At 71.2% G+C, this 111418-nt stretch carries 117 protein-coding genes and 1 pseudogene (1 of these 118 only partly in view); 65 read left to right on the plus strand and 53 right to left on the minus strand.

Annotation, left to right across the window (positions count from 1 at the left end; translation table 11 throughout):
• Positions 1-24: 24 nt before the first annotated feature.
• Positions 25-1092, minus strand: coding sequence for an ABC transporter ATP-binding protein (locus tag AMO33_RS05190; protein WP_314826172.1), 1068 nt, complete (start codon positions 1090-1092; stop codon positions 25-27).
• A 198-nt stretch (positions 1093-1290) separates the two neighbouring features.
• Here AMO33_RS05190 and AMO33_RS05195 point away from each other — a divergent pair, with 198 nt between their 5' ends.
• A complete protein-coding gene (locus tag AMO33_RS05195; protein ID WP_060590901.1) occupies positions 1291-1998 on the plus strand; it encodes a hypothetical protein in 708 nt (235 codons plus the stop codon).
• Between the two features lie 84 nt (positions 1999-2082).
• Here AMO33_RS05195 and AMO33_RS05200 read toward each other — a convergent pair whose 3' ends face one another.
• Positions 2083-2496, minus strand: coding sequence for an RNHCP domain-containing protein (locus AMO33_RS05200; protein ID WP_060590903.1), 414 nt, complete (start codon positions 2494-2496; stop codon positions 2083-2085).
• 10 nt (positions 2497-2506) lie between these two features.
• The gene (locus tag AMO33_RS05205; RefSeq protein ID WP_041560170.1) at positions 2507-2884 is read right to left on the minus strand and encodes an RNHCP domain-containing protein; all 378 of its coding nucleotides are present in this window, start codon (positions 2882-2884) and stop codon (positions 2507-2509) included.
• A 279-nt stretch (positions 2885-3163) separates the two neighbouring features.
• On the opposite strand from AMO33_RS05205, the gene AMO33_RS05210 reads away from it, so the two are divergent.
• From AMO33_RS05210 to AMO33_RS05230, 5 genes are all read left to right on the plus strand, one after another.
• Entirely contained in the window at positions 3164-4681 is a 1518-nt protein-coding gene (locus AMO33_RS05210) for an acyl-CoA synthetase (RefSeq protein WP_060590905.1), read from the plus strand.
• Between the two features lie 99 nt (positions 4682-4780).
• A complete protein-coding gene (locus tag AMO33_RS05215; RefSeq protein WP_060590907.1) occupies positions 4781-5821 on the plus strand; it encodes an LLM class flavin-dependent oxidoreductase in 1041 nt (346 codons plus the stop codon).
• A gap of 101 nt (positions 5822-5922) precedes the next feature.
• Positions 5923-6825, plus strand: coding sequence for a metal-dependent hydrolase (locus AMO33_RS05220; protein ID WP_060590909.1), 903 nt, complete (start codon positions 5923-5925; stop codon positions 6823-6825).
• Complete coding sequence (locus AMO33_RS05225; RefSeq protein WP_060590911.1) at positions 6822-7916, plus strand: PDR/VanB family oxidoreductase; 1095 nt, start codon at positions 6822-6824, stop codon at positions 7914-7916. Before AMO33_RS05220 ends, AMO33_RS05225 begins: the two co-directional genes overlap by 4 nt.
• 72 nt (positions 7917-7988) lie before the next feature.
• Positions 7989-8342, plus strand: a complete 354-nt coding sequence (locus AMO33_RS05230) for a hypothetical protein (RefSeq protein ID WP_041560169.1) — start codon at positions 7989-7991, stop codon at positions 8340-8342.
• A 9-nt stretch (positions 8343-8351) separates the two neighbouring features.
• On the opposite strand, the gene AMO33_RS05235 is transcribed toward AMO33_RS05230, so the two are convergent.
• Complete coding sequence (locus tag AMO33_RS05235; RefSeq protein WP_060590913.1) at positions 8352-9134, minus strand: SGNH/GDSL hydrolase family protein; 783 nt, start codon at positions 9132-9134, stop codon at positions 8352-8354.
• Between the two features lie 285 nt (positions 9135-9419).
• Here AMO33_RS05235 and AMO33_RS05240 point away from each other — a divergent pair, with 285 nt between their 5' ends.
• Positions 9420-11342, plus strand: coding sequence for an acetolactate synthase large subunit (locus AMO33_RS05240; RefSeq protein ID WP_060593299.1), 1923 nt, complete (start codon positions 9420-9422; stop codon positions 11340-11342).
• Between the two features lie 37 nt (positions 11343-11379).
• Here the strand turns inward: AMO33_RS05240 and AMO33_RS05245 are convergent, their stop codons facing one another.
• The 3 genes from AMO33_RS05245 to AMO33_RS05255 form a co-directional block, all read right to left on the minus strand.
• Entirely contained in the window at positions 11380-11988 is a 609-nt protein-coding gene (locus tag AMO33_RS05245; protein ID WP_011209537.1) for a nucleoside deaminase, read from the minus strand.
• A gap of 216 nt (positions 11989-12204) precedes the next feature.
• On the minus strand, positions 12205-12786 hold the full coding sequence (locus AMO33_RS05250) for an SLOG cluster 4 domain-containing protein (protein WP_082668707.1): 582 nt from the start codon (positions 12784-12786) through the stop codon (positions 12205-12207).
• Positions 12787-12820: 34 nt separating this feature from the next.
• Positions 12821-13630 (minus strand): DUF72 domain-containing protein, encoded by an 810-nt coding sequence (locus AMO33_RS05255; RefSeq protein ID WP_060590914.1) that lies wholly within the window; start codon positions 13628-13630, stop codon positions 12821-12823.
• A gap of 228 nt (positions 13631-13858) precedes the next feature.
• Here AMO33_RS05255 and AMO33_RS31295 point away from each other — a divergent pair, with 228 nt between their 5' ends.
• On the plus strand, positions 13859-14020 hold the full coding sequence (locus AMO33_RS31295; RefSeq protein WP_011209534.1) for a hypothetical protein: 162 nt from the start codon (positions 13859-13861) through the stop codon (positions 14018-14020).
• Between the two features lie 295 nt (positions 14021-14315).
• Here the strand turns inward: AMO33_RS31295 and AMO33_RS05260 are convergent, their stop codons facing one another.
• A complete protein-coding gene (locus tag AMO33_RS05260; protein WP_011209533.1) occupies positions 14316-14738 on the minus strand; it encodes a hypothetical protein in 423 nt (140 codons plus the stop codon).
• Positions 14739-14862: 124 nt separating this feature from the next.
• On the opposite strand from AMO33_RS05260, the gene AMO33_RS05265 reads away from it, so the two are divergent.
• Together AMO33_RS05265 and AMO33_RS05270 are read left to right on the plus strand one after the other, a co-directional pair.
• Positions 14863-15372, plus strand: a complete 510-nt coding sequence (locus AMO33_RS05265; protein ID WP_060590917.1) for a mycothiol transferase — start codon at positions 14863-14865, stop codon at positions 15370-15372.
• 87 nt (positions 15373-15459) lie between these two features.
• On the plus strand, positions 15460-16299 hold the full coding sequence (locus tag AMO33_RS05270) for a glucose 1-dehydrogenase (RefSeq protein WP_011209531.1): 840 nt from the start codon (positions 15460-15462) through the stop codon (positions 16297-16299).
• Between the two features lie 24 nt (positions 16300-16323).
• Here AMO33_RS05270 and AMO33_RS05275 read toward each other — a convergent pair whose 3' ends face one another.
• A complete protein-coding gene (locus AMO33_RS05275) occupies positions 16324-16752 on the minus strand; it encodes a low affinity iron permease family protein (RefSeq protein ID WP_011209530.1) in 429 nt (142 codons plus the stop codon).
• Positions 16753-16929: 177 nt separating this feature from the next.
• Here AMO33_RS05275 and AMO33_RS05280 point away from each other — a divergent pair, with 177 nt between their 5' ends.
• Entirely contained in the window at positions 16930-17820 is an 891-nt protein-coding gene (locus AMO33_RS05280) for a universal stress protein (protein WP_060590919.1), read from the plus strand.
• Positions 17821-17897: 77 nt separating this feature from the next.
• Here the strand turns inward: AMO33_RS05280 and AMO33_RS05285 are convergent, their stop codons facing one another.
• The 3 genes from AMO33_RS05285 to AMO33_RS05295 form a co-directional block, all read right to left on the minus strand.
• Complete coding sequence (locus tag AMO33_RS05285; protein WP_011209528.1) at positions 17898-18302, minus strand: DUF779 domain-containing protein; 405 nt, start codon at positions 18300-18302, stop codon at positions 17898-17900.
• Positions 18302-19819 (minus strand): aldehyde dehydrogenase, encoded by a 1518-nt coding sequence (gene adh / locus AMO33_RS05290; RefSeq protein WP_011209527.1) that lies wholly within the window; start codon positions 19817-19819, stop codon positions 18302-18304. The genes AMO33_RS05285 and adh overlap by 1 nt, the downstream gene beginning before the upstream one ends.
• A gap of 112 nt (positions 19820-19931) precedes the next feature.
• On the minus strand, positions 19932-21371 hold the full coding sequence (locus tag AMO33_RS05295; protein ID WP_060590920.1) for an MFS transporter: 1440 nt from the start codon (positions 21369-21371) through the stop codon (positions 19932-19934).
• A gap of 129 nt (positions 21372-21500) precedes the next feature.
• On the opposite strand from AMO33_RS05295, the gene AMO33_RS05300 reads away from it, so the two are divergent.
• Positions 21501-21974: a MarR family winged helix-turn-helix transcriptional regulator gene (locus tag AMO33_RS05300; RefSeq protein WP_060590922.1), complete on the plus strand. Its 474-nt coding sequence runs from the start codon at positions 21501-21503 to the stop codon at positions 21972-21974.
• Here the strand turns inward: AMO33_RS05300 and AMO33_RS32925 are convergent.
• A complete protein-coding gene (locus AMO33_RS32925) occupies positions 21953-22321 on the minus strand; it encodes a cold-shock protein (protein ID WP_060590923.1) in 369 nt (122 codons plus the stop codon). The two genes, AMO33_RS05300 and AMO33_RS32925, sit on opposite strands and share 22 nt — an antisense overlap.
• A gap of 20 nt (positions 22322-22341) precedes the next feature.
• Positions 22342-22557 carry a hypothetical protein gene (locus AMO33_RS05310; RefSeq protein ID WP_060590925.1) on the minus strand — a complete coding sequence of 72 codons (216 nt, stop codon included), beginning with the start codon at positions 22555-22557 and terminating at the stop codon, positions 22342-22344.
• Positions 22558-22694: 137 nt separating this feature from the next.
• On the opposite strand from AMO33_RS05310, the gene AMO33_RS32505 reads away from it, so the two are divergent.
• Positions 22695-22826 carry a hypothetical protein gene (locus tag AMO33_RS32505; protein WP_255266226.1) on the plus strand — a complete coding sequence of 44 codons (132 nt, stop codon included), beginning with the start codon at positions 22695-22697 and terminating at the stop codon, positions 22824-22826.
• Between the two features lie 35 nt (positions 22827-22861).
• Here AMO33_RS32505 and AMO33_RS05315 read toward each other — a convergent pair whose 3' ends face one another.
• Both AMO33_RS05315 and AMO33_RS05320 read right to left on the minus strand, forming a co-directional pair.
• A complete protein-coding gene (locus AMO33_RS05315; protein ID WP_060590927.1) occupies positions 22862-23164 on the minus strand; it encodes a hypothetical protein in 303 nt (100 codons plus the stop codon).
• Between the two features lie 181 nt (positions 23165-23345).
• Complete coding sequence (locus AMO33_RS05320; RefSeq protein WP_060590929.1) at positions 23346-24332, minus strand: AraC family transcriptional regulator; 987 nt, start codon at positions 24330-24332, stop codon at positions 23346-23348.
• Between the two features lie 74 nt (positions 24333-24406).
• On the opposite strand from AMO33_RS05320, the gene AMO33_RS05325 reads away from it, so the two are divergent.
• Both AMO33_RS05325 and AMO33_RS31300 read left to right on the plus strand, forming a co-directional pair.
• Positions 24407-25216 carry an NmrA family NAD(P)-binding protein gene (locus AMO33_RS05325; RefSeq protein ID WP_060590931.1) on the plus strand — a complete coding sequence of 270 codons (810 nt, stop codon included), beginning with the start codon at positions 24407-24409 and terminating at the stop codon, positions 25214-25216.
• A 102-nt stretch (positions 25217-25318) separates the two neighbouring features.
• The gene (locus tag AMO33_RS31300; RefSeq protein WP_157838395.1) at positions 25319-25462 is read left to right on the plus strand and encodes a hypothetical protein; all 144 of its coding nucleotides are present in this window, start codon (positions 25319-25321) and stop codon (positions 25460-25462) included.
• Between the two features lie 132 nt (positions 25463-25594).
• Here AMO33_RS31300 and AMO33_RS05330 read toward each other — a convergent pair whose 3' ends face one another.
• A complete protein-coding gene (locus tag AMO33_RS05330; protein WP_060590933.1) occupies positions 25595-26773 on the minus strand; it encodes an MFS transporter in 1179 nt (392 codons plus the stop codon).
• Positions 26774-27044: 271 nt separating this feature from the next.
• Here AMO33_RS05330 and AMO33_RS05335 point away from each other — a divergent pair, with 271 nt between their 5' ends.
• From AMO33_RS05335 to AMO33_RS05350, 4 genes are all read left to right on the plus strand, one after another.
• The gene (locus AMO33_RS05335; RefSeq protein WP_060590935.1) at positions 27045-27845 is read left to right on the plus strand and encodes a crotonase/enoyl-CoA hydratase family protein; all 801 of its coding nucleotides are present in this window, start codon (positions 27045-27047) and stop codon (positions 27843-27845) included.
• 133 nt (positions 27846-27978) lie between these two features.
• Positions 27979-28476 (plus strand): MarR family winged helix-turn-helix transcriptional regulator, encoded by a 498-nt coding sequence (locus AMO33_RS05340; RefSeq protein ID WP_011209517.1) that lies wholly within the window; start codon positions 27979-27981, stop codon positions 28474-28476.
• Positions 28469-30097, plus strand: a complete 1629-nt coding sequence (locus tag AMO33_RS05345) for an MDR family MFS transporter (protein WP_011209516.1) — start codon at positions 28469-28471, stop codon at positions 30095-30097. Before AMO33_RS05340 ends, AMO33_RS05345 begins: the two co-directional genes overlap by 8 nt.
• A 106-nt stretch (positions 30098-30203) precedes the next feature.
• Entirely contained in the window at positions 30204-30872 is a 669-nt protein-coding gene (locus AMO33_RS05350) for a hypothetical protein (protein WP_060590937.1), read from the plus strand.
• A gap of 6 nt (positions 30873-30878) precedes the next feature.
• Here AMO33_RS05350 and AMO33_RS05355 read toward each other — a convergent pair whose 3' ends face one another.
• From AMO33_RS05355 to AMO33_RS05370, 4 genes are read right to left on the minus strand one after another with little or no spacing between them, the layout of a single operon-like run.
• Positions 30879-32207 carry a hypothetical protein gene (locus tag AMO33_RS05355; protein ID WP_060590939.1) on the minus strand — a complete coding sequence of 443 codons (1329 nt, stop codon included), beginning with the start codon at positions 32205-32207 and terminating at the stop codon, positions 30879-30881.
• Positions 32204-32611: a hypothetical protein gene (locus tag AMO33_RS05360; protein ID WP_060590941.1), complete on the minus strand. Its 408-nt coding sequence runs from the start codon at positions 32609-32611 to the stop codon at positions 32204-32206. The genes AMO33_RS05355 and AMO33_RS05360 overlap by 4 nt, the downstream gene beginning before the upstream one ends.
• On the minus strand, positions 32608-32820 hold the full coding sequence (locus AMO33_RS05365; RefSeq protein ID WP_011209512.1) for a hypothetical protein: 213 nt from the start codon (positions 32818-32820) through the stop codon (positions 32608-32610). Before AMO33_RS05365 ends, AMO33_RS05360 begins: the two co-directional genes overlap by 4 nt.
• Positions 32817-34592 carry a hypothetical protein gene (locus AMO33_RS05370; protein WP_228786525.1) on the minus strand — a complete coding sequence of 592 codons (1776 nt, stop codon included), beginning with the start codon at positions 34590-34592 and terminating at the stop codon, positions 32817-32819. Before AMO33_RS05370 ends, AMO33_RS05365 begins: the two co-directional genes overlap by 4 nt.
• Before the next feature lie 558 nt (positions 34593-35150).
• On the opposite strand from AMO33_RS05370, the gene AMO33_RS05375 reads away from it, so the two are divergent.
• The 10 genes and pseudogenes from AMO33_RS05375 to AMO33_RS05420 all read left to right on the plus strand — a co-directional run bounded on the left by AMO33_RS05375 (position 35151) and on the right by AMO33_RS05420 (position 45227).
• Positions 35151-35924 (plus strand): MlaE family ABC transporter permease, encoded by a 774-nt coding sequence (locus AMO33_RS05375; RefSeq protein ID WP_060593301.1) that lies wholly within the window; start codon positions 35151-35153, stop codon positions 35922-35924.
• Positions 35921-36807 (plus strand): annotated as a pseudogene (locus tag AMO33_RS05380) (ABC transporter permease). The gene AMO33_RS05375 and the pseudogene AMO33_RS05380 overlap by 4 nt, the downstream one beginning before the upstream one ends.
• A 7-nt stretch (positions 36808-36814) precedes the next feature.
• Entirely contained in the window at positions 36815-37840 is a 1026-nt protein-coding gene (locus AMO33_RS05385) for an Mce family protein (protein ID WP_060590943.1), read from the plus strand.
• Positions 37837-38853 (plus strand): MlaD family protein, encoded by a 1017-nt coding sequence (locus tag AMO33_RS05390; RefSeq protein WP_060590944.1) that lies wholly within the window; start codon positions 37837-37839, stop codon positions 38851-38853. Before AMO33_RS05385 ends, AMO33_RS05390 begins: the two co-directional genes overlap by 4 nt.
• Positions 38853-39869, plus strand: coding sequence for an MlaD family protein (locus tag AMO33_RS05395; RefSeq protein WP_240327435.1), 1017 nt, complete (start codon positions 38853-38855; stop codon positions 39867-39869). The genes AMO33_RS05390 and AMO33_RS05395 overlap by 1 nt, the downstream gene beginning before the upstream one ends.
• Entirely contained in the window at positions 39869-40924 is a 1056-nt protein-coding gene (locus tag AMO33_RS05400) for an MlaD family protein (protein ID WP_139337490.1), read from the plus strand. Before AMO33_RS05395 ends, AMO33_RS05400 begins: the two co-directional genes overlap by 1 nt.
• Positions 40921-41961, plus strand: coding sequence for an MlaD family protein (locus AMO33_RS05405; protein ID WP_060590950.1), 1041 nt, complete (start codon positions 40921-40923; stop codon positions 41959-41961). Before AMO33_RS05400 ends, AMO33_RS05405 begins: the two co-directional genes overlap by 4 nt.
• A complete protein-coding gene (locus tag AMO33_RS05410) occupies positions 41958-42968 on the plus strand; it encodes an MlaD family protein (protein WP_060590952.1) in 1011 nt (336 codons plus the stop codon). The genes AMO33_RS05405 and AMO33_RS05410 overlap by 4 nt, the downstream gene beginning before the upstream one ends.
• Positions 42965-44209 carry a hypothetical protein gene (locus AMO33_RS05415; RefSeq protein WP_060590954.1) on the plus strand — a complete coding sequence of 415 codons (1245 nt, stop codon included), beginning with the start codon at positions 42965-42967 and terminating at the stop codon, positions 44207-44209. The genes AMO33_RS05410 and AMO33_RS05415 overlap by 4 nt, the downstream gene beginning before the upstream one ends.
• Positions 44210-44231: 22 nt before the next feature.
• Entirely contained in the window at positions 44232-45227 is a 996-nt protein-coding gene (locus tag AMO33_RS05420; RefSeq protein ID WP_170916106.1) for an oxygenase MpaB family protein, read from the plus strand.
• Between the two features lies 1 nt (position 45228).
• On the opposite strand, the gene AMO33_RS05425 is transcribed toward AMO33_RS05420, so the two are convergent.
• On the minus strand, positions 45229-45822 hold the full coding sequence (locus tag AMO33_RS05425; protein ID WP_041561030.1) for a TetR/AcrR family transcriptional regulator: 594 nt from the start codon (positions 45820-45822) through the stop codon (positions 45229-45231).
• A 348-nt stretch (positions 45823-46170) separates the two neighbouring features.
• Here AMO33_RS05425 and AMO33_RS05430 point away from each other — a divergent pair, with 348 nt between their 5' ends.
• Positions 46171-47163, plus strand: coding sequence for an oxygenase MpaB family protein (locus tag AMO33_RS05430; protein WP_060590956.1), 993 nt, complete (start codon positions 46171-46173; stop codon positions 47161-47163).
• 58 nt (positions 47164-47221) lie between these two features.
• Here AMO33_RS05430 and AMO33_RS05435 read toward each other — a convergent pair whose 3' ends face one another.
• On the minus strand, positions 47222-48199 hold the full coding sequence (locus AMO33_RS05435; protein WP_060590958.1) for a LysR family transcriptional regulator: 978 nt from the start codon (positions 48197-48199) through the stop codon (positions 47222-47224).
• 100 nt (positions 48200-48299) lie between these two features.
• Between AMO33_RS05435 and AMO33_RS05440 the strand changes: the two genes are divergently transcribed.
• From AMO33_RS05440 to AMO33_RS05480, 11 genes are all read left to right on the plus strand, one after another.
• The gene (locus tag AMO33_RS05440; protein ID WP_060593303.1) at positions 48300-49490 is read left to right on the plus strand and encodes an MFS transporter; all 1191 of its coding nucleotides are present in this window, start codon (positions 48300-48302) and stop codon (positions 49488-49490) included.
• A gap of 122 nt (positions 49491-49612) precedes the next feature.
• Positions 49613-50518, plus strand: coding sequence for an alpha/beta hydrolase (locus AMO33_RS05445; protein ID WP_060590960.1), 906 nt, complete (start codon positions 49613-49615; stop codon positions 50516-50518).
• A 76-nt stretch (positions 50519-50594) separates the two neighbouring features.
• Positions 50595-51173: an NADPH-dependent FMN reductase gene (locus AMO33_RS05450; RefSeq protein WP_060593304.1), complete on the plus strand. Its 579-nt coding sequence runs from the start codon at positions 50595-50597 to the stop codon at positions 51171-51173.
• Positions 51170-52654, plus strand: a complete 1485-nt coding sequence (locus tag AMO33_RS05455; protein ID WP_060590962.1) for a DHA2 family efflux MFS transporter permease subunit — start codon at positions 51170-51172, stop codon at positions 52652-52654. The genes AMO33_RS05450 and AMO33_RS05455 overlap by 4 nt, the downstream gene beginning before the upstream one ends.
• An 86-nt stretch (positions 52655-52740) precedes the next feature.
• Positions 52741-53259: an FBP domain-containing protein gene (locus AMO33_RS05460; protein ID WP_060590964.1), complete on the plus strand. Its 519-nt coding sequence runs from the start codon at positions 52741-52743 to the stop codon at positions 53257-53259.
• Positions 53259-53831, plus strand: coding sequence for a TetR family transcriptional regulator (locus tag AMO33_RS05465; protein ID WP_261307339.1), 573 nt, complete (start codon positions 53259-53261; stop codon positions 53829-53831). The genes AMO33_RS05460 and AMO33_RS05465 overlap by 1 nt, the downstream gene beginning before the upstream one ends.
• Positions 53832-53844: 13 nt before the next feature.
• Complete coding sequence (locus tag AMO33_RS32930) at positions 53845-54306, plus strand: DUF4158 domain-containing protein (protein ID WP_076573431.1); 462 nt, start codon at positions 53845-53847, stop codon at positions 54304-54306.
• A gap of 416 nt (positions 54307-54722) precedes the next feature.
• Positions 54723-55841: a Tn3 family transposase gene (locus tag AMO33_RS32290; protein ID WP_060590967.1), complete on the plus strand. Its 1119-nt coding sequence runs from the start codon at positions 54723-54725 to the stop codon at positions 55839-55841.
• Positions 55820-55990, plus strand: coding sequence for a Tn3 family transposase (locus AMO33_RS33085; protein ID WP_107103086.1), 171 nt, complete (start codon positions 55820-55822; stop codon positions 55988-55990). Before AMO33_RS32290 ends, AMO33_RS33085 begins: the two co-directional genes overlap by 22 nt.
• 234 nt (positions 55991-56224) lie before the next feature.
• Positions 56225-56503, plus strand: a complete 279-nt coding sequence (locus AMO33_RS05475) for a hypothetical protein (RefSeq protein WP_060590969.1) — start codon at positions 56225-56227, stop codon at positions 56501-56503.
• Positions 56504-56600: 97 nt separating this feature from the next.
• Entirely contained in the window at positions 56601-57011 is a 411-nt protein-coding gene (locus AMO33_RS05480; RefSeq protein ID WP_060590970.1) for an SgcJ/EcaC family oxidoreductase, read from the plus strand.
• Positions 57012-57040: 29 nt separating this feature from the next.
• Here AMO33_RS05480 and AMO33_RS05485 read toward each other — a convergent pair whose 3' ends face one another.
• From AMO33_RS05485 to AMO33_RS05510, 6 genes are all read right to left on the minus strand, one after another.
• Positions 57041-58207, minus strand: coding sequence for an AAA family ATPase (locus tag AMO33_RS05485; protein ID WP_060590971.1), 1167 nt, complete (start codon positions 58205-58207; stop codon positions 57041-57043).
• A 40-nt stretch (positions 58208-58247) separates the two neighbouring features.
• Positions 58248-58862 carry a recombinase family protein gene (locus tag AMO33_RS05490; protein ID WP_060590973.1) on the minus strand — a complete coding sequence of 205 codons (615 nt, stop codon included), beginning with the start codon at positions 58860-58862 and terminating at the stop codon, positions 58248-58250.
• Positions 58859-59296 (minus strand): TetR/AcrR family transcriptional regulator, encoded by a 438-nt coding sequence (locus AMO33_RS32820; RefSeq protein WP_307581787.1) that lies wholly within the window; start codon positions 59294-59296, stop codon positions 58859-58861. Before AMO33_RS32820 ends, AMO33_RS05490 begins: the two co-directional genes overlap by 4 nt.
• Before the next feature lie 31 nt (positions 59297-59327).
• Positions 59328-61562: a glycoside hydrolase family 3 C-terminal domain-containing protein gene (locus tag AMO33_RS05500; RefSeq protein WP_060590974.1), complete on the minus strand. Its 2235-nt coding sequence runs from the start codon at positions 61560-61562 to the stop codon at positions 59328-59330.
• Positions 61563-61585: 23 nt separating this feature from the next.
• Positions 61586-62380 (minus strand): thioesterase family protein, encoded by a 795-nt coding sequence (locus AMO33_RS05505; RefSeq protein ID WP_060593305.1) that lies wholly within the window; start codon positions 62378-62380, stop codon positions 61586-61588.
• Positions 62381-62602: 222 nt separating this feature from the next.
• Complete coding sequence (locus AMO33_RS05510) at positions 62603-63049, minus strand: winged helix-turn-helix transcriptional regulator (RefSeq protein WP_060590976.1); 447 nt, start codon at positions 63047-63049, stop codon at positions 62603-62605.
• Positions 63050-63184: 135 nt separating this feature from the next.
• Here AMO33_RS05510 and AMO33_RS05515 point away from each other — a divergent pair, with 135 nt between their 5' ends.
• Positions 63185-64057 carry an aldo/keto reductase family oxidoreductase gene (locus tag AMO33_RS05515; protein ID WP_060590978.1) on the plus strand — a complete coding sequence of 291 codons (873 nt, stop codon included), beginning with the start codon at positions 63185-63187 and terminating at the stop codon, positions 64055-64057.
• Between the two features lie 20 nt (positions 64058-64077).
• On the opposite strand, the gene AMO33_RS05520 is transcribed toward AMO33_RS05515, so the two are convergent.
• From AMO33_RS05520 to AMO33_RS05550, 7 genes are all read right to left on the minus strand, one after another.
• Positions 64078-64923, minus strand: coding sequence for a fructosamine kinase family protein (locus AMO33_RS05520; RefSeq protein ID WP_060593306.1), 846 nt, complete (start codon positions 64921-64923; stop codon positions 64078-64080).
• Positions 64924-64950: 27 nt separating this feature from the next.
• Entirely contained in the window at positions 64951-65823 is an 873-nt protein-coding gene (locus AMO33_RS05525; RefSeq protein WP_060590980.1) for a TIGR03619 family F420-dependent LLM class oxidoreductase, read from the minus strand.
• 83 nt (positions 65824-65906) lie between these two features.
• On the minus strand, positions 65907-66713 hold the full coding sequence (locus AMO33_RS05530; protein WP_060590982.1) for a HugZ family pyridoxamine 5'-phosphate oxidase: 807 nt from the start codon (positions 66711-66713) through the stop codon (positions 65907-65909).
• A 334-nt stretch (positions 66714-67047) separates the two neighbouring features.
• Complete coding sequence (locus AMO33_RS05535; protein ID WP_011209483.1) at positions 67048-67764, minus strand: metal-dependent hydrolase; 717 nt, start codon at positions 67762-67764, stop codon at positions 67048-67050.
• A gap of 155 nt (positions 67765-67919) precedes the next feature.
• Complete coding sequence (katG, locus tag AMO33_RS05540; protein WP_060590984.1) at positions 67920-70139, minus strand: catalase/peroxidase HPI; 2220 nt, start codon at positions 70137-70139, stop codon at positions 67920-67922.
• A 41-nt stretch (positions 70140-70180) separates the two neighbouring features.
• The gene (locus AMO33_RS05545) at positions 70181-70621 is read right to left on the minus strand and encodes a Fur family transcriptional regulator (RefSeq protein WP_011209481.1); all 441 of its coding nucleotides are present in this window, start codon (positions 70619-70621) and stop codon (positions 70181-70183) included.
• A gap of 1157 nt (positions 70622-71778) precedes the next feature.
• Positions 71779-73605, minus strand: a complete 1827-nt coding sequence (locus AMO33_RS05550) for an NAD(P)/FAD-dependent oxidoreductase (protein WP_060590986.1) — start codon at positions 73603-73605, stop codon at positions 71779-71781.
• Positions 73606-73756: 151 nt separating this feature from the next.
• On the opposite strand from AMO33_RS05550, the gene AMO33_RS05555 reads away from it, so the two are divergent.
• Both AMO33_RS05555 and AMO33_RS05560 read left to right on the plus strand, forming a co-directional pair.
• Positions 73757-75028 (plus strand): GAF domain-containing protein, encoded by a 1272-nt coding sequence (locus tag AMO33_RS05555; RefSeq protein ID WP_060590987.1) that lies wholly within the window; start codon positions 73757-73759, stop codon positions 75026-75028.
• Positions 75029-75111: 83 nt separating this feature from the next.
• Complete coding sequence (locus AMO33_RS05560) at positions 75112-77340, plus strand: molybdopterin oxidoreductase family protein (RefSeq protein ID WP_060590991.1); 2229 nt, start codon at positions 75112-75114, stop codon at positions 77338-77340.
• 4 nt (positions 77341-77344) lie between these two features.
• On the opposite strand, the gene AMO33_RS05565 is transcribed toward AMO33_RS05560, so the two are convergent.
• Positions 77345-77893 carry a TetR/AcrR family transcriptional regulator gene (locus tag AMO33_RS05565; RefSeq protein WP_060590993.1) on the minus strand — a complete coding sequence of 183 codons (549 nt, stop codon included), beginning with the start codon at positions 77891-77893 and terminating at the stop codon, positions 77345-77347.
• A gap of 183 nt (positions 77894-78076) precedes the next feature.
• Here AMO33_RS05565 and AMO33_RS05570 point away from each other — a divergent pair, with 183 nt between their 5' ends.
• The 3 genes from AMO33_RS05570 to AMO33_RS05580 all read left to right on the plus strand — a co-directional run bounded on the left by AMO33_RS05570 (position 78077) and on the right by AMO33_RS05580 (position 80252).
• Positions 78077-78715 carry a TetR family transcriptional regulator gene (locus tag AMO33_RS05570; protein ID WP_060590994.1) on the plus strand — a complete coding sequence of 213 codons (639 nt, stop codon included), beginning with the start codon at positions 78077-78079 and terminating at the stop codon, positions 78713-78715.
• Positions 78709-79365 (plus strand): enoyl-CoA hydratase-related protein, encoded by a 657-nt coding sequence (locus AMO33_RS05575; RefSeq protein WP_060593307.1) that lies wholly within the window; start codon positions 78709-78711, stop codon positions 79363-79365. The genes AMO33_RS05570 and AMO33_RS05575 overlap by 7 nt, the downstream gene beginning before the upstream one ends.
• A 104-nt stretch (positions 79366-79469) precedes the next feature.
• Positions 79470-80252 carry a crotonase/enoyl-CoA hydratase family protein gene (locus AMO33_RS05580; protein ID WP_011209474.1) on the plus strand — a complete coding sequence of 261 codons (783 nt, stop codon included), beginning with the start codon at positions 79470-79472 and terminating at the stop codon, positions 80250-80252.
• 3 nt (positions 80253-80255) lie between these two features.
• Here AMO33_RS05580 and AMO33_RS05585 read toward each other — a convergent pair whose 3' ends face one another.
• A complete protein-coding gene (locus AMO33_RS05585; RefSeq protein ID WP_060590996.1) occupies positions 80256-80963 on the minus strand; it encodes a dienelactone hydrolase family protein in 708 nt (235 codons plus the stop codon).
• Between the two features lie 202 nt (positions 80964-81165).
• Between AMO33_RS05585 and ligD the strand changes: the two genes are divergently transcribed.
• On the plus strand, positions 81166-82128 hold the full coding sequence (gene ligD, locus AMO33_RS05590; RefSeq protein ID WP_011209472.1) for a non-homologous end-joining DNA ligase: 963 nt from the start codon (positions 81166-81168) through the stop codon (positions 82126-82128).
• Here the strand turns inward: ligD and AMO33_RS05595 are convergent.
• Positions 82112-82759, minus strand: coding sequence for a TetR/AcrR family transcriptional regulator (locus tag AMO33_RS05595; protein ID WP_240327436.1), 648 nt, complete (start codon positions 82757-82759; stop codon positions 82112-82114). The two genes, ligD and AMO33_RS05595, sit on opposite strands and share 17 nt — an antisense overlap.
• A 109-nt stretch (positions 82760-82868) precedes the next feature.
• Here AMO33_RS05595 and AMO33_RS05600 point away from each other — a divergent pair, with 109 nt between their 5' ends.
• From AMO33_RS05600 to AMO33_RS05630, 7 genes are all read left to right on the plus strand, one after another.
• On the plus strand, positions 82869-83999 hold the full coding sequence (locus tag AMO33_RS05600) for a VOC family protein (RefSeq protein ID WP_060591000.1): 1131 nt from the start codon (positions 82869-82871) through the stop codon (positions 83997-83999).
• A complete protein-coding gene (locus AMO33_RS05605; protein ID WP_060591002.1) occupies positions 83996-84934 on the plus strand; it encodes a fumarylacetoacetate hydrolase family protein in 939 nt (312 codons plus the stop codon). The genes AMO33_RS05600 and AMO33_RS05605 overlap by 4 nt, the downstream gene beginning before the upstream one ends.
• Complete coding sequence (gene mhpA, locus AMO33_RS05610) at positions 84931-86511, plus strand: bifunctional 3-(3-hydroxy-phenyl)propionate/3-hydroxycinnamic acid hydroxylase MhpA (protein WP_060591003.1); 1581 nt, start codon at positions 84931-84933, stop codon at positions 86509-86511. Before AMO33_RS05605 ends, mhpA begins: the two co-directional genes overlap by 4 nt.
• Before the next feature lie 52 nt (positions 86512-86563).
• The gene (locus AMO33_RS05615) at positions 86564-87763 is read left to right on the plus strand and encodes a cytochrome P450 (protein WP_060591005.1); all 1200 of its coding nucleotides are present in this window, start codon (positions 86564-86566) and stop codon (positions 87761-87763) included.
• A 74-nt stretch (positions 87764-87837) separates the two neighbouring features.
• A complete protein-coding gene (locus AMO33_RS05620; protein WP_060593308.1) occupies positions 87838-88647 on the plus strand; it encodes an SDR family oxidoreductase in 810 nt (269 codons plus the stop codon).
• Positions 88648-88796: 149 nt separating this feature from the next.
• A complete protein-coding gene (locus AMO33_RS05625; RefSeq protein WP_060591007.1) occupies positions 88797-89342 on the plus strand; it encodes a VOC family protein in 546 nt (181 codons plus the stop codon).
• Entirely contained in the window at positions 89326-90123 is a 798-nt protein-coding gene (locus tag AMO33_RS05630) for a MerR family transcriptional regulator (protein WP_107103087.1), read from the plus strand. Before AMO33_RS05625 ends, AMO33_RS05630 begins: the two co-directional genes overlap by 17 nt.
• Positions 90124-90130: 7 nt before the next feature.
• Here AMO33_RS05630 and AMO33_RS05635 read toward each other — a convergent pair whose 3' ends face one another.
• From AMO33_RS05635 to AMO33_RS05670, 8 genes are all read right to left on the minus strand, one after another.
• A complete protein-coding gene (locus AMO33_RS05635) occupies positions 90131-90928 on the minus strand; it encodes a serine hydrolase domain-containing protein (protein ID WP_060591012.1) in 798 nt (265 codons plus the stop codon).
• 92 nt (positions 90929-91020) lie between these two features.
• Entirely contained in the window at positions 91021-91542 is a 522-nt protein-coding gene (locus tag AMO33_RS05640; protein ID WP_060591014.1) for a DnaJ family domain-containing protein, read from the minus strand.
• Between the two features lie 25 nt (positions 91543-91567).
• Positions 91568-92653, minus strand: coding sequence for an MBL fold metallo-hydrolase (locus AMO33_RS05645; RefSeq protein ID WP_060591016.1), 1086 nt, complete (start codon positions 92651-92653; stop codon positions 91568-91570).
• Positions 92654-92698: 45 nt separating this feature from the next.
• Positions 92699-93937: a cysteine--1-D-myo-inosityl 2-amino-2-deoxy-alpha-D-glucopyranoside ligase gene (gene mshC, locus AMO33_RS05650; RefSeq protein ID WP_060591019.1), complete on the minus strand. Its 1239-nt coding sequence runs from the start codon at positions 93935-93937 to the stop codon at positions 92699-92701.
• Between the two features lie 147 nt (positions 93938-94084).
• Positions 94085-94897 carry an SCO1664 family protein gene (locus AMO33_RS05655; RefSeq protein WP_060591021.1) on the minus strand — a complete coding sequence of 271 codons (813 nt, stop codon included), beginning with the start codon at positions 94895-94897 and terminating at the stop codon, positions 94085-94087.
• Between the two features lie 3 nt (positions 94898-94900).
• Positions 94901-95485: a DUF3090 domain-containing protein gene (locus tag AMO33_RS05660; RefSeq protein WP_011209464.1), complete on the minus strand. Its 585-nt coding sequence runs from the start codon at positions 95483-95485 to the stop codon at positions 94901-94903.
• A gap of 50 nt (positions 95486-95535) precedes the next feature.
• Positions 95536-96282, minus strand: coding sequence for a histidine phosphatase family protein (locus AMO33_RS05665; protein ID WP_060591023.1), 747 nt, complete (start codon positions 96280-96282; stop codon positions 95536-95538).
• A 55-nt stretch (positions 96283-96337) separates the two neighbouring features.
• Positions 96338-97279, minus strand: a complete 942-nt coding sequence (locus AMO33_RS05670) for an undecaprenyl-diphosphate phosphatase (RefSeq protein ID WP_011209462.1) — start codon at positions 97277-97279, stop codon at positions 96338-96340.
• A 183-nt stretch (positions 97280-97462) separates the two neighbouring features.
• Between AMO33_RS05670 and AMO33_RS05675 the strand changes: the two genes are divergently transcribed.
• The 5 genes from AMO33_RS05675 (at position 97463) to AMO33_RS32825 (ending at position 102041) form a co-directional block, all read left to right on the plus strand.
• Positions 97463-98425: an aldo/keto reductase gene (locus AMO33_RS05675; RefSeq protein WP_011209461.1), complete on the plus strand. Its 963-nt coding sequence runs from the start codon at positions 97463-97465 to the stop codon at positions 98423-98425.
• 40 nt (positions 98426-98465) lie between these two features.
• Positions 98466-99521 (plus strand): heme/hemin ABC transporter substrate-binding protein, encoded by a 1056-nt coding sequence (locus tag AMO33_RS05680; protein WP_060591024.1) that lies wholly within the window; start codon positions 98466-98468, stop codon positions 99519-99521.
• On the plus strand, positions 99518-100666 hold the full coding sequence (locus tag AMO33_RS05685; RefSeq protein WP_228786469.1) for a FecCD family ABC transporter permease: 1149 nt from the start codon (positions 99518-99520) through the stop codon (positions 100664-100666). Before AMO33_RS05680 ends, AMO33_RS05685 begins: the two co-directional genes overlap by 4 nt.
• A gap of 46 nt (positions 100667-100712) precedes the next feature.
• Positions 100713-101579 carry a heme ABC transporter ATP-binding protein gene (locus AMO33_RS05690; protein WP_060593310.1) on the plus strand — a complete coding sequence of 289 codons (867 nt, stop codon included), beginning with the start codon at positions 100713-100715 and terminating at the stop codon, positions 101577-101579.
• A gap of 84 nt (positions 101580-101663) precedes the next feature.
• Entirely contained in the window at positions 101664-102041 is a 378-nt protein-coding gene (locus AMO33_RS32825) for a hypothetical protein (RefSeq protein ID WP_307581809.1), read from the plus strand.
• 76 nt (positions 102042-102117) lie between these two features.
• Here AMO33_RS32825 and AMO33_RS05700 read toward each other — a convergent pair whose 3' ends face one another.
• Positions 102118-102990: an NAD(P)H-binding protein gene (locus AMO33_RS05700; RefSeq protein ID WP_240327437.1), complete on the minus strand. Its 873-nt coding sequence runs from the start codon at positions 102988-102990 to the stop codon at positions 102118-102120.
• A 94-nt stretch (positions 102991-103084) separates the two neighbouring features.
• Between AMO33_RS05700 and AMO33_RS05705 the strand changes: the two genes are divergently transcribed.
• The gene (locus tag AMO33_RS05705; RefSeq protein ID WP_240327438.1) at positions 103085-103663 is read left to right on the plus strand and encodes a TetR/AcrR family transcriptional regulator; all 579 of its coding nucleotides are present in this window, start codon (positions 103085-103087) and stop codon (positions 103661-103663) included.
• 77 nt (positions 103664-103740) lie between these two features.
• Here AMO33_RS05705 and AMO33_RS05710 read toward each other — a convergent pair whose 3' ends face one another.
• The 4 genes from AMO33_RS05710 to AMO33_RS05725 are packed head-to-tail and all read right to left on the minus strand — an operon-like array spanning position 103741 to position 107155.
• On the minus strand, positions 103741-104157 hold the full coding sequence (locus AMO33_RS05710; RefSeq protein WP_011209454.1) for a YrdB family protein: 417 nt from the start codon (positions 104155-104157) through the stop codon (positions 103741-103743).
• A gap of 2 nt (positions 104158-104159) precedes the next feature.
• On the minus strand, positions 104160-106253 hold the full coding sequence (locus AMO33_RS05715) for an MMPL family transporter (RefSeq protein ID WP_060591030.1): 2094 nt from the start codon (positions 106251-106253) through the stop codon (positions 104160-104162).
• Between the two features lie 11 nt (positions 106254-106264).
• Positions 106265-106801, minus strand: a complete 537-nt coding sequence (locus AMO33_RS05720; protein ID WP_011209452.1) for a hypothetical protein — start codon at positions 106799-106801, stop codon at positions 106265-106267.
• A 6-nt stretch (positions 106802-106807) separates the two neighbouring features.
• A complete protein-coding gene (locus tag AMO33_RS05725) occupies positions 106808-107155 on the minus strand; it encodes a hypothetical protein (RefSeq protein WP_060591032.1) in 348 nt (115 codons plus the stop codon).
• Positions 107156-107324: 169 nt separating this feature from the next.
• On the opposite strand from AMO33_RS05725, the gene AMO33_RS05730 reads away from it, so the two are divergent.
• The 3 genes from AMO33_RS05730 to AMO33_RS05740 are packed head-to-tail and all read left to right on the plus strand — an operon-like array spanning position 107325 to position 109722.
• A complete protein-coding gene (locus AMO33_RS05730) occupies positions 107325-108350 on the plus strand; it encodes a YncE family protein (RefSeq protein WP_228804404.1) in 1026 nt (341 codons plus the stop codon).
• Positions 108350-108604: a DUF5703 family protein gene (locus AMO33_RS05735; protein ID WP_011209449.1), complete on the plus strand. Its 255-nt coding sequence runs from the start codon at positions 108350-108352 to the stop codon at positions 108602-108604. Before AMO33_RS05730 ends, AMO33_RS05735 begins: the two co-directional genes overlap by 1 nt.
• Positions 108605-108612: 8 nt before the next feature.
• Complete coding sequence (locus tag AMO33_RS05740; protein WP_060593313.1) at positions 108613-109722, plus strand: quinone-dependent dihydroorotate dehydrogenase; 1110 nt, start codon at positions 108613-108615, stop codon at positions 109720-109722.
• Positions 109723-109803: 81 nt separating this feature from the next.
• On the opposite strand, the gene AMO33_RS05745 is transcribed toward AMO33_RS05740, so the two are convergent.
• The gene (locus tag AMO33_RS05745) at positions 109804-110205 is read right to left on the minus strand and encodes a hypothetical protein (protein WP_076573433.1); all 402 of its coding nucleotides are present in this window, start codon (positions 110203-110205) and stop codon (positions 109804-109806) included.
• A gap of 220 nt (positions 110206-110425) precedes the next feature.
• Between AMO33_RS05745 and AMO33_RS05750 the strand changes: the two genes are divergently transcribed.
• On the plus strand, positions 110426-111418 hold the 5' portion of the coding sequence (locus tag AMO33_RS05750) for a PfkB family carbohydrate kinase (RefSeq protein ID WP_060591034.1). The gene runs 588 nt beyond the window's last position; 993 of the gene's 1581 nt are visible here — the first part of the coding sequence; the start codon lies at positions 110426-110428; its stop codon lies beyond the right edge, outside the window.

Consider the following 111418-nt stretch of genomic DNA (forward strand, 5'->3'; position numbering starts at 1 on the left):
CGCCGGGTCCGGGGTCGCGCCAGCTCAGCCGAAGCCCGGAGGCGGCGTCGAACAGGTGGACGTCGGCGGGTCGGCGTGCACGCCGAGCGCGTCGCCCGCGGTGATCCCGGCGGGCCGCGGCACCCGCATGGCGAGGGTGTGCGGGCCGGTGTCCAGGTGCACCAGTTCCTCGCTGCCCAGGTTCTCCACCATGCGCACCCGGCCGCGAATGGCCGGGTCGACGGCGGTGGGGCGCAACCGTTCCGGGCGGATCCCGGCGGTCACCGCGAGCGGGCCGGGGAACTCCCGCGCCGGGTGCGGCAGCGCGAGGTCGACGCCCTCGGCGCTCAGGTGCAGCCGCTCGGCGCGCACGTCCACGGTCGCGGGGAAGAGGTTCATCGGCGGCGAGCCGAGGAACCCGGCGACGAAGGCCGAGCGGGGCCGGTCGTAGAGTTCGGCGGGCGTGCCGACCTGCTCCACCCTGCCCTCGTCGAGCAGCGCGATCCGGTCGGCCATCGTCATGGCCTCCACCTGGTCGTGGGTGACGTAGAGGAACGTCGCGCCCAGTTCCCGGTGCAGCGCGATCAGTTCCGCGCGGGTCGCGCTGCGCAGCTTGGCGTCCAGATTCGACAGCGGCTCATCCATCAGGAAGGCGCCGGGGTCGCGCACCATCGCCCGGGCGAGGGCGACCCGCTGGCGCTGGCCGCCGGAGAGGTTGGCGGGCTTGCGGTCGAGCAGCTCGGCGAGCCCGAGCGCGCCGGCCACCTCCGCCACCCGCGCCGCGATCCGCGACCGCGGGGTCCGGCGCGCCCGCAGCGGGAAGCCGATGTTCTTCGCGACGGTCAGATGCGGGTACAGCGCGTAGCTCTGGAACACCATCGCCAGATCCCGCTGCTGCGGGGCGACCTGGGTGATGTCCTTGTCGTCCAGCAGGATCCGGCCCGCACTGGGCTCCTCGAGGCCCGCCACCATCCGCAGCAGCGTCGACTTGCCGCAGCCGCTGGGCCCGAGCAGGACCATGAACTCGCCGTCGGCGATGTCGAGATCGACCTCGCGCACCGCGGTCGCGGCGCCGAACCGCTTGGACACCGCCTCGATTCGCAATCGTGCCACGGCCGCTACTCCGCCCGCTCGCCGCGGGGCCGTCTGTTCGCGATTGTTGTCATGGCGTCAGTGTCGGCGGGCCGGCGCTGTGCCTGCGGCGGCGATAGGCGAGTTCGATCGCGCGAATCGAGTCACCTGCGGTGGGCTGCGGGATGTGCCGATCTCCCGCCACGGTGATCGCGATCCACCACCGAACCGAGAGGACACATCAGGATGAGGAAGATTGTTGCGGTGGCCGCGGGCCTGGTCACCGCATGCGGGATCGCGTCCGGCACCGCCGGTGCGGCTCCGAGCCAGGACGGGATCGTCGACTTCACCGCGCACGCGACCGACTCGCAGACCATCATCGGTATCGACGAAGGCGCGATCGTCGTCGAGGACTCGGTGCTGACGATCAAGGACGCCGCGGGCACCGTGCTCACCGGTATGCCGCTGGCGTTCCGCATCGACGAGTTCGAGTTCCCGATCGCGGCCGAGATCTCCGGCCGCACCGCGACTCTCACCCCGCGGATCGACCGCGAGCACGCGGTGTACCAGCCGGTGGCCCTGCCGTATGAGGACAAGGCGCCGTTCAAGAACGAGTACGACCGCGAGGTGGCGGCCTGGAGCAGGCTCACCAGCACCATTTCCATGGGTGCCACCATCGGCACCCTGGTCGGCGGGCTCAGTGGCGCCGCGGTCGGGTGCGTGCTCGGCGGCATCGCCGGCGCCACCGTCGCCTCGGCCACCATCGTCGGCCTGTTCGGCCCGTTCATCCCGGCCGCGGCCATCGGCTGCCTCGGCGGCATCATCGCCGTCGGCGCGCTGGGCACCGTCGCGGGCCAGCTGCTGGTGACCGCGCCGGTCGCGATCGCCGCTGCCATCCAGTACTTCACCACGATCAACGCTCCCGCGCCGCAACCGCCGGCCAAGTAGGGGCGACCAGGCCCGGCGCGTTCGCCCGGGGGACCGGCGGCTCCATCCGATCTCGGTCGGATGGAGCCGTTGTCGTCGGCGCTGCTACAACGACAGCATCGTGCGGTGGCCCAGCCGCGAATCGGCCAACGGCCGCAACGCGATCCGCATGAGAGCGAGCGCGTTGTCGTCACCGGCGATGCGGTTGAGCCGCAGCGTGCCGCAGGCCAGGCACTGGTGCACCAGCGACCATTCGCCGTCCTCGCGGACGGTCAGGCTCAGCGCGCGCATCCGGCCGCGGCAGGTTTCGGCCCGGTCACCGGGGATGCGCCGGTCGACGTGCCTGCTGGTGAGGCAGTGCGGGCAGTGGTTGCGATGCGCGGTGCCCGGTGCGGCGACCGGGACGTCGAGCCGGCAGCCGAGGCAGCGGAACGACGTGCCCGATTGCCCGCCGGGGCCGTGCAGCACCGTCTTGCCCCGCTGGCCGCGACCGGCGGGGCGGGTGTTTCGTCGTGGCATCCCGGCCCCCCTACAGATCGCCGAACACTTCGAGCGGGAACGGCGGCTCGGCGAGCGGACGTACGGCCAATCGCATGAGGATCAGCTGGTTGTCGTCGCCGCACACCGGGTGCAGGGCCAGTTCGTGGCATCGTGTGCAACGGTGCACGAGGGCCCATTCGCCGGTGCGCGACACCGCGATCGACAGCGGCGCCATCCGGGCGCCGCAGTCGGAGGCGCCACCGTCGACGTGGTCGACGGTGTGCCGCGAATGCAGGCAGCTGGGGCAGTGATTGCGCCTGCTGTGGTCGGGAGCCAGCGTGGCCACGGTGAGACCGCAGCGCATGCAGGTGAAGGTGTCGGTCCGCAGCGCAGCGCTGGGACCGTGTTGGATTGAGGTGTCGGACACCCGGATCACTCCATTGCCGAAGGGGTTGGACAGCAGGAGCAGGCCGAGCGCGCCTCGCAGACGCTAGGGGATGTCGACGGTGGTCGGGGTGATCGGGAGACGATCCGAGACCACGCGGTGAGGCGCTCTCGGCGCGGGCCGGGTCATAAATCAGTCCTTTCCAGCGGGTCGTCGGGAGGCGCGGGGCGCCGTGCCGGCCACCGTAACAACGACCGGACGGGCGACGCCATCGAATTTCCGGCGCTGGACATCGACCCGAATTCGGGTCACGATGCCTGCATGAGTCCCGATCCGCGCGCCGCCACCGTCGACGGCGTCCTGCACCGCAGCGCCGCCCGCGTCCCCGACCGCATCGCCCTGCGCTTCGGCGCCGAGGCACTGACCTATCGAGAACTCGACGACGCCGTCACACGGGCGGCGGCACGGCTGCTCGACCTCGGTCTCGCCTCGGGAGACCGGGTCGCGGCCTACGGCACCAACTCCGCCGCCTACGTGGTCGGATACCTGGCCGCCGCCCGCGCCGGACTGGTGCACGTGCCGATCAACTACGCGCTGCGCGGCGACGAACTGGCTTATCTGCTCGGCCAATCCGGTGCCCGCGCGGTCCTGGTCGACCCCGCCCTGCGGGGCAACCTCGACGCGGTGCTGGATCAGGTGCCAGCCGAGCGGGTGCTGCCGCTGCGCGACGCCGACGGTTCGCTGATCGAGGCGGCCACCACCGGGCCGGTGCCCGACCTCGACGTCGCGGTGGCCGACGACGATCTGGTGCAGTTGCTCTACACCTCGGGCACCACGTCGAAACCCAAGGGCGCCATGATGACCCACCGTGCCCTGGTGCACGAGTACACCTCCGCGATCGTGGCCCTGGACCTGACCGCCGAGGACCGGCCGCTGATCTGCATGCCGCTCTACCACTCGGCGGGCATGCACGTGTTCATGCTGCCGTACCTGGCGGTGGGCGCGACCATCAGTCTGCTGCCCGCGCCCGACATTCCGGAGATCCTGCGCCGCATCGAGGAGGAGCGGATCGGCTCGCTGTTCCTCGCGCCGACGGTGTGGGTGCCGCTGGCCAACCATCCGGATCTGGACACCCGCGATCTGTCCTCGCTGCGCAAGGCGCAGTACGGCGCCTCGATCATGCCGGTGACGGTGCTCAACCGGCTGCGCGAACGCTTCCCCGACCTCGGGTTCTACAACTGCTTCGGCCAGTCCGAGATCGGCCCGCTGGCCACGGTGTTGCGCCCGGAGGAACACGCCGAGCGGCCCTCCTCGTGTGGGCGGCCGGTGCTGTTCGTGGAGTTGCGGGTGGTCGACGCCGAGGGCAACGACGTGCCCGACGGCGAGCCCGGCGAGGTGCTCTACCGGTCCCCGCAGCTGTGCCTGGGCTACTGGGACAACCCCGAGGCGACCGCGGAGGCGTTCGGCGACGGCTGGTTCCACTCCGGCGACCTGGTCACCCGCGACGCGCAGGGATACATCACGGTGGTGGACCGCATCAAGGACGTGATCAACACCGGTGGCATTCTGGTGGCCTCCCGCGAGGTGGAGGACGCCCTCTACACCCACGAGGCGGTGGCCGAGGTGGCGGTGATCGGCACCCCGGACGAGAAGTGGATCGAGGCCGTCACCGCCGTGGTGGTGCTGCGGGAGAACGCCACGGCTTCCGCCGAGGAACTCATCGACCACGTCAAGCAGCGGCTCGCTCCGTTCAAGGTGCCCAAGATCGTCCGCTTCGCCGAGAGCCTGCCCCGCAACCAGAGCGGCAAGCTGCTCAAACGCGAACTGCGGGCGGGCTAGCGCCCGGATTGCGCTCGCGCCGAGCGCAATACTGGCCCGGCGGCGCCGGTCGCGCTTCGATGGGGGCACGTACAGTCGCCGGGAGAGGGGCGCCGATCCATGACCACCGCGGGCCCGCGCATCGACACCCTGTCGTTCCTGACGCCGGGCAACTACCCCGACGACGATCCCGCCGCCGGGCTGGCGGACACGCTGCGGCTGTTCGAGTTCGGCGAGGCGCTCGGCGTCGACGGCGCCTGGATCCGGCAGCGCCACCTCGAGCACGGCGTCGGGTCGGCGGCGGTGTTCCTGGCCGCGGCCGCGCAGCGCACCAGCCGGGTGGAGCTGGGTGCGGCGGTGATCCCGATCGGCTACGAGAGCCCGTTCCGGCTCGCCGAGGATCTGTCGATGGCCGACGTGCTCGCGGGCGGGCGGCTGCACCCGGGGTTCAGCGCCGGCGTGCCGCCGCACGCCGAACTCCTCGGCGACCGGGTCTTCGACGGTGACTGGCGCACCTTCGATCTGTCCTACGGCCGCATCGAGCGGCTGATGGACAACCTGCGCGGGGAGTATCTCGGCGGCCCGGACACCGTCATCCATTCCCCGGGCAACATCCAGCGCCCCCGGCTCCAGCCCTATAGTCCGGGGCTGCGCGACCGGCTCTGGTACGGCGGCGGCAGCCTGCGCTCGGTGCGGTGGGCGGGGGCGGCCGGGCTGAACCTGCTCACCGGCAATGTCGTCATCGGGGAGCGCAGCGACGACTTCACCACCACGCAGCGGGATCTGATCGCCGAGTACCGCCGCCACCTGGCACCCGGGCGCCCGGGGCGGGTCGCGGTGGGCCGGGTGATCGTCCCGCTCGACGGCGCCGACCGTGCCACCCGCGACCGGTATCGCCGCTATGCGGAGAGCAGGCACGAGCGCACCCTCGCCCCGCAGGGCGAACGGCGGGTCCTCTTCGCGCCCGACCTGGTCGGCACGGCCGCCGAGATCGTCGACCGGCTCGCCGCCGACCCGGTCCTCGGACTGACGACCGAACTGCGCCTGGAACTGCCCTACGAATTCCACCGCCGCGATTACGAGCAGATCCTGCACGACACCGTGGAGCTCGTCGCACCCGCGCTGGGCTGGACCGTCCGCACGCCCGCCCACGCCGGATAGAAGTTCCTGTTACCGATTGTCTCATATATGTGTATGCTCGGCCTGACACCGTCGCGGCCGTGCGGGCCGCCGCGGGGACGGACCAGGTTCGAGGAGTACCGATGAAGCTACTTCGCAGAGCTCGCCGGCGGCCGGAGACCGATCCGGGCGAGGTCGCCCTGCACGCGCGCAACGTCCGCTTCGACTGGACGGACACGCCGCTGCACTGGATGCCCGCCGAGCCGATCGCCTCGCATCTGATCAACGCGCTCAACCTGCTGCTGCCCGAGGGTGAACGGATGTTCTGCGCCGCCTACACCGAGGCGCTGCCGCTGGTGCGGGACGAGAAGCTGCGCGAGGCGATGCTCGGCTTCATCGGCCAGGAATCGATGCACGCCGAGACCCACGACAAGGTGCTGCACGAGGTGCTCGCCGTGCACGGCATCGATCCGGAGCCGTACGTGCTGCAGGCCGAGCACCTGTTCCGGAAGACGTTGTGGCCCGCCGAAACCGGCGGAACCGCCGGACGGCAGATGATGATCGAACGGCTCGCGGTGATCGCCTGCCTGGAACACTTCTTCGCCTTCCTGGGCGACTGGGTGCTCAACGCCGACCTGGAGAAGTTCGACGCCGACCCGCGAGTGGCCGATCTGTTCCGCTGGCACGGCGCCGAGGAGGTCGAGCACCGGCACGTGGCGCACGACGTGGCCGAGTACTTCGGGGTCGGCTACCTGCGCCGCTCGACGCTGATGCTGCTGGTCTTCCCGATCTTCCTGGCGCTGGTGCTGCGCGGCACCAAGTTCCTGGTCGCCCAGGACGCCACGTTGCCCGACCTCGGCTACCCCCGGCTGCTGCCCCGTGTCTTCGGCGCGATGTGGCGCGGCGCGCTCCCCGGCGTGCCCGCGCTGCTGCGGAGCGCCCTGTCCACGCTGCAACCCGGCTACCACCCCGAATCGGTCGGATCGACCGCGCAGGCCGTCGCGTACCTCGCCACCTCGCCCGCCGCCCGCGCGGCCGCCTCGTGACCGCCGTCGACCTGCCCGCCGACCTGTACGGGCGACGCGAGCGGGACCGGGCCCTGCGGGTGTTCGACGCCCTCGCCGGGCTGCGGATGCGGTGGGCGGGCCTGGTGCACCGCCGCCTCCCGGTCTCGACCGTCGACGATCGGCGGCTCGCGCTGGTGGTGACCGAACGCCGCGTCGAAGCCCGCGACCAGGACGTGGTGAGCCTGCGCCTGGAAGCGCCCGACGGGCGCGACCTGCCGGCCTGGCGCGCCGGCGCCCACCTCGATCTGGAACTGCCCTCCGGGCGGATCCGGCAGTACTCGCTGTGTGGCGACCCCGCCGACACCCGCGCCTACCGGATCGCGGTGCGCCGCATCCCCGACGGTGGCGGCGGATCCGTGGAGGTCCACGACGCGCTCCCGACCGGCACCCCCGTGGTGATCCGCGGCCCGCGCAACGCGTTCCCGTTCGCCGTCCCCGGCCACGGCTCCCCGGCCATCCATCTGCACTTCGTGGCGGGCGGGATCGGCATCACGCCGATCCTGCCGATGGCGCGCCTGGCGCATCGGCTCGGGGTGGACTGGTCGATGGTCTACGTCGGCCGCAGCCGCGACACCATCCCCTTCCTCGACGAGCTCGAGACCTTCGGCGACCGGGTCACCGTCCGCACCGACGACGAGCACGGCCTGCCCGACGCGGCCGCCCTGCTCGCCGGGGTCTCCATCGGCACCGCCGTCTACTGCTGCGGCCCCGTCCCGATGACCGACACCGTCGCCGCCGCCGTCCGCGGGATGCGCGGGGTCGAACTGCACTCCGAGCGGTTCACGCCCGCACCGGTCGTGGACGGACGGCCCTTCGAGATCGAACTGGCCGCCACCGGGGAGGTGCTGCGCGTCGCCGCCGACCAGACCGCGCTGAGCGCCGTGCTGGCGGCCCGCCCCGATCACCCCTACTCGTGCCGGCAGGGCTTCTGCCGCACCTGCAAGGTCCGCGTGCTCGACGGCGTGGCCGACCATCGCGACAGCGTGCTCGGGCCCGACGAGCGGGCCGCGGGCGTGCTGCTGCCCTGCGTATCCCGCTGCGACGGTGGACGTCTGGTGCTGGACCTGTAGCCTCGCGCGGTTTCCGACGAATTCACTACAGAACGTAGTAGAGGCGCGGGTGATCAACTAGTGTCGGGTCCCATGGATGTCGTCTACAACCTCGTCGTCGTCACGCACTTCCTCGGCCTGGCCGCGGTCATCGGCGGGTACGCCGCCGGACAGCCGAAGGTGAACGAGGTGATGGTGTGGGGCGCGCGCGCCCAGATCGTCACCGGCGTGATCCTCGTCGGTATGGCCGAGTCGATCGACTCGCTCGGCAAGGACCCGAACATGACCAAGATCGGCGTCAAGCTGATCATCGCGCTCGCGGTGGCCGCCTTCGCCGAGATCGGCCGTGCCGACGCCAAGAAGGGCAAGGACGTTCCGTGGATGACCCACGCCGCGGGCGGTCTCGCGATCGTCAACGTGCTCGTCGCGGTGCTCTGGACCTCCTGACCGGAGAGATCACCGGGTCAGCGGCAGCAACTCGGGACGCTTGGCCTCGATCCCGGCGCCCGAGGACACCCCGCGCACCCGCCGCGCCACCCACGGCAGCATGTGCTGGGTGGTCCAGCGCAGCTCGGCGGTGAGCGCGGCGGCCAGATCGCGACGCAGCGGCGGCAGCGGCTCGCGCCACCGCGCGTCGGCGCCCGGCACGCCGAGCACGTCCGCGACCGCGCGCGCCACCAGGTCGTGACCGACCGGGCTCAGATGCAGCCGGTCGGCCGACCACACCGCCGGATGCGTGGTCGCCGGTACCGGCTCGAAATCCACCAGCGTCGCGCCGAACCGCGCCGCCAGCACGCGCATGTCCGCGTTCAGCTGCCGCACCCGCGGCGAGATCGGCCGCACGAACGGTGCGATGGCGCCGATGTCGGGATAGGTGAAGGTCACCACGTGCGCGCCGGTCGCCCGTAGCGCCCCGAGCATCGCCGCCAGGTCCGCGAGCAGGGCCCGGCGGTCGAACCGCGGCCGGATGACGTCGTTCATCCCGGCCATCACACTCACCAGGTCCGGCCGCAGCGCCACCGCGGCATCCAGCTGCTCGGCGCGGATCTGCCCGGCCCGGCGGCCACGGATCGCGAGATTGGCGTAGCGCAGCCCGGGGGTGGCGGCGGCCACGAACTCGGCGAAGCGGTCCGCCCAGCCGCGATGGCCGCCCGCGCCGTCCGGGTCGCCGATGCCTTCGGTCTGACTGTCGCCGAGGGCGACGAAACGGGTGTAGCGCGGTTCGGGTCTCGGGTCCACGGTCGACTCCTGGGTCAGCGATGCGGGGGCATCGTCGAGGCATCACCATCGTAGGAGTGCCGCCGACACGACGCAGCGCGGGAAAACCCGGATGACGCACGCGCCCGGCGCCCGTTAGGATCGGCGACGACGCGAGCCGCATCAGGCCGCGTGCGACGGTCCGTCCTCACCACGGGAATCCGGACCGGCACGCCGATGTCCCGCGACACACCCACGGCGGAGAGACCCGCCGGAACATGCCGGTGTGTGCGCCCGGAATCGGCAGTCCGCCCTCGGCGTTCCGGCCTGCCCGCCGGTCGTTGCCGACGACCGGCCGCCGCCGCGCGCCCCCGAGGATCCGCCGTGTCCGCGGCGCATCAGAAGGAGATTCCCGTGACCCCCGCCGCCCCGCCGTCCGCCCGCCCCGAAACACCCTGCCCGCCGCCGGTTTCCCCGCCCCGCACCGAACGGCTGACCGGCGCGCAGGCCGTGGTGCGCTCGCTCGAAGAACTCGGTGTCGAGGTCGTCTTCGGCATCCCCGGCGGCGCGATCCTGCCGGTCTACGATCCGCTGCTGGACTCGCGCCGGATCCGGCACGTGCTGGTGCGCCACGAACAGGGCGCGGGCCACGCCGCCACCGGCTACGCCCAGGCCACCGGCCGCGTCGGCGTCTGCCTGGCCACCTCGGGCCCCGGCGCCACCAACCTGGTGACGCCGCTGGCCGACGCCCACGCCGACTCGGTGCCGGTCGTGGCCATCACCGGCCAGGTGCCGTTGCCGATGATGGGCACCGACGCCTTCCAGGAAGCCGACATCACCGGTATCGTCGCGCCGATCACCAAGCACACCGCGCTCGTCACCCATGCCGCCGACATCCCGCGGGTGCTCGCCGAGGCCTTCCACCTGGCGGCGTCCGGCCGCCCCGGCGCGGTGCTCGTCGACATCCCCAAGGACGTGCTGCGCGCCACCACCCTCTTCACCTGGCCGCCCCGGCTCGACCTGCCCGGCTATCGGCCGGTGACCGAACCGAACGCCCGCCAGATCCGCGCCGCGCTGGCCCTGATCGCCCGCGCGCAGGCACCGGTGCTCTACGTCGGCGGCGGTGTGATCAAAGCGAACGCGAGCAGGCGGCTGCGCGCCTTCGCCGAGGCGACCGGCATCCCCGTCGTCACCACGCTGATGGCCAGGGGCGCGTTCCCGGACAGCCACCGGCAGCATCTCGGCATGCCCGGCATGCACGGCACCGTCGCGGCGGTGGGCGCGCTGCAGAAGAGCGACCTGGTCATCGCGCTCGGCGCCCGCTTCGACGACCGGGTGACCGGAGACCCGGCCTCCTTCGCCCCGCACGCCGCTGTGGTGCACGCCGACATCGACCCGGCCGAGATCGGCAAGATCCGGCATGCGGAGGTGCCCATCGTCGGCGACTGCGACGCCGTCCTCGCCGCGCTGCTGGCGGCACTGCCCGACGTGCCGCGCCCGGACCTGACCGCGTGGTGGGCCGAACTGGACCGGCTGCGGCGCACCTACCCGCTGGGCTTCGACCGGCCCGCCGACGGAGCGCTGGCCCCGCAGCACGTCATCCGTGCGCTGGGCCGCGCGGCCGGGCCGGAGGCGGTCTACTGTGCGGGCGTCGGGCAGCATCAGATGTGGGCGGCGCAGTTCCTGGAGTTCGAAACCCCGCGCAGCTGGCTCAATTCCGGTGGCATGGGCACGATGGGCTACGCCGTCCCCGCCGCGCTCGGCGCCAAGCTCGGCAGGCCGGAGGCGGAGGTCTGGGCCATCGACGGCGACGGTTGCTTCCAGATGACCAATCAGGAACTGGCGACCGCCGCGATCGAGGGCATCCCGATCAAGGTCGCGGTGATCGACAACGGTCATCTCGGCATGATCCGGCAGTGGCAGCACCTGTTCTACGACGAGCGGTACTCCCAGAGCGAGCTGGCCACCCACTCCCGGCGGGTGCCCGACTTCGCGCTGCTGGCCGAGGCATTGGGGTGCGTGGGCCTGCGGTGCGAGCGCGAGGCCGACGTGGACGCGGTGATCGCGGCGGCCCGTGCCGTGCGGGACCGGCCGGTCGTCATCGATTTCGTCGTCGGCGCGGACGCGCAGGTGTGGCCGATGATCGAGGCCGGCGCGGGCAACGACCTGATCATGGCGGCCCGTGACCTGCGCCCGCTGTTCGACGACAGCGAGGATCCCGGCCCACCGCAGGCGCCCGCGCGCGGGTGAGGCGGACCCTGGAGGAGGCAGGTCCGGGGGAGGGGGCTCAGCCGCCGCGCGCGTTGTAGACGGTGAGGCCGCGCTCGACCGCCAGCCGGCCGAATTCGGCGAACACGTCGAGCGCCTGCTCGCGCAGCACCCCCACCACCACCTCGATGCCGCGGCGGCGCAGCTGCGCGGCCCAGTCCTCGCGCATCGGCCCCTCGTCGAAGCCGGTGAGCTGCTCCACTTCCGGGCCCTCGCCGGCCACCACGAGCCGCTTCACCCCGGACCACAGCACCGCGCCGTAGCACTGCGCGCACGGCCGCCAGTTCACCACGAGTTCGCGCTGGGGTGCGTCCGCGGCGCCGAGATCCCAGGCGCGGACCCGGGTCTGGGCCAGCGACAGCGCGGTGACCTCGGCGTGCGCGACCGAGAGTCCGCTCGACAGCACCAGATTCACCCCCGCCGACACCACCTCGCCGCTGCGGGAATCCACGACCAGCGCCGCGAACGGCCCGCCCGCCCCCTCGCGCGGGTTGCGCGCGGCCAGCCGGTGCACCAGGGCCATGCGCTCGGCGTCCGTGGGCAGGACGGCGGGGGAGTCGGCCAGCTCGTCGAACACCCAGTGGGGGAGGGTGGCTCCGTAGGAGCGCGGCATGCGCGTCACGTCCACGGCGGTGATCCCTTCTCGTCGGCGGGCCGGTGGCCCTGACCGGAAACCTAGGCGAATTCGGTTGCAGAGCGGTTACTGGCGCACGTCTCCGGCATGTCGTGGATTGTGGTGGCGCTATGGAGATATTGCGATCTGAACATGTATCTCCCTGTCGTCTCGACGCAATGTCACCTCGGAGCCGACTCGGAAAAGCAGCAGGGACGGCCGGGGCCCGGCTCAGCCGAGGTTCGCGAGGGCCAGCTCGACTGCCTCGGCGGGGGAGTGGGCGATGTGGCCCGTGTCGAGTGGGTGGCCGTCGGCATCGAGGAGTCGCCAGCCGTGCAGGGAGACGACGGGGATGTCGCCGCGGTGGTGGGCGAGGGCCAGTTCGGAGAGCGTGCCCCAGGAGCCGCCGACCACGACGACCGCGTCGGCCGAGCGGACCAGGAAGGCGTTGCGCGCCTCGCCCATGTCGGTGTACAGCACCGCGGACAGGCCGGGGCAGGCGGCGGTGCGGTCGGCGTCGGGGCGCACGCCGATGACGAGTCCGCCCGCGGCGGCGGCCCCGTCGGCGACCGCGGCCATCACGCCGGTGCCGCCGCCGCACAGCACCACGGCGCCGGCGCGAGCGAGTAGGCGGCCGATCTCGCGGGCGTCGGCGGCCTCGGTGGCGGAGCAGTCCCGCGGTCCGCAGACGGCGACCTGGACGGGCCGCCGGGTCGATGGGCGCTCGATCATCGCGACCGCCGCGTCGGTGTCGGCCGGGTGCGGTGAAGCGAATCCGGCCGCGCCGGAACGGCAGTCGCGGCACCGTTGCATCGAGTGCAAGGATGCGTGATGAGCACGCGCGAGCTCATCGGTCGACCCTTTCCCGCAGCGCGAGGGCGTCCCGGGGCGCCATCACCTTGGCGTCGTTGTCGAAGTACACGTACACGTCGCCGGTACGCGCCCACCGCCGAATCTTGCTCGCCCACATGTCCAGTCCCTCGTCGGTGTACCCGCTGACGTAGAGCTCGTCGTGCCCGTGCAGGCGGATGTAGACGAAATCGGTGGTGACCTCCTCGATCAGCGGGTACTTGCCGGCCGCGTCGGCGATCACCAGGGCGATGTCGTTGGCGCGCAGCAGGTCGGTGAACTCCGGTGTCAGGAAGCTCGGGTGCCGGATCTCGAGCGCGTGCCGGATCGGCCGGTCGGCGTCGACGGTGGTGTGCGGCTCCCGGACGCGGTGGTCGTGCCCCGCGGCGATCTCGGCGGCCCGCGCGGTGGTGCTCGGCAGCCGGTCGAAGAACGCGGCCAGCACGTCGGGGTCGTAGCGGAACGTGGGCGGCAGCTGCCAGAGGATGGGCCCGAGTTTGGGGCCGAGGGCGAGGACGCCGGAGGCGAGGAAGTTGGCCAGGGACTCGTCGCCGTCGCGCAGCCGCTTCATGTGCGTGATGAATCTGCTGCCCTTGACGGCGAAGACGAAGCCGGGCGGTGTCTGCGCCGCCCAGTTCAGATAGCTCGACGGTCGCTGTAGCGAGTAGAACGACCCGTTGATCTCCACGCTGGTCAGCTGCTCGGCGAGGTACGCCAACTCCCGCCGGTGCGGCAGGCCCGGCGGGTAGAACACGCCCCGCCACGGTGGATACCGCCAGCCCGATGTCCCGATCCGGATCTCGCCCATGCCTCCATCGTCGCAGTCGCGGCCGGTCCTCGGTGGGACGCGGGCGGTTCGCCACCGGTCCGATGCGGGCGCGGGGGCGGTGGGTCGTAGACTCACCTCGCTCCTGCCGCCCGGGTGCGGAATCACCGTCATGCGATCGAGATGTAGTTGAAGGGTTGACGATGGTTCGGGTCGGGTACGAAGAGGACGGTTGCTGTTCGGAATCACAGAAGTTCGTGGAGGATCACAATGCCGAAGGTCGATGCCGTGCGGCTGTCGAGTGAGCTGGGCATCGATTTGCCGCAGGCCATGTTGCGGCTGCGGCGCGAGCGCCACCCCGGCGAGACCGAGCACGACACGTGCCTGCGTCTCATCGCCGAGGAATTCCGGCGCCGCAAGCACGGCGCCTGAGTGGTGCGCCCGGAGGCGGTAACGGAGCGTTTCCACGGAGGGCGTGCCGCGCGGGCGCTGTCGGACCGAGCCTGAGTGGTGCGCCCGGAGGCGGCAGCGGAGCGTTTCCACGGAGGGCGTGCCGCGCGGGCGCTGTCGGACCGAGCCTGAGCGGTGCGCCCGGAGGCGGCAGCGGAGCGTTTCCACGGAGGGCGTGCCGCGCAGGCGCTGTCGGACCGAGCCTGAGCGGTGCGCCCGGAGGCGGCAGCGGAGCGTTTCCACGGAGGGCGTGCCGGGAGCGGGTAGCGCAGCGTTCTCACGGGTCGATGCGGTCGAGCGTGTCCAGGACCGTCGCGCGGCCCGGTAGGCGCAGCGGGCCGGGTTCGGGTTCGCAGGCCCAGCCGAAGCCGCCGTCGCCGACGGGCAGGAGCACCCGTCGGCCCGGCGCGCGCAGCGCGACGCCGCGTCGGCGCAGGCGTCGGCGCCGCTCGTGGTCCACCGGCCCGGTCCGGTGGACGAGGAACGTCCAGACCGTTCCGCGCGGATTCGTGATCACCGGCGCCGGCCGGTCGGGGAGGGCGTCGAGGACGCGGGCGGCCAGCGGCGCGGGCACGTCCAGCGCGGTGATGCGGGCGTCGCAGACCACGGTCGGCCGATGGGCGTCGAGGCGGACGGGCAGTCCGTAGCGTGCCCGCAGCAGGTGGGCGACGTCGTATGGGGTGCAACACGATTCGAACATCCCGCGACCTCACCAGAGCGCGGTTGCCGATCGATGGCGCGCCTGTTGCGGTGCGGTGTCGCCGCGCGGTCCGCGGGTAGGTTCGCAGCACAGCCGCATACCCGATGACGAAGGAGTGACAGCGATGCGCAGTAGCGAGGTGCTGGCCGATGCGTTCACGCGGATCGGGGAGGTGGTGCACGAGGCGGTCGACGGGCTCGACGAGCCCGCGCTGAGCTTCCGGGTCGACGGGCGCGCGAACACGATCGCATGGCTGGTGTGGCATCTGACCCGGGTGCAGGACGATCACGTGTCGGAGGTGGCCGGGCGTGACCAGGTGTGGATCGAGCAGGGCTGGTACGAGCGGTTCGCCTTGCCGTTCGACCCGCGGGAGACCGGGTACGGGCAGTCACCGGAGGAGGTCGGGCAGGTGCGGGTGAGCGCCGAGTTGCTGGCCGGCTATTACGACGCGGTGCAGGAACGGTCGCTGGCGTTCGTGCGCGGCCTGGCCGACGAGGAGCTGGATCGGGTGGTCGACACCAGCTGGGATCCGCCGGTGACCCTCGGTGTGCGGTTGGTGAGCGTGCTCGGCGACGACCTGCAGCACGCCGGGCAGGCCGCCTATCTGCGGGGTGTGGTCGAGCGCGCGGGGTGAGCCGGTTTGCCCCCGGCGTTTCGCGGTAGTCGTCGGTGCAGACAGCGTTTCGGCGACGACCGCGTGTGGCGGAGGAGGTAGGACGCAATGGGCTTTCCCGAACAGCAGCAGGACGTTCCCGGTGTGCAGGCGGCGATGAACCCGGTGCCGGACTGCGGGGAGGACAGCTACCGCGGATCCGGCAAGCTGACCGGCAAGTCGGCCGTGATCACCGGCGCCGACAGCGGCATCGGGCGGGCGGTGGCGATCGCGTTCGCCCGCGAGGGCGCCGACGTGCTCATCTCGTACCTGAACGAGCACGACGACGCCAAGCAGGTGGCGCAGTTGGTGGAGGACGCGGGCCGCAAGGCGATCCTGGTGGCCGGGGATCTCGCCGATCCGACGCACTGCCGCACGGTGGTGGAGCGGGCGGCGACGGAGTTCGGCAAGATCGACGTGCTGGTCAGCAACGCCGCCTATCAGATGACGCACGAGACGCTGGAGGAGATCTCCGACGAGGAGTTCGACTACACCTTCAAGCTGAACGTCGGTGCCTACTTCTACTTGGTGAAGGCCGCGCTGCCGCATATGCCGCCGGGCTCGTCGATCATCGGCAGTTCTTCGGTGAACTCCGACATGCCCTCGCCGACGCTGGCGCCCTACGCCGCGACCAAGGCCGCGATCGCGAACTTCTCCGCCAGCCTCGCCCAGCTGCTGGGTGACCGCGGCATCCGGGTGAACAGCGTTGCGCCCGGCCCGATCTGGACGCCGCTGATTCCGTCGACCATGCCGACGGAGAAGGTGTCGAAGTTCGGCGACGACACCCCGCTGGGCCGGGCAGGCCAGCCCGCCGAGCTGGCCGCGGCCTATGTGTTGCTCGCCTCCGACGACGGCAGCTACATCTCCGGCGCGCGGCTCGCCGTGACCGGCGGCAGGCCGATCCTGTAAGTCGACCCCGTCACCAGGTCGGCCTCAGTTCGCGCTCTCGCGCTGCTCGAGGCCGACCGCGTCGCGCAGTTCCGCGCGGCGGCGGTCGAGTTCGGGGTACTCGTTGCTCATCTCCGACAGCAGCCCGGCCAGCGCATCGGCGATGGCGTTGAGCTTCTGCTGGACGGCCGCGTCGGCGCGGCGCTCGGTGTTCTGGAGCAGGGCCACCAGCAGGAACGTGATGATGGTGGTGGCGGTGTTGATGACCAGCTGCCAGGTGTCGATGCTGGGCAGCACCAGGAAGCTGGGCGCCCACACGATGACGAGCAGGACGCAGAAGACGAAGAAGCCCGCGCGCGAGGCCACATTGCTGGTGGCGGTGGCGAATCGATCGAAGATCGACAGGTGATCGCTGATGTCGGACGGCATCTGCGCCGACCGGGCCCCGGAGTCGTGACCGGAACGCACACTCATGAGCTGGTACCTCGTTTCTCGAGCACGGTGGGTACCGGTCGGATACCGCGGCAAGCATCCTGCAAACGGTGACGCGGTGTGGGCCCTGCCCGCGTGGCCGGGGTCGGTGGGGCATGCTGCTAGGGGTAGGACTGCTGGCATGCGTCCCGGTGTGACGCGGAACCGAAGGGACTCGAGGTGGCCGAAACACAGGTAAAGCCCACCGAACCGGTGATCGTCGCGGCGGTGGACGGTTCGGCGAGCGCGCAGCAGGCGGCGGCCTGGGCGGCGAAGGAAGCGGTGCTGCACGATTGCACGCTGCACCTGCTGACCTCCGTGGCGGTGAGCACCGGCTACAGCACCGGCCGGACGTTGCCGGGCGTGGAGCTGGAGTGGTTGCGCTCGGAGGGGGAGCGGATCGTCGCTGCGGTGCGTGACGCGGTGCGCGAACAGGTTTCGGCGGAGCTGGCCGTCACCACGGAGGTGACCTTCGAGTTCGTGATCCCGGCGCTGCTGGAGCGTTCCGAGCGGGTGCGGATGGTGGTGGTCGGCAGCCGTGGTCTCGGGGCGTTGCAGCGCGGCCTGCTCGGCTCGGTGAGCACGTCGGTGACCCGGCACGCGCACTGCCCGGTGGCGGTGATCCGTGAGACAGCGGCGCTGGACGAGCAGTCGGCGGGCAAACCGGTGTTGGTGGGCGTGGACGGAACCGACAACAGTGTGCCCGCCGTGGACTACGCCTTCGAGGAGGCGTCCCGGCGCGGTGTCGGGGTCGTCGCACTGCATTCCTGGACGGATGCCACCGGGCTGGAAATCGCGGTGGCCGAGTGGGACACGATCGCCACCGACGAGGAATCCCTGCTGGCCGAACGGCTGGCGGGGTACGCCGAGCGGTATCCGGACGTGCCGGTGCGCCGAATCGTGGTGGCGGACCGGCCGGTCCGCGCGCTGTTGAGCGAGTCGGAGGACGCGCAGCTGGTGGTGGTCGGCAGTCACGGGCGCGGTGGGTTCACCGGCATGCTGCTGGGGTCGACCAGCAACGCGCTGATCCACACGGTGGAGTGCCCGATCGTGGTGATTCGCAAGCGCTGAGGGTGTCGGCGCCCGCGGTCGGTGGTCGCGCGTGCGACGGGCTGCTCACCGACGCGTTCGGTGAGCAGCCCGGTCGCTCAGCGGGGCGCGTCCGCCCCGGTGCGCGGTGGCGCCTGCCGGTCCAGCTCCTCGACCTCGTCGTCGGTGAGCAGCCGGGAGCGGATGAGGAAGCGCACGCCTTCGGGCGCTTCGAGGGAGAATCCGCTCCCGCGGCCGGACACCACGTCCACGGTGATGTGGGTGTGTTTCCAGTACTCGTACTGGTCGGCGCTCATCCAGAAGGGGATGCCGTCGCCCACCTCGCCGAGCAGCACGTCCGAGGCGCCGACGCGGAATTCGCCGCGCGGGTAGCACATCGGGGCGCTGCCGTCACAACATCCGCCGGACTGGTGGAACATGAGCGCGCCGTGCTGCGCGGTGAGCCGGGTCAGCAGCTCGGCCGCGGCATCGGTCAGCGCGACGCGCTCGATCCCCTCGGGCATCAGAAGAATCCGAGCTTGTCCGGCGAGTAGCTGACCAGCAGGTTCTTGGTCTGCTGGTAGTGGTCGAGCATCATCTTGTGGTTCTCACGGCCGATGCCGGACTTCTTGTAGCCACCGAAGGCGGCGTGCGCGGGGTAGGCGTGGTAGCAGTTGGTCCACACCCGGCCCGCCTTGATCTCGCGACCCAGCCGGTAGGCGGTGTTCATGTCGCGGGTCCACACGCCCGCACCCAGACCGTAGAGGGTGTCGTTGGCGATGGAGATCGCCTCGTCGACCGAGTCGAAGGTGGTCACCGAGACGACCGGACCGAAGATCTCCTCCTGGAAGATCCGCATGTCGTTGCGGCCCTTGAAGATCGTCGGCTCGACGTAGTAGCCGTTGGGGAACACGTCGACCTTGCGGGGCCCGCCACCGGTGAGCACCTCGGCGCCTTCCTTACGGCCGATGTCGATGTAGGACAAGATCTTCTCGTACTGGTCGTTGCTGGCCTGCGCGCCGATCATGGTGGCGTCGTCGAGCGGGTTGCCGCTGACGATGGCCTTGGTGCGCTCGACGGCGCGGGCCATGAACTCGTCGTAGATGGAGGAGTGGATCAGTGCGCGCGAGGGGCAGGTGCAGACCTCGCCCTGGTTGAGCGCGAACATCACGAAGCCCTCGACGGCCTTGTCCAGGAACGCGTCGTCGGCGGCCATCACGTCGGGCAGGAAGATGTTGGGGCTCTTGCCGCCCAGCTCCAGGGTGACCGGGATGATGTTCTCGCTGGCGTACTGCATGATCAGCCGGCCGGTGGTGGTCTCACCGGTGAAGGCGACCTTGGCCACGCGCGAGCTCGACGCCAGCGGCTTGCCCGCCTCCACGCCGAAGCCGTTGACCACGTTGAGCACGCCCGGGGGCAGCAGGTCGGCGATGAGCTCGACGACCTTCAGGATCGAGGCCGGGGTCTGCTCGGCGGGCTTGAGCACCACCGCGTTGCCCGCGGCCAGTGCGGGCGCCAGCTTCCAGGTGGCCATCAGGATCGGGAAGTTCCACGGGATGATCTGGCCGACCACGCCGAGCGGCTCGTGGAAGTGGTAGGCGATGGTGTCGTTGTCGATCTCGCTGATGCCGCCCTCCTGGGCGCGCACCGCGCCGGCGAAGTAGCGGAAGTGATCGACGGCCAGCGGCAGGTCCGCGGCCAGGGTCTCGCGGACCGGCTTGCCGTTCTCCCAGGTCTCGGCGACCGCGAGGGCCTCGAGGTTCTGCTCGATGCGGTCGGCGATCTTGTTGAGAATGTTGGCGCGCTCGCTCGCCGAGGTCTTGCCCCAGGCGTCGGCGGCGGCGTGGGCGGCATCGAGGGCCAGCTCGACGTCGGCGGCCGAGGAACGGGCTACCTCGCAGAACACCTCGCCGTCGACGGGGGAGGGATTCTCGAAGTAGCGGCCCTCCACGGGGGCCTTCCACTCGCCGCCGATGAAGTTGTCGTAGCGCGCGGCGTAGTCGACGATGCTGCCTTCGGTTCCCGGCTTTGCATAGATCATTGCGGGTAACTCCTCGCTGAGTCCGGATGCGTCCACGGTCTGCCGACCGTGATGCGGCTCACTATGCTCCGCCAGGGTTGATGAAACGTTGAACCGTTCGTCGGCGCGCGTGTCAGGACCGGGCGGGCGCCATCTCCGCGGGGTGCGCCCGGCCGGTCGCGGTGATGGCGGGCCGGGCCGGAATCGCCAGGGCCACCAGGGCCGCGACCACCGCGACGCCGCACCCGAGCAGCAGGCCGGTACGGAAGCCGGCCTCGGTGGGGATGGTGTGCCCGCCCAGCTGGGTGCTCATCTGCGCGAGCACGACACCGATCACCGCCGCCGAGGACGTCGTGCCGATCGAGCGCATGAGGGTGTTGAAGCTGTTGGCCGAGGCGGTCTCCGACAGCGGCACCGAGGACATGATGAGGGCGGGCATGGCGCCGTAGGCCAGGCCGACGCCGGCGCTGCTGACGCAGGTCACCACCATCAGTCCCCACGCCGAGCTCATCAACACCATCGACGAGCCGTAGCCGAGGGCGATCACGATGCTGCCCGCGATGAGGGTGATCTTGGGGCCGTACCGGGCCGAGATGCGGGCGCCGACCGGGGAGACCGCCATCATCACCAGGCCGCCGGGGAACATCCACAGGCCCATCGCGAGCATGGATTGGCCGAGGCCGTAGCCGGTGGCGGTGGGCAGCTGCATGAGCTGCGGGATGATCAGCGACTGCGCGTACATGCCGAAGCCGACCACGACGGAAGCGAGGTTGGTCAGCAGCACCGGACGGCGCGCGGTGACCCGCAGGTCGACCAGCGGATCGTCGATGCGCAGCTCCCACCAGGTCCACGCGGCCAGCGCCACCACGGCGAGCGCGAACAGGCCCAGCGTCAGGCCGCTGGTCCAGCCCCAGTCTCCGCCCTTGGACACGGCCAGCAGCAGGCTCACCAGCGCGGTGCCGAGGCCGAGCGCGCCGAGTGGGTCGAAACCGCCGGTGCCCTGGGGCGGCGTGGCGGGCACGACGAACCAGATCAGTGCGGCCACCACCGCGACGAGCACCGCCGAGCCGAGGAACAGCACCCGCCAGCTGGTGTTCTCCACCACCGCCGCCGAGATCGGCAGGCCGAGTGCGCCGCCGATGCCGAGCGAAGCGCTCATCACGGCGATGGCGCTGCCGAGCCGTTCGGGCGGCAACGCGTCGCGCATGGCGCTGATGCCCAGCGGGATGATGCCCGCGCCGATGCCCTGCAGGCCGCGTCCGACGATCATCGGCAGCACCGACGAGGCGGCCGCGCACACCAGCGAGCCGGCCAGCAGCGGCACCGTGCAGATCAGCAGCATGCGCCGCTTGCCGTAGAGGTCGCCGAGGCGGCCGGTGATGGGGGTGGCGACGGCACCGACGAGCAGCGTCACGGTGATCACCCAGGAGGCGTTGGACGCGGTGGTGTCCAGCATGCGGGGCAACTCGCCGATGAGCGGTACCACGAGGGTCTGCATGAGCGCGGCGGCGATACCGCCCGCGGCCAGTGCGGCGACGATCAACTCGGCCCGGGCGCTGCGCGATGGGGACAAACCGGAACTCCTCGTGACAAGCTCGATGGTGCGCGAGAACGCGACTGATGCAGGATACACACGAATTGTATGATGCAAAATCCCAGCTGAGCGGCCTGGCGGGGATCCTGGAGGAGGGTGACGGACAAAATGGACAAACCGACCGACGCTGTGGAGTTCGAGACGATGCTGCTCGGCCGCCACAGCCTGGCCGGTCTGTCCCGGCGCGGCGGGCTGCTCGATCGCAGTCACTACATCGTGCTGCGCCGGCTGCGCGCGCAGGGTCCGATGTCGGTGGGTGAACTCAGCGACGCCTTCGGGCTGGACACCTCCACCGTGCACCGGCAGACCACCGCGATGCTCGGCGCGGATCTGATCGAACGCATCCCCGATCCCGACGGTGGCATGGCCCGCAAATTCCGGATCACGGCCGAAGGCGCCCGCCGGATGGATCAGGTGCGCGAGCGCAACGTGCGCGGGCTCGAGCGGGTGCTGGCGGGCTGGCCCGCCGCCGATGTCGCCGCTTTCGCCGCGTATCTGCGCCGGTTCAACACCGATATCGAACGCCTCGACGAACGGCCGTGGCCGCGCCCGCCCGCGGCTCAGCAGGAACCGCGCCGGTAGGGGCGCACGGCGACGGCCTCCGGCCCGGCCTTGGTCTCCTCGGCCCGATACACCACCGGGCCGCCGGCCACGAGGGTGCGGTAGCCGACGGCCTCGATGGCGTGGAACTCGACGAACACCGCGGGCGATCGGTCGTCGGGGGTGATGAAGCCGAAGCCCTTCTCCGCGTCGAACCAGGCGACGGTGCCGTGGCGCCACGGGCCGGAATCGCGGTGGCGCCCTTGCTGTTCCGGCGCTGTAGCCCGCGGACCCGCCCGGTGCGGCGTGTCCGCGACGCGGGCCGGGCGGGCGGGGCGCTGGGGAACGTGCGCGCGCCGGGTCGGCGCGGCCGGGGAGATCGGTGACATGGATGCGGCTCCGGCGGAGGTCAGTAGGCGAGCGGGTAGTCGTCCTCGTCGGGCAGGGGGGTGCTGATGGATTGGTCGATCCGGTCGGCGAGGTCGGCGTCGTCGAAGGCCCGGCGGATGCGCTCGGCCAGCGGGTTCGACGCGACGAGGTCCATGTCCGCGCCCTGGTCGTCGGCGAGGATCGGCGTGAACTGGTCCGCGCGGTCGGCGTAGTCGGCCGTGGGGATCGTGCTCATGGTGCCTCCGTTTCGAACTCGTGGATCGGACGCTTTGGTCTGGCGCTGTTCGGTTCGGATGCCGGGGTTCGAACACCGGCGGTCGGACACGAAGAGGGGCCGGAGCGGTTCCGGCCCCCGAATCGAGAGGAAGGGACGTGACATTCGACCGTGTCCCGTCGGGTCGGCGGCTGCGCCACCTGCTGCCACGTCGGGTGGCGGTGCGCCGTGTGGTCGACACCGGCGCCGAGGGGGTGGGCAGCCCGGCCGCCGTTCGGGTCGTTGGCTGACTGATCTTCTCGACTGACCTCGCATCACCTCGCTTTCACCGGTTCGGACGACGGCTGCTGCCGGGTGCGGGCGGGCCGCGCTGGCTGGGCCGCGGTGGTTCCGGCGCCCGGCCGTGGGCGACGGGTGCCACCCACGGGCCGGATCGACGGGACGGGTCCGGTGCCGGGGGGATCGGCACCGGCGCCGCGGTGGTGGTCCGGCGCCTGGCCAGTGCGGTGGCCAGGATCTCGTCCACCGACTCGAAGAGGTCCTCGAGGTCGGGGTCGAGCAGCAGGAGCCGGTCCGCCACCAGGTCGAGCGGTTCGCTCTCGACCGCGGCCGCCTGCGCGGTCACCACCGTCGCGGGCTCGCCCGGTGCTCAAACACCTCCCGAGGGATGGCTGCGGTCGCCCCGGGTGGCGGAATCACGGAACGGGACGGCGTGCGTGGGCATGGCGGCCACCTCCATTTCGCGATGTACTACCAGCGTCTTTCAGAAAATCTGTTTTTGTCGGTATAGATTTCTTTTAGCACTCACGTCAGCCGAGTGCAAGTGGTTCGAGCACCCGATCGTGGGCGGAATCCGTGCCGCCGCGGCAGGCGCGGCGGAACTCGCCGGGGCGAAGACCTTTCACCCGGGTGAACGCCGCGCTGAGCGCGTACCCGTCGCTGTAGCCGACCGCGCGGGCGATGGCGCCGAGGGTGTCGTCGGTGCGGCGCAGGCGGTCGGCGGCCAGCGCGACCCGCCAGCCGGTCAGGTACGTCATCGGTGGCTCGCCGACGAGCTCGGTGAACCGGCGCGCGAAGGCCGCCCGGGAAACTCCCGCGCGACGGGCCAGCTCGGCGACGGTCCAGTCCGCCGCCGGGTCGTCGTGGATCGCCCGCAACGCCGGACCGGCGACCGGGTCCCCGAGTGCCCGATACCAGGGCGGCCCGTCCGCGCCGAGATCGTCGAGCCAGCAGCGCAGGGTGGAGACCAGCAACAGGTCGAGCAACCGGTCCAGCATCACCTGTTGGCCCGGGCGGTCGGCGGAGATCTCGCGCAACAACAGCGCCATCTCCGGCGCCGGATCGGGCTCGGCGGGCACCCGCACCACCCGCGGCAGGGCCGCGAGCAGGCGTTCGGCGACGTCGGCTCGGGCGGGGTAGGCGCCGGTGAGCACGACGGTGGCGGCGTCGGGGCGATCCCCCCACACGCGCGGGCCGATGTAGGCGGATTCGGGCACCTCCCGGCCGTCGAGGTCGGTGCACCGATCGTCCGCCTCGACGAACAGCCGCGGGCTCGTCGTCGGGGAATCGGACAGTGTGTAGGGGTGCGGACCGCGCACGATGGCCGCGTCCCCGGGATCGAGCCGCACCGGCGGGTGGCCGTCCGCGCGCACCCAGCATCCCCCCTGCGCCATCGCGACCAGCGTCAGCGCCGCGCCGTCGCTGAACCGCACACCCCAGGGCGGGTCCATCATCGACTGGCACAGCACCGCCCCGCGGGCCCGCGTCTCATGCAGCAACGACTCCAGCACATCCACGCCTGAGACGATCTCACATCGACCATGGACTGAGAACCATCGTCCGTCTCGCGATCGGCGGCTGGAATGAAGACATGACGATTCTGGTTCTCGGCGCGACCGGCAAGACCGGCCGCCCTCTGGTGTCCACCCTGTCCGCCCGCGGCGTCGACGTGCGCCCGGCCACCCGCGCCACCGGCTTCGACTGGAACACCCCCGCCACCTGGGATGCCGCGCTCACCGGCGTCGACGCCGTCTATCTCGTCGAGACCGACCAGGGCGGCGACCCGGTGGCCGATTTCAGCAGCCGCGCGGCGGCACGGGGGGTGCGGCGGGTGGTGCTGCTGTCGGCGCTGAGCCGCGATCCGGTGAACACCGCGATGAAGCGGGAGAGCGAGCGGGCCGTGGCCGAGTCCGGGGTGGCGTGGACGGTGCTGCGTCCGGCGTGGTTCGTCCAGAATCTCACCGGGTTGTCGTTCATCGCCGAACCGCTGGCCACGACCGGCGTGCTCGCCCTGCCCTGCGGGGACGGGCGGGAGGCGTTCATCGATGCCCGCGACATCGCCGAGGTCGCCGCCACGGCGTTGCTCGATGACGGACACGCCGGGCAGACCTACGAGCTGACCGGTCCCCGGGCGATGAGCTTCGGTGAGCTGGTGGCCGAGTACGCGGCGGCGACCGGCAAGGAGTTGCGCTTCGAGGACATCGCGGAGGAGCAGTACGCGCGCCAGGCGGCCGCGGCGGGCTTCGGCGACGACGAGGTCGCCTTGGTGCTGAGCCTGTTCCGTGAGGTCCGCCGCAGCGGTGGCGCGCCGATCATGCCCGACGTGGCACGGGTGCTGGGCCGCGCGCCGCGTGATCCCGCCGTCTGGATCGGCGAACAGGGCGCCTCGGCCGCCGCCTGACCGCCGCGGTGTTTCCCCGTCGGCAAACCGGACACCCTTTCCCCGCAAGGGCCGCGCGCTCGGTGACGGGCCACGGCCGCCTCGCGACGAGAGGGAGGACCGATGGTTTCCCGGGACACGATCGCCCAGTTGCACCAGGACATCACCACCGCCGAGGACGCGGGGGACACCGAGACGGCCGATCGGCTGCGCAAGGAACTGGCCGCCGCCGAGAACGCCGCCGAGCAGGACGAGCAGGCTCGGTGATCGGTGCTGTCCCGCCGGCCGAGGGCGTCGCTGAGCGCGCGGCGCCCGGCCTGGCGGGACGGCCGAGCGGACGGTGGGGAGATCGGCAGCCGTGGTGGTCGCCCGACCCAACCCCGCGGTCGTAGGCCGGGTTCAGTCCCGGACAGCGCAGGCACGCACTGGTTCCCGTGCCGCGCGGGCGGCCAGACCGAACACCGTGAGCGCGAGGAGTCCGGCGGCGGCCGCGATCGGCGGCAGCGCTCCCGGCCCGGCCGCGTCGACGACCGCGCCGCCGAGAGTCGCGCCGACCGCCACACCCAGGTAGGTCCCGGAGGTGTTGGCCGCCAGCGCCGGGGTGGCGGCCGGTCCGGCCAGCCGGTGTAGCCGGGCCTGGACGGCGGGGGAATTCCAGAACGCCGCCCCGGCCCACAGCAGCGCCAGCGGATACAGCAGCGCCACCGGTACGGGGCGCAGCGGCCAGAGACCGGTGAAGGCGAGCATCGCCGCGACGAACACCCCCACCCCGATCAGCAGCGCACGGTCCGCGCCCCAGCGGTCGGTGCCGTGCCCGCCGAGCCACAGGCCCGCCATGCCCGCGAATCCCGAGACGGCGAACAGGGTGGCGCGGGCGGCGGTGTCGGCGGTGGCGAGTCCGGCGACGAACGGCGCCAGGTAGGTCAGCAGCATCATCGACCCGGACATCAGCACGACATTGCCCGCCAGGCCCAGCCACACCGGCGCGGTGGCCAGCGCGCGCAGCTGCTCGCGCGGCCGCGCGGTCGTCGCGGCCACCGGTGGGACCGCGGCCGCCACCCCGACCGCCACGCACAGGCCGGCCAGGGCCATGGCACCTAAGGTGGCCCGCCAGCCCCACGCCGCCCCGATCCAGGTGCCCAGGGGAACGCCGACCGCGATCGCGCCGGTGACGCCCAGCCCCACCACCGCAAGGTATCGGCCGAGCCGTTGTGGCGGCGCCAGGCGGGCGGTGAGACCGAACAGCGTCGGCGTCGCGGCCGCGGCGGCCAGGGCGGCGAGCACCCGGGCGGCGAGCAGGGCCTCGAACGCGGGCGTCACCGCGGCCAGCGCGTTGGCCGCGACGAACACGACCGCCGCACCCGCCAACAGCGCGCGCGGCGCGCAGCGTGCCGTCACCAGCGCTGCCAGCGGCGCCGCCACGGCCAGGGTGAGGGAGAAGACGGTGACCAACCGGCCCGCGGTACCGACGGTGACATCCAGGTCGGCGGCGATCTCCGGCAGCACCCCGGCGATGACGTAGTCGTCGGTGTAGAAGACGAGCGCGGCCACGGCCAGCACGGCGAGCCACACCGGCATGCGAGCGTCCTTTCCGTCGTCGCGCCGGACGTTATCCGCGGAAGGGGACGGGCCGCAAACGCTTTTCCACGCGGCTCAGTGCCGGGCGTGCCGCGTCGGATACCACTGCTCGCCGACCGGCTCCCCGGCCATGTTCCAGCTCCACGACTCCACGGGGGTGATGGGGACGCGGTGGTCCCCGGATCATGTGGGGTGGGGGAGGGGGCGCGCTATCCTGGCGCGGCTGTCGGACGGGGTCGTGCCCGTTCACCGGATCGAATGCGGAGGCCCCATGAGCGAACCCGTCCTCGTCGAACGGCACGGCGCCACGGTCGTGTGGACGTTGAACAGTCCGCGGGCGCGCAACCCGATCTCCGAACCGGAGACCATCGAGGCGCTGGAGTCGGCGGTCGCGGCGGCCGAGGCCGATCCGGACGTGCGCGTGGCGATCCTGACCGGTGCGGGTGCGGCGTTCTCCTCCGGCGGCAACATCAAGCACATGCGCGACAAGGCGGGCATGTTCGCCGGCGGTCCCGCCGACCTGCGCCCGGGGTACCGGCACGGCATCCAGCGCATCCCGAAAGCGCTCTACGACTGCGAGATTCCCACCATCGCCGCGGTGAACGGTCCGGCCATCGGCGCGGGCTGCGATCTGGCGCTGATGTGTGACATGCGGATCGCGGCGCAGAGCGCGGTGTTCGCGGAGAGCTTCGTCAAGGTCGGGTTGATTCCCGGCGACGGCGGCGCCTGGCTGTTGCCGCGCGCGGTGGGCATGGCCCGTGCCAGCGAGATGGCGTTCACCGGTGATGCGATCGATGCGGCCACCGCACTGGAGTGGGGCTTGGTCTCGCGGGTGGTGCCCGACGCGGAACTGCTCCCGGCCGCGCACGCGCTGGCCGACCGGGTCGCGGCGAATCCGCCGCACGTGCTGCGGATGACCAAGCGCCTGATCCGGGAGGGGCAGCATCAGCGGCTGGAGTCGCTGCTGGAGTTGTCCGCGGCGATGCAGGCCATCGCCCACACGACCGAGGACCATCACGAGGCGGTCGCCGCCATGCTCGACAAGCGCCCGCCCCGGTTCACCGGTCGCTGACCTGGTCGTTCACCGCCCCGTCGCTCGCCGAGCGGCGGGGCGGTCGTGTTTGTCCGAAATGAACTATTTGATTAGCGCAAGCAACTAAAATATAGTTGCTTACTGCAACCAATCAATCCACGGGAGTCTCTCGATGCCGGTGTCCACCGAAACGGCGCAGAACCTGATCAAGGAGCTCTACCTGATCGGGCGGGCCATCCGCGGTGCCCTCGCGCACCCGGACGAGGGAGCGCTGCTGCCCGGGGCGATCGGCGTGCTCAGCACGCTCGAGACCAAGGGGTCGTGCCGGCAGGGCGATCTGGCGGTCTCCATCTGCATCAGCCCCTCCGCGCTGAGCAGGCATGTGACCGACCTGGTCGCGGCCGGCTACGTCAGCCGCACGGCCGACCCCAGCGATGGGCGCGCGACCCTCATCGAAGTCACCGACGCGGGACGGGCGCTGCTCGAGCGCATCCGGGTCTCGCGGGCCGAGGGCCTGCAGTCGGTGCTCTCGGATTGGAGCGAGGAAGAAGCGGAACGGGCGTGCACGGCAGTGCGCAAGCTCAGGAACTCACTGGCCGACAACGCGCATCGCAGCGTCGCGGGCGAGCGGAAGCCGGTGTCGAACGAAAGTCAGGGAACGGATGTCTAGTTCAGTCGAGACGGGCACGCGACCCGATCCCGATGCCATGACCCACCGCGAGGTCCTGGAGGCGATGACGGGTCTGCTGGCCGCGCTGTTCACCGCGCTGCTCAGCACCACGATCGTGGCCACCGCCCTGCCGACCATCATCGGTGACCTGCAGGGCTCGCAGACCGCCTACGCGTGGGTCATCACCACGGCGTTGCTGGCGAACGCCGCCTCGACGCCGATCTGGGGCAAGCTCGCGGACCTGTTCAACAAGAAGCTGCTGGTGCAGCTGTCGATCGTCATCTTCGTGGCGGGCTCGATCCTGGCCGGCGTCGCCCACAGCGTCGACGTGCTGCTCGCCGCGCGGGTCGTGCAGGGCATCGGCATGGGCGGGCTCACCGCACTGGTGGTCGCGATCATCGGCTCGATCGTCGCCCCGCGCGAACGCGGCCGCTATTCCGGTCTGATGGGCGCGGTGATGGCGGTCTCGATGTCGGGCGGCCCGATCCTGGGCGGCGTGATCGTCGACAGTCCGCTGGGCTGGCGCTGGTGCTTCTTCGTGTGCGTGCCGCTGGCGGTGATCGCGTTGTTCCTGTTGCAGCGCACGCTGCGGCTGCCCACCGAGCGCAAGGACGACGTCTCGATCGACTGGCTGGGCGCGGTCCTGCTGACCGCGGGCGTGTCGGTGCTGCTGATCTGGGTGTCGTTCGCGGGCAAGGCCGGCTACTACGACTGGGTCTCGCGCGAGTCGGTGCTCTACGTCGGCGGCGGTGTGCTGCTGCTGGCGGCGACGGTGTGGGTCGAGGCGCGGGCCAAGGCGCCGATCATCCCGCTGAAGATCGTCACCGAACGCACCACCGGGCTGGCGATCATCGCCTCCATCGCGGTCGGTGTCGGCATGTTCGGCGCCACCACCTTCCTCGGGCAGTACTTCCAGACCTCGCGGGCCTACTCGCCGACCATCGCCGGTGTGCTGACCATTCCGATGGTCGCCGGCATGCTGGTCGCCTCGGTCGTCTCCGGCCAGATGATCACCCGCTTCGGCAAGTGGAAGAGCTTCGTGGTGAGCGGCGCGGCGTTGATGGTGGTCGGCTTCTCGCTGCTGGCGACCATCGACCACGCCACCAACCTGTGGCTGGTCGGGATCTACATCACCGTGATCGGCCTCGGCATGGGCATGATGATGCAGAACCTGGTGCTGGCCGTGCAGAACACGGTGAGCGTGCAGAACATCGGCGCGGCCTCGAGCAGCGTCGCCTTCTTCCGGACCTTCGGCGGCGCGATCGGTGTGTCGGTGCTGGGATCGGTGCTGGCGACGCGGGTGAGCGAGCTGTCGGCGGAGGGCTTCGCCCGCCTGGGCATCCGGCCCAGCGGCGAAGGCGGCAGCAACCTGGATCTGAGCGGGCTGCCCGCGCCGGTGCTCGATGTCATCCGCGCGTCCTACGGTGACGCGACGGGGCGGATCTTCCTGATCGCGGCGGTGGCGACCTTCGTGGCGCTGCTCGCGGCGGCGGTGCTGCCCAACCGGCCGCTGCGCCGCACGATCGACATCGACCCCGCGCAGGATCCGATGCGCACCGGCGTGCCCGCCGCGCCGGAGGAACGCGACGGCGTCGAGCTGGAAAAGGCGCGCACCAGCTGAGCACCCCCTGACGCGAAGGGCCCCGGATTCGTCCGGGGCCCTTCGTCGTTCGCCGCGCGGGCCCTTACACTCGGCAGAACTGAAACCTGTTCCAAGGTGGTGTGTGGTGGCTGCCGACCGCCTGATCTTCGCCCTGTGGGGCGTGCCCGACCCGCGCGATCCGGCATGGGTCGACGAGCTGACCGGCGCGGGCGCGCGCGAGGTGATCCTCGACGTCGCCGACGACGCCGTGGCCGCGGCGATGTTGCGGCTCACCACCTTCGAGACGCCGGTCGAGGCGGTGCTGTCGCTGGTGGCCGAGCCCGACACCGCCGCGGCGGTGTCGGCCGTGCTGGCGGGCCGGGCCGAGCGGGTGGCGGGGTGGCGGGTGGAGACGACCGCGCCGTTGCCGCCGCCGACCACCCCGGTCGGCGTCCGCGCGCCGGGCGTGACCAACGTCGCGTTCCTGCGCAGGCCCGCCGAGCTGGCCTACGACGAATGGCTGGCGCGCTGGCGCGGCGCGCACACCGAGGTCGCCATCGCCACCCAGGCCACGTTCGGGTACGTGCAGCACCGGGTGCTCGAGCGGGTGACCGCCGACGCTCCCGAGATCGCCGCCGTGGTGGAGGAACTGTTCCCGATCGAGGCGCTGCACGACCCGCACGCCTTCTACGGCAGCGGCGGCGACCCGGCCGAACTGGGCAGGCGGATCGAGGCGATGATGGCCAGCGTGGCCACCTTCGGCGCCGATCGCGACCTCGACGTCGTGCCCACCAGCCGCTACCGCTTGTGCTGAGTGGCGTCAGCTCTCGAAGAGCAGGTACAGGCCGAGGAAGGTGAAGCCGACCATCACCAGCATGAGGGCGAGCTGCCCGGTGAGCCGGTGCGCGCGGGGCAGCAGCCGCAGGCACATGTCGTGGGCGGCGGTGACGCCGAGGATGTGCCCGGTCAGCACGGCGAGCACCTTGATCGAGCCCAGCACCGCCGGGTGGGTGGACAGCACGTAGGCCACCTGGGCGTCCCCGAGCAGCGCCCAGCCGCGGCCGAACGGGTCGGCCAGCAGCAGCAGTGTCGCCTGGCCCTTCTCCACCAGGAAGGTGAGGTAGTGGGCCACCACGTACCCGGCGATCACCGGAGTGAGGCTGTGCGCCAGCCGGATCGGCAGCCGGGACCGCTCGGCGCGGGTGAGGCCGCCGGTGGCCTGGGCCGCGGCGGTGAACAGGGCGCCGACGATCACGACGAAGGCGAGCAACCCGGCGGTGCGCACCAGGGTGGCGGTCGCGGCCGACCCGCCGCCCAGGTCGTCGACGAGATTGCGCCACACCGGGAAGGTGGTGAAGCTGTCGAAGGCGGTCGAGCCGAGCAGGGTCGCCGCGACCGCGACCGATCCGGCCAGCGCGGGGGTGCCCGCGAGCGAGTCGAGCGGACTGCGCAGGATCGGGGTGCCGTCGGTGCGGCGGGCCAGGGGGCTGAGCCGCCCCAACAGGCTGCTGTAGACCTCGAACGGGTCGGCGCGCTCGGCCCACACGGTGCCGAACAGCATCAGCCCCACCGTGCCGATCACCAGATACGCCAGCAGCCACCCGGTGACCGCCGGCACCGAACCCGGGTCGGGAGAAGCCAATTCGAGCCACACGAACGAGAACAGCCCGAGCGCCGCGGGCCGGAATCCCCACGACTCGCGGTAGCGCAGCAGTCCGTGGTCGGGGTCGCGGCCGCTGATCCGGCACCACAGCCGGTGCAGCGCCCGCACCGGAGAGACGATCTTCCACACCGGCCCGAGGACCAGCGACACCACCGGCACCCCGACCCACAGGTAGATGTAGACGATGCCCGGTGCGGCGTTGCGCGCCGGGTCGCGGTCTCCGAAGAACCCGATCGCCAGGGTCAGCAGTACCGCGGCCACCGCGAGCACGCCCAGCACCGTCCGCAGCGCACGCGAGTCGCACAGTGCGCGCAGTGGCGCGGGCAGTGCGCGACCGGGTGAGTCCGGGTCCAGCCGTGGCTCGCGCCAGGCGACGGCGATGACGGCGAAGGAGAAGGTCAGCGCCCAGGCACCACCGATCAGGGCGTAGGTCGACGGGATCGGCAGGTCCGCGGCGCCGCCGATCCCGTGGGCGAGCAGCGTCACGGGCGCACGAGCAGGGTCGTCACCGTGCGGCCCGCGTCGTGCAGTTCGACCTCGACCCGGCCCGGGACGTCGACGGTGAAGGTGAACCGTTGACCGGCGCCCACGCGCACCGGGAAGGTGTGCTCGGGGCTGGCGTGGACGTGCAGTTCGTCCTCGGCGTCGCTGTCGACGACGAGGGTGATGGGCCGGCCGACCTTCGCCTCGGCCTGGGCGTTGGTCGGAGTGACGGTGCCGCCCGCGATCCGCACGTCGATGACGACCGCGTCCTCGGCCGGGTTGCTCGCCGCGGTGGAGGCGGAGGCGAAGTCCTCGGCGCGGGGTGCGGTGGGCTCGTCGGAACCGCAGGCGGTGAGCGCGGCGGCGGTGAGCGCGACGAGCGCGGCGTAACCGAGCGGTCGGGTCATCGGTTCTCCTCGGGCGGGTCGGGACGGGCTGTCTCGGAGTCGGCGGTATCGGTTCCGGCGGCGGCCTTCTCGCGTTCCTCGGCGCGCCGGTCGCGCACCGCGATGGTCACGATGAAGGCCACCACGGCCAGCGCGGGCAGGAAGGCGGGGATCGCCAGCAGCACCGAGTGGTCGGCGAGCAGGTCGAGGCCGGGTTGCCCGGAGGTCATCGGGTGGGCACCGGTTCGGTCGTGTCGGCGCGGCTGCCGGTCTGGTACCGGTCGTTGATGCGCGCCGCGCCCCAGGACAGTGCGGCGATCAGCGCCAGGCTGCACGCCAGCACCACCAGCGAGGCCGCGCCGAACAGCCAGGCCGGGTGGTCGAAGGACCGCTCCCGTTGCAGCACCGTGATCTCGGCGACGAACGGCCGCTCGAATTCGGCCTCGGCGGGCACCTCCGTGGCGCCGATGCCCGGGTCCTCGGGCATGAAGATCGGCAGCGCGGTGAAGGTGCGCCCGTCGTGCACCCGCAGCACCGTCTTCCAACTGCCGTGCGCGGGCACGGGTTCGGTGGAGCGGTAGTGGCCCTCACCGACACGGGTCAGGTGGTCGATGACCAGGCCGCGGCCGGGACTGTCGGCGCCGACGCCGCCCTGCCAGGACAGGATCTGCACCCATTCGGGGTCCGCGCCGACCAGGTCGGCGGGGTGCAGCCGGACGTCGGCGACGACCATGCGCCCGCCGTCGACGGGCTCGGCGTCGCGCAGCGCGACGGTGGCGCTCGCGTTCTCGGGGACGCGGATCATCAGTCCGTTGGCGGTGGCCGCGGCGACCACGAGCACCGCGGCCACGATCAGGCCGCGCCGCACCGGCGGGCGCGGGAGCCGTTCGCCGCGCAGGACGGTGCCCAGCAGCACCCCGACCACGCCGCCGGCGATGCCGACGGGCACCGCCATCGCCAGCAGTTCCGGCCACATCCGGCCCGGCCACGGGTCGGCGAAGACCGCGTCCACCCAGCGGGATTCGAGCCACAGGCCGAAGGTGGCCACCACGAGTCCGGCCAGCGCGCCCCACCACAGCCGCCACCGCTGCCACGGCAGCAGCGCCAGCACCTCGACCACGACGGCGGAACCGAGGTAGAGCGGGAAGACGTTGCGCGGTGCCTCGATCAGCGGACCGGCGACGAGGAAGGCGACCACGCCGCGCACCAGGGTCGCGAACGCCACGACCACCAGGGTGCTGCCGGTGCCCAGGGTGATGCGCGCGGCGACCAGGGTGATGGTGGCGGCGGCGACGATGAGCATGGGCTGCAGCACCAGGCGGAACTGTTCGACGCCGAAGTCGTATTCGACCTGGAACACCGACAGGCCGATGATGAGGCCGCCGAAGGCGAACGCCCGCATGAACCACAGCAGCCTGCCGTCGGGCCGGTCGGGGTCGGGCTTGTTGCGGCTGCCCTCGAATTCCAGCAGCAGCACACCGACCAGCGACAGCCCGGCCCCGCCGATGAGCATCAGGTGGGTCGGGCCCCAGAGGGTGACGTCCTGGCCGAAGATGCGGTGCCAGATGTCGTCGAGGGGGAAGCCGATCAGCGCGTACAGGCCCGCGCCCGCGATGAGGATGCCGCCCACGGGCGCGTACCAGGTGCGGGTGATCCGCACGGCCGCGGCGCCGGGCTTCTCGTCGCGCGGCAGGACCATGGCCAGCATGCCCGCGGTGAACAGGAAGAACAGCCCGGCCAGGATGAAGTAGTGGGCCGGGTTGGCCAGCGGCCCTTCGTCTCTGCCGTTGCCGACGTGCAGGCTGACATCCCAGATGAAGCCGAGCAGCGCGGTGAGGATGGTGGCCAGGAACATCGCGATGGGCAGGGCCACCCAGCCGGGCCGGTTGAACCAGCCGCCGAGCCGGTCGGCGAGGGTCTGTAGCCAGCTGATGCGACGGGTGCGGTGCAGGTAGCCGACCCAGAGCAGCACCAGCGCGATGACGCCGGCCGATCCGGTCATGATCGCTACCTGATCCAGCGCCGCCCCACCGCCTTCGGTGCCCTGGGCGGTGAGTTGCTCGATCGCCGCGTGCGTGGTGCTGGGCACGGGACCTCCATTCAGAGCCAATAAGTGTTACTTAGGGTAGCGCGAACACGGGCTCGTCGGGGAAGCTTCCGCCTGACGATGCGGGCGGCGCGTCCGGCGATATGGAATTCGGCGCCACCGATCGGCTCCTCGGGAATGCCCGCTGTGGCGGCGCGGAAACCGGCCGCGCTGCCCGGATCGGTGATCGGCGCCCGCGTGTCGGGGCGTGTCGTGAGTCCTTGACCGGTCGACGGCGATCATTCGTGCCGAATCACCTCCGAGGCGGCCTATGGATTGATAGTCTGCCCCACATCGAACTATCAAAGTTCGAACCTTCCCCCGATCGGCTCCCCGGTGTGCGGTGACGCGCGCGGTGGGGCGGACGCAGCGGCAGGAGTGGACGTGTCGGGTGAGTACGCGCCGGCGGCAGTGTGGCCGCCGGACAGCACGGACGAGCAGCGCGCGAGTGCGGTGCTGGTCCTGCGCGGGCGAATCCTGTCCGCGGTCCGCACTTTCGGCCGCACGGTGCGCCTCGGGGTGCGTGCCACCGTCCTCGCGGCCACCGACCTGGCGGCGGGCCGGTTCCCGCTGCGGGAAGCGGTGGTGCAGGCGTGGTTCTTCGCCTCGGTGTCCCTGCTGCCGGCGATCCTGATCTCGCTGCCGATGGGCGTGGTGATAGCCGTGCAGGTCGGCAGTCTCACCGAGAACGTCGGCGCGGGCTCGATGGCCGGCGCGGTGGGCGGCATGGGCGTCATGCAGCAGATCGCGCCGTTGGCGGCGGCACTGCTGGTCGGCGGCGCGGGCGCCTCGGCGATCGCCTCCGACCTGGGCGCGCGCACCATCCGCGAGGAGATCGACGCACTGCGCACGATGGGCATCGACCCGCATCGCCGCCTGGTCGCCCCGCGCGTGGTGGCGATGACCGCGGTGGCGCCGATGCTGGCGGTGCTGGTGATCCTGATGAGCATCCTGGCCAGCTTCCTGGTGGCCTCGGTCGGCCAGGGCGTGGCACCCGGCTCGTACTGGCTGTCCTTCGGCAGCTTCGCCAGTGTCACCGACCTGGTGATCTGCCTGGGCAAGTCGGCGGTGTTCGGCTACCTGGTGGCGGTGATCGCCAGCCAGCGGGGGTTGCAGGCGCAGGGCGGGCCGAAGGGCGTGGCCGACTGCGTGAACGCCGCGGTGGTGCTGGGCCTGCTCGCCTGCCTGGTGGTGAATCTGATCATCACCCAGATCGTGCTGCTGTTCGTCCCGATGGGGTTGTTGTGAGCGCCGCGCCCGGGGGACAGTGGACCACCCGCCCCTCGCCCTACCGTCCACCCGGCCTGCGCTGGACACTGCGCACCCAACGGGCCTGGGACCCGTTGGAGGAACTGGGTTTCCAGCTGCGTTTCGGCATCGCCGCGGTGGCCGGGGCGGGCTGGGCGCTGCGCCGCTACCGCGCGCAGGTCGTCGCGGTGTTCACCGATCTGGCGTGGGGCAACGGCCGCGCGGTGATCGTCGGCGGGGGCGTCGCTCCGGTGCTGGTGGTGATGGGCGTGGTCGCCGGGGCGATGATCGGGTTGGTCGGCATCACCGCCCTGGACACCCTCGGCATGGGTCCGCTGGCGGGGGCGATGTCGGCGCTGGCCAACCCCCGCGAACTCGCCCCCTCATCGCCGCGGTCGGCTTCGCCGCCCAGGCCGGATGCCGGATGACCGCCGAGATCGGCGCCATGCGCATCGCCGAGGAGATCGACGCGCTCGAAGCCCAGGCCATCGACCCGATCCCGTACGTGGTGTCGACCCGGCTGCTGGCCGCGGTCCTCACCGTGGTGCCCACCTACCTGATCGCGCTGGCGCTGGGCTTCCTCACCACGAAGCTGACCGTGACCGCCGTGCACGGGGAAGCGGCGGGCTCCTTCGAGCACTACTTCCAGATGTTCGTCGAACCGCGCGACCTGGTCTACTCCCTGGTCAAGGTGGTGATCTTCGTGGTGATCGTCACCGGGGTGCACGCCTATCAGGGCTTCTACGCCACCGGCGGGCCCGAGGGCGTGGGGGTGGCGTCCGGGCGCGCGATCCGCGCGAGCCTGGTGCTGATCGCCACCGCCGACATGGTGCTGACCATCGCGATGTGGGGCTTCGACACCGAGATCGGATTCGGGGGGTGAGGCGACGATGAGCCGGGCGTCGATGTTCTCCGAGCGCGGACCGGGCCGGACCGGGCTGCGGCTGCGCGGACTGGTGCTGCTGGCCGCGCTGATCCTGCTCACCGGCGCGGTGTGGCGCAGCGTGCCACCCGATCGGGCCGGGCAGGCCGGGTTCGACCTGGTCGCGGCCACTCTCGGCGACGGAGTCGGGGTGGACACCCCGGTCCGGCTGCGCGGACGCACCGTCGGCGCGGTCGTGGCGGTCGCGCCGCTGGGCGTGGACCGGCGGCGGGTCTCCATCGGCATCGAAGCGCCGCGGCTGGCCGAGCTGAGCACCGCGATGCAGACCCGCTTCGTCTCGGCCAACCTGTTCGGCTCCACCGCCCTGGAGCTGGTGCCGATGCCCGGCGGGCAGCCGCTGAGCGAAGGCATGGTCCTCGACGTCGGCGACCGGGTGGACAACTTCACCGTCACCGGCATCCTGCGCGAATCCGGCCGCGCGGTCACCGAAGTGCTCACCCCGCGGCTGGCCGCGGCGCTGGAGGACGCGGCCGACCTCACCGAAGCCGGTGCGCCGCTGCTCGGCGCGGCGCTGCTGGTCGCGCGCACCTGGCAGCGCGTCGAACGCGTCCCGCTCGCGCAGGCGCTGCCAGCGGTCGCCGACGCCACCGAGGGCGCGGCCGCGTTCACTCCCTCGGCGCTGGGCATCCTCACCGCCCTGGCCTCGGTCGAGGAGCTCGACGACGACGTCCACATCGGCCAGGCCTCCGACACCATCTCCGAGGTCTCCAACCTGGTGTTCGCCTTCGCCGGGCAACTCGTCGGCGCGCTCGGCCCCACCTCCGACGCCGTCGACATGCTGCTGGACACGCTGATCCCGCTGAACCAGGCCGTGCGCGGGGTGACCCCGGCGCAGGTCGGCGCCCTCACCGACCGCCTCGACGGCGCCCTGCACGGCGACGGCGACGGCGTCGTGCTCGACGTGGAGGTACTGATCGCGGCGATGCCGGCGTTCGCGCTGCCGCTGGCGGCCACCGCGGGGGCGCACCGATGAGAACACCGCGCGCCGCCGCCGTCCGCCTGCTGGGCCTGCTGGCCGTCGTGATCGCGATCCTGCTGCTCGTCGTCGCCGCCATCACCCGCCCGGTCGGCGGCGAAACCCTGGTCTACCACGCCGAATTCGGTGACGTGTTCGGGTTGCAGGACGACGCCGACGTGCGGGTGCGCGGAGTGCAGGTCGGCAAGATCACCGGCATCTCGCTCACCGACGAGCACCGCGCCCTGGTCCGGTTCACCCTGCGCACCGAGCACCGGCTGCGCGCGGGCGACCGGCTGGCCATCCGCTTCCAGAACCTCACCGGCCAGCGCTACCTCGCGGTGCTGCCCGCCGAGACCCCCGGCGCACCGCTGGACCCGGCCGCACCGGTGCGCGACACCATCGACTCCTTCGACATCACCACCGTGTTCAACGGCCTGCGCCCGCTGCTGCGCGAGGCCGACCCGCAGGTGTACAACCGGTTCGCCCGAAACCTGGTCGCGATGATCGAGGGCACCGGCAGCGACCTCACCCCGCTGCTGCGCGATCTGGGCGCGCTGGCCTCCTACGCCGAGGACCGCACCGCCGTCATCGCCACCATCGTCACCAATCTCGACGGCCTGGCGCAGAAACTGCGCGGCCGCTCGGCGAACCTGGAGAACATCCTGCGGGTGTTCCACTCGATCTTCATGCCGGTGGCCAGCCGGATGGAGGAGTTCCTGAGCCTGATGGAGAAGGGCTCGGTGGAGATGAGCGAGATCGTGCGCTCGGCCGACGCCCTGGGCCGGCTGCTGCTCGGCGCCCGCGACAGCTCCGACGCCATGACCGAACGCATCCGCCAAGCCATTCCCGACACCACCGCGGCCGTGCGCTCGCTGACCGCGCTGCCGGGCCTGCTGGCCTCGCTGACCGCGCTCATCCCGCGATCGGAGCCACGGAACCGCTGCGCCGACGGCACACTCACCCCGCCGGTGGCCGCCGCCGTCCTGGTCCAGGGCAGGCACCTGACCGTGTGCGAGGGGAGCCGATGATGGGCGATCGAGCACGCAGGCTGCCCACGCTGGGCGGCGAGGAGGTCGCACCCCGCGCGCAGACGGTGTGGGCGCTGGTGAGCGTGGTGGTGCTCGCGCTGGCCTTCGGCGCGGTCGCGGCGCTCTACACCCATCCGCCCGGCAGCCACACCCACCGCATGCTGCTGCCCGAGACCGGCGGGCTCGGCGTCGGCGACGGCGTCCGGATCGCCGGCGTGCCGGTCGGGCGCGTGACGGCAGTGCGACTGGGGGAGGGGCAGGTCGAGGTGAGCTTCACCGTCGACGCCGACCGGCATCTCGGCGACCGCACCGCGGCCGACATCCGGATGCTCACCCCGGTCGGCGGACTGTATGTGGCACTACTGCCCTCCGGGGACGCGCCGCTGCGCGAACCGATCCCGGCCGCACGAGCCCGGCTGCCGTTCGTCGTCGGGGACCTGGTGGAACAGGGCGCCGCGGTCGCCGACGAAGTCGACACCCAGGCGCTGCGCACCACCCTCGACGCCGCCGCCCGCGCGGTGACCGGTGCCCCCGGTGCGGTCCGCGAGGCCGTCTCGGCGCTCGGGCAGGTGGTCGGCGCACTGGCTGAACAACGCGACCAGGTGCAGGGCCTACTCGAGCTGTCCAACGAATACCTGGCCACCGCCCGCGCCAACGAGGTACTCGCCGCCGAGGTGATCCGCGCCTACGCGGTGCTCGGCCCGCAGATCGTGGCCGCCCGCACCGAGGTGCAGATCTTCGCCGACAAGATGACCGCGGTCGTCGGCCTGCTGTTCGACTTTCTCGCCGGCCCCTACGCCGAGAGCCTGGAACCGCTGTTCTTCCCGCTCGAGCAGAGCGCCGATCTGGGCCGCGAACTGCTCGCCACCATCGACGGTGTGCTCGCCGAACTGCGCGGCACCCTCGAACAGCTCGCCGCGCTGGCCGGGCCGCAGGGCCGGGCGCTCATCGACCAGAGCGGCCTGACGGTGCACCGGCCCGACGTGTGCCTGCCGGTGCCGGGAGCGGGGTGCTGATGCGCGCCCACCGGACCCGGGCGCTGCCCGCCCTGCTCGTGCTCGCCGCGGTGGCGGCGCTGGTCACCGCGGTGGCCGCGGTGCGCCTCGAACGCACCCCCACCCGCGCGCTGTGCGCCCTGTTCGACACCACCTTCGGCCTCTACGCCGACGCCCCGGTCACCGTCCGCGGCGTCACCGTCGGCCGGGTGCACGCGATCGTGCCCGAGGGCGGGCACGTGCGGGTGGAGATGACCGTCGAACGGCGGCGCCTGTCCGAGCACACCGTCGCCACGGTGGTGAACGCCTCGCTGCTCACCGACCGCCGCGTCGAACTCGTCGACAGCGACGGCCCCGGCGCCGAACTGCCCGCCGAGGGCTGCCTGCCCACCGACCGCACCCGCACCCCGGTCGGCGTCGCCGAGGCGCTGGGCTCGTTCTCCCGCATCGCCGAGGACCTCACCCGCCCCGCCGCCGACGGCACCACCCCGCTGAGCGCGCTGCTCGCCGGAGCCGATCGGGAACTGAGCGGCCTCGGCCCCGAACTGGACCAGCAGCTGCGCTCGCTGTCGCACCTGCTGGCCGCGCCGGAGGTCTTCGGCGCCGAACTCGGTGCACTGCTGGACAATTCGGCCGAACTGAGCCGGTTCGTCACCGCCGAGTGGGCCGACATCAAAACCTCGATGATCACCTTCGGCCCCGGTCTGGAACTGCTCGAACGCACGCTGGTGATCGTCAAGATCCTCGTCGGCAAGCTCGCCGCCGCGCTCGGGCCCCTCGACCGCGCCTTCAACCACCACTTCCCGTACCTGATGGACGCGCTCGAACAGTCGGTGCCGCTGGTCACGCTGGCGCGCACCGAAGCCGAATCCGCCCAGGACCTGCTGGCCACCATTCCGGGGGTGATCACCATGCTGCAGCGCATGATCGACGGCGGCGGGGGACTCGCCGTCGAGTACCGCTCGCCCGCGCTGTGCCCGGCGCCCGACCCCGCGCTGTGCGAGGCGGTCGGCGCGCAGGCCGCCCGGGTGCCCGTGCCGCTGGCCGTGCTGGCGGGTGTGGGAGGTGCGCGATGAGGGTGTTCGCGCCATCCGAGGCCGGGCGCGGTGCCCGCCGGTGGCGGATCGGGGTGCTGGCACTGGCGCTGGTGGTGGTCGGGTGCGGGTTCGACCCCAGCGATCACACCCTGCCCGGCACCGGGGTACGCGGCGCGCACTACCGGCTCGTGGTCGAATTCGAATCGCTGCTGAGCCTGCCCGCGGGGGCGACGGTGCGCAGCAACGGCGCCGAGGTCGGCGCGGTCGAGCAGATCCGGTTGGACGGCCACGCCGCCCTGGCCGACCTCGACATCCGCGCCGAGGTCGGGCTGCCTGTCGGCACCCGCGCCGAACTGCGGCAGACCACCGTCCTCGGCGACATCTACATCGCGCTGCTGCCCCCGCCCCACCCCGGCACCGACCTGCTGCGCGACGGCGACCGGATCCCGCTGCGCGACACCGAGACCGGGCCCCAGATCGAACAGATCCTCGAGCGCATGGCGGCCTTCGTCAACGGCGGCAGCGCCACCCGCACCCAGGACGCGCTCGAACAGCTGGTCGCGATGATGCCGGCGGACCCCGCCGAGACCAGCTCCCTGGCCGCGCAACTGGGCACCGACCTGGCGGCCACCGTCGAGCACCTGCCCGACCTGGACCGCATGATCGCCGCCACCGACGCGGTGAGCGCACGGCTGCACCGGATGCGCGAGGAGGTGGGGTTCCTGTTCTCCGAGACCGCGCGCCGCCGCCTGGACCGGGTGCCGCAGTTCATGACCGCCGTGCTCAATGTCGTCATCGACGTCAACACCCTCACCACCGGGCTGGACTGGCTGATCCCGCGCCTGCCGCACATCAACGAGGCGCTGGAGAAGGCGGCCACGCTGCTGCGCGAACCGAGCCCCGACGCCAGCACCTGGGCGGGCAACGGTGCGCGGCTGTCGGAGCTGATGACCGGCAAGGTGGTGCCGTTCCTGGGGGCGCCCGCCCTGAACGTGCGCCGCATCGGGGTCACCGGCAGCCCGAGCGGTGAGGTGGACGCGCTGATCCTGCTGCGGCTGATCGGAGTGCTGCCGTGACCCGCATCCCCGCCCGCTACTCCGCCCTGGTCCTGATCCTGGTGACCGTGCTCGGCGTCGGCTATCTCGCCCTCGGTGTGCTGCGCATCGATCCGACGGTGCGGCACAACCACGTCAGCGTCCGGATGGACCACGCGGCCGGGCTGACGCCGGGAGCGAGCGTGGTGTACCGGGGTGTGGACATCGGCACGGTCGAAGCGGTCGACAGCGTGCCCGGCGGCGTCGAGATCCGGCTCTCCTACGATCGCGCCCACCGCATCCCGGCCGACGCGGCCATGGCCGTGGAGACCCTCTCGGCGCTCGGCGAGCCGGTGTTCGCCTTCCTGCCCGCCGACACCGACTCCGCGGACGAATCCGCCGACGGCGGTACGGTATTCGCCGACGGCGGTGCCGTTCTCGCCGACGGTGACGAGCTCAGGGGCACCGTCACCGCACCCACCTCGGTGCCCGAACTGCTGGCCACGTCCTCGACGTTGCTGAGCCAGACCGACACCGACACCGTGGTCCGGCTGCTGGAGACCTTCACCGCCGCCGTCGAACACGCGGACACCACCGCGCCCGCGCTGGCCCGCGCCGCCGACGTGCTCGCCCGCACCCTGGCGGTGCACCAGCCCTCGCTCGAGGCGGTGCTGCGCAACCTGATGGCGCTGCTGCCCGACGTGGACTGGATGAAGCCGGTGCTCACCGCCGCCCCACCGCAGCTGGACGCCTTCGGTGACACCCTCGGCGTCTCCTACGAGTTCCTGTTCGAGGGTTCGGCGCTGTTGCGCGGCCGCGAAGTCCTCGGCTCCTGGCGCGAGGAACAGCAACGCTTCGTCGACTTCCTGGCCCGCCTCGCCCCCGAACTCGGTGCGCTCGGCGTCGCCCTGCGACCGGTCACCACCGCCACCGGCCCCGCCCTTGGCGCACTCGACCTGGCCACCCTGCTCGATCAGGCCATGACCGCACTGCCCGGCGACCACCTGCGCATCACGCTCCAACCCCCCGTCGACCAAGGACCACCATGAGCCCCACCGAGATCCGCCACCGCGACACCGCGGAGAACGACATCGCGGAGAACGCCACCGCCGCCCCGGCCCCCGACGCGGTGGCGCCCGCACACGCAGCGGCCGAACCGGCCCAGCCCACCGCGCCGGGCATCGCTGTGGGCGGCGGCGAGGCGGGTGGGGTGGCCGAATCGGCCCAGCCCGCCGCACAGGACATGGCTGCGGGCGGCGCCGAGGCGCGTGCGGCAGCCGAACCGGCCCAGCCCACCGCGCCGGGCATCGCTGCGGGTAGCGCCGAGGCGGGTGGGGTGGCCGGATCGGTCCGGTCCACCGCCCAGGACAGTGCGGTCCAGGCGGGTGCAGGCGGGGTGGCGGGACCGGACCGGCCGACTGCGCAGGGCACCACTGCGGGTGGCAGCGAGGGAGGCGGTGCGTCCGAACGTGCCCAGCCGGCGGCGCTGGACACCGCTGCGGTCGACGCCGAGGCAGGTGGCGCGGCGGAACCGGCCCAGCCCACCGCCCAGGACACCGCGGTCACGGGCACCGCGGCTATCGGGGCGGTGCAAGAGGCTGAGCACGACCCGGTGCGCAGCGGCTCGGGCGATGCGCCGGGCACCGCGTGCGCCGACGAAAAGACCGCTGGCACAGCCGAACCCGGCACGGAGCGCCGGACCGAGCGCGCGCTGTCCGTCCTGCGCGCGGTGCGCCGTCCGACCCTGTCGGCCGTCGTCGCCGCCGTCGCGCTGCTCGTCGCCGCCGTCGCGCTGCTCGTCGCCGCCGCGGCGGTGCTGGCCTGGCGGACCGACGATGCCGCCGGCGAACTCGCCGCCCTGCGCGCCCAGCTCGACACCGACGCCGCCGCGCAGCGGGTCGCCGCCGACTACGCGCTGGGGGTCTCGCAGGTGCAGTCCGGCGACCTCGAGGCGTGGCGCTCGGCGTTGCGGCGCGGTGTCACCGAACAGTTGGCGGCCAAACTGTCCGCCGCCGTGGACGTGGTGGGCCCGTGGCTGCGGCAGGTGGACTATTCGGCCACCGCCGAGCCGCTGGCCGCGACCGTGCAGCGCCGCGACGGCGACCTGTACGTGGTGCAGGTGTTCGTCGACATGACCTCGCGCAGCAGCCAGACGCCCGAGGGCGTGGTCGCCACCGCCGCCTACACCGTCACCCTCAACCGCGCCGCCGACTGGACCATCACCGACGTCGGCGGCGTCGCGCCCGACCTTCCGGTCCCTTCCGCGGACGCGACTCCCGCGCCGCGCTGACCCCTTCTCGAAGGAGCACGCCATGACCACTGCCGCCGACAAGTCCGTGCCGCGCATCCCCCGCGCGAGCACCGCCCGGACCCCCGCGCCCGCGCCGCGGGTGTGGGTGGGCGAGGACGCCGAGCCCATCGAACTGGTCGCGCCGGATTCGCTCACCGCGGAGATGGTGGGCCACTGGACCTACCTCATCCTGGAAGGCGCGGCGTTCGCCATGCAGGGCATGCACCCGGTGATCCGCGAAGTGACCGACCGCTATTCGGTGGCGCGTACCGACCCGGGCGGGCGCGCGATCCGCTCGGTGGACTCGGTGCTGCGCTGGACCTACGGCGGTCTGGAGGCGGTGCAGGAAGGCAGGCGGTTGCGCTCGCTGCACGAACCGCTGACGATGCGCGGCAGCGACGGCAAGCGCATCGGTGCGTTGAACGCCGACGCCTACCAGTGGGTGATCGCCACCGCCTACGTCACCACCGCCAAGGCAGGCCCGCTGTTGATCGGGCGTGAGTTCACCGCCACCGAACTCGACGAGCTGCTGGCCGACAACATCCGCATCGCCAAGATCCTGCAGGTGCCGATGAAGGGCTATCCGCAGACCCGCGCGGAGTTCGACGCCTACTACGAGCGCATGGTGAACGAGGTGCTGCGCGCCGACGAGGCGATGCGCACCGAGTTCGCGCTGATGCGCGCCGGGGACAGCGAGCAGTTGCGGGCGATGCCGTTCCCGCGCAGGCAGATCGCGCGCACAATGGCCAGGCCGGTGCTGCGTTTCACCTACCTGTCGATCGTGGGCCTGCTCGATCCCCGGTTGCGGGCGATGATCGGGGTGGACTGGTCGCCGCAGGAGCAGCGCACCCTCGAACAGATCTATGCCTGGATCCGGCTGGCCTACCGGGTGTTGCCCGAACGGCTGACCTACTTCCCGATCGCCTACCACGCCCGCAAACACCATCGGAGCATCCTGAAGATGAAGGAGCGGGAGCTGAAGTCGGCCGCCTACAAGGTGCGGCCCAAGCAGGTGTAGGTCACCGGCCGCCGGGGTGCGGGAACAGCAGCGGTGCCAGGAAGCGGCGGGCGAACTGCCGGGCCGCCGCGGCGTCGTCCAGCGGCAGCACCCCGCGCGGGTTGGAGATGAACGACATGGTCAGCCGGACGAACAGTTCGGCGACCACGTCGGTGTCGAAATCGCCGAGTTCACCGCGCCGTTGCCAGTGCGAGAGGAACCGGGCGACCAGGGCGCGGCCCTGTTCGATGAACTCGTCGCCGGTGAGGAAGCTGGTCAGTTCGCCCGCCGCGGAGGAGACCCGCAGGCTGCGGGTGAGCAGCCGGGGCGCGCGGGCCTCGCTGACGAAGGCGGCGAACATCTCCGCCAGGGCGCTGACCGGTCCGGCCGAACGCCGCACCGCCTCGGCCATGATCAGCCCGACGCGTTGGGATTCGGCCATCAGCGCGTAGCGCACGAGCGCCGATTTGGTGCCGAACCGCCGATAGACCGTGGCCACGCCGACGCCGGCGAGTTCGGCGATGCGGACCATGGTGGTCTCCTCGAAGCCGACTTCGGCGAAGCAGTCGCGGGCGGCGTCGACGATGCGGCGTGAGCGGGCATCGAGTGCGGCCAGGTCGGCCCAGGTCGTCCCGGCGGCGGCGAGGAATTCGGTGGCGGTGCTGTGGTTCTCGCCGTCGCTGTGGTGCTCGCCGGTGCGGGTGCGTGCCGAGACGGGGCGGGCGCTCTCGCCGACGGCGGCGGGGTAGGCGCTGCTCGGGTCCTCGGGATGGGCGCTCACCGGCCTGAGCCTACCGCCGGACCTGCCGGCCACCTGTGTCGACACCGCGCACCGTCCCATCTCCGGCGGGTCGCGGGTCTCGCGTGCGGCCTACCGGAATGATAGTCTGAACGGTATTAATCTATCACTGACCGTCCAGTGCTGTCCCGGCAGAACTGGACGACGGCCCTGCAGAGGTGCGCCATGACAACGAACGCAGCGTTGCCCGTTGTTTCCGAAACCGACACCGCCCCCGGCGGATCCGCGACCGCGGATCGGGTCCGTCCCGAAGTGCTCGCCGAATTCCGCAAGCACACCGCCAGCGTGCTCACCGGCGTGTTCGTCGCGTCGGCCTTCGATCAGGTCGCGCTGGTCCCGGTCGCGGCGGCGGTGGATCGCAGCGGCCGCTTCGCCGCCAACTTCGCCGACCGCGGTGTGCGCAGCGGCGCCTCGGGCATCCTCGCGCTGTGGGGCGACCCGGTCGATCGCAAGGCCGAAGCGGAATGGCTCAAGGAACGTCACCGCGACGTGCACGGACACGGCAAGGGCGCCTATCGCGACGTGCGCTACAGCGCGCTGAACCCCAAGACCTGGGTGTGGATCGGGGTGAGCGGCATGTTCGTGCCGCTGAACACCTTCACCTACTGCACCGGCATCGAGCTGCGGCCCGCGGAGCAGGAGGCGGCCTATCAGATGATGCGCGAAACCTTCGCCGAGCTGGAGCTGGCCTCGAAGTCGGGCAAGCTGCCCGCGGACCTGGCGGCGGCACGGCGGTACTACGACGACATGGTCGAACACGAACTGGCCACCAATCCCTTCCTGGTGCAGGAGTTCGCCAAGCTGACCCGGTTGCCGCTGCCGACGCTGGGGATCTCGCCGGTGGTGCGCGCGGTGCTGCTGCCGTTGTGGTTGCTGATCCGGCCGCTGGTGGGCCACGTCATCCAGGTGTGCTCGGCCCAGGCGATGCATCCCGGGGTGCGGCGGCTGGTCGGTTTCGACCTGAAGCGCAGGCACGACATCGAATTCGCGGTGTACGTGCGGGTGTTGCAGACGGCGTGGCGGTTCCTGCCCGATCGGTTGCTGCTGGCTCCGCTGGCCTACAACCGGCTCCAGTACGAGAAGCTGGTGCGCGCGCACCGCAAATACGCGCTCGACACCTTCGCCGTGCCGTCGAACGAATCGGGCTGCCCGATCTGAGTCACCGCCGGGCGCCCCCGCGTGATAGCTGTTCGATTGGCATCTATCACATCGGGGGTCAGGCCCGCACCGGCGCCCCGATGCCGCAGACGCGGGGCGCCGCGGCGCGCGATCCCGCAGGCAAGTCGGTGGCGTCGGGCGGCTGGTGGCCGAGGACCAGGGCCAGCGTCTCGGAAAACGCGCGCACCCGCGCCGTTTCGTGCTCGCGCCGCCACACCAGGCCCAGCCGCGACACCGGCAGGCCGCGGACCGGGACGAAGCTGACCGCCCGACGGCGATGCGATTCCGCCGTCGGATGGCACAGCAGCATCGCCGCCGTGCCGGCGGCGACCGTGGCCAGTCCTTCCTCGAGGGTCGCCACCGCCGGGCCGGCCGGTATGGTGCGCCCGCTGGGGGTGCGATCGGGGGCTTGAGCGAGCCGCCAGTAGTCCGGTGCGGGACCGCGGAGTCCGACCAGCGGGCAGCCGGCGAGTTCCTCCGCGGTCACGGCCTCGCGCCCGGCCAGCCGATGCCCGGACGGCAGCGCCAGCATCTGCTGCTGCCCGTCGAACACCGGGCCCAGCACCAGGTCGCGTTCGCCCATCGGCAGCAGCACCACCGCCAGATCGATCTCGCCGCGCCGCAGTGCGCCGAACGGGTCCGCGAGCGGGATCTCGGTCAATTCCAGCCGGCAGCCCGGGTATCGGGTCGCGAACCGTTCCACCGCCCGCATCAGGTGCTCGTCGGAGGCGCCCTGGAAGCCCAGCCGCAGCACCCCGTCCACGCCGCCCGCGGCGGCCCGCGCGGCCTCGAGCACCGACCGCAGCGCGGCATAGGCGGGCCGCAGCTGCGCGGCGAACTCCGCGCCCAACGGCGTGAGCCGCACGGTTCGGCTGGTGCGTTCCACCAGCCGCCCGCCGATACGCTGCTCGAGCGCGCGCAGCAGCTGGCTCACCCGGCTCTGGGACAGGTAGAGGCGGGCGGCGGCGCGACCGAAGTGCAGTTCGTCGGCGAGGGCGAGAAACGCCTCCAGTTCCCGTGGTTCGACACCGCTCACCGGGCGTTCCCCTTCCTGACCTCCGACGATGAGTTCAGCTCATCGAACCGTGAGAGCTTCGTCGTTGTTCCCGCGCCCGCGGCTGCCTTGGCTGGACACCATGACAGACCTTCGACAGACACCCCCGGACACCGGCCGTCCGGTCCGCGGCTGGCTCGGCGTCGCCGCCGTCACCGGCGCCACCTTCACCGTCGTGACCTCCGAAATGCTGCCGGTCGGCCTGCTGACGCCGATGAGTGCCGACCTGCGGGTCAGCGAGGGCGTCGGCGGGCTCACCCTCACCATCACCGGGCTGGTGGCCGCGGTCGCGGCGCCGCTGCTGACCCCGGCCCTGGGGCGCGTCGACCGGAAGACCGTGTGGGCGGTGCTGTTGACGGTGCTGACCGTCGGCAATCTCGCCGCGGCGCTGGCGCCCGGCTTCGCGGTCATGGTGGCCGCGCGGGTGCTGGTCGGCATCGGGATGGGCGGGGTGTGGTCGATCGCGGCGGGCACGGCCGTGCGGCTGGTGCCCGAGTCCCAGGCCGCGCGCGCGACGACGCTGGTGTTCAGCGGTGTCGCGGTCGCCTCGGTGCTCGGCATCCCCGCGGGCACCTACGCGGGCGCGCTGATGGGGTGGCGGGCGGCGTTCCTGGCGGCCGTGGCGGTGGGCGTGCTGCTCCTGGTCGCGGCCGCGATCCTGCTGCCACCGCTGCCGCCGGTCCGCGTCACCGGATTCGTCGAGTCGCTGGGGCTGCTGCGCCTTCCGGCACTGCGCACCGGACTGATCGCGGTGGCGCTGCTGGTGACCGGTCATTTCGCCGCCTACACCTACATCCGCCCCGCGCTCGAGCAGCTCACCGGCGCCGGCCCCGCCACCGTCGGTACCGTGCTGCTGCTGTTCGGCATCGCGGGCGTGGCGGGCAATTTCACCGCCGGCGCCAGGGCGGCGCGGGCCCCGCGCACGACCCTGCGGGTCCTGGCCGCCATCCTGGCCGCCGCCGCGACACTGACCCCGCTGCTCGGCACGGCCGTGCCGACGGCCGCCGCCCTGATCGCGGTGTGGGGCCTGGCCTACGGCGGTGTGTCGGTGACCGCCCAGAACTGGGTCTTCGCCGCCGCTCCCGACCACCGGGAGGCGTCCTCGGCCCTGTTCGTCGGGGTGTTCAACGGTGCCATCGCCGCGGGCGCCTTCCTCGGCGGTGTCCTCGCCGACCGGCTCGGGGTCACCGCATCGCTGCTGATCGGCGGCGCGGCGGCGGCCGCGGCGGCACTGGTGAGCGCCACCGGCCGCGCGCGCACCGCGCAAATCTGAGCAGCCTGGCGCACCGGCCCGGCCCCGGGACCGTTCGCGCAGGTGGCGGCCGGTGACGACGGGGGAGCGGACGCCCTCGAACGCGAGTTGTGCGGCCCCGATTCCGGCCGCACGCTCGCGGCGTGGACTTTTCGACCTACGCCGCCTTCCTCCCCCCGTCCCTGCGCGGGGAACCACTCGCCGCTCCCGAGCCCACCTGGTGGCCCTGGCGCGGCAGGCAGGTACACATCGCCCGCGCCACCCGCCCCGAGGCAAGCGCCCGGATCCTGGCCGTGCACGGGGCGGGCGGGCACGCCGGACTCGTCTGGCCGTTCGCCGCGCTGGCCGCCCGCGCCGGGATGGACGCGGCCGCGGTCGATCTGCCGCTCTACGGCGACACCCGCGAACCCGACCCGCGCGGGGTGCGCTACCGCGACTGGGTCGACCTGCTCACCGACCTGGTCCGCGCCGAGACCGACGCCGATCCGCGGCCGCTGATCCTGTTCGGCGCCAGCATCGGCGGCCTGCTCGCCTACGAGGCGGCCGCGCGCAGCGGCCGTGTCGCGCACGTGCTGGCGACCTGCCTGCTCGACCCCGCCGACCCGGCCGCCCGCCGCGCCGCGGCCCGCTGGTCGTGGACCGGGGCCGCCGCCCCCAGCCTGCTCGGCGCGCTCGGTCCGGCCGCCCGGCTGCGGGTGCCGATCCGCTGGCTGGCCGACATGGCGAACATGAGCGCCGATCCCGCCGTCTCCCGGGCCTGCGCCACCGACCCGCGCGGCGGCGGAATCCGCGTCCCGCTGGGATTCCTCGCCGACTACTTCACGTTCGAACACACCCGCCCGCAGCACTACACCGCCGCCCCGGTGACGCTGGTGCATCCGGCCGCCGACCGCTGGACCCCGCCCGAACTCAGCCTGCGCTTCCTCGACCGGATCGCCGCCGAGCATCGTGCGGTGCTGTTGGCGAACTGCGGACACTTCCCGCTCGAGGAACCCGGCGTGCATGTGCTGCGCGAGACGATCGAAGCGGTGGTCGCCGCCACCACTTGACCTCAACATTGGTTGAGGAAGCACGGTGGACTCCGACGCCGATCGCCGGCGATCGCCGAGACATCCGGAGGACACCGTGCCCACACCGCATCCCACCCCGTTGACGCTCGCCGTCATCGTCGCCAGCACCAGGGCGGGCCGCTTCGGCCCCACCGTCGCCGACTGGTTCCTCGACCACGTCCGCACCCGCCCGGAACTGGCGCCCGTCGTCGTCGATGTCGCCGCCGCCGACCTGCCGCACACCTTCGGCGCCCCCGCACCGGCGCTGGCCGACATCGGCGCCACCCTGGCCGCCGCCGACGCCTTCGTCGTCGTCACCCCCGAGTACAACCACAGCTACCCGGGTGGGCTGAAGAACCTCATCGACCTGCACAGCGCCCAGTGGCGGGCCAAGCCGGTCGCGTTCGTCAGCTACGGCGGACGCTCCGGCGGGCTGCGGGCCGTCGAACATCTGCGCGCGGTCTTCGCCGAACTGCACACCGTCACCGTGCGCGACACCGTGAGCTTCCACGACCCGTGGACGGCCCGCGACGACACCGGCGCGCTGCAGGCGGGCGAGGGCGCCGAACTCGCCGCGAAAACCCTGCTCGACCAACTCGTCTGGTGGGCCGAAGCGCTGCGCGCCGCCCGCGCGACCCGCCCCTACGTCGCATGAGCGCGCCGGTGCGTCCCCGGGCGCCGATGACGGTCGCGCTGGTCCTGATGGTCGGCTCGATCATGGCCACCCTGGACCAGACCATCGTCAACGTCGCCGTCAACCGGCTCTCCGCCGACTTCGACGTCCCACTGGCCACCGTGCAATGGGTCACCACCGGCTACGCCCTCGCGCTCGGCGCGGTGGTGCCCGCCTCGGCGTGGGCGATGGGCCGCTTCGGCGCCAAACGCCTCTACCTGACCGCGGTGGTGGCCTTCGCGCTGGGCTCCCTGCTGGCCGGACTGGCGTGGAACATCGGCTCGCTCATCGCCTTCCGGGTCGCGCAGGGGGTGGGCGGGGGATTGCTGATGCCCGTCGGCATGACCATCCTCGTGCGTGCGGCCACCCCCGAGCGGCTCGGCCGGCTGATGAGCACGCTGGGTCTGGCGATCCTGGTCGGCCCGCTCGCCGGACCGGTGTTGGGCGGCTACCTGATCGACGAGGTGTCGTGGCGGTGGATGTTCCTGGTGAACGTGCCGGTGGCCGCGCTGGTGCTGGTGCTGGCGAGCCGGGTGTTCCCGGCCGACCTGCCCGAGCCGCGCCGCCGCCTCGACGTGGTCGGGCTGCTGCTGATGTCCCCGGGACTGGCGCTGGTGATCTACGCCGTCACCGCCGCCACCGAACGGGGCGGCTTCGCCTCGCCCGCGGTGCTCACGCCGCTGCTGGCGGGCGCGGGCCTGGTCGCGGCGTTCGTGCACCGCGGCCTGACCGCGCCCGAGCCGCTGCTGGACCTGCGGGTGCTGCGCAACCCCGTCATCGGTGCCGCGGCGGCGCTGGTCGGGTTGTTCGCCGCCGGGTACTTCGGCTCGATGCTGTTGCAGCCGTTGTACTTCCAGCTCGCGCGCGGGGAGACCGCGACGATGGCGGGCGCGCTCGGTATCCCGTTCGCGCTGGCCTCGGGGCTGACCATGCAGGTGGCGGGCAGGCTCATCGACCGGATACCGCCGGGCCGCTACCTGCCGGTCTCCATCGGGGTGGGTGTGGCCGGATTCCTGCTGTTCCGTGCCCAACTCGACGCCGACGCCTCCTACTGGGGGCTGTGCGCGGCCATGCTGTTGATGGGCGCGGGTGGGGGAGGCACGATCATGCCCGCGCTCACCACCGCCACCCGTGCCCTCCCGCCCGAGCAGCAGTCCTCGGGCACCACCACGGTGAACATGGTCAGCACCACCGCGATGGCGATCGGCACGGCGCTGGCGTCGGTGGTGCTGTCGGCGCTGCTGCCGCTCGACGGCGGCCTGCAGGCGCTGCACCGGCTCGACCCGGCCGCGCGGGCCGCCCTCGCCCCGGCCCTGGCCGAGACCTTCCACGACGCCTACCTGCTCGCCCCGGTGCTGATGGGTCTCGCGCTGGTGCCTGCCCTGCTGTTGCCGCGCCGCCGGATCGATGCCGACGGTGTGCCTGGCGAGCGGCAGGCACTCGCGTCCGTCGAGCCGGCCTGAGGCCGGAAGGCGCACGGGGTGGGGCCGATCCGAAGTTGTACCGTGGTACAAATTGTATCCATGTACAACTTCGGATCGGAGCCACCATGCGCCCCCTGACCAGAGACGAGGTCCGCGCCGCCATCGCCAACACCGACCCCGGCGAACGGGTGCGCCTGCCCACCTGGTTCGACGAGGTCACCTGGGACCGCATCGACTACCTGGCCTGGCGCGACCCCCGCGCCCCCGTCCGCGCCTACCTCGTCACCGACATCGACGGCACCGCACTCGGCGCACTGCTGCGCCAATGCCCCAGCCAACCCGCCCTGGCCTCCCGCGCCCTCATGTGCGACCTGTGCCGCGCCACCCGCCGCTTCAACGAGGTCTCCCTGTTCACCGCGCGCCGCCCCGCCAAGGACAAACGCCACCGACTCAGCACCCGCGGCCTGCACCTGTGCACCGACCTCGACTGCCACACCACCGTCACGACCCCGCCACCCACCGGCCCCCACGACCCACCCGCCGCCGACATCATCGCCGCCCGCCGGGAGGGCCTGCGCGCCCGCACCGCCGCCTTCCTATGCTCGATCACCGACACCCGCCGACCCACGACCCGGAGACGGTGATGGCATACCTGACACGCGCGCAACGCCGCCGCTCCATCGTGGGCGCCGCGGCCGCGGTGGTGGCCCGCGCGGGCCTCGGCGCGGTCACCGCCCGCGCCGTCGCCGAAGAACTCGGCGGCTCCCCGGGCCAGATCCACCACCACTTCGCCTCCACCGACGAACTCGCCGCCGAAGGCTGGCGGCACTACGCCACCGCCGAAATCGAGTCCTACGAACAGGCCGCCACGGGACTCGACACGCACGCCGCACTCACCCTGTTCTTCGCCGACCTCGTCGAGGACACCGACGGCGACGGCCGCGCCCTGGCCCGCTGGGCCGAAGCAGGCGCCCACGCCCAGCTGCGCCCCGCCGTCGCCGCCGCCTACCTCGACACCCTCGCCCGTCTCACCGACGTCCTCGCCACCGTCCTGGCCGCCACCCACCCCGACCCCGGCCACGCCAGCGCCGCCGCCGGACGACTGCTGATGCTCGGCGTCGGCCTGGCTGGACTCACCCGCCTCACCGACCGGCCACCCGTGCGGGCCGCCACCGTCATGCGCACGGCCATCCAGGCCGAAACCACTACCCGGTGATGAGCTCGACCTGGTGGGCGGTAAGCGGGGTGCGACGCGGTTGGGGTTCGCGATCTTGCTGAGGTTCTACACTGAGCATGGCCGTTCCCCCCCCGGGGGGCGGGCCGAGATCTCGGACAACGCGGTCGCGTACATGGCGCGTCAGGTGGGAGTGGAGCGGACCGACATCGCGTTCTCCGACTGGTCGGGCCGTACGATCGAGTACCACCGTGCCCGGATCCGGCGGGCGCTGGGTTTTCGGGAGTGCAGCGTCGCCGACGCAGACGCGTTGACATGGTGGCTGGTCGATCACGTCACCCAGGCCGAGCGGAGTCCGGAACGAGTGCGTGAGCATCTCCTGGCCGAGTGCCGACGATGGAAGCTGAAGCCCCTACGGCGGGCCGGATCGTGCGGTCCGGGTCGAGCCGGGGTGAGGAGCTGCTGTTCGACCGGGTGTCGTCGCGGTTGCCGACCGAGGTGGTCGCGAAGCTGGTGACACTGGTTGCCCCGGTTGATTCAGAGGATGGCGAGTTGGAGGGCGTAGCGCGGTGCTGGCGTCGATCGGTCGGACCCGGGAAACGTCAGCTTGAATACGATGCTGACCGAGATCGCGAAGCTGGAAGCGGTCCGTGAGGTCGGGGTCCCGGCGGCGGTGTTCGCCGATATCGCGCCGAAGGTCGTGACCGGCTGGCGCGGACGCGCGGCGGTGGAGTCACCGTCGCATCCGCGTGATCATCCGCGGCGAGTGCAGTTGACGCTGCTGGCAGCGTTGCTGCAGTGCCGGTGCCGGGAGATCACCGACACCCCTGGTCGAGCTGCTGAACTCCACGGTGCACCGGATCAACGCCCGCGCCGAGGTGCGGGTGACCAACGAGTTGATCAAAGTTCAAGAAGGTCACCGGTAAGGAGAACTTGCTGTTCAAGGTGGCAGAGGCGACGGTGAAGGCCACGCTGCGTTCGTCCTATGCCAACCACTACCGGTCCAGGCTGATCAAGCTGTTGAGTGTGCTGGAATTCTGCAGCAACAACACCATGCACCGGCCGGTCCTCGACGCACTGGAGCTCATCGGCAAGTATGCGGGCGCGAACCTGCGTTACTACCCGCCCGACGAGCGAGTGTGGGGCGTAGTGCCGTTGATCGACATCGTCAAGGAGGCCGTTCTGCGCACCGGGTGCCTGCGGGCGGTGACCTCGGTCGCCGACCGCGGCCACCTGGCCGAGGAGGTGCTGGTCGAACGGCTGCTGCTGGCGATCTACGCCTACGGCACCAACACCGGTATCCGGGCGGTGGCCGGCAGCACCGATCGCCACAGCGAAGACGAGATCCGCTACGCGCGCCGCCGCTACCTGAACACCGAGGCGGCGCGGCGGATCGCGATCGAGATCGCCACGGTGGTCGTGCACTCCCAGCTGCTGGACTGCTCGGCCTCTGAGGTGCACGCGATGGTCGACGGCGCGATCCACCACGGGACCGAGATGACGGTGTCGGGCAACTACGTCGATACCCACGGCCAGTCCGAGATCGGGTTCGGCATCACAAAACTGCTCGGGTTGGATTTGCTGCCACGGATCAAGCGGATCAACAAGGTGAAGCTGTACCGGCCAGCGGCCGGGGAGCCGGACCTGTGGCCGGGGTTGAAACCGGCCATGACCCGGCCGATCAACCGGGCGAAGATCGGCGAGCAGTACGACCAGATGCTCAAGTACACCACAGCGATCCGCACCGGTAGCGCCTCCACCGAAGCGATCCTGCGCCGGTTCATGAAAGCCAACTCTGCCCACCCAACCTACCAGGCCATGATCGGACTCGGTCGGGCACAGAAGGCGATCTGGCCCGCTACCTGCGCAGTCGCGGACTGCAACGCGAGATCAACGACGGGCTCAACGTCATCGAGTCCTGGAACCGAGCCAACAGCATCATCTTCTACGGTAAGAACGCCGAACTGGCCTCCAACCGCCGCGACGAACAGAAGAAGTCGGTGCAGTGCCTGCGGATCTGACAGGCCGCCATGGTCTACGTCAACACCCTGATGATCCAGGACGTCCTCGCCGACCCGGACTGGGACGCGGTCCTCACCGCCGAGGACCAACGCGGCCTAACCCGGCTGTTCTGGTCCCATGTGCTCCCCTACGGCAAGGTCGAGCTCAACATGAATACCCGCCTTGCCCTCGGCGGATGAGGAAGGCCGCTGACCGAACGCCGTAGAGACGGAGTCGTACTGGTCGGCGCAGCGGATCGCGCCGCCTGGCGCTGATTGAGGGCGAAGATCGGCGACGTCGATGTCTTCGCATCAAGTGGTCTGGACATGTTCGATGGAACTGGATCGTGCTGTGCTGCGTCCTACCGGAATGTAAGGGTTACAAATAGATTCACGATCCGGGGGTTTCAGAACATGTCAACAAAGTCGGCATCGGTGCAGTTCAAGGCAACGCTGGGCAGTGTGGTGACGCTGCTGTCCGTCGGAGCGGTGGTAGTCGGAATCGTCGCCGGCGGTGCCGGCGTGGCGGTGGCTACGCAGGATTTCGCCGCCTCGGATATGGTTCTGCGACAGAATCCGAATGATTCGATCAACTGGGGCAAGGTGGCCCGAGTGACCGGGTCGGCGAACGAGTGCCGCAGCCTGGCCGTCCACTATCCGGGTGGATACTGCCAGCCCTCCAGCAGTGGATCCTGGCTGGTCATGGTGCCCTGAGACACCTGGGTGCAATACCCGGCTGTGCCGGCGCCCGTCGCGATCGTCGCGTTCGGCACAGCCAGCCACCTACTACAGACACAATGAAAGGGATGGAATGGACATCCACGGTGTGATCACCGGCCTCGCCGGCGCGTGGAATGATGGCGATGCCCGCCGATGGGCAGAGCACTTCACCGACGACGTCACATTCGTCGACGAGATCGGGGCGGTCCGTCAGGGTCGCGACGCGATGGCTGACGCGCACCAGCATTGGTTCGCCACCCTCTACCGTGACAGCACGGTCACCATCGAGGTATCCGAGCAGCGGGAACTCGCTCCAGGCGTGACGCTCGCCTATCTGGAGGCGGTGATCACGATGCCGTCACCGCACCCCGGAACGATGCGCACCGCGCACACGGCCGTAGTCACCGGGGGGCAAATCACTGCCTATCACAGCAGCATTCGGCCCGATGTCGAGGGCAAGGACCTGTCCGAGGTCGTCTCGGTGTCCGCAGGACAGCGATAGGGTTGCCGGATTCGGGATCGGGCCCCGGGTCAGCGTTCGTACCAGTTCCACTGGGGCCGGTCCAGGAGTCCCTGTCCAGAGATTGTCGTTTCTCCGGACTGTTTGACCAGCTCGATCGCGGTCACGCTGTGGCCGTTTCGGATCAGTGCGTCGATCACCATCTGAGCGTGAGAAACCACGATGATCTGGGTGTCCTGCGATACCGCGGCGATCAGGTGTCCGAGCGGAGCGAACAGGTCCGGATGCAGGCTGGTTTCCGGTTCGTTGAAGATCAGAAGCTCCGGCGGCCGGGGTGTCAACAGGGCGGCAACGAGCAGCAGGTACCGCAAGGTGCCGTCGGACAGCTCCGCCGCACCGAGCGGCCGTAGGAGTCCTTGCTGCTTCCATTGCAGGTCGAATCGGCCGTTGCGGTCGTCGACGAACACCTGACATCCCGGGAACGCGTCGTCGATCGCTTCATCCAGCAGCTCAGGGTCCCCGATCTCGCGGATCGTCTGGATTGCCGCCGCCAAGTCGGCACCATCTGCGGCGAGGACCGGGGTCCGAGTGCCGACCCGGCTGAGACGGGCCGGGGCATCGGCGTCAGTGCGGAAGTGGTCGTAGAATCTCCAGCCCCGCATCCGGTCCCGCAAGACGAGCAGCTCCGGCGCTGTCGCCGGGTCGGCGAATTCGGAGAGCATGCTGTCGAACGGGGCGATCGCGTAGTCGGCAATGTCCGAGCCGTCGCGTACCAGCACGCGACTGTTGCATCGCTCAACCAGAACCGCGGACGGTCGAAGCACCGGGCCCGACCACACACATTCGGACTTGATCTCCGGGTCCAGTCCGAACATCGTGCGGGTCTCGGCGGAGCCGTCGAGGTCTCCGCCCGGTACGCCCAGATCCACTGCGTAGCCGAACTCGTCACCGGCATATCCCAGCCGCAACGTGACCGGACCACTCTGAAGGCTCGGTTGCCCACGCCGAACGCTGCGGGCACCGTTCGGCGGGCCGGCCCACAACGTTGAAGGTAGGCCGCCCTCCCGCGCCAGAGCGCCCACGGCTCCGTTGCTGGCCGTGTCGGCCAGGAGCCGTAATGCCCGGTACAGGTTGGACTTCCCGGCGCCGTTGGTGCCCGTGATCACCGTCAGCTCACCCAGCGGCACCACCAACTCCCGCAGCGACCGATAGTTCGCCACGCTCAGGGTTGTCAGCACCCTATTCGTCCTCTCCGTACGTTTCGATTCGATTCCACAGCTACGCCTGCGGCATGCCGCTGCTCACGATCCGATGAATGGTGGATCGGCCGACGCTGTATTCCTCGGCAAGGTCCGCCAAGCTGGCGTCGTCTCCGGGGTCGTGGTAGCGGCGATAGATCGTCCTCCGGGCTGCAAGCGGCAACTTCGGTCGCTTGCCCTTGAGACGGCCCTTCGCGCGAGCGTTTGCCATCCCCTCACGGGTCCGTAGGTGGTTCAGGTTCGCCTCGAACTCGGCGACCATCGCCAGCGTTTGCAGGAACAGTTCGCCGAACGGGTCATCCCAGTCGTAGATCGAGCTACCGAGGCCGAACAGCACGCCACGCTCGCGTAGGCCAGTGAGGACTTCACCGGCTTCGGCCATGCTCCGCGCGAACCTGTCGAACTTTGTCGTAGTCAGCACTGCCGGTCGGCCTGTGGCAACTGCCGCCGCCGACGCGGCGGCGAGTGCACTGTCGAGACCGGCTCGGTTCTTGCGCGTCGTTCCGGAGAACCCCGTGTCGATGAAAATTCGGTCGTGCGGCACTCCAAGGGTCCGAAGCCGCTCTGTTTGAACTTCGACGTCCTGCTCATCGGAAGAGCAGCGGCAGTACCCGACGCGAAACGGCTCGTTCACCCGCGTATTGTTCCATATAACGGGGGCTCACCGGAACAGTTCACGGAACACCCGGGCTGGGGTTGTTGGGTCATCCACAGGCGGTGGCTCTGTGACTTGCGGCTGAAAACACGATCCGTACCGGCACCCCTATACACCGGGTCCTCGCCACCCCGACCACACCGGCGCAGATCCACCACCGCCTCCAGCACCTGGCGCACCGTCTCCTCGAACTCCGGTGCGCTGCGCCGCAACTCGGCCAGCAGCGGCATCAACCGCTCCTGCGCCTCGGCCAGATGCCGGGCCGCCAGCGCATGCAGCAACGCCTCCTTGTTCGGAAAGTACTGATACAGGGTGCCGATCGACAGCCCGGCCCGCTCGGCGATGTGATTGGTCGTGGCCGCGAGTCCCCGCCGGGTGAACATCTGCGCCGCCGCCTCCAACAGCGTGTCCACCGTCTCCCGGGAGCGCCGCTGCCGCGGCGCCCTACGCGGACGCTCCGCCATCGGCCGCGCCCAGCGCGCGTGCCAGTGCCTCGGTGTCCATCCCGAAATTCGCCAGCCTGCCCAACGGAATCGACTCCAGCATCCGCATCATGTCCACCCCCAGCGCGTCACCACCGCCGACCATCGCCCCCATCCCGGCCGCCACCTGACCGATCGCCGCGGCCGCCGCCGGATCGGCCAACGCCTCACCCAACGTCGACTCCATCGTGATCGGCACCCGCACCCCGTCCCCGGCCACCGACACCGTGCCGGTGAGCCGGATATCGCGACTGGACGCACCCACGAGCACCTCGTAGTCGCCGCCCTCCACCAGCCACCGATCCACCCGGGTGTCCCAGTACGCCAACTCCGCCCGGCCGATCGTCACCCACACCCGCTCGCTCGCACCGGGTTCCAGATCCACCGTCGCGAAACCCTTCAACTCCCGCGGCGGCCGCACCACCACCGACCCCGGCATGGCGGTGTACACCTGCACCACCTCACGACCCGGCCGCGCCCCGGTGTTGGTCACCGTCACCCCGACCGTGCAACCCGACTCGTCCGACTCCACCGACAACTGCGAATAGTCGAAACTCGTGTACGACAACCCGTGCCCGAACGGAAAGCCCACCGCCAACTCCCGCGCGTCGTACCAGCGATACCCGACGAACAACCCCTCCCCGTACCGCACATGCGAATGCTCGCCGGGAAAGTTCAGATACGCCGGACAGTCCTGCAACCGCAACGGCACCGTCTCCGCCAATCGCCCCGACGGATCCACCCGCCCGAACAACACATCCGCCACCCCACCACCACCGGCCTGCCCCAACAGGCCGCCGTCCAGAATCGCGGGCACCGCCGCCGCCACCGGCGTCAACCGCACCACCCCGCCGTGCGCGAGCACCACCACCGTCTTCGGCTGCACCCGCACGATCTCCTGCAACAACCGCAGCTGTTCGGCGGGCAGCTCGATGTCCTCGCGGTCGAACCCCTCCGACTCCTGACCCGCCGCCAACCCCAGGAACACCACCGCCACCTCGGCCGCCGCCGCGGTCTCCACCGCCTCGGCCCGCATCGCCGCCGCATCACCGGTGCCGTCGGTGGTGAACCCCCGCGCATACGCCACCGTCCCCGGCGCCGCCAGCGCCCGGATCTCGGCCAACGGTATGTCGAGCCGGGTGGCGTTCACATGCGAGCTCCCACCGCCCTGATAGCGCGGCGCCTCCGCGAACTCACCCACCACCGCCAGCGACCGCCCCGCCGACAACGGCAGAATGTCCCCGTCGTTCTTCAACAGCACCACACACCGCCCGGCCACCTCCCGCCCCAACGCATGGTGCGCCGCCACATCCACCGGCTCGGCGGACAACTCCCGGCCCGCCGCCACCCGCTCCGCCAACGCCGCCATCCGCGCGGCCGCCCGATCCAGATCCGCCGGATCCAGCTCACCAGCCTCCACCGCGGCCACGACCCGCGCATCCGAATCACCGCCCCCACCGGGCATCTCCAGGTCCAGCCCCGCCGCCACCGCCCGCACCCGATCGGCCACCGCGCCCCAGTCGCTCACCACCACACCGTCGAACCCCCACTCACCGCGCAACACCTCGGTCAGCAACCACCGGTTCTCGGCCGCGTACACCCCGTTGATGCGGTTGTAGGAACACATCACCGTCCACGGCCGCGCCGCACGCACGATATGCGCGAACGCCCGCAGATAGATCTCCCGCAACGGTCGCGCATCGACGTCCGAACTCGACCGCATCCGATCGTGCTCGGCATTGTTGGCCGCGAAGTGCTTCACCGACGCCCCGACCCCGGTGCTCTGCAACCCGGCCACCCACGCCGCGCCCAACACCCCCGTCAGCACCGGATCCTCCGAGTAGTACTCGAAATTGCGCCCACCGCGCGGATCACGCTTGATGTTCACCCCCGGCCCCAACAACACATCCACCCCCGCCGCCCGCGCCTCGCGCCCCAGCGCCACACCCACCCGGCGCACCAGATCCGCATCCCAGCTCTGCGCCAGCCCCACCGCGGGCGGGAAACACGTCGCCGGCACACTCTCGGCCAACCCCAGGTGATCGGTCGCGCCCACCTGCCTGCGCACCCCGTGCGGGCCGTCGGTCATCGTCACCGACCCGACCGGACCGATCGCCTTGGTCGTCCAGAAATCCGCGCCGCTGCCCAGCGCCGCCTTCTCCGCCGTCGACAGGTCCGCGATCGGTGCGCTCGTCATACGGCCCAGACTAGGTCATCGCGTTAGAAGGCCAGCGCCAACTGACGGGACTGGGCCACCAGCGCGCCGCTGCTGTCCCAGATCTCGAAATCCTCCTCGTGGAAGCCGTTCACCAGGTGTTTCGTGCTCACCCGGCACGCCAGCCAGCCCGGCGCCGGACGCCTGCGGATGTGCGCGGTCAACTCGATCGTCGACGACCCGCCGATCCCGTGATCGAACACCACCGGGGGAGCGGCGTCCACCAACGCCGCCAGCGCGATCGGATCCGCCTCCCGCCCGTCGGCGAACCGCATCCAGAACTCCCACGTCGTCGCCCCGCGCGGCGTCCCGCGGAAGAATCCGGGCAACTCCGGCATCCGGTACTCCACCCGCGCCCCGATGCCGTCGCCGCGATCCCGCCCCTCGTGCGGGTCGACGCACTCCCGTGGCGCCGGAAGCGCCGGGGCCACCCCGGCCTCCATCGTCGGCCCCTGCGCCGCACCGAGATCGCTGAAGGTCGCCAGCACCCGCACGATCTCCCGATCCTCGCGCAGCAACGTCGCCGCCCCGGTCCCGGTGCGCCGCCCGATCCGCGCCGTCTCCGTCGACACCCGCGCCGGACCCGGCGTCCCCGGCCGCAGGAAATGCCCCGACGCCGACAACAGGTCCGGCTGCGGCACCTCCCGCGCCAGCGCCTGCAGACAGACCGCGAACAGGTACCCGCCGTTGGCCGTCCCGGCCGGAGTGTTCCACCGATCGGTCAACTCGAGCGCATACACATGCTCGCCCACCGGGGTGCTCGCGGTATCGACGTCGAAAGCGTGCGCGGTAGTGGTCATCGAAATCCTTTCCCTCACCCCGATCATCGCGTACCCCACCGCCACGGACCGCCGCGGCCCCGGGGGTGCCGCGATCGCCCGGCTACCCCTCGCGCACCATACCCGCCGGCACCGCGGCCACCAGCTTCCCGCCGCGCCCGCCGACAGTGAGATCCGGCCCGCCCGACCGCGCCGTGGGCGGTAGCCCTTTCGTCGAGCTGTCGGACGGTTGGATGTGAGTCGTCAGGGGGTGCGCGTGTCGTAGTTCTCGCGGTGGGCGAGTACCTCGGCCATGTGTGTCTGCGCCCAGTGTCTGAGCCCGCGGGTCATGTGGTGGAGCGAGAGGCCGAGGTCGGTCAGCTCGTAGGAGACCGTGACAGGGACGGTCGGCGTCACGGTACGGGTGAGCAGACCATCGCGCTCCAGCGACCGTAGCGTCTGGGTCAGCATCTTCTGGCTGGCTCCGGCGAGAAGCCGAGAGATCTCGGAGTAACGCATCGGTTTCGGACCGTCTGCGTCCGCGGCACCGGGCCGACCGGAACTGTTGTCGCCGCCCAGCGCACACAGGATCAGGACGACCCACTTGTCCGAGATTCGCTCGAGCAGTTGCCGGCTGGGGCACCCAGCCAAGAACGCGTTGTACTCCACCTTGGCCTGAGCCCTCTTCTCGGCCGCCTTCATCGTCGTCACTGATCGCACCTCTCACCACTGGGTGGGTTACGCACTCCCGAGTGCCTACTTCCCGACAGGAAGTTTCTCTCCAATGCTGATGTAGGAATCCAGCAGGGGCCACCCACCCCCGAGTGCACGACGAAAGGCACCACGATGAGCACACCCTCCCTCCCTCTTCCCGGCGGCACCTGGACGCTCGGTGACCTGACCGTCACCCGGTTCGGCTACGGCGCCATGCAACTGGCCGGCCCGGGGGTGATGGGGCCGCCCGCCGATCGCGAGGGTGCCCTGGCCGTGCTGCGTGAAGCGGTCGCCCTCGGTATCACACACATCGACACCAGCGACGCCTACGGGCCGCGCGTCACCAACGAGTTGATCCGCCAGGCACTGCACCCCTATCCCGACTCGCTCCACATCGTGACCAAGGTGGGCGCGACCCGCGACGAACAGGGCGGCTGGCCGACAGCCCGTCGACCCGACGATCTGCGCCGCCAGGTCCACGACAACCTCGAGTCCCTCCGCCTCGACGTACTCGACCTGGTCAACCTCCGACTCGGCAACGCCCAAGGTCCCCAGCCCGGCTCGCTCGCCGAGGCGTTCGAGACGCTCGTCGAACTCCAGCAGCAGGGCCTCATCCGCCACCTCGGGATCAGCAACGCCACCGAGGAGCAGGTCACCGAGGCACAGCACATCGCGCCGATCGTGTGCGTGCAGAACATGTACAACCTCGCCCACCGCCACGACGACAAGCTCATCGACCGGCTCGCCACCGACGGCGTCGCGTACGTGCCCTTCTTCCCCCTCGGGGGCTTCACCCCGCTTCAGTCCTCGACGCTCTCGGCGGTCGCCGCTCGACGGGAGACGACACAGATGTCCGTCGCGCTGGCCTGGCTGCTGCAGCGATCACCGAACATCCTGCTCATCCCCGGCACGTCATCGACGGCACATCTGCGCCAGAACATCGCCGGCGCCGGACTCACCCTCTCTGATGAGGACTTGACCGAGCTGGACGACATCAACCGCTGAACACCCCAACGCCGACCGCCTCATCCGGCCAAGGCCGCCCGCGCCGCCGCGATCACCTGCCCCCGATACGACCCGCCGAACAACACCACATGCACCAGCAGCGGCGCCAACTGATGCACCGGCACCCGCGCCCGCCACCCCTCCGTCAGCGGCGCGACCTCCTGATACGCCCCCAGGATCCGATCCAGGTACGGCGCACCGAACAACGCGAGCATCGCCAGATCCGACTCCCGATGCCCGCCGTGCGCCGCCGGATCGATCACGCGGGCACCCTCCGCCGTCCACACCACGTTCCCCGACCACAGATCACCGTGAATCCGCGACGGCGGCTCCGCCGGCCCGCCCAGCACCTCGATCCGGTCGACCACCTGCTCCACCACCCGCACCCCCTCCGCGCCCAGCACACCGGCGGCCCGGCGCAGGTACGGCACCACCCGCCGCTCGGCGAACCACGAGGACCACGGACCGCTCGACCGCGTGTTGTCCTGCGGCAGCTCGGCGATCCACCCCTGCCACGGCGCACCGAACCACTCCGCCCCGCTCGTGTGCAGCCGCGCCAGCCCACGACCGAACCGCTCCGCCGCCTCGGCACTCGGCGCCGCGGCCGACAGCCACGGCAACACCAGCAGCCCCTCGCCGTCGGCCAGCACCGGCACCGGCAGCTCGGCATCCCCCTCGGCCAGCCAGCGCAACCCGGCCGCCTCCGCTGCCAGCACCGGCCCGTGCGCCGCCGTGTGCTTCACGAACACCGCACGCCCGTCCGCCAAGCGCATGCGCGCCAACCGCCACCCGTGGCTCGACCCCAGATCGGTCACCTCCGTGACGGGAGACCCGACCGCCGAACCCACCCTGCTCGCGATCTCCATGCCCGCCACGCTACGAGACGAAAACCCTCAGGAGGTGCGTCCGACGACCTTCTCCGCGAACCGCTCCAGATTCGCGATCTTGGTGTCCAGACTCTCGTTGTCCGGTTCCCGGGTGTAGGGATTGCGGAAGCCCACGATCACATCCGTCACGCCCTTGTCCTCGAGCCGCTTCACCCCGTCGACGGTGAACCCGTCCACCGAGATGACGTGGATCTCGAAGTCCTTGCGCGCGCCGTATTCCGCACGCAGCGCGTCCAACTCCGCCAGCAGCCGGTCCAGCTCCTGCGGGTCACCGCCCGCGTGCATCCAGCCGTCCCCGCGCTGCGCCGCCCGCCGCAGCGCCGCCTTGCTGTGACCGCCGATGAGGATCGGAATCGGCTCGGTCGGCACCGGGCTGATCTTGATCGGCGGCAGGTCGTAGTACTCGCCGTGGTACTCGAAGTAGCCGCCCGCGGTCAGCCCGCGCACGATATCGATGCACTCGTCCATCCGCGCGCCGCGCTTCTCGAACGGCACGCCCATGATCTCGAAATCGTCCGGCCACGGACTGATCCCGACGCCCAAGCCGAGCCGGTTGCCGCTCAACGCCGCCACCGATGCCGCCTGCTTGGCCACCAGTACCGGTGGGCGGATCGGCAGTTTGAGCACGAACGGGGTCAGCCGCAGCCGGGTGGTCGCCGCGGCGATCACCGCCGACAGCACGAACGCCTCGACGAACGGCTTGTCCTCCAAGAACTCCCGGCTGCCGTCGGGGGTGTAGGGGTAGGTGGCCTCGGAATCCCGCGGATAGGCGATGCTGTCGGCGATCGTCATCGAGGTATACCCCGCCGCCTCGGCCGCCTGTGCCAGGGGCACGTAGAACGAGGGGTCGGTCATCGTCTCCGCGTAGGTGAACCGCATGCCACAGCCTTCCTGTTCGCGGCGGGCAGCGTGATCGCGGCCACACCGTGTCCGCCCAATCAATCACCCGGCCCCGGTGGCCGTCAAGGCCGGTTCCCGCTGCGTGAGCGTCGCGCCAATTCGACCGTCGCCGCACGTAATTCGCCTACGTCGTCGAGCGGCGCCAGGTAACCGACCCTGGTGCGCGCCACCCCGCGCGGTGTCTCCACCCGCAGGTCCAGGCCGTAGCGGTCGGCCCGTTCGCACCGCGCCGCCGTGGCGTCCGGGTAGCCGCCCAGCGCCCGGGCCATATCGGCCAGCGCGTCGGCGTGATCGTCGTTGAGGTGCGCGACCGCGCGGGCCGCGGCGGGCACGATCGGATCGGGACGGGCCGCGGCGTACTGCTCGGCGGTGGCCGAATCCATCCGCCCGTAACCACCGACCCACCGCACCCGGTGCACCCGCAGGATCCACACCGTGAAGTCGCTGTAGTCGATGTAATGGCGCGCGGCGGGCACGGCTGCCAGGTGTGCGCTCCGTGCCGCATCGGCCTCGTCCCCGGTCGGCTGCTCGACCACGCCGGCCAGCGTCACCCGGGTGCCGGCCAGCGGGTCGGTGGGCACCTCCGGCGCCACGATCGACAGGCTCGCCCGCGGATCGGCCGCGAGATTGCGCCCGTGCTCGGCCAGCCGGGACACACACAGCACCGGCCGGCCGCCCAGTTCGCCGTAGGTGACGAACGAGGCCCAGGGACCGCCGTCCTCGGACAGGCTCGCCAGCGTGGCGATATTGGTGGCGGCCACCACCGTCCTGGCCTCCTCGGCCGCCGAGGGACGGGTGGCATCCACCACCGGCGCGATGGGCTGGGGGACCGAAGGGGCGTCGCCGGGATCACCGTGATCGAGAGTCATGAGCCAAGGGTGCCACCGGGTGGCGGGGGAGGGGAGGGGTGCTCGGAGGACCTGTGGAGCGAGGGGGGAGCCAGGGATCGGCCTGTGAGTGAATCGGCGGCACAGCAGGATTTCTGGTATCGCAGGCGGATCCCGAGACAAGGAGAGGGAATCGACCGGATCGGCGAGCCCAGTACCGATTAAAGATAGCTATACGACGATATGCGCATCAATGCATACAGAGCCTATCCAACTCACCACACACGAAACCCACACTCCTCACCTCCCGAAAAGCTGAGGAGGGCCAAGGGACCAGACCCCCGGCGGCCTCACGGTGCCGCCGGGACAGCATCGCTCACGCGGGCACGGTGAAGACGTGCCAGAGCACAGCCAACGTGCCGACGGTGAACAGCGGTGCGAGAACCCAGGTTTCGACCTTGTTGCCGGTCCGCTCGATGATGGGGAAACAGGTGCGTGGCTTGAACGGCCACAGCAGGGGACAGCCGCGGTCGGTGAGGCAGTCGCCGAGCAGGTGGGCCAGGGCGCCGAGGCCGACGCAGAAGGGCAGCCACGCGGGCTTGTCGCTGATCCAGTGGTCCATCACGAAGGTGCCCGCTGCCGCCAGCACGACGACGGTGCCCCAGCTGCGGATGTCGTCTCCCGGCGGGTACAGGTGCAGGGCCCGCACGGCGAGTGCGAGCAGGAAGAAGGCCAGGGCGAGGGTGAACGGCCGTCCGATCCAGTGCATTCCGGCCCAGGTGCCGTAGGCGGCGGCGACCACGAACAGCAGGGAGTGCGTGCCTTGGCGGTGCCCGCCGGAGACCTTGGCGATGATCTTGCAGGCGAAATACGACAGCGGCCCGAGCACATGCGCGAGCGTGCCTTTCGGGTGATCGGCGTCGGGCAGCAGCGCCGCACCGGCCGTGAGGAAGACGCCGAGCAGCACGTCGACGGGCCCGAGGCGGGCGTCCACGTCCTGCATCACCGGATAGGTCACCACCGCGAGCGGCAGCGTCGCCGCCGCCACCGACCAGGCGAGCGCGCCGCTGGTCGCATGAGAATGTCCGAGCACCGCGTCGAGAGTAGTTGAACGCCGGTCCGGTTCGTTCCCGCGGGCAACGTTCCCGCTGTCGTGGATGCCGGTGCGGCGCTTGCCGGTAACGCGACGGCGCCCCGCGGACGCGAGGTCCGCGGGGCGCCGTGCCCGAGGGGATCGGGCGTGGGGGATCAGGCGAGGTCGAACCGGTCCAGGTTCATCACCTTGTTCCACGCGGCGACGAAGTCCTGCACGAACTTCGGCTTGGCGTCGTCGGTGGCGTAGACCTCGGCGAGCGAGCGCAGCACCGAGTTCGAGCCGAACAGCAGGTCGACCCGGCTGCCGGTCCACTTCTGGGCGCCGGTGGCGGCGTCCTTGCCGACGTAGGTGCCGTCGTCGGTGGGGGAGGGCTCCCACACGACGCCCATGTCGAGCAGGTTGACGAAGAAGTCGTTCGTGAGCGACTCCGGCGTCTCGGTCAGCACGCCCAGCGGGGAGCGCTGGTAGTTGGCGTTGAGCACGCGCAGACCACCCACCAGCACGGTCATCTCCGGCGCGGTGAGGGTGAGCAGGTTCGCCTTGTCCACCAGCAGGTACTCGGCGGGCAGCGGGTTGGCCTTGCCGAGGTAGTTGCGGAAGCCGTCGGCCTTGGGCTCGAGCACCGCGAAGCCCTCGGGGTCGGTGAGCTCCTGCGTGGTGTCGGCGCGGCCCGGGGTGAAGGGCACCTCGACCGCCACGCCGGCGTTGCGGGCGGCCTGCTCGACCGCGGCGACACCGCCGAGGACGACCAGGTCGGCGAAGGAGACCTTCTTGTTGCCGGTCTGGGCCGCGTTGAACTGCTCCTGGATGCCTTCCAGTACCGCGATGACGCGGGCCAGCTCGTCGGGCTCGTTGACCTCCCAACCCAGCTGCGGCTGCAACCGGATGCGCCCGCCGTTCGCGCCGCCGCGGTAGTCGCTGCCGCGGAAGGAGGAGGCCGCCGCCCAGGCGGTCTTCACCAGCTGCGAGATCGACAGCTCCGAGGCCAGGATCTGCTCCTTGAGCGCGGCGATGTCGGCGGCGTCGACGAGTTCGTGATCGACCGCGGGGATCGGGTCCTGCCACAGCTGCACCTCGCTGGGCACCTCGGGGCCGAGGTAGCGGGTGACCGGACCCAGGTCGCGGTGGGTCAGCTTGAACCAGGCGCGGGCGAAGGCGTCGGCGAACTCGTCCGGGTTGTCCTTGAACCGCCGGGAGATGACTTCCATCTCGGGGTCGACGCGCAGCGACAGGTCGGTGGTGAGCATGGTGGGCAGGCGCTTCTTCGCCGGATCGAACGGATCCGGGATGATCGGCTGGGCGTCCTTGGCGACCCACTGGTTCGCCCCGGCCGGGCTCTTGGTGAGTTCCCACTCGTAGCCGAAGAGGATCTCGAAGAAGTCGTTGCTCCACTGGGTGGGCTTGGTGGTCCAGACGACCTCGAGGCCGCTGGTGATCGCGTCGGCGCCCTTGCCGGTGCCGTGCGAGCTCTTCCAGCCCAGGCCCATCTGCTCGAGCGGGGCGGCTTCGGGCTCCGCGCCGACGAGCGCGGCGTCACCGGCGCCGTGGGTCTTGCCGAAGGTGTGACCGCCCGCGATGAGCGCGACGGTCTCTTCGACGGTCATGCCCATGCGACCGAAGGTGTCCTTGATGTCCACGGCGGCCGCCAGCGGATCCGGGTTGCCGTTGGGCCCTTCGGGGTTGACGTAGATCAGGCCCATCTGGACCGCGGCCAGCGGGTTCTCCAGGTCGCGTTCACCGCTGTAGCGCTTGTCGCCCAGCCACTCGGCCTCGGGGCCCCAGTAGACGTCCTCCTCCGGTTCCCACACGTCGACGCGGCCGCCCGCGAAACCGAAGGTCTTGAAGCCCATGGTCTCGAGCGCGACGTTGCCGGCCAGGATCATCAGGTCGGCCCACGAGATGTTCTGGCCGTACTTCTTCTTGACCGGCCACAGCAGGCGGCGGGCCTTGTCCAGGTTGCCGTTGTCGGGCCAGCTGTTGAGCGGGGCGAAGCGCTGCTGCCCGGTGTTGGCGCCGCCGCGGCCGTCGGAGGAGCGGTAGGTGCCCGCGCTGTGCCAGGCCATGCGGATCATGAGCGGGCCGTAGTTGCCGAAGTCGGCGGGCCACCAGTCCTGGGATGTGGTCAGCACCTCGGCGATGTCGGCCTTGACCGCGGCCAGGTCGAGGGAGTTGAACGCGGCCTTGTAGTCGAAGTCGCCGAGCGGGTTGCCTTCGGCGGGGTTCTTGGCCAGCACCTTCAGGTTGAGCTGGTTGGGCCACCACTCGTGGTTGCCGCCGCCCTGCAGCGGGTGCCGCAGGCGGCCGGTGACCGGGCAGCCGCCGGCGGCGGGTTCCGTATTGGCTTCACCGATGGGCGGGTGTTCCACAGACACGGCGTTTCCTTTCGGGGGAGAAGCGAGTAAGCAGGCTGTGCTCACTTCGGTGGTGCGGACAGAGCTTTCGAACAGTCGGGGCAGTGGCCCCAGTAGATGACCTCCGCCTCGTCGACGACGAAACCGTGGTCGTGGGAGGCATCGAGGCAGGGCGCTTCGCCCACCGCGCAGTCGACGTCGACGATGACGCCGCAGTCACGGCAGACGAGATGGTGGTGGTTGTCGTCGACCCGGGTCTCGTAGCGGGCGACCGAGCCCATCGGCTGGATGCGACGCAGCAGTCCGGCCGTGGTCAGTGCGCGCAACACGTCGTAGACCGCCTGGTGGGACACCGCTCCGACGCTCTCGCGCACCCGTCCCAGGATCGAGTCCGTGTCCGAGTGCGGATGCTCGTGCACCACGCTCAGCACGGCCAGCCGCTGCGCGGTGACCCGGAGGGACGCGCCGCGCAGGAGCTGCTCGAAATCGGGAACCTTGGACACACTCCGAAAGTTTACACATTCAAGTTTGGAGCACCAGTGAATCGCGGAAAAATGATCGTGAACACACGGTGATGCCCGTGGTGCTGACCGTAGTCCGCCGACCGGACTGTGTACGTGGATTCAGGGATCGGGGGGAGACGGTCGCGAATCTGCGCCGGCCGTCGGCGATTCGGTCTATCGGGGGCAGGTCGGGCCGAGGGGTGATGCTGCAAGGTTCTTGACGCGCTCCGGCGCAGGAGTGGGCGGTGGCGGCCGCTGCGGGTCGTGGTCGGCGGTGCCGAGCGGATCGAATCCGTCCGGAAGAGCAGAACGTGACGGCGTCCTAGCGGTCAACCGTGCGATCGGTTTTGGAGTATCCGGAAGCTGGCACGGCGGCCGGTACGGCATGCGGCGTCGGAGGTGGACTGAGCGCCCGGGATGGTGTGGGTGTGGGTGCGCGGCCTCGGCGCGGACGGAAGCGAGGTCGGTCAGCAGCATGGGACGGCGCGCGGTGACCCGCAAAGTTCATGTCACCCGAGGCTGCACACCCGCGCATCACGGTCCTGATGTCGATCCCTGTCAATCCTGCGAATCAGCCTCGAGGTCATTGCGGGGAGGAGGGGGTGGCGCCGCGCCGGCCGGTTCCCGGCGGTCCAGCACACCCTTTACTTAACATAATGTAGATTATCGGCGTAGAAACGATGGTGACGGAAGGGGCTGTCGCCATCTTTCGGCATTACTGTCGCGCCCCTGTGTGCGGCCCGTGTTCGATGGCCGCCGAACCTCTGACCCCTGTGGTGGCCGAGTGGATGGATCCCTGGCGAACACCTCCACGCTGCGTTGCGTGGGAACTGTGGGGCGGATCCTTGCTCTCGCGCACCCAGCCTTCCGCGCCGCCGGAATTTTTCCGGTCATCGGTATCGTGGCAGGCTGATCTCGGCGTGGTGTAACCCACCGTCCAGGTCGCCTCGTGCCGCGACCCGGGAAGCCACTCCCCTCTGCCTCCCCCTTGTTCCACGAATCGTCACGTGACGATAAAAGCGGCTGGCAGGAACACTTCGGAAATCCCCCACGCGCCCGATCATCAGTGCGCTACCGCGCCTGGCGCGCGACCGGCACCGTGAGCACGGCAATGCCGGGCCGCTCCTTGTGGGAGCGGCCCGGCATCCGGGATTGCCTCAGCTCAGGTGGTAGACCTCCTGGAGGCCGTAGACCGGGGTCGGGATGTTCTCGTAGCGGGCCTTGAGTTGCAGGGCCAGGTACAGGGAGTAGTGGCGGGACTGGTGGAGGTTGCCGCCGTGGAACCACAGGCCGTCCTGCTGGGTGGGCTTCCACATGTTGCGGAGTTCGCCTTCGAACGGGCCCGGGTCCTTGGTGGTGCCGGAGCCGTAGCCCCAGCACTTGCCGACCTTGTCGGCGACGTCCTGGCCGATGAGGTCGGCGGCCCAGCCGTTCATCGAGCCGTAGCCGGTGGCGTAGACGACGAGGTCGGCGGGCAGTTCGGTGCCGTCCTCGAGGATCACCGAGTGTTCGGTGAGCTCGCGGACCTGGCCGTGGGCGAGTTTGATGTCGCCGTTGGCCACCAGCTCCGAGGCGCCGACGTCGATGTAGTAGCCGGAGCCGCGGCGCAGGTACTTCATGAACAGGCCGGAGCCGTCGTCGCCCCAGTCGAGCTGGAAGCCGGCGCGTTCGAGGCGGGCGTAGAAGTCGGCGTCGCGTTCGCGGATGGCGTCGTAGATCGGGATCTGGAACTGGTGCATGATCCGGTACGGCATGGACGCGAAGGTGAGGTCGGCCTTGTCGGTGGTCATGCCCGCGGCGAGGGCGCGTTCGGAGTACAGGTCACCCAGGCCGAGTTCCATCAGCGAGTCGGACTTGACGATGTGGGTCGAGGAGCGCTGCACCATCGTCACGTCGGCGCCGGCTTCCCACAGGGCGCCGCAGATGTCGTGCGCGGAGTTGTTGGAGCCGATGATCACCGCGCGCTTGCCGGCGTAGGCGTCGGGGCCGGGGTGCTGGCTGGAGTGGTGCTGGTCGCCCTGGAAGCGGTCCATGCCCGGGAAGTTCGGGATGTTGGGCTTGCCGGACATGCCGGTGGCGAGCACGAGGTGCTTGGGTCGCAGGACCAGGGGTTCGCCGTCGCGTTCGACGTGCACGGTCCATTCGCCGGTCTGCTCGTCGTAGGTGGCGCTGCGGCAGACGGTCTTGGACCAGTACGGCACCTCCATGATCTTGGTGTACATCTCGAGCCAGTCGCCGATCTTGTCCTTGGGGGTGAAGACCGGCCAGTTGTCCGGGAACGGCAGGTAAGGCAGGTGGTCGTACCAGACGGGGTCGTGCAGGCACAGCGACTTGTAGCGTTTGCGCCACTGGTCGCCGGGACGGTCGTGCTTGTCGACGACGAGGGCGGGCACGCCGAGCTGGCGGAGCCGGGCGCCGAGGGCGATGCCGCCCTGGCCGCCGCCGACGACGACCACGTAGGGCTGGCGGGTCACGCCGAGTTCGCGTTCTTCCTGCTCGCGCTGTTCGGACCAGGTGACGCGCTCGCGGTTGGCGCCGTGTTCGACGCCTTTGGGCCTGCGGGGGCCCTTGTTCTCCTCGTGGCCCTTGAGCTCGCGCAGTGAGGTGAGCAGGGTCCAGGCGCCGCCGTCGGTGAGGCGCAGGTGTCCGGCGGCGCGGCCGACGGCGGTTTCGAAGCCGATCCAGGCGGTGATGACGCCGTCGGCTTCGGTGACGGGTTCGGTGGTGTGGAAGCCGCGCGGGTCGGTGTCGTCGAGGCGGGCGCGCAGCATGTCGGTGACGCCGTCGCGGCCTTCGACGGTCTTGATGTTCCAGGTGAAGGCGATCAGGTCGCGCCAGAAGCTGTCCACCGCGAACATGCCCGCCGCCGCCTCGATGTCGCGGGCGGCGAGGGCGGTTTCGAACTCGCGCAGCCACGTCTCGACCCTGGTCTGGGGGTCGAGTGCTTCCTCGGGTGCCGCCGACGGTTCGAGTGTCCGAGTCATCGGATGTTCCTTCCCACGTTGTTGTGTGAGCTACAGCACAACGCACGGAAATCCGAGTAACAATCGTTGCAGGGCGTTGCATCATCGGTGGTCGTGCGCCGGGGCCCGGGCCGCGTTCGGCGCACCTCGAGCAAGAAGGCGGACAGGCATCATGGGCGAATTCAGTGCGATCACTCCGGGGACGGACCTCCCCCGCTATGCCCGTGACCTGGTGCGGATGCACGATGCGGTGATCGGCGGTGGTCGTTCGCCGATGCGGCCGCGCACGGTGGTGGCGCGGTCCTGGTCGCGGGTGCTGGCGGCGGGGCTGGTGCCGGATCGGCCGAACGAGCGCACGGTGTTGCCGTTGTCGGAGGTGGAGCGGCGGCGCCGGGAGTCGCCGTTGGGCGCGGTGATCGGTGAGGTGACGCAGCTGATCGAGGGGATCGCCGATGCCGCGCAGATGCTGATGGTGGTCAGTGACGCGGACGGGGTGGTGTTGTGGCGGGCCGGGTCGACGAAGGTGCGTCATCGCGCGGACGGGTTGGGGTTCCAGGAGGGTGCGCGCTGGACCGAGCCCGCGGTGGGGACGAACGCGATCGGGACGGCGCTGGCGGAGGCCGAGCCGGTGCAGTTGGTCGCCGGTGAGCACTTCGAGCAGTCGCAGCATCCCTGGTACTGCACGGCGGCGCCCGTGCACGATCCGCGCACGGGCGAGTTGATCGGGGTGGTGGACGTCAGCGGTCCGGCGTTGACGTTGCATCCGACGATCACGGCGTTGATCGGGGCGGCGGTGCGGTTGGCGGAGGGGCAGTTGGCCCGGTATCAGCAGGAGCGGTTGGAGCGGTTGCGGACGGCGTCGATGCCGGCGTTGTCGGCGGTGCGCGGGCCTGCCTTGCTGGTGGACGAGCACGGGTGGGTGGCGCACGCGGTGGGGGTGGCGGCGGGTCGGCGGATCGCGGTGCCGGATGCGGTGCGGGCGGTGCATGTGCCGGGCCTGGGGTTGTGCGAGGCGGAGCCGTTGAACAGTGGGTGGCTGGTGCGGCCGCGGTCGGCCGACGATCGGATCCGGTTGACGTTGGATCTGTCGGGTGCGCCGGTGCTGGTGGCGCGGGGTGAATCGGATTGGCGGCGAACGCTGTCCACGCGGCATGCCGAGATCCTGTTGTTGTTGGATCGGTGTGGTGCGGCGGGAATGACGGTGGCGGCGTTGAGTGCGGCCTTGTACGGCGATCCCGATCATGCGGTGGCGGTGCGGGCGGAGTTGTCGCGGTTGCGGCGGGTGGTGGGGTCGGTGGTGGAGAGCCGTCCATATCGGTTGGCGCCGGCGGTGGAGTTGACGGTGAGCTGCGGGGGTCTGGAGGTCGCGGAGAGTGCGTTCGTGCGGGAGTCGTCGAGTCCGGGGGTGCGGGCGTTGGCGAACCAGCCGGACGCGAGAAGATGAGACGATTTGGCCGAATTTCTCTCTCCGGTCGGTGGGGGCGGCGGTAGCCTGAGCGGAACGACCGTGGAAGGTGACGAAATCCCATGAGCGCTACCACCATTGCCCGGCAGTGCACGCTGTGCGAGGCGCATTGCGGAATTCTGGTGACCGTCGAGGATGCGAAGGTCACGCGGATCGAAGGCAACCCGGAGGACGTGCTGTCCAAGGGCTACATCTGTCCGAAGGCGACGGCGATGGGCGGGCTGCATCACGACCCGGACCGGTTGCGCACGCCGGTGCGGCGGGTGGGTGACCGGTTCGAGCCGATCGGCTGGGATGAGGCGTTCGCCGAGATCGGGCGTCGGTTGCGGGCGGTGCGGGCCGCGCACGGGCCGAGCGCGATCGGGATGTATCTGGGCAATCCGGCCGCGCACAGTTCCTCGGCGATCTACGGGGTGCTGTTGCGCACGGCGCTGCTGACCCGCAACTTCTTCACCGCGTCCTCGATCGATCAGTTCCCGCAGGAGTTCGCGGCCTGGCAGATGTTCGGTTCGAATCTGCTGATGCCGGTGGCCGACATCGATCGCACCGACCGGCTGGTGATCCTGGGCGCGAATCCGGCGGTGTCGAACGGGTCGGTGACGACGATGCCGGGGGCCAAGCTGCGGATCCGGGAGGTGCGCAAGCGCGGCGGTTCGGTGGTGGTGGTGGATCCGCGGCGCACCGAGACCGCGCGATTGGCCGACGAGCACGTGGCGGTGGCCCCGGGCGGTGACGTGTATCTGCTGCTGGCGATGCTGCATGTGCTGGTGGCCGAGGGGTTGTGCGACGAGCGCGCGGTGCGGGACCGGTGTGCGGGCTGGGACGAGTTGCGGGCGCTGGTGGCCGAGGTGACGCCGGAGGCGATGGCGCCGTATGCGGGGGTGGACGCGGCGACGATCCGGCGGCTGGCGCGCGAGCACGCGGCGGCGTCCTCGGCGGTGATGTACGCCCGGATCGGGGTGTGTCAGCAGGTGACGGGCACGCTCACGCATTGGCTGGTGAACACGATCAACGCGGTGACGGGCAATCTGGACAGCCCGGGCGGGCAGATGTTCACCACTCCCCCCGTCGACGCGTTGCGGTTCGCGCGGCTGTCGCGGGTGGGGTACGGCGCGTGGACCGACAGCACGGGGACGTTCAAGTCGTTCCGTGGCGAGTTGCCGGTGGCGGTGCTGGCCGAGGAGATCCGCACCGACAGCCCGCAGCGGATCCGGGCGATGATCACCTACGCGGGCAATCCGGTGTTGTCGACGCCGCAACGCGGCCGGTTGGGTGCGGCGCTGGATTCGCTGGAGTTCTATGTGGCGGTGGACATGTATGTCACCGAGACGACCCGGCACGCCGACATCATCCTGCCGCCGATCTCCCAGCTGGAGCGGGAGGACCTGAATTTCCTGTTCCCGGTGTTCAGTGTGCGCAACAACGTGCGCTTCGACGCGCGGGTGTTCGAGCCGCCCGCCGACGGGCTCGAGGATTGGCAGATCCTGGCGCGGTTGGTGACCGAGCTGGTGCCGTTGCCCGCGCGGCGGTTCACCGGGCGGCTGTTGAACGCGCTGTTCGAGGTGGCCAGTCCGTTGCGGTTGACGGCGCTGGGGATGGCGGTGGGCCCGCACGGGGTGCTGCGGCGCGGTCGCAAGGGGGTGACGGTGGCGAAGCTGCGGCGCACGCCGGGCGGGGTGGATCTGGGTCCGTTGCAGCCGCGGTTGCGGTCGATCATCGCGACGAAGGACCGCAAGGTGCAGTTGGCGCCCGCGGATTTCGTGTCGGCGGCGGCGGAACTGGTGGCCGAGGCGCGGGCGGGCCGGGCGTTGACCGCGCCGGCGGACGGGTTCGATCTGAAGTTGATCGGGCGCAGGCATCTGCGCAGCAACAACTCCTGGTTGCACAATCTGCCGTCGATGGTGAAGGGCAAGGATCGCTGCACGGCGCTGATGCATCCGCGGGACGCGCAGGCGCGCGGGCTGGTCGACGGTGAGCAGGTGGAGGTGACCTCGAGTACCGGGTCGATCGTGGTGACGTTGGAGGTGAGCGACGAGATCCGTCCCGGTGCGGTGGCGGTGCCGCACGGGTGGGGTCACCGGGAGCCTGGGGTCGGCTGGTCGGTGGCGGCTTCGTTGCCGGGGGCGAATGTGAATCTGCTGCCGGATCCGGCGTTGACGGACCGGTTCTCGGGCAATGCGGCGGTGAACAACACCTGGGTGCGGGTGGCGCGGGCGACGGGCGAGCCGGATCGTGCGGCCGCGGGCATGGTGAGCGATTCGGCCGTGGTGAGCGATCCGGCGACGGTGTGAGCGGTCAGCGGCGGGTGTAGGAGTAGATCAGTCGCTGGTATTGGCCCAGCAGGTCGTGCAGGGAGACGTCGTCGCCGCCGGCGGCGATCTGCTGGTAGCCGATGAGCATCGCCATGCCCATGGAGGTGAGCACGGCGGTGGTGGCGTCGTCGCCGACGATGCCTTTGACGGCTTTGTGCACGGTGCGGCGGCGGGATTCGTCGACGCGTTTGAGGGCGAGGTTGACCGATTCGTCGTTGGCGGCCCAGGCGCGGATGGCGGCTTCGGCGGCGTGGTGCAGGCCCAGGGCGAGGTCGGCCATGGCGGCGATGTCGTCGTGCGGGTTGCCCTGGTTGAAGTTCAGGGTGCGCAGGATGCGGATCTGGCGGTTCTCCCAGTGTTCGAGCAGGGCGTCGACGAAGCCCTGCCAGCTGCCGAAGTGGTGGTAGAACGAGCCGCTGGTGACGCCGAGGCGCCGGCACAGCAGGCCGATGTTGAGTCCTTTGAATCCGAGTTCGGCCAGCACCTCGAGAGCGGTGTCGAAGTACTGCTCCTTGATGACGACTCGTGACATGCGGCGCCGTTCTCTTCGTGCGGACAGGGGTGGGAGGCAGGCGAAGACTACCGCATCGCGGGGGTGGGGCGGGACGGCCCGGGAGAATTCCACACGGACCGGACGGTAGGTGAAAACCGTAGGGGGCGTGGGCAAACGCCCCGTGCCACTATAACAGAGCAGTTGCTCTGTTATAGTTCGGTCATGCCACGTCCCCGAGTGCACGACCCCGACACCGTGCTCGATGCCGCCGAAGCGCTGGCGGTCCGCGCCGGGCCCGCCGCGGTGACGGTGCGCGCGGTCGCCGCGGCCACCGGGGTGTCCAACGGCGCGCTCTACCACACCTTCGGCTCGCGGGGCGCGCTGCTGGCGCGCGCGTGGGTGCGTGCCGCGCGCCGGTTCCTCGACGTGCAACGCGCGCTCGCCTTCCCAGAAACGGCCGAGCCACACGGCGATTCGGATACCGAAGCGGCAGTCACCGCGGCGATCGTGGCGGCCGCCGAGGCGCCCAGTGTGTTCGCCGAGCGCTTCCCCGACTCGGCCCGGCTGGTGCTGACGGTCTCGCGCGAGCAGTTGCTCGATGCCGACCTGCCCGCCGAGCTCGCCGCTGAACTCCGCGGCGCCGAACGCGATCTCGTCGCTGTGCTGGTGGATCTGGCGCAGCGGCGGTGGGGCCGCCGGGACCGGCGCGCGGTGCAGGTGCTCACCACCTGCCTGGTCGACCTGCCGACCGCGATCCTGTTGCGCCGGGACCAGCTCGCCGATCCCCACGCCCGTCATCAGCTACGCGCCGCGGTCCGCGCGGTGCTCGACATCGGTCCCCCGGAAAGGAAATCATCGTGACCACCCTGGAATTCCACGACGGCATCGCCGTGCTCGACCTCGGCGACGGCGAGAACCGCTTCTCCCCCGCCTTCCTCGAGCAGGTGAACGCCCACCTCGACACCGCGCTGTCCGACGGCGCGCTGGCGCTGGTGACCACCGCCGGCGGCAAGTTCTACTCCAACGGCCTGGATCTGGACTGGGTGGCCGCCCACGGTGAGCGGATGCCCTGGTACGTCGAGCAGGTGCAGGCGTTGCTGGCGCGGGTGCTGACCTTCCCGCTGCCCAGCGCGGCCGCGCTGCCCGGGCACGCCTTCGGCGCGGGCGCGATGCTGGCGATGGCGCACGACTACCGGGTGATGCGCGCCGACCGCGGCTACTTCTGTTTCCCCGAGGTCGACATCCACATCCCGTTCACCCCGGGCATGGCGGCGTTGATCCAGGCCAAGCTCACCCCGGCCGCGGCGATCGCGTCGATGACCACCGGGCGCCGGTTCGGCGGCGGTGAGGCCGCGGCGATCGGGCTGGTCGATGCCACCGCCGCCGAGGGCGAGGTGACCGCGGCCGCGCTGGCGATGCTGGCGCCGTTGGGCGGCAAGGATTCCGGCACGCTGGCGGCGGTGAAGAACACCATGTTCGCCGGTGCGGTGGCGGCGCTGCGCGCGGCGTGACCGCCGGGGCGGTGGTGGGTGCGACGCGGGGTGCGCCCACCACCGTGACCGGTAGGTTGGACGGCGGGCCCGCACCGGGGCGGGCCGCACGAGGAGGTCTGTTCATGTCCGATGCCGCCACCCTGGAGCGCCGGGGTTCCGTCGCCCTCATCACCCTCAATCGTCCCGACGCCATGAACGCCGTCGACTCCGCGCTGTCGCGGGCGGTCGGCGCGGCGCTCGAACAGCTCGCCGAGGACCCGCAGCTGCGGGTGGGTGTGATCACCGGCGCCGGGCGCGCGTTCTGCGCCGGTGCGGACCTCAAGGCGCTGGCCGCGGGGCAGAACATCGGTGATCCCGAGCATCCGGAGTACGGGTTCGCCGGACTCGTCCAGCATTTCGTGGACAAGCCGCTGATCGCCGCGGTCAACGGATTCGCCTTGGGCGGGGGCACCGAGATCGTGCTCGCCTGCGATCTGGCGGTGATGAGCGATCAGGCCTCGCTCGGATTGCCCGAGGTCAAGCGCGGGTTGGTGGCGGCCGCGGGTGGGCTGCTGCGGCTGCCGCGCCAGATCCCGCACAAGATCGCCCTCGAGATGGCGTTGACCGGTGCGCCCGTCGACGCCGAGACCGCGGCGCGGTGGGGGTTGGTCAACCGGGTGGTGCCCGCCGATCAGGTGCTGGCGGTGGCGCTGGAACTGGCCGAGACGATCGCGGCCAACGCGCCGCTGGCCGTGCGCGCCTCCAAGCGCATCATCCACCGCGCCGCCGCGTTCGGTTCGGACTGGGACGCGCCGATCTGGCAGATGAACATGGAACAGACCATGCCGGTGTTCCTGAGCAAGGACGCCGCCGAAGGTCCGCGCGCGTTCGCCGAGAAGCGGGCGCCGCAGTGGCGAGGCGAATGACCCTCACGCGGTGAGGTGTTGGTCGAAGAAGGCGAAGATGCGCCGCCACGCGTCCGCGGTGGCGGCCGCGTCGTGACCAAGGCCCACCACCCGCAGCAGGCGCTCGCTGCCGAAGGTGTTGGCGAAACCGTGGGTGGTGCGCGGGTAGGTCTTGATGTCGTGCGGGACGCCCAGGTCGGTGAGCGCGCGGTCGAGCTTGCCCGCGGCGCCGATCAGTGAGGGATCCAGGCCCGCGTAGCTGGCCACCACCGGGCAGGCGCCCTCGAGCAGGGTGCGGTAGTCACCGTAGAGGCCGGGATAGAACGGGGCGGCGGCGTCGAAGCCATGCGGGGCGGTGAGCAGGGCGAAGCCGCCGCCCATGCAGAACCCGGCGACCGCGGTGCGTCCGGTGCAGTCCGGGTCGGCCAGCAGGTGGTCGCGGGCGGCGAGGATGTCGCGCACCGGCACCGCCTCGGCGTGGTTGCGGCCGCCGGTGAACCACAGCGCGCGCATCACCGCCCGGATGCAGCGGGCCTTGCCGCGGGAGAACAGGTTGGGCGCGATCACCAGGTAGCCGCGCTCGGCGAGCATCGTCACGTGGGTGCGGATGTCGGCGCCGAACTCGAGGGCGTCGTGGATGATCACGATCCCCGGCCACGGACCCGGCGTATCGGGGCGGGCCAGCAGTGCTTCGATGGGGCCGTCGGGCGCGGGCAGGTCGATGGTCTGCATGGATCGAATCTAGGCCCTCGGCGCGCCGCACGGCCGGTTCCGCGCACCGGTGTGCTCTGGTCGGCCCGGCCAGCGGGTTGCCGGTGCGGCGTCGAGCATGCGGTGCCCGGTGCGGCGAATCCGCTCGCCGGCGCGGGCGGCCGGGTCCCGATTCGGGTGCGGATGATCGAAAACAGCGGTTTGCTGGCTGTATGCTCTGGTGATGGCGCCCGCGCCGTCGCCGATGCTGGCCACCGCTGGACGACCGCCGGAGGATCCGCGCGGTTGGGCTTTCGAGATGAAATGGGACGGGATGCGGGCGGTGGCCGACGCCGCCGACGGGCAGTGCCTGCTCTACAGTCGCAACGGCAAGCAGGTCGCCGGATCGTTCCCCGAGATCGTCGAGGCCGTGGCGGCCGCGGTCGGCCCGCACCGGGTGGTCCTCGACGGGGAGATCATCGCCCCCGAAGGCGCCCGGGGCGCGCCGTCGTTCTCCCGGTTGCAGCGCCGCATGCACGTGCGCGCCCCGACACCGCAGCTCATCCGCGAGGTGCCGGTGTTGTACATGCTGTTCGATCTGCTCGCGCTCGACGGGCACGCCACCGTGCGTCTGCCCTACACCGAGCGCCGCGACCTGCTCGCCCGGCTCGACATCGCGCGCCCGCCGTTGCAGCTGTCGCCGAGCTGGACCGATGTCGACCCCGCCGAGCTGGCCGCGGCCGCCACCGACAACGGCCTGGAAGGGCTGGTCGCCAAACGGCTCGATTCGGTGTATCAGCCCGGGGAGCGCAGCCGCGCCTGGCTCAAGATGCCGTTCCGCAGAACGACCGAAGCGGTGATCGCCGGATGGTTGCCGGGTAACGGTCCGTTCCAGAAGTCGTTCGGGTCACTGGTTCTCGGTGCACACGATGCACAGGGGCGGCTGGTGCACATCGGCAACGTCGGCACCGGATGGAAGCAGTCCGAGCGCACCCGGTTACGGCAGCGGCTCGACGAAATCGCCCGCCCGGACTCACCGTTCGACGTGCCCGCGCCCCGCCCGGTCGCCGCGCTCGCCCACTGGGTCTCCCCCGAACTCGTCGCCGACATCGAGTACCGCGAAGCCACCGCCGAAGGACTGCGCCACCCGAGCTGGCGCGGGCTGCGCATCGACAAGGACCCGGCCGAGATCACCTGGCCCGCCTGATCGCAGCGGGGGAAGGCATTTTCAGCGGTTTCGTGGCTACCGCGCGGGCGTCGTCGAGGCTGAGGCCGAACATGCACAGCAGGTTGGTGGCGAGGGTGTCGGCGAGGGTGTCGATGTCGGTGTCGGGGTCGGTGGCGAGGAGCTGAAGACAGCCGAGCAGCGAACCGGCCGTGCAGGCGAGTGCGGCGGGGTAGTCGGTGATTCGGAGGCGGCCGGTCTCACCCGCTCGGCGCAGGTCGCGCAGGGCGCGCGGGGCGAGGCCCCCATCGGAGGTCATCAGACGGAAGCCGATGGTCAGCAGTGTCCCGGTGAGTTGGGCGTGGGTCTTGGTCAGGTGCATGGTCATGCGGATGCCGTTGGCGAACACCTCGGCGGGATCCTCGATTCCCGCTGAGGCCTGGTCGAACAGTTCTCCGTAGCGGTCGAGGGTCTCGGCGATGGCCGCGTCGAACAGTTCGGCCTTGCTGGTGAAGTGGTTGTAGAACGAGCCGACGCCCACGTCCGCGCGGTCGGTGATCTGCTGCACGCTGGCGTCGAGGCCGCCCGGGCTGGCCAACAACTCGGCCGCGGCCGATATCAGCGCCGCGCGGGTGCGGGCTCGTTTGCGGTCGGTGCGATTCGAGTGCGGCACGGGAGAACTCCTGTCACCTTCAATTCTGAATGACATTCCAACTCTGAATGTCATTGACGGAGGCGCCCATCATTGCTGAACATTTCTTCAGTAGTCAAGGAGGACAGCGATGACAGTGCCCGCATACGACGATCCGCACGTCGATCTGCACAGTGCGCAGGGCGCGCTCACCGGTGAGCACCCGGACAGGGCGAAGAATCCGCTGATCAAGGTCGATGACATCGCGTGGCTGGAATTCGACAAGCCCGATCTCGACGGTGCGGAACGCTTCGCCGCCGCATTCGGTCTGAGCACCGTGATCCGCACGCCGGACGAGTTGCATCTGCGCGGCACCTGGGCGGGCTCGGTCTGCGTGATCGTCCGGCGCGCGCCGGTGGCCCGGTTCGTCGGCACGGCCTACCGCGCCGGGGACCGCGCCGACCTGGCACGGCTGGCTGCCGCGACCGGGCATGCGATGGAGCCGCTGGACGTGCTGGGTGGTCGGGTGGTGACCCTCCGTGATCCGAGCGGGCAGGTGGTGCGGGTCGTCGCCGATGTGCCGGAGTTGCCAGCGCTTCCCGACCAGCCACCGTTGACCTGGAATCTGGGCGCGGCGCGGTATCGGATCAACGCGGTGCAACGCCGCCCCCGTGAGCCCGCGCGCGTGCAACGCCTGGGCCATGTGGTACTCGAAACGCCGCGATTCCTGGAATGCCTGGACTGGTATCTCGAACACCTGGGCCTGATCGTCAGCGACTTCCTCTACTTTCCGGGGCAGCGGGACCGCGGCCCGACCATGGCGTTCATGCGCTGCGATCGCGGGTCGACCCCCGCCGACCATCACACGCTGGCGATGACGTTGGGGCCACGGGCGGGATATGTCCACAGCGCCTATCAAGTCGCCGATCTCGACTCGATCGCGGCGGGCGGGGCGTATCTCGCCGAGCGTGGTTACCGTCGTTCCTGGGGTGTTGGCCGCCATATCCAGGGCAGCCAGTTGTTCGACTACTGGCGCGACCCGGACCGCTTCCTGGTCGAGCACTTCGCCGATGGCGACCTGTTCGATTCCTCGGTCGAGGCGGGCTGGACGCATATGAGCGCCAGCGGCCTGGCCCAATGGGGACCGCCGGTCACCCGTGACTTCCTCGGAGTGAACCCCGATCCGCAATTGCTGCGCGCGGTGTTCTCCGCATTGCGTGACGGAGCGAACGAGTTCGATATCCGGCGCCTGCTCGGCCTGATGAAAGTAGCCCGCACATGAGCACCACCATTGTCCGTACCCGCTCGCACTGGTACCTCGAAACCCCGCACGGTGCCACGCCCATCGACACCCCGGCGGCCACCACCGCGGAATTGCTCGGCGACCTCGACGCGATCCGGGCCGCGCACGACGCCACCGACTGGACTCCGGTGTCGGAACTACAACTGGTGTCACCGGTGACCGCGCCGTGCCGTGTCGTGGCCCAGATGGTCAACTTCGCCAGCCATGCCCGCGAGTCGAACATCGACCCCGGACGGGTATCGGCGACCTTCTTCCGCAAATCCTCCGGATCGATCTGCGGACCCTACGACGACATCGTCAAACCCGCCCACGTGCGACTGCTCGACTACGAGGTCGAGATCGGCATCGTGTTCGGCGCCGCGGTGCCGGTCGGAACGACCATCACCGCCGAGAACCTGCCCGAGTACGCGGCCGGACTGATCATCGCCAACGATGTGAGCGCCCGGGACGTGCAACTGCCCAAAACCCAGTTCTACGAATCGAAGTCCTACCCCGGATTCACCCCGGCCGGTCCGCGACTGGTGTTGCTCGACCCACCCGAATGGGCGCAATTCCATCGATTGCGGCTACAGCTGTGGGTCAACGGAGAACGCCGACAGAACGGTGTCGTCGGAGACGACATGCTCGTCGAACCCCTCCAGGCCCTGCACGCGCTCAGTCGATTCCAGCGTCTCGACCGCGGAGACGTTCTGCTGACCGGCACGCCGGGCGGGACCGCGCTGTCCGCACCTGCGAAACCCGTCGAACTGCTCGGCGCGCTGCTGCCCCCGCACCTCAAGTGGAAGATCTTCTTCCGCAAACAGGCGGCCAACCCTCGCTATCTCCGCGACGGCGACATCGTCGAAGCCCGGATCGCCACCGACGACGGCGCCCTCGACCTGGGCCGGCAGCGTAACCGGGTCCGATACAGGTGATAACTCGATCGTCCAACCCGGTCGACGTCGCGGTCGTCATCGTCGGCGCCGGCCCGGTCGGCCTCACCGCGGCGCTGCTGCTGGCGGGACACGGCATCGCCACCGTTGTTCTGGAGCGCCACCCCACCTCCTACCCGCTGCCGCGCGCGGTCCACGCCGACGACGAGGTGTGCCGGATTCTCGCTGCCGTGGGAGCCTACGAGCGATTCGCCGAGATCAGTCGTCCCATGCCCGGAATGCGCCTGCTCGATCACAACCACACGGTGCTGGCCGAGTTCGCGCGCGATTCGATGGACGGCCCCCACGGTTTTCCGCAGGCGAGCATGTTCGACCAGCCCGAACTCGAGGCGATACTGCTCGACCTCGCCCACGCCGACCCGCTCATCGACCTGCGACGCGGATGCGAGGTGATCGACGCCGCCGACCACGGCGATTCGGCCGTTGTCGAGTACACCACCGACACCGAAACGCACAGGCTGACCGCTGCCGCGGTGATCGGCTGCGACGGCGCGCGCAGCCTGATCCGCGACCGGATCGGCACCGGCCTGCGTGACCTGCACTTCCAACAGAACTGGCTCGTGGTCGACGTGCGGACCGCGGCGCCCCTTCCGGTGTGGGGAGGTGTCCAGCAGATCTGTGACCCGCGGCGTGCCGCGACCTTCATGCCCGTCACCGGTACCCGGTATCGATGGGAGTTCCGCATCGAGCCGGGCGAACGGGCCGACGAGCTGGCAGCCGCCGACAACTTGCGCCGACTGCTGCGGCCCTGGATGGACGCGCACACCTTCGACCGGGCCGACATCGTTCGTCACGCCGAGTACACCTTCCGTGCCCGCGTCGCCGAACACTGGCGCCGAGGACGACTGTTCATCGCCGGCGACGCCGCACACCAGACCCCGCCGTTCATCGGGCAAGGCTTGGGCGCCGGGTTACGGGACGCGTTCAACGTGAGCTGGAAACTCGCCGAGGTTCTGCGCGGCACCGCGCCGGAGTCGATTCTCGACACCTATACCGCCGAACGCCGCCCACATGCGACCCGGACCATCCGCACGGCCGTTGCCGTCGGATGGGTGCTCACCGGTGGCCACGACCGCGCGGCCGCGGTGCGACGCGCTTCGCTGGGGCTGTTGTGCCGCATTCCGGGAGTGTCGCAGGCCCTGCTCGCGACTGTCTCACCGCCGCTGGCGGCTGGTCCCCTGGTCGAGCGACGGGGTATCCGACATCGGCTCAACGGGCGACTGTGTCCTCAACCGGTCATCGCGGGCGAGGGTGGCGGCGCCCGTTTCGACGAGGTCCTCGGCCCCGGCTATGCGCTGCTGACGCGGGGACCGCTGCCCCCGACCTGCACCGTCCCCGACCGGGTCACCCACCTCGACCTCAGCGTCCTGGACTGGCCTCCGACCGGCGTCGAGATCCTCACCCGCTGGCTCAGCACACATTCCGCGTTCGCGGTCTTGCTGCGCCCGGACCGGGTCGTGATGGCCGCCGCGCGCACCCCCTCCCGAATCCCCGACATCCTCGCCCTCCTCCCACCCCCGGCGGGCGAGCGACATCCTCACGAAAGCGATCGACGATGAACCCTGAGCATCCGACGGCGCCACATCCGGCCTCGGTAGCCGCGGAGATCCGATGAGCGGGCCGCTCACCTCTGCGTCGCGGCCCTCGACATACCGTGGCGCGCCCGTCGTCGACGTCGATCTCTACGGCAGGCAGGTCGTCACCGACCCACAGTCGGTCTACCGGCGGATCCGCGACGCCGGGCCTCTGGTGTGGCTGCCGCGCCACCGGCTCTGGGCCATGGGGCGATTCGACGACGTCCGCGCGGCGTTGCGCGACGACCTCACCTTCCGCAGCGGTAACGGCGTGGCCGCCAACCCGATCGCCAACACGTTGGGTCACTACACCACTCTCGCCAGCGATGACCGAGCCCACACCAACCGTCGCGCGATCCTCATGCAGTCCTTGGCCTCGCGGGCGATCCGCCCCGCGCTACCGGCGATGGAGCAGGAAGCCGTGCCCACCGTCGAGCGGCTGCGTCGACGGCAATCCTTCGACGGAATAGCGGACTTCGCGACCCGCCTACCCGTCCAGGTGGTCGCCGATCTCGTCGGGGTCCGGGTGAGCGCGGCGAAAATGCTGACGTGGGGCCGCGCCACCTTCGACGGGCTCGGACCGGCGAACCCGCGCGCGGGCACAGCCGCCACCAGTGCTCTGCGGCTCTACCTCTACACCCTGCGGCTACGAAGGAAACACGTCACCCCGCACGGATGGGCCGCCAGCGTCTTCGACGCCGCGGACCGCGGCCGGATCAGCCGGCTCGAAGCCAAGAACATGATCATCGATTTCGTCGCGCCCAGCCTCGACACCACCATCCTGGCGACCGGGCAACTGTTATGGAGCCTGGGCGCACAGTCCGAGGTGTGGGAACAGATCCGCGCCGATCCGGCCCTCATCCCCCGAGCCGTGATCGAGGCGGTGCGGCTGGCCTCCCCGGTGCGCGCCTTCACCCGGACCATCGCCGTCGACACCGTGCTCGGCGAGGTCGCACTGCACGCCGGTGAGCGCGTCGCCCTGATCTACGCCGCCGCCAACAGCGACGAGCGCCGCTTCGACCGGCCCGAGCAGTTCTCGCTGGACCGCCGTGGTAGCAATCTGGGCTGGGGAAACGGAGCACACACCTGCGTCGGCATGCAACTGGCCAAAATGGAAATGCAGACCCTGCTACACGCGATGGTCCCGCGCATCAACCACATCTCCGTTTCCGACCCCCAGCCCCTGCGCAACAACTGTCTGCAAGGACTGAAATCGTTCCGCGCCGCCTTCCACTGAACCCCACCGAGAAATCCCGTCGCCTGCGCGGGCAACCGTGCACGGCCATCGGCCGACGAATAATCAGGATGGACATGTCCACTACACGTATCGCCGTCGTGACCGGCGCATCGTCGGGAATAGGCCGGGCCACCGCCGCGGCCCTGTCCGACCACGGCTACCGGGTGATCGGGACCAGCCGCAACCCGCACGCCGTCCCGGACCGAGATCTGTTGCCGGGCATCGACTACCGGCCGCTGGACTTGACCGACCACGACTCCATCCAACAGTTCGTCTCAACGCTGGACGACGTCGACGTCCTGGTCAACAACGCCGGTGAGAGCCAAGCCGGACCGCTGACCGACCTGCCTGACGACGCCGTGGCCCGGCTGTTCCAACTCAACGTGCTCGGCCCGATCACACTCACCCGAGCGGTGCTGCCCGGCATGCGCCGACGCCGGGCCGGGCGGGTGGTGATGGTCGGTTCGATGCTGGCCAGCTTCCCGCTGCCCTACCGCTCCTCCTACGTCGCCACCAAAGCAGCGCTCCGTGGATTCGCCACCGCGGCACGGTTCGAGGAATCGCCGTACGGCGTCTGGCTCACCACTGTGGAACCGGGGCAGGTCGATTCCGGCCTCCGTGAACGACGCACGAAATACCTCGCCGACAATTCGCCACACACCGCCGAATTCCAGCGCTTCATGACCACACTCGACCGCAAACAAGCCGCCGGCATCACCCCCGACCGGGTCGCACGCACGATCCTCACCGCGGTGACGGCAGCACGCCCCCGCCCGCTCTACGCCGTCGGCAGCAACGCTCCGGCCGCCTTCGCACTCCACCGGATACTCCCCCGCAGCACGATGGAACGCCTCACCGCCCGCACCTATCGACTACACCGCTGACCCAGCCGACGTCGAGAGAAGACCAAGCAAGCGTTCACGCCCGGTCTTTGTCGTCGGCCCCGGCGGTTTCCGAAGCGCCGCGGGAACGCGCGAACCTGTTCGTGTTTCGGCTTGACCCTGACGTTGCGTGAGGGTCGAAGGTGGGGTGCATGAGCGACTACTTCAATGCCTTCGAGATCAGCCCCGTTCCCACGCCGGGCCCGGACGTCGTCGCGCCGGAGCCGTTCCGCGGCATCTACGGCATGCCCGCGTTCGTGACGATTCCGACCACCGATGTGGCGGCGTCGCTGGACTTCTGGACCCGCGGGTTGGGCTTCATCGAGCTGTTCACCATCCCCGGCGCGGTCGTGCATCTGCGCCGGTGGGCGTTCCAGGACGTGCTGCTGGTGCCGGCGTCGGCGGCCGCGACGCAACCACCGGCGATGAGCGTGAGTTTCGCGTGCGTGCTCGACCAGATCGATTCCCTGGTCGAGGCCTGCCGTGCGCTGCGCCCGGATTCGGTCGACGGCCCGCGCGACACCCCGTGGAACACGCGCGACATCGAGGTGCGCACGCCGGAGAACGCGCGGGTGATCATGACCGCGGCCAAGCCGTTCGACCCGACCGGGCCGGAGGCGCGCAATCTGGCGGCGGTGGGCATCACCGCCCCGGAGGAGGTTGCGGGCGACAATGCAGAGCATGCCCGAGGACAGTGACGGCCTGACCGTCGGCCAGGCCGCGGCCCGGCTGGGAGTGACCGTGCGCGCGCTGCACCACTGGGACGACATCGGCCTGGCGCTGCCGTCGCTGCGCACAGCCACCGGGTACCGGCTCTACACGGGCGCGGATCTGCAACGGCTGCACCGCATCGTCGTCTACCGCGAACTCGGGCTCGGCCTGGACCGGATCCGCGCCGTCCTGGACGACTCGGCCACCGAGGTACCCGCCGCGTTGCGTGCGCAACGGGCCCAGGTGCGCGAGCGGATCGCCCGGCTCGAGCAGCTCGCCGCCGGGCTGGACCGGATGATCGAGGCGCACGAGCGCGGCCTGCTGCTGACCGCCGAGCAGCAGGCCGCGCTGTTCGGGCCGCGCTGGGATCCCGGCTGGGCCGCCGAGGCCCGCCGCCGCTACGGGGCGGGCCCGCAGTGGCAGCAGTTCGCCGAGCGCGCGGCCACCCGCAGCCCGGAGGACTGGCAGGCCGTCGCCGCCGAGATGACCGATCTCGAGCAGGCGCTCGGCGCGGCCATGGACGCCGGGATCGCGCCCGGCAGTCCCGAGGCGAACGACCTCGTCGACCGGCATCGGACGATCTTCGGCGCCTACTTTCCGATCGATCGCGCCCAGCAGGTGTGCCTGGGGCGCATGTTCGACACCGATCCCGGCTTCACCGCCCACTACGACGGCATCCGTGCGGGCCTGGCGAGCTGGTTGCGCCGCAGCATCGACGCCGCCGCCCGCGCGCACGGCATCGACCCCGACACCGCCACCTGGCAGTGAGCGCCCGTCAGCGCAGGGCGGCCAGGCAGCGGCGGATCAACGGCGCGTCGTCGCACTCGCGGGCCTCCATCGTGCCGTGGGCGGCCGAACCGTCGACGCGGGCGGCGGCGAACAGGGTGAAACCCGGTCCGCCGCCGCCGTGCCCGACGATCGCGGGCGGGTTCCCGGAGGTCATCAGGCCCGCGCCGTATCCCGGGTCGGACAGCGGGTGACCGGGCGCGTCGACCGGGTGGGTGCGGCACATGGCGGTCGGGAGCTCGGCGCCGAGCGTGCCCGACAGCAGCCGCGCCAGCGCCGCCGCCGTATCGGTGACATCGGCGCAGAAGGTGCCGGGGTAGACCCAGCGCGGATCGTAGGCGCGCACGCCGACGGGGATCTCGACGGTGCAGTGCGCCCAGTCCGCCCGGGACGCGAACGGGTGGGCGGGCAGCTCGAGCGGGTCGAGCACCAGGCGGCGCAGGACCGGGAAGAAGCGGTCGCCGTGCTGTTCCTCGAGCGCGCGGCGCACCAGCAGATAGCCGGGATTGGAGTACCGGAACACCCCCGGCCGCGCCAGCTCCACCCGTTCGAGGATCACCTCCTCGGACCAGGCGTCCCCGCGCTCGGCCACGTCGCGCCGATACTCCGGCCACGCGCCGTAATCGCCGAGCCCCGAGCGATGCGTCAGCAGATCCCCCACCCGCAACCCTGCCAGCCGCGCCGGAACCGGCGCCACCGCACCGATCTCCCGCTCCGGGTCCAGACAGCGCAGCACCGCGGCCGCGGTGAAGATCTTGGCAATGCTGTACACCGGGGTCACCGTCACGGCCGCCGAGTGTAGACACCATGCGTCCGGCGAGACGGGATCGAGCAAGGGCGAGCGGGGCGTCCGAACCGTTCCGGTCCGCGTGGCCGGGGTCAGCCGAACAGGCGCCGCCACCAGCGGATCAGAACCCAACCGCGGCGCGGCCGCGATGCGGGCCCGCCGCCGGACTCTGGACGGGGCCTCGACACACCTGACACACCGGTGGTCCTGCGTGCGCGGCGCTGCCGCCAACCCGCCACCACCTCCTCGGCGTCGGCGAGGGCCAGCGGTACCTGGGGCGGGGTGGGTGTGCGGATCCATGCGGCGATGCGCCGGTTCAGGGCGCTCACCGCCGCGCGCACCTCGGTTTCGCTGTCGAGCTCGTCGACGGTCGCGGGCAATCGCTCCAGATCCCGTCGCAGCAGCAGCGAATCGGGCAGCAGCCCGTCGGTGGGGGCGCCCTCGCGGCGCAGATAGTCGCGGATCCACCAGTTCTCGTCCACCGGGGTGCCCGCGCCCGGGATCGGTTTGCCCGCGCCGCGCAGGTTCGCGAACTCGCCGCGCTCGGTGGCCTCGCGGATCTGCTTGTCGACCCACGACTCGAAGGTGTGCTCGACGGGTTTCCGCTCGGTCATACCGCCATGCTACGAACCGCGGCGCTCACACCGCGAAGGTCAGCCGTCCCGGATTGACGTAATCGGCCGGATCCCGCAGCGACCGCAGCTCCGGGCGCCGCCCGGCCGGGATGCGGGCCAGTTCCGCGGTCAGCGGCGGTTCGTAGGCCGCCGCCGAGGAGGTCAAACCGGGCAGCCAGTTGTCGTGGTGGCTGGGCACGAACAGTGCCGGGGCGAGGGCCTCGATGTAGGTGCGTGGGTCGCGCAGGCCGTTGCTGAGCTGGTTGTAGCCCTGCACCGCGCCGATGTGCACGTCGGTGGCGGGCAGCCCGGCCAGCACGTCGAACACCTGCGGCGCCCGCTCGGTCAGTGGCCCCGACGAGTCGTGCCAGGTGAGGCTGAACCCGGGGATACGGAACTGGTAGAGCAGCACCCCGCCCTCGGCGTCGAGCAGCCGCGGCACCGTGCGGCGCAGATCCGCCGGCGTGGGCGGATGCCGCAGGATCGGGCCGGGTTCGGGCAGCGGGAAGAACCGCGGCGAACCGGCGGCCGGATCGGCGGGGGTGCGGGCCGAATGCAGATGCCGCACCGCGGTCAGCAACACCGGCCCGACCGTGCGGTCCTCGCGCCGCCCGATCGGGGTCTGCGCGTCACCGAGCCCGACGGTCGGGAAACTCGCCTCGGGAACCTGGGCGCGCACCGCCGCGCAGTGCTCGGCGGTGCCGTAGACGGTGGCGCCGCAGGCCTGGGCGATGCGGCCCGCGTCCCCGGCGTGGTCGAAGTGGCCGTGCCCGATGAAGATCGCCTCCGGCCGCAGATCCGCCAGATCCTGCGATGTCGCGGGAACATACCCGGAACTGGTCAGCCGCGGCACCCAGGCGTCCAGCAGCAGCACCGCCCCGCCGATCGCGACGGCGTAGGTCGTGCACCCCACCCAGGACAGCACCACCCGATCCGCGCGCACCGCACCGGTGACCGGGTCCACCACGTCGGCGCCGAAGAACCGCACCCGCGCGGCCACACACCGCGGCGACCCCGGCTGCACCGCCTGCAGCGGCGCCGGCCCACCCAGCAGGCCCGCGCCCAGGGCGGCGGCGCGTCCGATCAGACGACGAGGATCGATGCTGCACACCTCAGCACCACATCACGCCGGATCCCCGGTGGGCAAACCGGACCGTCACAGGCGCACGCCGAGCAGCGCGTCCACCGCCTCGGCGATCGCGGCGGGCGCGCCGCTGTCCGAACCGCCGTAGTCGAGCGCTTCGGTGACCCAGTTGTCGACCGCGGCAAGAGCTTTCGGGGAGTCCAGGTCGTCGGCCAGGTGCTGGCGCAGCCGGGCGATCGTGTCGTGGGCGGCCGGGCCCGCCGACAGGGCGGTGGCCGAGCGCCAGCGCGCCAGCCGCGCGAGCGCCGCCTCGAGGACGGCGTCGGTCCACATCCGGTCCTGCCGGTAGTGCCCGTCGAGCAGGCCGAGCCGGATCGCGGCCGGATCCACCCCGTCCTTGCGCAACGTCGACACCAGCACCAGGTTGCCCCGGGACTTCGACATCTTCTCCCCGTCCAGACCGATCAGCCCGGCGTGCACGTAATGGCGGGCGAAGCGGCGACCCGCCACCACCGATTCGGCGTGCGCGGCGGAATATTCGTGGTGCGGGTAGATCAGATCGCTGCCGCCGCCCTGGATGTCGAACTCCGGGCCCAGCCGGTTCAACGCGATCGCCGAACACTCGATGTGCCAGCCGGGTCTGCCCGCACCGAACGGCGCGGGCCACGACGGCTCCCCCGGCCGCGCGGCACGCCACAGCAACGCATCCAGCGGGTCACGCTTGCCGGGACGATCGGGGTCACCGCCGCGCTCGGCGAACAACCGCTCCATCGTCGCCCGGTCGTAGCCGGACTCGTAGCCGAACTGCTCGGTGGCGTCGGTGCGGAAGTAGATGTCGGGGAAGTCGGGGTCGTCGACCACATAGGCCGCGCCGGTGGCCAGCAGCTTCTGCACGAATTCGACCACCTCCTCGACCGATTCGACCGCGCCGACGTACTCGCGCGGCGGCAGCACGCGCAGCGCGGCCATGTCGGTGCGGAACAGCTCGATCTCGCGGCTGCCCAGCTCCCGCCAGTCCACCCCGTCGCGGGCGGCGCGCTCGAACAGCGGATCGTCGACATCGGTGACGTTCTGCACGTAGTGCACGTCGTGACCGCCGTCGCGCAGCACCCGGTTCACCAGGTCGAAGGTGAGATAGGTGGCGGCGTGCCCGAGATGGGTGGCGTCGTAGGGGGTGATGCCGCAGACGTACATGGTCGCCGTCGCACCGGGGGCGACGGGGCGCACCTGACGGTCGGCGGTGTCGTACAACCGCAACGGCGGCCCTGCTCCGGGGACGGTCGGTAGGGCGGTATCGGACCAGGACTGCATGACTTCGAGGGTAGAGGTCGCCGCGCGCGCCCCGGCGCACACCCCGGTCGCCGCGACGGTGCCTGCCCGTCCGGCCGGGTCCGCGACCAGCCGGTACCGGCCGGTCCGGGCGCCGTCAACGGTTGCGATCCGCCGGAAGTGAACGTTTCAGAACGCGGGCCAGGGAATCGGGCGGGTGCTGCGCGGCAACGGCATCACCGGCCGTTCGAGCAGATCCTTCGTGCGCGCGGCCAGAGCGTCGATCTCGGCGTCGGTGATGTGGACGGCCAGCTCGTCGGCCAACGGCCCCGGCAACGTGTCGGCGAACGCGGCGATGTCCTCCACCAGCGCCGCATCGATCGGCTGTCCGGCCCACCCCCACAACACGGTGCGCAGTTTGTGCTCACTGTGCAGGCAGATCCCGTGGTCGACGCCGTACACCTGCCCGTCGACCCCCTCGAGCGCGTGCCCGCCCTTGCGGTCGGCGTTGTTGAGCAACACGTCCAGTACCGCCACCCGTTGCAGGCGCGGGTCGTCGGCGTGGACCAGCGAGACCTCCTCGCCGGTCTCGTCGATCGCGCGCAGCACCTCGCAGAACCCGTCCGGCACCGCCGCGGGCGGGCACAGGTCCACCAGGTCGAGCCGGTCGCCGCGGCCGGTGTGGTGGTCCACCGACTCCACCCAGCGCTGCACCATGCCGGGCCCGAACGGGCCGTCGCGCAGCACCGTCTGCGGGATCACGCCCCAGCCGATCGCCTCCGACACCAGATAGGAGGCGACTTCGCGGCCGGCGAGCGTGCCGTCGGGGAAATCCCACAGCGGCCGCTCGCCGCGCACCGGCTTGTACACCACCCGCAGCGGCGTGCCCTGGGCGGTCTCGGCGCCGACGACCTCGCAGACGAGGGTCACGTTGGAGGCGGTGCTGATCCGCCCGATCACGCTCAGCTCACCGCTGTGGAACCCGTCGTCGCCGCCCGCCACGCATCACTCCTCTAGTTCGGCCGCGCCGAAGATCTCTCCGCGCTTGTATCCGTTGGTGCGCACGCACATGTGCCCGCGCGGCGACAGCGGTTCCCCGCACAGCGGGCACGGCGGACGGCCCGCGGCGATCACCTTCGCCGACCGCAGCGCGAACTCCCGCGCCTGCACCGGGGTCAGGAACACCCGCACCGCGTCGGGGCCCTCCTCGGTGTCGTCGAGCACCACCGACTCGTCGACCTCGGTCTCGGTGATGGCCAGCAGTTCCACCACCACCGCGCCGGCGTCGGCGTCCCAGCCCAAGCCCATCGTGCCGACCCGGAACTCGGCGTCGATCGGGGTGACCAGCGGGTCGGTGTCGGAGACGTCCTCGGCCTGCGGCGGCACCGGCGCGCCGAAACGGCGGGCGACCTCGTCCAGCAGCAGACCCATGCGGTCGGCGAGCACCTTCACCTGCTGCTTCTCCAGCAGCACGCTGACCACCCGCGGCTGTTCGACGGCCTGCAGATAGAACGCGCGATCGCCCGGCTCACCGACGGTCCCGGCGACGAAACGATCGGGGGTGCGAAATACATGGATTGCTCGTGCCATCTGCACCTCCTGCTACTGACCCTGATCGACTACCCGCGGCGCGCGGTGCTCTACCGCTCCGCATTCCCATTATCCGCACCACCGGTAGCGCCGATCTCGCCGCCGGGCACCGGGCCGGAGGTGTCGGGACGGTCCTTGTCGGAGTCGGCGTTCGGGGCCGGTTCCCGCACCGCCTCGAGCGCCGAGAGGTCCGAGCCGGTGTCGTTGAGCCGCCACACGTACGGCGCGTGCGGGGTGTAGCGGACGACGCTGAGCGAGGCCGGTTCCACCACGATGCGCTGGAACCAGTCCAGGTGCAGGCCGAGCGCGTCGGCGAGCACCGATTTGATGACGTCGCCGTGCGTGCACGCCACCCACAGCACGTCGTGGCCGTGACGTTCGGCGAAGACCCGGTCGTGTTCGCGGATCGCGGCCACCGCCCTGGTCTGCACCTGCGCCAGCCCCTCACCGCCGGGGAACACCGCCCCCGAGGCGTGCCGTTGCACCACCTTCCACAGCGGTTCGGTGAGCAGGTCGGCGATCGCCTTGCCGGTCCAGTCGCCGTAGTCGACCTCGATGAGCCGGTCGTCGTCCTGCGGGTCCAGGCCCAGCTTCTCCGCCAGCGGGCCCACCGTGCGCCGGCAGCGCAGCAGCGGGGAATGCACGATGTGGCGGATGGGCAGGCCGCCGAGCCGTTCGGCCACCGCGCGGGCCTGCTCCTGGCCGCGTTCGGTGAGGTCGACACCCGCGCTGCGCCCCGCCAGCGTGCGGGCGGTGTTCGAGGTGGACACACCGTGGCGCAACAGGATCACCGTCATGGCGCCAGCCTAGCCGCCGGGTGGGCGTGGCCTCGGTGCACCGGCATCGCCGCGCTCATGTCGCCGAGATCACCCCGGCGCCGAGCAGGCCCATGATCACCAGGCCCAGCACGATGCGGTAGCCGACGAACCAGTTCAGCGAGTGGCGGGCGACGAACTTCAGCAGCCACGCCACCGAGGCGTAGCCGACGACGAAGGACACGATCGTGGCCACCAGCAGCTGCGGGCCCGAGGCGTTGAGGCCCTCGCCGGCGGGTTCGAACGCGTCCGGCAGGCTGAACAGGCCCGAGGCGGTGACCGCGGGGATGGCCAGCAGGAACGAGAACCGCACCGCGGCCTCGCGTTCCAGCCCCAGGAACAGCCCCGCCGAGGAGGTGGCGCCCGAGCGCGAGACACCGGGGATCAACGCCAGGCATTGCGCGAAACCCATGACCAGCCCGTCGCGGGTGGTGAGTTGTTCGATCGGGCGGCGTTTGGCGCCGTAGTGTTCGGCGGCGGCGATCACCAGCGCGAAGGCGATCAGCATGAACGACACCAGCCACAGGTTGCGGGCGCCGGTGCGGATCTCGTCCTTGAACAGGAAGCCCAGCACGCCGATCGGGATGGTGGCGATGATCACGTACCAGCCGATGCGGTAGTCGAGTTCGCGTTGGGCTTCGGCGGCGAAGCGGTGCTCGTTGTCGGCGGTCAGCACCGGCAGCCGGGTGGTGGGGCGGTCGTGGATCGGCACCCGGGGCCCGGTCGCGGCGCGCGCCTTGTCCCACAGCGTGGTGGTCCAGGCGACCAGGATGCGCCAGATGTCCTTGGCGAAGTACACCAGCACCGCGGCCTCGGTGCCCAGCTGGGTGACGGCGGTGAAGGAGGCGCCGGCGTCCTCGCCGAAGAACACCGAGGACACGATGCGCAGGTGCGCCGAGGAGGAGATCGGCAGGAATTCGGTCAATCCCTGGACCAGCCCGAGCACCAGCGCCTGCACCCAGGTCATCGACTCGCCCACACAACCTCCTGCTGTCTGCCCGAAAAATCCTTATGCCGCTGGGCAATTGGTTCCACGACCGGCTCGGCGCCGGGTGGGCGCCGCGATCACGCAGCGACAGTACAGGCTTGCACGGGCGCGGGTGAGCCCGCCCGTGCCGCCCACGCCTTACGCTTGGCGCGTGACGAAGACGGGGATCAGGTGATGGAACAGCGGACGGTCGGGCGCAGCGGGCTGCGGGTGTCGCGGATCGGGCTGGCCACCCACACGTGGGGTGCCCAGACCGACGCCGACGACGCCGCGGTGCAGCTGTCGGCGTTCGCGGAGGCGGGGGGCACGCTGGTGGACACCTCCCCGTCCTACACCGGCGGCGCGGCGCAGCGGATCCTGGCCGACCTGCTCGGTGATCTGGTGTCGCGGGAGGATCTGGTGCTCAGCGGCTGCGCGGGCGTGCAGCCGGGGGTGACGCCGGCGGCCACGGATCTGCCGTCGGCGCCGCGGCCGTGGGTGGACGCCTCCCGCCGCGGGCTGCTGCGCCAGCTCGACCGCACCCTGCTCGAGCTGGGCACCGATCATCTCGACATCTGGCATGTGGCGGCCTGGGATCCGCGCACCCCGCTCGAGGAGGTCGCCGACACCCTCGAGCAGGCGGTGCGCGCGGGCAAGACCCGGTATGTGGGGGTGCGCGGGTTCTCGGCGTGGCAGCTGGCCAGCCTGGCCGCGATCGCGCCGATCGTCACCGCGCACACCCCGTATTCGCTGCTGGCGCGCGGCGCGGAAACCGATTTCGTGCCCGCCGCCGCCCACCACGGGGTCGGGGTGATCGCCTCGGCGCCGCTGGCCGGAGGCATCCTCACCGGCAAGTACCGCGACGGGGTGCCCGCGGATTCGCGCGGCGCCGACGAGGCGACCGCCGCCGAGATCCGCCGCCGCCTCGACGAACGCGCCACCCGCGTGGTCGACGCGGTGGTCACCGCCGCCGACGGGCTGGGCACCTCGCCGCTGGCGGTGGCGCTGGCCTGGATCCGGGACCGGCCCGGGGTGGCGAGCATGATCGTCGGCGCCCGCGACATCGGTCAGCTCACCGGTGTGCTGGCCGCGGAAACGCTGGAGTTGCCGCGCGCCATCGCCGCCGCGCTCGACGATGTGAGCGCACGCACGGACTGAGCGGACCGAGCATCCCGGGCGTCCTATTAGGCTTGCCTACATGATGGTGCGCGACGGTGTCCGGTCGAAGTCGATGCGAGTGCTGTCGATGCGAGTGCTGCTGGCGGCGCTGGCCGTGACACTGGTCGCGGGCGTGACCGCCTGCGGCGGGTCCGACACCGCCGACAGCGGCGCCGGGCGCGGCCCGGCCACCGCGACGCTGCCCGATCTCGACCCCGTCCCCGTCGGCCCCGCGCCCAGCCCCGCGCTGCCGGTGACGGTGCGCTCCTTCGACGGGGTCGAGGTCACCGTCACCTCCGCCGACCGGATCATCGCCGCCGACCGCTACGGCACGCTCGCCCAGACCGTGTACGCGCTCGGTCTCGGGGACCGGCTCGTGGGCCGCAGCACCTCGGCGGCCTTCCCGGCGGTGCGGGACGTCCCGAACGTCACCGGCGGCAGCGGGTCGCTCAACGTCGAATCGATCCTGGCGCTGCGCCCGACGGTGTTCCTCACCGACACCACCAGCGCCGCCCCGGCCGTGCGGGAGCAACTGCGGGCCGCGGGCGTCACCGTGGTCTACTTCGACCCGCAACGCACCATGGCCGGGGTGGTGCCGCAGATCGAGGCCGTCGCCGCCGCGCTCGGGGTGCCCGCCCAGGGGCAGGCGCTGGCCCAGCGCACCCGCCAGGAGATCGAGGCGGCCTCGGCCGCGGTGCCCGCCCCCGACCAGCCGCTGCGGATCGCGTTCCTGTACCTGCGCAGCACCGCCATCACCATGCTGGCCGGTCCCGGTTCCGGTGCCGACGAACTGATCACCGCCATCGGCGGGCAGGACGCGGGCACCGCCGCCGGGCTCACCGAACCGTTCACCGCGATCACCAGCGAAGCCATGATCGGCGCGGCGCCGGATGTGGTGCTGGTGATGACCGACGGACTGGAATCGGTCGGCGGTGTGGAGGGACTGCTGAAGGTGCCCGGCATCGCCCAGACCCCGGCCGGGCGCAGCAAGCGGATCGTCGACATGTCCGACGCGGTGCTGCTCAGCTTCGGCCCGAACACCGGCCGGGTGGTGGAGGCGCTCAGCGCCGCCGTCTACGGCACCGTGCCCGCATGAGCGCACCGCGTCCGGCCCCCGAACTCACCGACCGCACCGGAGCGCGCCCGGCGAGCACCGCCGCCCCCGTCGCCGGTCCCGAGGCGGCCGGACCCGTGCCGCGGGGCCGCACCCGGTCGCGGGCGGTGATCGCCTTCGCCGTCGCGGTCCTGGCACTGGTGGCGTTGGCGTTGGTCTCGGCCACCATCGGGCAGGTGCCCACCACTCCCGCCGAAGTGCTCGGCAGCGTGCTGCACCGCATCGGCCTGGACTGGGGTCCGATGCCCGCTCATCCCGCCGGGGACGTCACCCTCTGGGAGGTGCGGTTCCCGCGGGTGCTGTTGGCGATGCTGGTCGGTGCGGCGCTGGCGACCGCGGGCGCGCTGCTGCAAGGGGTGTTCGCCAACCCGCTGGCCGAACCGGGCGTCATCGGGGTGTCCTCGGGCGCGGCGGTCGGTGCGGGGGCGACGATCGTGCTCGGCGGGGCGTTCGTGGCGGCGTGGTCGGTGGCCGCGGCCGCGTTCGTCGCCGGACTGCTCACCACGATGCTCGTCTATGTGCTCGCCCGCGCCAACGGCCGCACCGAAGTGGTGACGCTGGTGCTCACCGGTGTGGCGATCAACGCCTTCGCCGGTGGACTGATCGCGTTCCTGCTGTTCGTGGCCTCCCCCGCCGCCCGCGACCAGATCGTGTTCTGGCAGCTGGGCAGCCTCAACGGCGCCACCTGGGAATCGGTCGGCGTGGTGGCGATCCTCACCGCCTGCGGGGTCGCCGCCGCCGTGCTGGTCGCGCCCCGGCTGGACCTGCTCGCGCTCGGCGAGTCCGCGGCCAGGCACCTGGGTGTCGACGTGGAACGCCTGCGCCGCAACGTGATCGTCATCGTCGCCGTGCTGGCCACCGCCGGGGTGGCGTTCACCGGCATCATCATGTTCGTCGGCCTGATCGTGCCGCATCTGGTGCGCATGATCGTCGGGCCCGCGCACCGGGTGCTCATCCCGCTCAGCGCCGTCGTCGGCGCGGTGGTGCTGCTGGCCGCCGACGTGGGTGCCCGCTCGCTGGTCGACAACGCCGACCTGCCGCTGGGCATGCTCACCTCCCTGGTCGGCGGACCGTTCTTCTTCTGGCTGCTGCGCCGCACCCGCGCCCGTGCCGGAGGGTGGGGATGAGCCCGAGCACCGCACCGTCGCCCGCATCGCCGCCAAGGAAGCGCCCGTGAGCACCGACCTCGACCGTCCCCGCCTCGGCTCGCTGTTCGCCCGCGGCCACGAGCTGCCCACCGCGCCCGTGCGCGGGCAGGTCACCCTGCGTGCGCGCGGGCTGGTGGTGGAGCGCCGCGGCGGGTCCGGTCCCGCGCGCCGGGTGCTCGACCAGGTCGATTTCGCCGTCGCCGCCGGGGAGATCGTCGCCCTCGTCGGCCCCAACGGCGCGGGCAAATCCACCCTGCTGGCGGCCCTGGCCGGGGAACTGACACCTGCCGCGGGCGGTGTCGAACTCGACGGGCATCCGCTGACCCACTGGTCTCCGCTGGACATGGCGCGCCGGCGCGCGGTACTGCCCCAGACCCACACGGTCGGGTTCCCGTTCACCGCCCGCGAAGTCGTCGCGATGGGACGCGCGCCGTGGGTGCGCACGCCGCGCGCCGACCGCGACGACGACCTGATCGCCGCCGCCATGGCCGCCGCCGACGTCACGCACCTGGCCGGGCGCGCGTTCCCCACCCTTTCCGGCGGTGAACGCGCCCGCGTCGCGCTGGCCCGCGTACTGGCCCAGGACACGCCGACGCTGCTGTTGGACGAACCCACCGCCGCCCTCGACCTCGGCCATCAGGAGGCCGTGCTGCGCCTGGCCGCCGAACGCGCCCGCGACGGCGCCGCCGTGGTCGTGGTCCTGCACGACCTGGGTATCGCCGCCGCCTACGCCGACCGCGTCGCGGTCCTGGACTCCGGCCGCGTCGCCGCCGACGGCCCACCCCGAGCCGTCCTCACCACCGACCTGCTCACCCGCGTCTACCAGCACCCGGTCGAAGTCCTCGACCACCCCGTCACCGGCGCCCAACTCGTCCTCCCCGTCCGGAACTAGGGCCGAGCGCGACCGCGTAGCACCGGGTTGCTCGCCGACGATGAACAGGGCACAACCCTGACCCTCCTTCTCGACGAGGCAACCATGCCCGGTCGCGCCCTCCGGATACTGGCAGCGCCGCTGGTGTGCGCGGCGGTGTCGGTGTCGGCCTGCGGTGAGCTGTCCGGTCCGGCGCCGACCAGCACGTCGAGCACCACCGCGGCCCCGGCGACCCCGAGGCCGGCACCACCGAGTCCGGCGCAGCAGCCGCCACCGCCGCCCGCCGTGGCGCCTCCGCTGCCCGCGGCGCCGGGTCCCAGCTGCCATCCCTCCTACGACCCGTGCGTGCCGATCACCAGTGATGTCGACTGTTCGGGCGGCAGCGGTAACGGGCCCGCCTACACCGGGCGGGTGCGGGTCGTCGGTCCCGACGAGTACGACCTCGACCGGGACAACGACGGGATCGGTTGCGAGAGCGGTTGATTGCGGGGTGGGTGGTCGCCGCACCACCGGTGCTCGAACCTGGCGAGCTGCCTCGCGGCTGCGGGCCCGTGCCGGTTCAGGGCTGGGATCGGGCGGCTTGGAGTGCCGCGAGGAGGGCGGGGCGGTGGTCGGTGGCGAATCGGGCGAAGGTGCGGGGTGGGTGGCCGGTGAGGTCGGCCACGGTGGAGGTGGTGGTGGACTGGTCGCCGTCGGCGACCTCACCGACCAGGACGGCCAGGTCCGCGGCGAAGCGCGGGGGCAGTCCTCGGTCGACGAGGGCGGCGGCCAGGGCGGTGGCCGGTAGCGGCGCGCAGGACACCGGCTGGTCGAGGGCGGTGGCCAGGGTGGCCGCGATGTCGGCGTCGGTCAGTGCGGCCGGGCCGGTCAGTTCGTAGCTGCCGGGGGCCGGGGCGGTGAGCAGGGCGGCGGCGCAGGCGGCGATGTCGCGGCAGTCGATGTAGGCGACGGGGGCTTCGCCGTAGGAGGCGACCAGTTTGCCGTCGGCGGTGAACGCGGCCGGGGACAGGAAGTTCTGCATGTAGCCGGTCGGTCGCAGCAGTGACCAGCCCAGGCCGCTGGCCTTCAGGTACTCGTCGGTTTCGAAGTGCGCACCTCGGGACAGCGGCGCGCCCGGTGCGGCGTGCCACACCGACACCTTGACCACGTGCTCGACACCGGCCGCCCGCGCGGCGTCGATCGCGGCTCGGTGCCATCGGATCATCGGCTGTTCGCCGTCGACCGGGATGGCGCCGGTGCTGTTGAGGAACAGCCGGTCCACCCCGTCCAGCGCCGCGGCCAACGCGCGCGGGTCGTCGAAATCGCCGACGACATAGTCACATCCGAGTGCGCGTCCGCCGGCGTCGTGGCGGACCAGTGCGCGCAGCGGGGTGCCGTCGCGGCGCAGTGCGCGGACCAGATGGTTGCCGATGGAGCCGGTCGCTCCGGTCACCAGGATCACTGGCGTCGTCCCTTCGCCGATCTGGCACCCGCCCACCGGATAACCTGAGGGTGCCTCGACCTATTGAAGTCGAGGGTGCCTCGACTTGGCAAGGGAGACGATGGACCGCACCCGCAGACCGCGCGCCGATGCACGCCGCAACTACGAACGCCTGCTCACCGAAGCCGACGCCGTCTTCCGGGCCGAGGGTGCGCACGCGTCGCTGGAGAAGATCGCCCGCCGCGCCGGTGTCGCGATCGGCACCCTCTACGGCCACTTCCCCACCCGTCGCGCCCTGGTCGGCGCGCTGCTGCGCGAGCGCAACACGGCCCTGTTCGCCGCGGCCGAGGACCTGCTCGCCGACCCCGACCCCGGCGCGGCGCTGACGCGCTGGGTGCACGCGGTGATCGAGCACGCCGCCGCTTACCAGGGGCTTGCCGCGCTGCTGGCCGACGGGCTCGGCGACGAGGGCTCGGAACTGCACGAGTCCTGCGCCCGCATGAACGCGCTCGGCGAAGCGATCCTCGCGCGCGCCCGCACCGTGGGCGCGGTCCGCGCCGACGTGACCGCCGACGACCTGTTCGCCCTGATGAACGCCGCGGCCTGGGCGCGGGAACACCTGCCCCGCCCCGGCGCCGACCGCCTCGTCACCCTCACCCTCACCGGAATGCGCGCCCACTCCTGAGAGCGGAAAAGCGCCGCGGACAACTCCGCACCAGCGCGAAACCGCCTACATGCGGAAGCGTTGCGCCGCAACGAGACTCAGCGACCCTCGTCCTCGCGGTCGAGCTCGCGCGCGATCGCCTTCTCGCGCGGAGACATCCGCACCGTCAAGGTGCCCTGCGTCAGCACCCGCGCCAGCGCGTTGACCGCCCACACCCCGGCGAAGGCGATGCCGGCCAGCGGATGCCAGGCCACCGCCCAGGCGATCGCGCCGCCGCCGAACCACACGCACTCGAGGGCCACGCGCCAGCCGCCGGTGAGCGGGAAGCGCGCGTCGGCCGCGGCGCCGAACAGCGCCCACATCGCGATGAACACCGCGGGCGCCAGCACACCGGCCGCGGCCCGGGTCAGCGGACCGGCGGGCAGGGTGAACCCCCACCAGGCCGCGCCCGCGATCACCCCCAGCTCCAGCAGGAACATCACCAGCAGGACGGCGTCGGTGGCGGCGCGGCGCATGGTCACCTCCAGATCAGTTTGAGCACGGCCGGGGTGAGCAGCAGCCGGATCACCGTGGCATCGATCAGCAGTGCCGCGATCATGCCGTAGGCGATGTATTTCATCAGCACCAGATCCGAGAACCCGAACGCGCCGGTGACCACGATGAGGATCGCGGCGGCGGAGGTGATGACGCTGCCGGTGTGGGCGATGCCGTAGCGGATCGCCTCGGGCGGGTCGGCGCCGCCCGCACGGGCCTCCGCGACCCGCGAGAGCAGGAACACCTCGTAGTCGGTGGACAGCCCGAAGATCACCGTCACGATCAACGCCAGCACCGCGAACATCAACGGCCCCGGGGTGAAATGGAACAGCCCGGCCCCGTGCCCCTCGACGAAGATCCAGGTCAGGATGCCGAGCGTGGTCAGCAGGCTCAGCGCGCTCATCACCACCGCCTTGACCGCCAGCACCACCGAACGGAACGCGGCGTACATGATCAGCAGCGCGGTGGTGACCAGGATCGCCAGCAGCGCGGGCAGCCCCTCGAGCAGTCCGTTGATGCTGTCGCGTTCGAGCGCGGGCACCCCGGCCACCATCACCTGCACCCCCGGCGGTTCGGTGATCGCGCGCAGCGCCGCGATCACCGCGTCGGCGTCGCGTTTGTCGACCAGGCCCGCGTTGAGCACGTTGATGCCGTCGGTGGTCGCCGCGGCGGGTTCGAAACGGCCGGTGAGGCCGGGCACCTGGTTGGCGGCGTGGCGGATCTCGCCGAGCTGGGCGGCGTCGGCGCCGACCACCACCAGTTTCAGCGGCTCGGTGCGGAAACCGGGGAACAACTCGTCGAAGCGTTCCTGCGCCACCCTGGCCGGATTGTCCTGGGCCAGATAACGTTCGCTGATACCGCCGAACTCGATGTGGCGCAACGGGATCGCCAACGCCAGCAGCGCCAGCACGATCGACACCGACACCGCCCACGGCCTGCGCATCGCGAACCGCGCCAGCCGCGAGAAGAACCCGGCATCGATCTCGGCGTCGGTCTTGCCGCGGGCGAACCGGTGCCAGCCCAGGAAATCGATGCGCCGCCCGACGATGGCCAGCGCCGCGGGCAGCGCCGTCACCGACAGCACCGCCGCCAGCAGCACCGAGCTGATGCCGCCGTAGGGCACCGAGCGCAGCACCCCGTTGGGGAAGATGAACAGCGCCGCCAGGCTCACCGCGATGATCGCCGCCGAGAACAGCACCGTGCGGCCCGCGGTGGCCACGGTGCGCGCGGTGGCCTCCTCGACACTGCGGCCTGCCGCCAGCTCCTCCCGGAACCGGGTGACGGTGAACAGCCCGTAGTCGATGGCCAGCCCCAGACTCACCAGCGTCATCACCGCGTTGGCGAAGACGTTGACATCGATGTGGTCGGTGAGCGCGCGCAGGATGCCCTGGGTGCCCAGGATCGTCATGCCGCCGATCAGCACCGGCAACAGCGCGCCGATCACCCCGCCGAACACGAAGTACAGCAGGATCGCCACCAGCGGCAGCGCGATCAGCTCGGCGCGGTGGATGTCGGTCTGCATGCCGATGTTGATGCCCTCGACGATCGGCTGCAACCCGGCCAGCTGCACCGTCGTGCCGCCCGGCCCGCCGCCGGGGTCGTTCGCCGCCAGCGCGTCCTTGATCGCCAGGTAGTTCTCCACCGTGGCGGTGCCGTCCCCGCGCAGCCCGACGCTGGCGAAGGCGTGCGTGCGGGAGGCGTCGGTGGCCTGGGCGGCGAACGGGCTGTCCCAGTAGCTGTCGATCTTGAGGATGCGGTCGGGATAGCGGGCCAGCAGCTCGGCCAGGTGGGCGGTCACCGGCCCGCGCACCTCCGCGTCGTCGACGGTGCGGCCCGTCGGAGCGGTGTAGAGCAGGATCAGGTCGCTGTCGGTGTCGCGGCCGAAGGTGGAATCGGCCAGCTTCGCCGCCGCCACCGACTCGCTGGCCTCGTCGAACCAGCCCTCCTGGGTGAAGCGCTGGTTCAGGTCGCGGCCGTAGTAGCCCGACAGCAGCACCGCGACGGCGACGACGGCGAGCACGAGAAAGCGATGCCGGTGGACGAAACGCCCCCACCGCAGGGACCCCGCATGCAGCATGGCGCCGGGCGCTACCCGCAGGCGGGCGTGCGATAGTCGGCCGAGCGCAGGATGCCGCACAGGTCGGTGCGCGAGATCTTCCAGCGCCCGTCCAGGTAGACGAAGTGCACGACGGTCGTGCGCACCGCGGTGCCGGTGCCGTCCTTGTCGAGCTTCATCGTCGCGGTCAGGGTGCCGTCGCGGTTGTCGAAGACCGGGTCGGTGACGCCGTAGACGGCGCGCGGATTGTCCTGCAACGCCCGGTACATGTCGGGGATGGCGTCGCGGAAGGCCTCCCCGTCCTCGATGAGGGCGGTGCGTTCACTGTCGGGCAGGGCCGGATCGAGCGCGCGTTTGATCTGCGCGTCGAGTTCGGCGGCGGTGGGGATGTGCCGGTTGGCGATCTCGCTCGAGGTCGCCGCCGCCGAGGAGGACAGCGCGGCGACGGCCTTGGAGCGGGCGGCGTCGACGGCGGCCTCGTCGGGGCCCGAACTGCAGGCGGCGGCCACGCCCACGGTGAGCAGGGCGGCCGCGGCGAGCGCGGTTCGGGTCGATCGTGTGGAGTGCATCACTACCTACATACCATCTAGGACGGATCCCAGTCGTCCCAGCAGGGCGCGGACGGTGACACCGCGGCCGTCGCCGTCGGGCGCGGCCACCGGGATCAGATCCCGGACCAGGGCCACGACGCTGCGTTCGTCGTCGAGGTCGACATCGGTCACCGTCGCCTCGGCGACGGCGACCACGTCCTCGGGGGCGGGCACCGCGGTGTCCAGGTCGGCGCGGTAGATCTCCAGGGTCAGCGTGGCGCGCACGGTGCGGAAGGCGAAGGGTCGCCCGTCCTCGGTGGTGCCGAAACCGTGCGCGAACCGGCCGACCGTCACATCCTCGACGGTGAACCCCGCTCGCTGCTCGGCGGTCACATTCGATCTCCCTGGCTCGGACGCTGTTGCTGTTCACCGTAACGCCGGTCACCGACACCGCGACCCGCCGGACCCGGTCGGCCGGTGTGTCGGGCCCGCATGGTCAGATGGAGTGTCGCGGTTCGGTCCGGTGGTGAAGGAGTTCGGTGGGATGCGCCCAGGCGGCACGATGTCGGCGACCCTGTTGGGCGCGGTGGCGCTGCTGGTGCTGAGCGGCTGCTCCGCCGAGGACGCCGATTCCAAGGTGCCCACCCGCGAACCGGCGACCGCCGCGCCCGCCCCGGCCACCACCGTCCCCGCCGAAGGCACGGTGTTCGGTCCGGCCGATCCGGTCCGCGCGTTGCTCGCCGAATCCGGCACCGGCCGCCTGGCCGTCCTCGCCTCGAGCGGCGAGGCCGCCACCACCCTGCTCCTGATCGACCCCGCCGCCGCCGGCGATGTCCCCGACGTGCCGGCGCAGACGATCACCCTGCCCGCCGCCGGTGTCGCGCTCGCGCAGGGCGCCCCCGGGGAGGTGCTGATTCCGATGCGCGACCGCGTGGTGCGCGTGGACGCCACCACCGGCGCGCAGAGCGAGATCCCGGTACCCGGGGAGCTGCGCTCGGTCGCCCGCGCCGACGACGGCACCCTGGTCGTCGGCGCCGCCGACGGCGAGGTCAGCACGATCGCCGCCGACGGCCGCGTCGAGCACAGCCTGGACGGACTGGTCTCCGCCGACGTGGTCGTGCGGGCCGGGGAGCGGCTGGCCGTGCTGGACCGCCGCCAGAGTTCGGTCACCGAGATCAGCCCCGGCGCCGACCACCTCGGGCTGGCGCTGCGGGCCGGGGAAGGCGCGGCGAACATGATCGCCGACCACTTCGGCCGGGTGCTGGTCACCGACACCGCCGACGGGGAACTGCTGGTCTACACGACCGGACCGCTCGTGTTGCGTCAGCGTTTCCCGGTAGGATCGTCGCCTTACGCGCTCGCCTACGATCGCCGCTCGGAGACCGTGTGGGTGACGTGCACGCAGAGCAACGAGGTCGTCGGGTTCGACCTGTCGACGGGTATTCCGCAGGAGGTGGGCCGCTACCCCACGGTGCGGCAGCCGAACACGGTGACCGTCGACGACCGCACCGGTGACCTGTATGTCGGATCCGCGGCCGGTGAGGGCCTGCAGCGGATTCCGGCGGACCGGCTGAAGAGAGGGCAGTAATGGCGTCCAGGAGCTCCCGCACAGCGTTGCCTGCCGGTTGGGAGACCGGCAGCGACAGCGACGACTACGAGTACGTGCCGCTGCGGCTGCCCAAGGACGTGACCCGGGTGACCGCCTCGATGCGCCTGGCCATCCAGGCCGAGTTCGGCGGCTGGGAGCTCTCCCGCGTGCGCGCCTACACCGACGGCAGCCGCAAGGTGCTGCTGCGTCGCCGCAAGTCGGCGCTACTACCCCAGCCGGAACCGGGGATGTGACCGGCCGGATGTATGCGCTGCTGCTTCGTGTGATGTTCCTGGTGCCGCCGGAACGCATCCACCATCTCGCCTTCGCCGCGATGCGGGTGGCGGCCCGCTTCGCCCCCACCCGGGCGCTGGTGCGGCGCCTGGCCGTGGTCGACGACCCGATCCTGCACAGCACCGTGTTCGGGGTGCCCTTCCGCGCCCCGCTGGGGCTGGCCGCCGGATTCGACAAGAACGCCGAGGGCGTCGACGTGTGGGGGCCCTTCGGGTGGGGATTCGCCGAGATCGGCACCGTCACCGCGCAAGCCCAGCCGGGCAATCCGGCGCCGCGGCTGTTCCGCCTGCCCGCCGACCGCGCCCTGATCAACCGGATGGGGTTCAACAACCACGGCGCCGCCCGCGCCGCCGAGCAGCTGCGCGCCCGCACCGCCACCGTGCCCATCGGCGCCAACATCGGCAAGACCAAGGTCGTCGAGCCCGCGGGCGCGGCCGCCGACTACGCCACCAGCGCCGCCCTGCTCGGTCCGCTGGCCGATTTCGTCGTCGTCAACGTCAGCTCCCCCAACACCCCCGGCCTGCGCGACCTGCAGGCGGTCGAGTCGCTGCGGCCGCTGCTGCGCACCGTGCTCGAGACCGTCGCCGACGGCGGTCGCAGCGTGCCGGTGCTGGTGAAGATCGCCCCCGACCTGTCCGACGAGGACATCGACGCCGTCGCCGACCTGGCCGTGGAGCTGGGCCTGGCCGGGATCGTGGCCACCAACACCACCATCCGCCGCGACGGGCTGCACACCGACCCCGAGGACGTCGCCGCGATGGGCGCGGGCGGGTTGTCGGGCGCGCCGGTGGCCGACCGCTCCCTCGAGGTGCTACGCAGGCTCTACCGCCGCGTCGGCGACCGGCTGGCGCTGATCTCGGTCGGCGGCATCGAAACCCCCGAGCAGGCCTACCAGCGAGTCCTGGCCGGTGCCAGCCTGCTGCAGGGCTACACCGGCTTCATCTACGGTGGCCCGTTCTGGACCAGGAAGATCCACCGCGGCCTGGCCGAGCTGCTGCGCCTCGACGGCTACACCAGCCTCACCGAGGCCGTCGGCGCCGAACACCGCGGGCCCCAACCCCAGGCCGACACCGCCTGAACGGGACAGCGGCCGGAGGCGGCAGCGCAGCGTCACCACGCAGGCCGCCCCGCACAGGCGCAATCGATACCGCCTGAACGGTCAGGCGGGTTCGGCTTCGAGCCAGTCGAGTGGGGTCTCGGGCTCCTCGGTTTCCGGTGTTGCCGGGCCGGGGCAGCCGGGCGGTCGCGGGACGGGTTCGCCCTCGCGGGTGCGCAACCGGGTCAGGATCCGCTTGGAGATCAGGATCAACGCCTGTTCCCACAGGATTCCGAGCCGGTCGGCGCGCTCGGCCATCCTGGCGTGGGCGAACCGGTCGCCGACGGCGGCGGGGTCGCTGAGCAGTTCGTCGAGTTCCATACCGGCGCGGGCCTGTTCGCGGGTGAGCAGCCGGTCGGGCAGCCAGCTCAGCCGCCAGCGGCGCGGGCCGTCTCCGGTTTCCCGGCACGCCCACTCGGGAGTCACGTCGCTGGTCATGGTCCAGGCGGTTTCGTGGACGGTCATGGCTGCCTCCCCTGGCGGCGCTGCGTCGCGGTAGGTCCAGTGTGGCGGTCTCGCCACCGCGATCGCCACCTTTTTCGGCAGTTGCCGCGTGCGAAGCGGCATTTGCCGGGACACTAGGAGAATTCACCGCCGCAGCGGTGGCTAAACGCGCGCCCGGCGCTTAGGGTGAGCCGCAAGATCATCACCGCACCGCTGCCCGAGGACGGAGGACGGATCGCGTATGGCGCCGCACGACACCGGCACCGTCGCCGTCCGCAACATCCTCACCCGGTTGTGCAAACGTTCCGGGCTCAGCGCCGACCGGTTGCGCACCACCGAAATCGACGTCGCGCCGCTGCTGGAACTGCCCGTCATCCGCCGCCGCGCCCACCGCGACCGGGCCGCGCCCGAGGCCGTCGTCGCGCCGGTCGTGCGCGAGCTGGCCGCCCGCCTGGCGCCCAGTGACCGCTTCATCGTCGACGCCGCCCTCGCGCTCGGCCTCTGGCGCGCCGAGCCACCCGCCGGGGTCGACCCCGACCGGCTCTACGCCCCCGATCTCGGCGAACGACGCGCGTCCCTGGCCGAGTACTGGCACACATTGCACGCCGCCACCGACGCCGACCCGAATCCGCCGGAACTCACCGTGCGTTCACTGCGCACCAACCCCGAACGCCGCGCCTTCACCGCGCTGGCCGCCCTGCTCGACGCCGACCCCGGCTACGGCGACCACGGCTACGGCGAACCCGGCTACGGCGACCACGGATACGACGACACCGATGACGCGACAGCCCGGTCCGAGGCACCCGCCGCGCACACCGCCCCGCTCGGCCGCATCACCGTGGTCGGCGACGCGGTGATCGACCACATCTACCGCACCGATCGCCTCCCGGCCGAGGACGCCCCCGCCAAGGGCCGCTTCGCCGAACATCTCGGCGGCAAGGGCCTCAATCGGGCGGTCGCGGCGGCCCGGCTCGGATTCCGGGTGCAGCTGATGGCCGCGGTCGGCGACGATCCGGCCGGGCGACGCATCCTGCGCGCGCTGCGCCGCGAGGACGTCGGCACCGACCTGGTGCGCATCGCCGCCGGCGAACCGACCCCGGTGGCGGCGCTGATCGTGACCGCCACCGGCGCCTACGGCGTCATCGGCCGCGGTGACGACGCGGTGCGGCTGAGCGCCGAGGATCTCACCACACCTGCCGCGCTGGCCGCGCTCACCGACTGCGACGCGCTGCTG

The sequence above is a fragment of the Nocardia farcinica genome (assembly GCF_001182745.1).
GTDB lineage: Bacteria > Actinomycetota > Actinomycetes > Mycobacteriales > Mycobacteriaceae > Nocardia > Nocardia farcinica.

What these genes read in the sequence shown, in the direction of transcription:
- AMO33_RS05265 (WP_060590917.1), top strand. Translation starts at nt 14,863, where the DNA reads ATGCGCAGTAGCGAGGTGCTGGCCGATGCGTTCACGCGGATCGGGGAG.
- AMO33_RS05300 (WP_060590922.1), top strand. Translation starts at nt 21,501, where the DNA reads ATGGACAAACCGACCGACGCTGTGGAGTTCGAGACGATGCTGCTCGGC.
- AMO33_RS05505 (WP_060593305.1), bottom strand. Translation starts at nt 62,380, where the DNA reads ATGACCACTACCGCGCACGCTTTCGACGTCGATACCGCGAGCACCCCG.
- AMO33_RS05570 (WP_060590994.1), top strand. Translation starts at nt 78,077, where the DNA reads ATGCCACGTCCCCGAGTGCACGACCCCGACACCGTGCTCGATGCCGCC.
- AMO33_RS05310 (WP_060590925.1), bottom strand. Translation starts at nt 22,557, where the DNA reads ATGAGCACGATCCCCACGGCCGACTACGCCGACCGCGCGGACCAGTTC.
- AMO33_RS05735 (WP_011209449.1), top strand. Translation starts at nt 108,350, where the DNA reads ATGGCGTCCAGGAGCTCCCGCACAGCGTTGCCTGCCGGTTGGGAGACC.
- mshC (WP_060591019.1), bottom strand. Translation starts at nt 93,937, where the DNA reads ATGCAGTCCTGGTCCGATACCGCCCTACCGACCGTCCCCGGAGCAGGG.
- ligD (WP_011209472.1), top strand. Translation starts at nt 81,166, where the DNA reads ATGGCGCCCGCGCCGTCGCCGATGCTGGCCACCGCTGGACGACCGCCG.
- AMO33_RS05605 (WP_060591002.1), top strand. Translation starts at nt 83,996, where the DNA reads ATGAGCACCACCATTGTCCGTACCCGCTCGCACTGGTACCTCGAAACC.
- AMO33_RS05480 (WP_060590970.1), top strand. Translation starts at nt 56,601, where the DNA reads ATGGACATCCACGGTGTGATCACCGGCCTCGCCGGCGCGTGGAATGAT.
- AMO33_RS05625 (WP_060591007.1), top strand. Translation starts at nt 88,797, where the DNA reads ATGAGCGACTACTTCAATGCCTTCGAGATCAGCCCCGTTCCCACGCCG.
- AMO33_RS32925 (WP_060590923.1), bottom strand. Translation starts at nt 22,321, where the DNA reads ATGTCACCGATCTCCCCGGCCGCGCCGACCCGGCGCGCGCACGTTCCC.
- AMO33_RS05640 (WP_060591014.1), bottom strand. Translation starts at nt 91,542, where the DNA reads ATGACCGAGCGGAAACCCGTCGAGCACACCTTCGAGTCGTGGGTCGAC.
- AMO33_RS05340 (WP_011209517.1), top strand. Translation starts at nt 27,979, where the DNA reads ATGCCGGTGTCCACCGAAACGGCGCAGAACCTGATCAAGGAGCTCTAC.
- AMO33_RS05710 (WP_011209454.1), bottom strand. Translation starts at nt 104,157, where the DNA reads ATGCGCCGCGCCGCCACCGACGCCGTCCTGCTGGTGATGTTCCTGCTG.
- AMO33_RS05630 (WP_107103087.1), top strand. Translation starts at nt 89,326, where the DNA reads ATGCCCGAGGACAGTGACGGCCTGACCGTCGGCCAGGCCGCGGCCCGG.
- AMO33_RS05720 (WP_011209452.1), bottom strand. Translation starts at nt 106,801, where the DNA reads ATGCACTCCACACGATCGACCCGAACCGCGCTCGCCGCGGCCGCCCTG.
- AMO33_RS05415 (WP_060590954.1), top strand. Translation starts at nt 42,965, where the DNA reads ATGAGCCCCACCGAGATCCGCCACCGCGACACCGCGGAGAACGACATC.
- AMO33_RS05520 (WP_060593306.1), bottom strand. Translation starts at nt 64,923, where the DNA reads ATGGAGATCGCGAGCAGGGTGGGTTCGGCGGTCGGGTCTCCCGTCACG.
- AMO33_RS05600 (WP_060591000.1), top strand. Translation starts at nt 82,869, where the DNA reads ATGACAGTGCCCGCATACGACGATCCGCACGTCGATCTGCACAGTGCG.
- AMO33_RS05560 (WP_060590991.1), top strand. Translation starts at nt 75,112, where the DNA reads ATGAGCGCTACCACCATTGCCCGGCAGTGCACGCTGTGCGAGGCGCAT.
- AMO33_RS05330 (WP_060590933.1), bottom strand. Translation starts at nt 26,773, where the DNA reads ATGCCGGTGTGGCTCGCCGTGCTGGCCGTGGCCGCGCTCGTCTTCTAC.
- AMO33_RS05460 (WP_060590964.1), top strand. Translation starts at nt 52,741, where the DNA reads ATGCGCCCCCTGACCAGAGACGAGGTCCGCGCCGCCATCGCCAACACC.
- AMO33_RS05210 (WP_060590905.1), top strand. Translation starts at nt 3,164, where the DNA reads ATGAGTCCCGATCCGCGCGCCGCCACCGTCGACGGCGTCCTGCACCGC.
- AMO33_RS05565 (WP_060590993.1), bottom strand. Translation starts at nt 77,893, where the DNA reads ATGTCACGAGTCGTCATCAAGGAGCAGTACTTCGACACCGCTCTCGAG.
- AMO33_RS05420 (WP_170916106.1), top strand. Translation starts at nt 44,232, where the DNA reads ATGACCACTGCCGCCGACAAGTCCGTGCCGCGCATCCCCCGCGCGAGC.
- AMO33_RS05255 (WP_060590914.1), bottom strand. Translation starts at nt 13,630, where the DNA reads ATGGGCGAGATCCGGATCGGGACATCGGGCTGGCGGTATCCACCGTGG.
- AMO33_RS31300 (WP_157838395.1), top strand. Translation starts at nt 25,319, where the DNA reads ATGGTTTCCCGGGACACGATCGCCCAGTTGCACCAGGACATCACCACC.
- AMO33_RS05285 (WP_011209528.1), bottom strand. Translation starts at nt 18,302, where the DNA reads ATGCCCGAGGGGATCGAGCGCGTCGCGCTGACCGATGCCGCGGCCGAG.
- AMO33_RS05685 (WP_228786469.1), top strand. Translation starts at nt 99,518, where the DNA reads ATGAGCGCACCGCGTCCGGCCCCCGAACTCACCGACCGCACCGGAGCG.
- AMO33_RS05405 (WP_060590950.1), top strand. Translation starts at nt 40,921, where the DNA reads ATGAGGGTGTTCGCGCCATCCGAGGCCGGGCGCGGTGCCCGCCGGTGG.
- AMO33_RS05730 (WP_228804404.1), top strand. Translation starts at nt 107,325, where the DNA reads ATGTCGGCGACCCTGTTGGGCGCGGTGGCGCTGCTGGTGCTGAGCGGC.
- AMO33_RS05555 (WP_060590987.1), top strand. Translation starts at nt 73,757, where the DNA reads ATGGGCGAATTCAGTGCGATCACTCCGGGGACGGACCTCCCCCGCTAT.
- AMO33_RS05465 (WP_261307339.1), top strand. Translation starts at nt 53,259, where the DNA reads ATGGCATACCTGACACGCGCGCAACGCCGCCGCTCCATCGTGGGCGCC.
- AMO33_RS33085 (WP_107103086.1), top strand. Translation starts at nt 55,820, where the DNA reads ATGGTCTACGTCAACACCCTGATGATCCAGGACGTCCTCGCCGACCCG.
- AMO33_RS05370 (WP_228786525.1), bottom strand. Translation starts at nt 34,592, where the DNA reads ATGACCGGATCGGCCGGCGTCATCGCGCTGGTGCTGCTCTGGGTCGGC.
- AMO33_RS05525 (WP_060590980.1), bottom strand. Translation starts at nt 65,823, where the DNA reads ATGCGGTTCACCTACGCGGAGACGATGACCGACCCCTCGTTCTACGTG.
- AMO33_RS05580 (WP_011209474.1), top strand. Translation starts at nt 79,470, where the DNA reads ATGTCCGATGCCGCCACCCTGGAGCGCCGGGGTTCCGTCGCCCTCATC.
- AMO33_RS05270 (WP_011209531.1), top strand. Translation starts at nt 15,460, where the DNA reads ATGGGCTTTCCCGAACAGCAGCAGGACGTTCCCGGTGTGCAGGCGGCG.
- AMO33_RS05385 (WP_060590943.1), top strand. Translation starts at nt 36,815, where the DNA reads ATGAGCCGGGCGTCGATGTTCTCCGAGCGCGGACCGGGCCGGACCGGG.
- AMO33_RS05665 (WP_060591023.1), bottom strand. Translation starts at nt 96,282, where the DNA reads ATGACGGTGATCCTGTTGCGCCACGGTGTGTCCACCTCGAACACCGCC.
- AMO33_RS05365 (WP_011209512.1), bottom strand. Translation starts at nt 32,820, where the DNA reads ATGACCTCCGGGCAACCCGGCCTCGACCTGCTCGCCGACCACTCGGTG.
- AMO33_RS05220 (WP_060590909.1), top strand. Translation starts at nt 5,923, where the DNA reads ATGAAGCTACTTCGCAGAGCTCGCCGGCGGCCGGAGACCGATCCGGGC.
- adh (WP_011209527.1), bottom strand. Translation starts at nt 19,819, where the DNA reads ATGATCTATGCAAAGCCGGGAACCGAAGGCAGCATCGTCGACTACGCC.
- AMO33_RS05740 (WP_060593313.1), top strand. Translation starts at nt 108,613, where the DNA reads ATGTATGCGCTGCTGCTTCGTGTGATGTTCCTGGTGCCGCCGGAACGC.
- AMO33_RS05660 (WP_011209464.1), bottom strand. Translation starts at nt 95,485, where the DNA reads ATGGCACGAGCAATCCATGTATTTCGCACCCCCGATCGTTTCGTCGCC.
- AMO33_RS05550 (WP_060590986.1), bottom strand. Translation starts at nt 73,605, where the DNA reads ATGACTCGGACACTCGAACCGTCGGCGGCACCCGAGGAAGCACTCGAC.
- AMO33_RS05455 (WP_060590962.1), top strand. Translation starts at nt 51,170, where the DNA reads ATGAGCGCGCCGGTGCGTCCCCGGGCGCCGATGACGGTCGCGCTGGTC.
- AMO33_RS05620 (WP_060593308.1), top strand. Translation starts at nt 87,838, where the DNA reads ATGTCCACTACACGTATCGCCGTCGTGACCGGCGCATCGTCGGGAATA.
- AMO33_RS05345 (WP_011209516.1), top strand. Translation starts at nt 28,469, where the DNA reads ATGTCTAGTTCAGTCGAGACGGGCACGCGACCCGATCCCGATGCCATG.
- AMO33_RS05675 (WP_011209461.1), top strand. Translation starts at nt 97,463, where the DNA reads ATGGAACAGCGGACGGTCGGGCGCAGCGGGCTGCGGGTGTCGCGGATC.
- AMO33_RS05395 (WP_240327435.1), top strand. Translation starts at nt 38,853, where the DNA reads ATGGGCGATCGAGCACGCAGGCTGCCCACGCTGGGCGGCGAGGAGGTC.
- AMO33_RS05615 (WP_060591005.1), top strand. Translation starts at nt 86,564, where the DNA reads ATGAGCGGGCCGCTCACCTCTGCGTCGCGGCCCTCGACATACCGTGGC.
- AMO33_RS05400 (WP_139337490.1), top strand. Translation starts at nt 39,869, where the DNA reads ATGCGCGCCCACCGGACCCGGGCGCTGCCCGCCCTGCTCGTGCTCGCC.
- AMO33_RS05585 (WP_060590996.1), bottom strand. Translation starts at nt 80,963, where the DNA reads ATGCAGACCATCGACCTGCCCGCGCCCGACGGCCCCATCGAAGCACTG.
- AMO33_RS05360 (WP_060590941.1), bottom strand. Translation starts at nt 32,611, where the DNA reads ATGACCCGACCGCTCGGTTACGCCGCGCTCGTCGCGCTCACCGCCGCC.
- AMO33_RS05275 (WP_011209530.1), bottom strand. Translation starts at nt 16,752, where the DNA reads ATGAGTGTGCGTTCCGGTCACGACTCCGGGGCCCGGTCGGCGCAGATG.
- AMO33_RS05200 (WP_060590903.1), bottom strand. Translation starts at nt 2,496, where the DNA reads ATGCCACGACGAAACACCCGCCCCGCCGGTCGCGGCCAGCGGGGCAAG.
- AMO33_RS05515 (WP_060590978.1), top strand. Translation starts at nt 63,185, where the DNA reads ATGAGCACACCCTCCCTCCCTCTTCCCGGCGGCACCTGGACGCTCGGT.
- AMO33_RS05430 (WP_060590956.1), top strand. Translation starts at nt 46,171, where the DNA reads ATGACAACGAACGCAGCGTTGCCCGTTGTTTCCGAAACCGACACCGCC.
- AMO33_RS32825 (WP_307581809.1), top strand. Translation starts at nt 101,664, where the DNA reads ATGCCCGGTCGCGCCCTCCGGATACTGGCAGCGCCGCTGGTGTGCGCG.
- AMO33_RS05260 (WP_011209533.1), bottom strand. Translation starts at nt 14,738, where the DNA reads ATGTTCGAATCGTGTTGCACCCCATACGACGTCGCCCACCTGCTGCGG.
- AMO33_RS31295 (WP_011209534.1), top strand. Translation starts at nt 13,859, where the DNA reads ATGCCGAAGGTCGATGCCGTGCGGCTGTCGAGTGAGCTGGGCATCGAT.
- AMO33_RS05250 (WP_082668707.1), bottom strand. Translation starts at nt 12,786, where the DNA reads ATGCAACGGTGCCGCGACTGCCGTTCCGGCGCGGCCGGATTCGCTTCA.
- AMO33_RS05335 (WP_060590935.1), top strand. Translation starts at nt 27,045, where the DNA reads ATGAGCGAACCCGTCCTCGTCGAACGGCACGGCGCCACGGTCGTGTGG.
- AMO33_RS05390 (WP_060590944.1), top strand. Translation starts at nt 37,837, where the DNA reads ATGAGAACACCGCGCGCCGCCGCCGTCCGCCTGCTGGGCCTGCTGGCC.
- AMO33_RS05230 (WP_041560169.1), top strand. Translation starts at nt 7,989, where the DNA reads ATGGATGTCGTCTACAACCTCGTCGTCGTCACGCACTTCCTCGGCCTG.
- AMO33_RS05500 (WP_060590974.1), bottom strand. Translation starts at nt 61,562, where the DNA reads ATGACGAGCGCACCGATCGCGGACCTGTCGACGGCGGAGAAGGCGGCG.
- AMO33_RS05530 (WP_060590982.1), bottom strand. Translation starts at nt 66,713, where the DNA reads ATGACTCTCGATCACGGTGATCCCGGCGACGCCCCTTCGGTCCCCCAG.
- AMO33_RS05680 (WP_060591024.1), top strand. Translation starts at nt 98,466, where the DNA reads ATGATGGTGCGCGACGGTGTCCGGTCGAAGTCGATGCGAGTGCTGTCG.
- AMO33_RS05745 (WP_076573433.1), bottom strand. Translation starts at nt 110,205, where the DNA reads ATGACCGTCCACGAAACCGCCTGGACCATGACCAGCGACGTGACTCCC.
- AMO33_RS05440 (WP_060593303.1), top strand. Translation starts at nt 48,300, where the DNA reads ATGACAGACCTTCGACAGACACCCCCGGACACCGGCCGTCCGGTCCGC.
- AMO33_RS05715 (WP_060591030.1), bottom strand. Translation starts at nt 106,253, where the DNA reads ATGCTGCATGCGGGGTCCCTGCGGTGGGGGCGTTTCGTCCACCGGCAT.
- AMO33_RS05215 (WP_060590907.1), top strand. Translation starts at nt 4,781, where the DNA reads ATGACCACCGCGGGCCCGCGCATCGACACCCTGTCGTTCCTGACGCCG.
- AMO33_RS05325 (WP_060590931.1), top strand. Translation starts at nt 24,407, where the DNA reads ATGACGATTCTGGTTCTCGGCGCGACCGGCAAGACCGGCCGCCCTCTG.